We start from the raw sequence: 82,005 nt of genomic DNA on the forward strand, positions 1-82,005 counted from the left end.
CATTTGGGGAGCAGTTCATAATTATGCTATCGATAGAATGGGGCGTTTTTTAACTAATATAATCCTCGTCAGCAGCGACCTCTGCAAAACTAGAATATTGATCCTTACCAGCATTTTTGGATTGATAAAGCGCTTTATCGGCCCGTTCAAATAAGCTCATTTCTGTATCCTCAGCATGATTATAAATGGCTCCGCCCATGCTCACAGACAACACAGACCATTTCTCGCTAGCTTGGCCATCATATCTAACTGACCTTATTTGAGTCAAAATGTCCTCTGCTATGTGCTGCATCTGTTCCTCTGTTGTATCGTATAAAACAATGGCAAATTCATCCCCACCGAAGCGTACAACAAAGCCACTTTGTTTCACAACATGCTTTAAAATTTTCGCTGTTTCAATGAGGATATGATCTCCTTCTACATGACCAAATTGATCGTTTACTTGTTTAAAGTTATCTAAATCAATTAACAATAAACCTGGCACATTCAATTTTCTTTTTCTTAATAAATTATCAATTTTCCTAATATATGTAGCACGGTTAAAGACACCAGTTAACGGATCGAAGGTAGCTAGGTGTATTGTTTTAGATAAAATTTTATTAATAACTAACAGCATAATAAAGGATGTTAGTAGGGCAATAGACAGTAGAATCCAAAATTGTTTCGTATTTTTTTGGAGAGCTTCCATTTTAGTGAAATTGATAAATTTCACATAGACAATTCTTTTGGATGACTCCCCTCTCACTGTCTCTGCTTCATAGGGCAGAAAACGATGTGTTTCTATATACCCATTGTCTAAAGCCTTTTCATACTCAACTGGCTCCATTGTTTTCTTTGCTAGCTCGAAGTATTCTTGAAATTTCTTAGATTGCTCCTGTACAGTGATTCTCTTTGATCTTGAATCATTAAAGAAAACGCCACCTGCATTAATAGCTTGCACATCCACTAAATCAATATACTTACCTATTAAGTACTGTGCAGTTTTCTCAAAATTAAAGGTTTGGAAGACAGGATCATTTAGTAGGTCTATACCTAACTCGAGCAAATATTTCTTATCATGTGTTGCCAGATAGCCAAATTTCCGATATTCACCTGTTGATGTTGAAATATCGAGTCCATCTGTAAAAAATTCGCCACTAGCGCGCCGTTCATCTAATAAAGCAGAAAAACGTTGACAGCAAAGCGAGAAATTCAAGCCAATATCTTTGGCAAAAGTTGTGTAAACTACTGTATTTGATTGATCCACTATGTAAATATCCATACCATGTTTCTTTTTCATTTGCTGCAAATCCCAAGTAGCTACATTAGGGTTTTCATGGTAATAGTTTTTTAGCTGTCTAAGCTCCTGTTCCATTTTGTCTGAAATATTATTATCAAAATAAAAATGGGCATCATCGACAGTTTGCATATCTGTCAAAATATGATTTTCAATTAATATTTTATTCATGCTCACTTGCTTTTCTATCTCTGTTACCAGTATTTGTCGGTTCACATATGAAATAACAGCAACAAGTATGACTGCAAATGCTATTAGAGATAGTAATAATTTAATACGCAGGTTCTTCATTTAATTGTCCTCTACTTATTTTATACCATCGTCTTTTGGGGAATATTTCAAAATATGATACATTCTATGACTATATCACAATAACTCATTTCATATTATACAGTTACAGTCATATTACTGTATATAAAAATCCCCGATGCTATGTGAGGCATCGAGGAATAATATGTTTAATGATTGTTTTGTAGACCGTTTAGCTCTTTAGCAGTGAGCTCACGATATTCACCTAACGCTAGATTTTCATCTAATTTCAGGCTTCCCATGGAAATACGCTTTAAATATGTTACACGTTTTCCTACAGCCTCAAACATTCGCTTTACCTGATGAAACTTGCCTTCTTGAATCGTTAGCTCTATTTCAGATTGCTGTGCAGACTTTAAGATCACAAGCTTTCCAGGTTTTGTAACATAGCCATCATCTAGCTCAACACCATTTGCAAATTTCTCGGCATCTTCTTCTGTCACAACGCCTTCAATCTGTGCGTAATAAACTTTTGGCACATGCTTTTTGGGAGACAATAAATTATGAGCTAATTGACCATCGTTTGTTAATAAGAGCAACCCTTCTGTGTCTTTATCTAATCGACCAACAGGAAACGGTTGAAAATGCTGGTGTAATGGCTCTAATAAATCAATGACTGTTTCATCTCTTAAATCTTCAGTGGCAGAAATAACACCAGGCGGTTTATTCATTATAAAATAAACAAATTCTGTATAAACAACGCGCTCTCCAAACACTGATACAATTTGCTTTTCTGGGTCTACGTGTAAAGCTGCATCCTTGACATAATCACCGTCTACTGTGACAGCTTTTTGCTTTAATAGCTGCTTCACTTCCTTACGAGAGCCGTACCCCATATTTGCTAGTAATTTATCTAAACGCATCGTTCCACTCCTATTTCAATCCCAGTTTACTCATAATACGGGTTAATCGTTCACCTAATAGCTTTTGGGCTAAACCTAGGCGTAATGATAAAAAGCCATAAACAGCCGCACCAACACCCGCACAAATAATTGAGAATAGTAATGCTGAGAATTTACTATCAACTGGTCCCATTAGTAATTCCAATAATTTATGCACAATCAGCACGCTAATGGCCATCGCCATTGTCAATAAAGCAATTAGCATGACACGACGCACAACCATTTCTGATCGATAATTCAACGTTTTTCGTAACACAAGCATATTAATGATAATCGAAACACTGTAGCCAATAGCTGTAGCTACTATAGCACCATCAGCCTCTAACCAGCGAATTAAAGGAATATTTAATGCTAGCTTTACGAAAATTCCAGATAATAAGCTAAAAACAATCCACTTTTGAAAATCAATTCCTTGAAGTAAGGCTGCTGTGACTTGGAATAACGCAAATAAAATCGCAACAGGTGCATAATGCGCTAAAATGGTTGCTCCCATTTCGCTTTCTGAATAAAGCATAAAATAAATTTCATTGGCTAATAGAGAAATACCAACCACAGCTGGCAATGTAATAAAGATTAAAATTTGATAGGTTTTATCCATTGCATGGCGGAGCGCTAAATACTCCCCCTGTGTAAAATATTTTGTAATTGTTGGTACAAGCGCCATCGAAAATCCAGTCGCTAGCATAACAGGGATGATAACAACTTTATGTGTCATAAAGTTAATCATCGATAAATAAGTATCTGTTACTTCTGCTAAACCAATGGACGTCATCGCTCCATTAAACGTAAGCATGTCGACTAATTGGAACAACGGATTCGCCACCCCTACAAACACCATTGGGATGGAATAGGTAATCACTTCTTTATAAATATTGGACATTGGTAGCTGTGTGGAAGTCACACTTTGGCTACGTAATAAGTTAAATTCAGGCTGATATTTTTTCCAGTAATAATAAAGAACACCTAATCCACCGATTGCCCCGATAAATGCAGCAAACACAGCAAAGGAGATGGCTGTCTCTGGTTTTCCTTTAAACACAATCACCACTAGGAACGACCCACCAAGTAACACAACAATCCGCACAATTTGTTCCACCAATTGTGAAACGGCAGTTGGCTCCATTTTGTCGTAGCCTTGGAAGAAGCCCCGCCATAGACTCATAAATGGCACTACGATTAAGGCAAAACTAACCCATCGTATTACTGAAGCAATTTGTTCAACTGTAAAGACCTGTTCCTCACTCTTAATAACTAGCCCTGCAATTGGCGTAGCAAGTAGAAAGAGGGCAATAAATGCTGCAAAGCCAGTCATCATCATAATAAGAATGCCAGATTTCATCAGCTTGCGCCCCGATTGATAATCTCCCATTGCATTATATTTGGATACAAATTTAGAGACGGCTATTGGCGCACCTGAAATGGCGATTGCCAGCATAATTGAATAGGGAATATATGCATATTGGTAAAGCGCAATGTTCTTCTCGCCAACAATTGCATAAAACGGAAAAATATAAATTAATCCGAGTACCTTCGATAAAAACATCCCCATTGTTAATATCGCAGTACCTTTCATTAAATTGGACATCATACCCATCCATTCATTGTAAAATCAATATTATTATCGTAACACTTCAAAGCATACTTATAAAACTTTTTCGTTTTAAAACAAACGATATGCAAGCGCTGTCACTCTAAAAGCAATAAAGTAAACCAACTGTAATCTTAACATATTTATAGGAAATGAGACGCATAAAAACACCAAAAAGTTCATTCATAAAGAAACTTGATGAAAAAAGGCCTTAAAATAATCGGTGAGGAATTGAACATCCCCACCGATTAGGTATTTCTTATACCATGTCCACAAAGAACTTTTTGTACCATACTAGGAATACATAAACTGTCCAAATATAACGACCGCGATTTGCTTTCCCTTCGTAGTGCTCATCTAGATAGCCAACTAATTGTTTTGTATCAAAAAATTCATTTGCAAAGTCAGTTGTAAACATTTCTTTTACCATACTGTAATACTTTTCTTCACGTAACCAGTGACGAATTGGCACTGGGAATCCAAGCTTCGGACGCTTTGCCCATTCTTCTGGCAATTCCTGATGCGCAGCTTGACGTAGAACATATTTTGTATCGATATCATTCACACGGTATCTTGAAGGAATATTTTTCGCTAACTCCATTACTTCTTTATCTAAAAATGGTACACGTAATTCAATTGAGTGTGCCATACTCATTTTATCTGCCTTTAATAAAATATCACCAGGCATCCAAAGATTTAGATCTAGATACTGCATTTTTGTCACATCATCATCGCCAGGTACTTCATCATAAATACGTTTTGTAATCGATTTTACAGATGGCGCATTTTTATAAGCTGGCTTTAAAACATTAATAGCATCCACTTCATCCCAAACTACCGCTTCCCCAATAAAACGCTCTTCTACTGTTTGAGCACCTTTAATAAGGAAATTCGTGTATTGATTTTTCGGTAGGGCTTCTGCCATTCCACGTAATGTTTTACGAAGACCTAATGGTAATTTTTCGTATTTTTGCATTCTTCCTGAGTTTTGATACCAAGCATACCCACCAAAAATTTCATCAGCACCTTCACCTGATAAGACAACCGTTACATCTTTTGAAGCAAGCTCCGAAAGGAAGTAAAGTGGCACTGAAGATGGATTGGATTGTGGTTCATCCATATGCCATTGAATTTTAGGTAGCGCTTCAAAGCACTCATCTGCGGTAATGTATCTACGTTCATTTTGAATATTCAAAGTATCTGATAAATCTTTTGCAAGATTTGTCTCATTGAACATATCTTCATAGTCCGCAAAACCGACTGAGAAGGATTTATCTGGGCGTAATAAAGACGTAATATAACTAGAGTCAATACCACCCGATAAGAATGAACCAACTTTTACATCACTGATTTGATGAGCCTCTACAGATTCTTTAACAGTTGAACGAATTTCTTCAATATATTTTTCGATTGGTGCTTCTTTTGCATGGAATTTTTTATCCCAATATTGCACGATTTGCTTTTGTCCATTTTGAATCAGCATATAGTGTGCTGGTGGTAATTTAAAGACACCTTTAAAGAATGTTTCATCCATAGATGAATACTGGAATGTTAAATAGGGGCGAAGTGCCTGTTTATTTAACTCTTTAATAAATGATGGGTGTGGTAAAAATGATTTAATCTCAGAGCCAAAAATAAACGTACCGTCTGTTGTATGCTCAGAGTAATACAATGGTTTGATTCCAAAGCCATCGCGCGCAATGAACTGTAAATCATTCTTTTTATCCCAAATACAGAAGGCAAACATCCCACGCAGTTTCTTCACAAAATCTACGCCATATTCTACATAGCCATAAATAATAACTTCACTATCTGATTGTGTTTTAAACGTATGACCTTTTTCAATTAAATCTGCACGCAGCTCTTGGAAGTTAAAAATCTCTCCATTAAATACAAGCACGATATTGCCGTCTTCACTATATAATGGTTGATTCGCTACGTCTGATAAGTCAATAATACTTAATCGACGGAAACCTAACGTTACTTTATCGTCACTATGAATACCGCCGCTATCCGGTCCGCGGTGAATAATTGTATTCATCATATTTTCTATCGTCTGATGATGATCAATCACATTTGTTCCATTAATATAACCTATAAATCCGCACATTCTATTTTTCACCTCATAATTTAGTGCATAACCTTTACCATAATAGCACGAAAAGACATTCATTTCATGCTGACAATGCTAATAAAGGAAAACTTTCATTCATCCAATTGTATAACAAAGAATATTGTGTTTCATTCTACTGTATAAGCTCTTCATCCCAAAAGAAGAGATAAAGAATTATAAAACACTTTTCTATTATTTTCAATGTCAAAGAAAGTCCCTCTCTATATAGACTTCATGTATAATAGGAAAGATTCCTAATTTGAACAGAAAGTGAGTTTCTAACTATGTATGATGTAATCGTGATTGGTGGTGGCCCATCTGGTTTAATGGCGGCGATTGCTGCTGGAGAGCGCAAAAAGAAGGTGTTATTGTTAGAAAAAGGCACAAAACTAGGCAAGAAATTGGCCATTTCTGGCGGAGGACGCTGTAATGTTACAAATCGTTTGCCTGTTGAAGAAATTGTGAAACATATACCCGGTAATGGCCGTTTTCTCTATAGTCCATTTACCGTTTATAATAATGAAGATATAATTGCATTTTTTGAAGGGCTTGGTGTCGCCCTAAAGGAAGAGGACCACGGTAGAATGTTCCCTGTATCCAATCGCGCACAAGATGTCGTTGATGCGCTGATTAGACAGCTACAACGTCTTCATATTGAAGTTCGTTTACACACAGCTGTCAGTAAGCTTCTAATGGATGAAGATAAAATTTTGGGTGTACGTCTTGCTGATGGCACCGAAGTCCGTAGTCAAGCAGTCGTAGTAGCTGTTGGGGGCAAGGCGGTTCCACAAACAGGCTCAACAGGTGATGGCTATCCTTGGGCTGAACGTGCGGGTCATACAATCACTACCTTATTCCCAACAGAAGTCCCTGTTATTTCAAAAGAAGATTTTATTCAAGCACGTGAACTACAAGGACTAGCATTGCGTGATGTTGCTGTCTCCGTGCTAAATAAAAAAGGCAAGACACTCGTCACCCATCAAATGGATATGCTCTTTACCCATTTTGGTTTAAGTGGTCCTGCTATTTTGCGTTGTAGTCAATTCGTTGTGAAAGAATTAATGAAAACAGGCTATGAGCCCGTGACAATGCGTATTCAAACACTGGTACATTATAATGAAGAAACATGTCTACAATATTTAAATAAATTAATAAAAGAAGATCCGAAAAAGGCTGTGAAAAATGTTTGGAAAGGCATAGCACCTGAACGATGGCTCTTGTTCTTATGTGAGCGAGCACATATTGATGTTCAATTGACGGGCGCTGAATTATCCCAAGAGAAAATTCGTCAACTAGCACGTTTACTAGTAAACTTCACGTTAACAGTGAGTGGCACACAGTCACTTGATAAGGCGTTTGTAACAGGTGGCGGTGTCTCTGTAAAAGAAATCGAGCCAAAAACAATGGCCTCAAAGAAAAAAGAAGGACTGTTCTTTTGTGGAGAAATTCTTGATATTCATGGCTATACAGGCGGCTATAACATCACTTCAGCCCTCGTAACGGGACGTATTGCAGGAATGCATGCGGCATTATAATAGGAGAAAAAGCGTGTCCGTGGAACAACGGACACGCTTTTTTAGCTTTCACTAGACATATAAACTTCTTCAAATGGTTGGATAATGACAAAGCCCTCACCAGAAAACGCCATCTGGATGGATTCTCCACTGCCTCGGCCGATAAATGTACGGAAGCTAATATCTGTTTTAAATTCAGGTGTTAAGTTGCCTGACCATGCAACAGTAGCATGCGGATCAGTATATACTGTTTCACCTGGTTTCACTAATAATGTCAGTGGTTCAAAATGAGTTGTAATCGCAACCTTCCCTGTTCCTTGAAGGGTTACATTAAATAAACCACCTGACATGATGCCAGCCATTTTACGCATCAAACGTATATCCCATTCGATGCTAGGCTCAAAGGCAAGTAAATCATTGCCATTGACACAAATACTGTCGTTTTTCAAATCAAAAACAGTTACTTTCTTTCCTTGATCCGCTAAGTAGAGTCTGCCCTTTCCGCTAGCTTTCATCAATTGCGTACCTTCACCCGTTAAAGCCTTTTTAAACATTTTGCCAAGACCATGCTCCAAGACGCGCTCACGTTCAAATTTAATATCACCTGTATAGGAAATCATAGCGCCCATTTTTGACCACACTTCACCGTTTAGATTAACCTCTAATACACGTTCAGTTTCCAATTCAAAATAATCATTCTCATTATCGTCCTGCTGTGTTTTATGAACAAATTCATCTAAAGAAAATTTCCCCATGATTGATCCCTCCCTAATTACTTTATATACGTTGTTCTTTGAGAAAAGATTCAATTTTTAATAGTTTGTTCCTCATCGTGCATTTCGTTACAAAATTTCTCTTTTAATTACGAAATCACTTTATTTCCAGTAATGTTATTGACTTCAGACATGCACTGTTATACATTAAACAAAGAAATTACAATTGTTATATAACAAACACTTCAAAAAATAACTATATAAGTGCCATCCACGAAATGACACCTATATAGTAAATTGAAAGTTCATATTATTGTGTAGCAGATACATCTCCAACATTTTGCGCTGCTTTTAAAGCTGTTTGCTTACGTACATCTGCACGTAACGTTAAGGAAATAATCAACGAAGCTGCGATTAAACCTGCGAATACATAGAATACAGGAATATAGCTTCCATACGCATTTTTGATTGCACTTACTAACAATGGTCCAAAAACTCCACCCAATGACCACGTTGTTAATAAATAACCATGAATCACACCGAGTTGCTTTGTGCCAAATAAATCACTTGCAAATGCAGGTAGATTTGAGAACCCACCACCATAGCAACTAACAACTAAGAAGATAAGTGCTTGGAAAATAATTACGTTAGTTGTATGTGGTAAAACGATAAATGTGATTAGCTGTGCAGTAAAGAAAATAACGAAAACGTTAGAACGACCGATATAATCAGACACAGCGGCCCAGATTAAACGACCACCACCATTAAATAACCCCATAATTCCTACCATTGCGGCAGCACCTGCTACTGATAGACCGACAATTTCCTGTGCCATTGGTGAAGCAACAGAAATCATCATAATCCCTGCTGTTACATTAACTAAATGCATGGACCAAAGCATCCAGAAGTGCTTTGTTTTAACAGCTTCTCGTGCTGACATAACAGCTAAATCTTTCTTAACTACGTCCTTACCATTATTGGCAGCTGCTTTCATATTAGCAGGCATATAACCTGGCTTAGGTGGTGCTATATATGAAGCCCCTAAAATCATTAACGTGAAGTAACTTGCCCCTAGAATAAAGTATGTTGTAGAAATGCCAACTGCCTCCATTAAGTTGGCTGCGACTGGTGCTGTAATAAGTGCACCCGATCCAAAACCAAGTACGGCCATACCTGTTGCTAGACCACGACGGTCTGGGAACCATTTTACAAGTGTTGATACAGGTGCAATATAGCCAATCCCCATTCCTAATCCACTAAGAACACCATATGTTAACCAATACATAACAACAGAATCCATTGAAATGGCTACACCAGCACCAGCTTGTCCTGCTCCAAATAAGACAGCTGCTACCATCGCCGATTTACGTGGTCCCATTTTTTCTACTAAACTACCAAATAATGCAGCTGAGAAACCAGCTAATCCCATCATAATGGTAAAGGCAATCGTTACCTTTGTTTCACTCCATCCCATTTCTGTGACAATCGGTAGCTTGTATACACTGTATGCATAGGCTCCACCGATTGAAAGGTGAATAGCGATTGCAGATAATGCAATTAACCATCTATTTTTATTCATAAATTCTCATTTCTCCCCTCTTTTGCTACCTGTGAAAATTCTATGAACGTCCATGTAAAACAATTTACCACTTAGAATTATTCAAATGCAAGATGTTTTTCTAAAAAATATTATTTCTCCAAAAAGTTTTTCATTCTTTTCTTAAAAATTAAAACCAAACAAATCTTACAGCCTCTAAGAAAAATGAAGTTTTACAAACTAAAAAATCCGCATATACTAGATTTTATTATTTTTCTACTCTACTTTATCGTTATATATTAATTATTCTTAAATAATTATTTTTGTGTATATATTCACATACTGTTTATGAATAAAATCTTAATTAGAATATCAATTCTATTATTTATCTACAGAAAGAACGTTTTCTTTAGTTTATTTACGCTAGAATTTTTAAGAACAGAAGAGAAATTCGAAACTATTTTCTACAAGATTTTCACTTTTATATGTATGAATAAAAAGCTGATTCCCGTCTTTTATTTCCATATTTTTTATTTTATTTAAAAAATCAACAATACAATCAATGTATATTTCAAATTATTTATTGAAAGTGAAATATTTTTTATTATTCAAATATATATATTAGAGTGCAATTTTCTGGCATATGTACGCCACTACAACAATATAAATCATATTTATCATTTGTTTTGTTATACTACACAATAAAAAAAATACTCTTCAACAAATCTTGTATTACAACAGCTTTGTTATTTATGGTAATTTAGTATAAACTAAGAATTTTTAGCAGGTTTTAAGGTAAACATGCTTATTTTGTAGAATTGGGGTGATGAATGTATAAAAGAAAGCTAATAGCTATCGCTCTTTTATATGTCTATGAAAAATATATCTTTACGTCTAAAAATGTTTATTTTTTCATTTATTATTGTCCTTTTTTCTATAGCAACAAGTGGTGCTATCATGATCCATAACCTTTCGGGTGCATTTGAGAAAGAATTTGGAGCACGAGCCATTGCTATTGCGAGAACCGTTTCACAACTGACAGATGTACAAAATAATGTTGGGAAACCGAATGGATTTGAAGTTATTCAACCCATTGCAGAGAGAATTCGTTTAACAACTGATGTTGATTATATCGTGATTATTGATATGAAGAAAATCCGCTATTCTCACCCTTCTGAGAGCAAACTTGGCACAGTTTTTGAGGGTGGAGACGAAATAGAAGCTTTTTCACAGCATGAATACATATCAAAAGCTCAGGGAGTGCTTGGCTATTCCATCCGTGCATTCGTTCCTATAATGAATGAAGAAGGTACACAACAAGTTGGTGTTATTACAGTTGGGTTACTCACCCCAAAATGGTACAACCTACTAGATGAATATCAATTTGATATATTGATTTCTCTTTTTTGGGGACTAGCTATTGGATTAGGTGGTTCAGTCTGGGTGGCTAATCACCTAAAGCGTCAAACATTTAATTTAGAGCCATACGAAATCGCTCGCTTAGTGGAAGAGCGATCTGGCATTATACAGGCAATGGATATTGGTATATTAGCAACCGACGAAAGAGGTAATGTATCATTTATTAACCGCCTCGCAAGGCAATATACTCATTTCTTTGAACAGAGTATTTCTCGCAAAGAATTATTTAATGGGACATGGCTTGCGGAAGACATTTTACAGCAGCATGAAATATATAGACCTCTACTTATACATGACCAGATGTATTTAGTACGCACCTTCCCTATTCGAATTTTAGATCAAAATGCCGGATATCTTATAATGTTAACGGATCGTAAAGAGGCAAATATGTTAGCTGAAGAATTAACAGGGATTAAAATGCTTGTGGATTCCTTACGAGCTCAACAACATGAATATATGAACCGTTTACATAGTATTGCAGGATTAATTCAACTAGATCGTAATGATGAAGCTCTGAGTCTTATTATTGATGAAATTACGGATGAAGAGGAAATTATACAAATTTTACATGATAAAATACTTGATTACTCGATTCAAGGTTTACTACTTGGGAAGTACTCGCGAGCAAAAGAACTCGGCGTGGAACTGACCATTGATGATGATTCAAAGCTAGCCGATATTATGAGCGGTTTTTCTAGTGGTGATTTGGTAACTATAATTGGAAATTTGCTTGATAACGCGATGGAAGCATGCTTTGAATGTACGTATAAAGATGTACGATTAACGTTAATTGGCGATAAGCATTATCTATATATAGAAGTACAGGATAGTGGCTTGGGGATAATAGGTTTACCGCAACGAATTTTCGAATATGGTTTTACTACCAAACAAAAGGAAGGACATGGTATTGGCCTTGCACTTGTTAAACAAATTGTAGAATCTAATAACGGAAATATACAAGTTGAATCAACGGTCAATATCGGTACAAATATTACTATTGAGGTAGGGGTGATAGAAGAACAATGAGCAAACTTTCAGTTTTTATTGTAGAAGATGATCCAATGGTGCTTGAAATAAATAAAGGTTTTTTAAATAAAATGATTGGTTTTCAGCTTGTAGGCGAATCTATCACTGGTCGTGATGCTTACGAAAAAATTAAAGTGAAAAAACCAGATTTAATTTTACTAGACATGTTTTTACCAGATATGACCGGTATGGATTTATTTTTAAAACTCCGTTCAGAAAGGATTCCCTCAGATATTATTCTGATAACTGCTGCGCGAGATGCACCGACTGTTCAAGAGGCTTTACGATTTGGTGCAAGCGATTATCTCATTAAGCCCTTTCGCTTCGAACGTTTTGAAAAAGCTTTACAGCAATATAAAAATAGCTCTAAATTGTTTACTAATTGCACAGCCTTCAATCAAGAGGATATTGATAGTTGGCTAGGTATACAACAAGAGTCAAATGAATTACCTAAAGGCTTAAACAATTTAACGATGAAACAAATATTAGATTATTTAACAACATATCGAGTAGCTATAACCTCCGAGCAGCTGGCTCAAAATGTTGGAATGGCAAGGGTCACAGTTAGGAAATATTTAGATTTTTTAGCAACTAAAGGAACCGTTAGCATTGAACTACAATATGGAACAGTTGGACGACCAACGAAATATTATTCCATAAAATAGTTAAGCATAAATAGTTATAAAAATAAAAACTCATATAGAATCTGCTATTTTTCTTATTATGCATAGGTTTATGATGCTTTACTATGCACATTAATAAAAGAAAAGTAAGCAGATTCTTTTTTCTCTAGCAATTATCTTGTATTATAACAATTTATCAATATAACTAATTGTTATATACCATAAATACCAAAATGTTCATTATAACCATAATATTGAATATTTATTCGTATAAAATACAATAGAAAGCGTTCACATCTTATACAGTTAGGAGTGAATTAACATGTGGCGTAACCCTATAAAAGTACTTTTCTTAAACTTATGTTTTTTAACCATCCTCATAGGTTGTCAACAGCAGACCTATCCAACTGACAATGAGCAATTAAGTCATGAAGAACAAATTGTCATTCGCTTTTCACATGTTGTTGGTGAAAACACCCCTAAAGGAATGGCAGCAATTAAATTTGCAGAGCTTATTAAGGAACGAAGTAATGGTCATGTAGAAATTCAAGTTTTCCCGAATGGTGTACTGTACAAGGATGGTGAGGAGATGAATGCTCTTTTAAGAGGAGATATTCAGATGATTGCCCCTGCCATTTCAAAAATTACTACGTTTGTACCCGAATGGTCTGTCATGGATTTACCTTATGCATTTAAAAATGCACAAGAAGTTCATACATATGTTGAAAGCGAAGTTGGACAATCATTAATGAAGAGATTAAATAAACACAATCTAATCTCGATGGGCGTATGGGATAGTGGCTTTAAACAGTTAAGTAATAGTATTCGTCCCATCCAAAACTTAACTGATCTACAAGGTTTACGCATGAGAATAATGCCAAGTGATATTTTAGCAGAGCAATTTTCCATTGCCGGTGCCTATCCTAGACGAATTGATTTTAATACGGTCTTCCATCAACTACAAAAAGGCAATGTTGATGGGCAAGAAAATACGCTCACTAATATTACAAGCAAAAATCTACATTCACTTCAAGATTACTTAACTATTAGTAATCATGGTTATCTAGGCTATTTGTTATTAATGAATAATGAATTTTGGAATTCCCTCCCTAAAAATGTACAGGAGCTTTTGATTGATACTCTTGAGGAAGTACAAAAATGGGAGTGGCAACAAGCAGAGAATTTAAGTACGGAAAGACTTCAGGAAATGGAAGCATGTCAATGCATACAAATTCATTATTTAACGGAGGAAGAAATAGAGGATTGGGAGAACGCCTTTAAACCTGTATACGACTATTATGCAGAAAATTATGGTTTTAAATATATTGAGGCACTTCCTAAAAATCAATTTCATTAACTAGGGTTTAAAAGGTTGCCCTTTTAACTATAAATATAAATTTTAGGGGGATATAGAATGAAAAAATGGCTTTTCATGTCATTCATGGCTTTGCTTTTACTAGTACTTGCGGCTTGTGGTGGCGACAAAAAAGAAGCAGCTTCTGCTCCAGCAGCTGAGGGAGATGGTGGCTACACCAAAGAAAAACCTCTTGTTATTAAATTCTCTCATGTAACTTCAATTGATAGTGTTAAAGGTAAAGCAGCTGAGGCATTTGCAAAACTAGTGGATGAAAAAACAGAAGGTAAAGTGAACGTTGAGGTTTATCCATCCTCACAACTATATGGAGATAATGATGAATTAGATGCCTTAGTATCAGGAAATGTGCATATGATTGCGCCTTCTGTAACGAAAATGGTAAAAATCGATCCTCGTTGGCAATATGTTGATATGCCATACCTTTTTGAAAATCAAGAGCATGCTCGTAAGTTCTTTAATTCAGATGTTGCAAAACTGATTCTAGAATCTGACCAACTAGCAGCTAACGATATTAAAGGTCTCGTGTTCTGGGAAAATGGCTTTAAACACTTTTCCAATAACAAACATCCACTTGTGACAGTGGACGATTTTAAAGGACTAAAATTCAGAGCACAAGCAGGTAAAGTTTTAGAATCGCAGTTTAAAGCTTTGAATGCTGGTTCTGCGACCATTGCATTTGGTGAAACGTACGCTGCCTTACAACAAGGAACAGTAGATGGACAAGAAAACACATTTAATAACTTTGATACTCAAAAATATCAAGAAGTTCAAAAATACTTCTCCGTATCTGAACATGGTCGTCTAGACTATGCTATCTTTGTAAACAAAACATTCTGGGAAAAAATACCTTCAGAGCTATTGACAGCAGTTGAAGAATCATTAAATGAGGCAACAACGTTAGCTTGGGATTTAGCTGCGGAAGAAAACGAAAAATCATTCGAAAACATTAAAAACTCTGGTATTGAAGTCCTTGAGCTATCAGATGCTGAAAAAGAAGCCATCAAAAAACAACTGGAACCAGTTTATGAAGAGTTTACTGATGTTATCACAGAAGAACTAATTAATGGTATTCGTGATTTAAAATAAACATGGTTCTTAAAAAAACTTACTATTCCAACAATTAGTTGATGTAAGGAATAGGAAATCGCAACAATTTCTTGGGTATTCTTTGTTAGGAAGTTGCCCGTAGTAGTGAGTTATCGTCAATATCAATAATTTTATTAGTATATCGCTTACTTACAAACGGGTGCTAAGAAGCTCACTTCAAACAGCAACATTTACAGTGGGAATAAAAGCATCCGTTTTTAACTTTAAATAAAGGAGGCTACAACATGAAGGCCGTTTATAAAATATGGGGCTACTTAGAAGAAATTCTTGCTGGAATTTTTTTCGTAGCAGGTGTCGTGCTCATTTTTTATGGGGTTATTATGCGCTACATATTTAATGAACCACAAGCATGGGTAGAGGAATTAGCACGCTATTCTATAATTTGGGGTACATTTTTGGGGTTTGGCTTAGCTCTTCGCCACAATCAGCATATACAGGTGGATATTCTATATGACAAATTAAAGCCATCGAAAAAACGTCTATTAGATTTAGTAGCAACAGGCTTGAGCATCGCCTTTTGCTTAATTTACACGTACTATGGTTTTGTTTTAGTGGAAAATCGCTATACATCTGGTATGGTTTCACTTGATATCGGGATTCCAATGTGGATTGTATATTTAGTCCTACCTCTTTCAGGTATTTTATTTTTACTAAGATTCGTAGAACGATTAGTTAATATTCTACGAGGAAAGGATGAAGAATATGCTAATCCTCTTACTTAGTTTCTTTTTGCTATTATTTCTACGAGTACCTGTTGCTATTAGCTTAGCACTATCAACAATTCTAGTGTTCTTCCAAATAGATTTTAATATGAATATGATTCCACAGCGCATTTTCACTGCATTAGATTCCTTCCCTATGATGGCCATCCCAGGATTCGTGCTGGCTGGCGTATTAATGGCGCGCGGTGGGATATCCAAATATTTAATTGAAGCTTTACGTGCATGGATTGGTCACCTGCCAGGTGGTCTTGCAGTTGTTACAATTGTTGCCTGTGCTATTTTTGCCGCTATTTCAGGCTCTTCACCTGCCACAGCAGCAGCAATCGGCTCTATTATGATCCCAGCAATGATTTCAGCAGGCTATAAAAAACGTTATTCCATGGGACTTGTGGCAGCAGGTGGTACATTAGGAATTTTAATACCACCGAGTGTTCCACTAATTATTTATGGTATCACCTCGGAGCAATCAATTGGTGAGTTATTTATGGCTGGGGTTCTTCCTGGATTAGCTTTAACAGGAATTTTAATTATTGCTGCTATCGTTTATGCGAAACGCAATGGATTTAATGGAGATCAACCAGCTTCTTGGGAAGAACGTGGGCGTAAATCTTTAAAAGCCATTTGGGGAGCATTTTTACCTTTTTTAATTTTAGGAACAATCTATTCAGGAGTTGTGACACCAACTGAATCAGCGGTGATAGCTGTTTTCTATGGTCTTATTGTATCCTTGTTTATCTATCGTGAAATGAAGCTAAAGGATTTCCGCGAAGTATTAGTAGAATCTATTAATATTACCGCTATGATTTTCTTAATAATAGGTGCCGCTTCGTTATTTGGACTCTATTTAACAAATGCACAAGTACCACAGCAAGTGGGTGCATGGATTGCAGAAAGTGATTTAAATAAGTGGATTTTTATGATAGTTGTCAATATTTTGTTCTTTATCATGGGTATGTTCTTAGAAGCCGTCTCCATTATTCTAATTACTTTACCAATTTTATTACCAATCCTTGCACACTTCGATATAAATTTAATCCACTTTGCCATTATTATGACGATTAATATGGAATTAGGAATGATCACTCCACCAGTTGGATTGAATCTCTTCGTGGTTAGCGGTATTGCAAAAGAAAAACTTGGGGAAGTGGTAAAAGGCGTTATACCGTTTATCATTTTAATGATTATCTTCTTAGCACTTGTTGTCTTAATCCCACAACTTTCTCTCTGGTTACCAGAGCAAATGAAATAAGGTTTTAAGATGGGCATAAATACAAAGGGTTATTCAATAAGAGATCGCTCTTTTTGGACAATTGTCATTAGTTTGGGCGGGGCTTCTGTTTTTGTCTTTGCAGCAATGTATTCTGTTCAGCCCCTGCTCCCCTTCTTTACAGAGCAATTTCATATTTCTGTATCCGTTGCAAGTCTATCCGTATCTATGACTACTCTATCAGTAATTCTTGGATTAATCGTGCTAGGTTTTTTATCAGATCGTTATGGAAGAGTTTTGTTCATTCATTTATCCATAGTTTTTACTGTCATACCTTTTTTTTCCATGACACTAACTGATTCTTTTTCTACTATTATTTTATTACGCTTTATTCAGGGCTTTGCTATTGCAGGTGTACCTGCAGCAGCACTTGCCTATCTTAGCGAAGAAATTGATCAACAGTCAATGGGCTTTGCCACTGCATTGTATATTTCTTGTAATGCACTAGGCGGAACAATTGGTAGACTCATGATGGGGTATGTCACTGAATATTTTTCATGGAAAATGGCATTTGTTTCATTAGCCATTATGGGGTGCATCGTTATGGTAATTGTCTGGTGGATGCTACCTAAATCCAAAAATTTTTCGGTACAACAGCGTACGATTCAACAGGATTTACAAGGCTTTTGGTTTCATTTGAAAAACCCTCAATTATTGATGCTTTTTGGATTAGGAGTTATTTTACAATTATCCTTTACTGGAGTTTGGTCATTTATTCCCTATTACTTAACAGCGCCTCCTTTTTTATTATCTTTACAAAGCATTTCTTTTATTTTTTTAGCGTATGGTTTAGGTATTATTGGTTCGCCTATTGCTAATTCACTTGCAGGAAAAGTAGGATTACATACCATTCGAACATTTGGTGTTTGTTTATTAACTGTGGGAATACTTTTTACATTAAGCAAGTCACTTTTCATTATTGTAATTGGACTTTGTCTAGCATGTTTAGGTTTTTTTACTGCTCATGCATTAACTTCCTCATTGGTAAGTCGGCTAGCTCTTTATCAAAAAGGAAGCGCCTCTAGTCTATATTTGGTCGCTTATTACCTTGGGGTGGCCTCTGGAAGTACAATACTAAGCCCTGTTTGGTCATTATTTCAGTGGCATGGTATCGTAATCATTACTGCTTTTCTGCCAATAACATACCTATTTATTTTAAATTCGCTACAGAAACAGCAAAAAAGAGATGTACTCAAAAAATGAGCATCTCTTTTTTTGCTAATTCATTGTTTTTTTTACAAGGACAATTGCTTTAATTTCTTTATAATAAATACACAACAAAATTCCTACTAAAATTAATAAAGAGCCATATATTTGAACACTTGTAGGGAATTGTTTTAAAAATACAGCACTCAATAGCATGGCTATAGCTGGCTCAAAGTTTAACAACAACGACGCATTTGTTGAGCCGACCTCCTTCATTTTTTGATTCCACATTAAATTGCTTACCCCATGAATAATAATCGCTGATAAGATGAGCAAAAACCAGTAGGGTATTGCAACTTGCCAATTCATCTGCGGCAAAATAGTAAATGAAAACGGCACAAGCACCAGTAAACCTATTAAATTTGTATAGAACGTAATCGACTGGGCTGACATTTTCAGACTAAGATGATTGACAATAATGAGGAACAAAGCAAAGCTTAGCATTGTAATTAAGCTCAGCACCTCACCCTTACCGATTGAAATGGTGATAAGTGCCCCTTTTGTAATGATGAGGCCAACACCAACAAATGAAAGTATTGCACCTAGCCAAAATATGCCGTTACGTGATTCATGACAGATCATTTTATTCAGCAGAGATGTGACAATCGGTGCACAGGCTAATATTAAAGCCGCAGTGATAGGAGAAGTGTGCTGGAGACTAGCATAAAAGCTATAGTGATTAATGGAAACGCCCAGTATTCCTGCAAGGATCAATAACAATAAATCATTTCTTGTAAATGTTGTTCGGTAGATTGCTTTCCAACTAATCCCCCCTAAAAAGAGAACAATGACAATCAATCTAAAAATGGCAACCGTTAAAGGATCCCAATGTTCAATTAAAATAGAGCCAATAATGAAGTTACTGGCCCAAAAAAATACACAGCTAAATAAAATCATATAGATTGTTAGTTGTTTCATATTTTATCGCACCCGCAAATAAAGAGATTTCTACATAAGTAATGGCAAATCTACTTCCCTTTCCTTTATTCATCTTTTCTATTAAAACATAAGTATAGCAAACTAGAAAATTTCTAGTTTGCTATGTTATCTAAATAAGGGGGATTTAGATTTATGCTTAATTGATAAACTTTCCTTTAGACATAACCACTCGGTTGGATGGTTTACGTGCAATAACTTCCGCGCTTGATACTGCGTCAAAGAATACAAAACTTGCTTCGTCCTTCACATTCGGCCAAACCTTCTGACCATTTGCATCTAATGGCGTGACACCACTTGTAATATATTTTAATGTTTGTCGAATAGAGCGTTCATCAAGTTTACGAGAAATATCTGCAAAAGTAGTCGCTTTTTCTAAAATATCTCCTGAGCCATTAGGGCTCCAAGAATCATAAAAGCCGTCACAACCAAAATGGACATCCACGCCGTGCTCTGTTAGTAATTCAATCGGTGGAATTAATCGCCGCAAATCAAATGGCACCGTTGACATTATTTTTACTTGTTGTTGTGCTAAACGATCTGCAATTTTATGTTGCTCCATGATTGATACATCACCAAGTGAAAAGGCATGACTTATTGCCGTTCTCCCCTGATATTTGGCATCCTCCACCATGTCTATCCATTTATCGATTGTATAATACCCAACATGTCCACCATCATGTAAATGAATATCGACATCAACATTAAATTCCTGTGCAATATCCATCACTTCATAAAGAGAAGGCTCGATCGAGTTATCGATGCCAGCTGGATCTAGGCCGCCAATCATCGTCGCTCCATTGCGTAAAGCTTCACGCAATAATTTAGGGACATCATCTCTTAGTAGACCATGCTGTGGAAAGGCAATGACTTCGGATGTCACGACATCTTTATAATCGTCCAATGCCGCTAGTACACCTTCTAAATTTTTTAATCCAATGTATGGATCGATATTGACATGTGTACGAATATGATTCGCACCATTCTTAAGGATTTTTTCAATCATTGCAGTCGCACGTTGTTTACCTGTTGTAGCAAGAACGGATAACTCTTGTGCTTCACGATCAAGTCGTTCCTTTAAATTCTTTACGGGCACACAAGCCTTCCACGGTAAAGATAAGTATGTTTTATCTAAATGATTATGCATTTCCTTAAAGGCAGGTAATAGCAGCTTCCCTTTCATATCTGTGACTTCGTTTTGAGAATCGATTGCGTCTGTTGCGGGTACAATTTGCGAAATGAAGCCATCTGTAATTTCAAGGTGAAAAAGCTCCACTTTCGTTCCAACTGTATCATTTTCCTTTAGATATTCTCCTGTTTCAAGTAGAACATTTGTAAGCCAGTGCTTCATCTGAATTCTCCTTTCAACTCTCCTACATCCTGTTGGTGAATCATTTTGCCTTGTGAAATGACCGTAGTAATTGGGCATCTTCTTGCTATCACATGGGCAGTGCTCACGCCATCCACTAACAGCATATTCGCTTTATCACCAACTTGTGGCCAAACACGTTCTCCTACATCATTCAATGGTGTGATACCACCAGAGGCGTATTTCCAAGCTCGACTTAATGAATATTCATCAATAAAACGGAATCTCTCCGCCATGACATTTAATTTCATAATCGTATTACCAGTACCATATGGTGACCAATGATCTGTTAAGCTATCATGTCCCACAGATACCTTTACACCATTGTTATAAAGATAAGGAATTGGTATTGTCGAACGGTTCAAATCGATTGGTACAGTTGTTGTTACATCCATTTGTACCTCAGCCATGGCTTGAACTAAATTTTCTAAACGTGACTGTTCTAAATCAGCAAGTGCCATCGCATGGCTAATTGTGACTTGACCTTCTTTTTTCGCCTGTTTCGTTAACTCAATCAGTTTATAAAATTCAAATTCGCCTAGCGTGTTCGCTGTGTGAATATGAATATCGATCCCTGCATTATAGTCTTGTGCAATACCCATCGTTGTTTGCAATGACTTTTCGATATTGCGATCTACAATGGATGGGTCAACGCCTCCAACAAGCGTTGCTCCCATCGCCATTGCCTCACGGATTAGTCCCTCTACATTGGAGCGTAATAAGCCATGCTGTGGAAAGGCTACAATATCATAGGTGATTTGATCTTGATAGTTTGCTAAAACCTGTTTTGTAATTTCAATATGCTTTGTCCCAATTTGTGGGTCAACATTACAATGTGAACGAATATGTGTGTGTCCTTGGGAAATGAGCCACTTCACCATTTCCTCAGCTCGATAAGCAGCTGTCGGCAATTGTTTAGGTAGTAGTGTTCTTTCTTCTTCAATGCGTGTTAAAATCCCTTTAGTAATGGGTCTTGGTGCCTGCCATTCTCCGCCGAAATACGTTTTATCAATATGAATATGCATTTCTCGGAATGAAGGGACTAATAGTTGCTGTTGTGCATCTATTACTTCTACATCTTCATCAGCCACTATATCCTTATCTACTTGTTGAACATGTCCATCTTCGATTAGAACATCATAAATACCTGTACGAGTAGCAACAATGTGTTCATTTTCGCGCTCATATGCTTCTTCTAATCTCACATTTTTCAGCAATAGTTTACTCATAGTTTCCTCCCAATTGGTATTTTTTCGTCTATCACCAAATTTGATTACTCTACAATTTCAACGCCACTGATCATCGTGTAGTTAGATGCATCTAACCAGAAACCTTTTACAGCATTGCTGTAAACTGCTAAATGCTCATAGTTACGCACTGGAATATACACAGCTTCGTCTAACTCGATTTGCATTGCTTTTTTGTAGATTTCATTACGTGCCTCTTGGTTTGCTTCAGAACGCCCTTGCTCAATTAGCTTGTCTACTTCTGGATTTGAATAGTAGAAATGGTTTCCTGGAGGCCCCATAGATGCAGTGTGGAATAGATTGTATTGGTTATAATCAGCATCACCCGTTGCATTACCCCAACCACTAATAAAGATTTGATGCTGTTCTTTCGTAATTTCAGAAATAAATGCACCATACTCCATTACTTGAATATCAATATCTAATCCGATTCCTTTTAATTGAGATTGAATAACCTCCGCCATGTTGATACGCTCTTTACGGTCACTTGTCAGTAATTTAACTTTTGTTCCCTCTTGAACGCCAGCTTCTTTTAACAATTCTTTAGCCTTCACTACATCATAGTCATACGGTTTCGTTTCACTAGAATATCCAATAATTTTTGGACTCATTGCAGAATTTGCAAGTGTTCCTACATTATCATAAATACCGCTAATAATTGCTTCACGGTCGACAGCATAGCTAATAGCTTGACGTACTTTTACATCAGATAATAGCGTATCTTTCACGTTGAATCCGATAAATTCTACTGCTAGTCCTTCTGCACGGAATAAATTCATCGTTGAAGAATTTTCAATACGATCAATCTCTGTTACAGGTACTTGTTCAGCAATATGTGCTTCTCCACTTTCAATCATTGCTAGACGAGTAGAATCCTCTGGTACAACTTTAAATGTTACTTTATCTACTTTCGGTACAGTCCCCCAATAATCTTTATTTGAAATTAAAGTGATTTCTTGACCAGATTTCCAAGTTTCAAATACAAATGGGCCTGTCCCTACTGGATGAGTTGCTAATTCGTCCGCTGCTTCAGCAATCGCTTTCGGGCTCATCATGCTACCCTCTTGACTGGCTAAAATAGATAGAAGCGGAGCATATGGTTCTTTTAATTTCAACGTTACAACATATTCATCATCTACCACTACTTCACTAATCATAGATAATTTATCACGCTGTGGTGATCCAGTTGCAGGATCTAGAATTCGGTCAAATGTCGCTTTTACAGCCTCTGCATTAAAATCTGCTCCATCATGGAATTTAATACCTTCATTTAATGTAAATGTCCAAGTGATTTCATCTTTTTGCTCCCACTCTTTTGCAAGTAATGGAACAATTTTACGATCTCTATCAAAAGCGACAAGTGTTTCATATACCTTGCCATGAATAATATTTGCTGATGGAATATCTGTAATAAAGTGAGGATCAAGACTTGTTGCATCTGCTGCTCTTAGAACAACTAATTCTCCTCCTACGCTTTTTGATCCCTCTTTGGAACCTTCTGTACTATTATTGCTAGCAGTAGAGCAGGCTTGCAGAATAAGTACAGTTATTAGTGCCATGAATAAAAACAACTTCATTTTCTTCATCAACATTTCCTCCTTGTGTGATTTGTTCCTTACATTTCGAATTATAAAGAAATAAAATACACTTGTTTTTTAAAATTTTTACGTGTTTTTTAAATTTTCTGACTAATAAGCCATAAAATATTTACATTCTTTACGCTTTTCACTAAATTGAAATCAAATCAAATAGAAAAGGAGTATTCGATATGAATAAAGTAACAACTACAATTGATCATTCTGTTTTAGTGAATGCACGCAAGGCATCTAGAAAAAAGAATCTTGTTTCTTTCCTCAACAAAATCAAAAAGAATAAAGCAGCTGTCGTAGGAGGCATCATCATTCTTCTATATATATTGATGTTTCTTATCGGGCCCATTTTAGCCCCTTACGATCCCTACGACGTACAATTAGATCAAAAATTACAAGGACCAAGCGTTGAACATCTAATGGGAACGGATGACAAAGGGCGAGATATTTTAAGTCGAATTTTATATGGATCACGTTTATCAATTGGTGTTGGTATTTCAGCTGTTTTATTCGGTGGTACAATCGGCACTTTCTTAGGTCTTATTGCTGGCTATTATGGCAGATGGGTTGATTCTATTATTAGTCGAATTTTAGATATCATGCTTGCGTTCCCAGGTATTTTGCTAGCTTTAGCGATTGTTAGTGCATTGGGGCCGAGCCTTATCAATGTCACAATTGCTGTTGGTTTTTTCTCTATTCCTATGTTTGCTCGTATTGTACGTGGCTCAACAATGGAGGTTAAAAAATTAGAATATATTGATGCTGTCAAAACACTTGGAGCAAATGATATGACGATTTTAATTAAGCATATTTTTCCAAATATTTTATCACCCATTATTGTACAAGCATCAATGCGCTTAGCAACCGCTATTCTATCTGCAGCAGGACTATCATTCTTAGGTTTAGGTGCTCAGCCACCATCTCCTGAATGGGGTGCCATGCTTTCTAACGGACGAGATTTCCTATTTACCGCTCCTTATATGGCGCTATTCCCAGGTATTATGATTTCTATACTTGTATTAGGCTTTAACTTATTTGGTGACGGTTTACGCGATGCGCTAGACCCAAGAATGAAAAATTAAAGGAGAGAAGACACATGACATTATTTATCTTAAAACGACTAGCTCAAATTATTCCTGTAACACTTGGTGTAACGCTTGTTGTTTTTCTAATTATGCAGATGATTCCCGGAGACCCAGCGATTATTTTAGCAGGAGAAGGAGCTTCTCAAGAAACGGTTGCAGAATTACGTGAAAATTTAGGGCTCAATAAACCATTAGCAGTTCAATATACAGACTATATTAAAAATCTTCTACAAGGAGATATGGGTAACTCTTTAAAAAATAATCAACCAGTATTCGAGGAAATTACCTCCCGATTACCGATTACCATAGAGCTAGCCTTTTATAGTATTTTAATCACCATTGTTCTGGGGCTTATTGCGGGCATTATCTCCGCTATCCGTCCTTATTCATTGATGGATGTAGGATTAATGGTTGTCGCTTTATTAGGCATTTCCCTTCCAAGCTTCTGGTTAGGAATTTTATTAATGTATGTATTCTCTGTACAGTTACACTGGCTTCCTGTAGCAGGCTGGGATAGTGCCAAACATATTATTCTACCAGCTGTCACACTTGGTGCTGGTGGAGCTGCCATCGTCGCTCGTATGACTCGCTCTAGTATGTTAGAGGTTGTAAACCAAGACTATATACGAACAGCGAAAGCAAAAGGCTTAAAAGGATACATCATCATTTTAAAGCACGCATTACGCAATGCCTTGATTCCAGTTATTACAGTAGTAGGCTTACAGTTTGGTAGTTTACTTGGCGGAACAGTTTTAGTTGAATCGGTTTTCGCTGTAAACGGATTAGGACGAATGATTGTAGATGCCATTCGAACACGTGATATACCAGTCGTACAAGGTGGCGTTCTTGTTGCCTCATTAATATTTGTTTTCATTAATCTTTTTGTAGACATATTGTACCGATTCTTTAATAAACGAATGGATTTAAACTAAGGAGGGGAAAAACGGATGAAACAAGAAACCGTGTTGGAAGTAAAAAATTTACAAACCTATTTTTATTCGAGTGAAGGGGTTGCCAAAGCTGTCGATGGGGTATCCTTTACTCTTCAAAAAGGAGAAACACTGGGCATTGTTGGTGAATCTGGTTGTGGAAAATCCATGACTTCCCTGTCATTACTTCGTTTAGTACCATCGCCTCCTGGTAAAATCATCAATGGCGAAATTTTATTAAATAATACAGACATTTTGAAGCTCTCAGATGAAGAGCTACGTAAAATTCGGGGCAATAAAATTTCGATGATTTTCCAAGAGCCTATGACAAGCTTAAATCCTGTATTATCCGTTGGAGAGCAAATTGCTGAATCCATTCGATTGCACCAAGGCTTATCACGTAAAGAAGCATGGCAAAAGTCTGTCGATATGATTCGCCTAGTTGGGATTCCTGCACCCGAAAAAAGAGCGAAGCAGGAGCCTTATCAGTTAAGTGGTGGGATGCGACAGCGCATTATGATTGCCATGGCACTAGCGTGTACACCAGATGTGTTAATTGCTGACGAACCGACAACTGCCCTTGATGTAACTATTCAAGCTCAAATTATTGATATTATTCAAAACCTGCAAAAACAACTAGGCATGAGCATTATCTTCATTACCCATGACCTTGGTGTTGTAGCAGAAATCTGCGATAAGATTGCTGTTATGTATGCGGGACAGGTTGTAGAAGAAGGCACAACAGAAAGTCTTTTTGAAAAACCGCTACACCCTTATACAAATGGATTAATTCAATCATTACCAAAGCTATATGAAGACCAAGAAGAATTATCTACTATTCACGGAACTGTCCCAAGTCCCTATAATTATCCAATTGGCTGCCGTTATGCAGAACGTTGCCCATTTGCTACAGATTTATGTCGTGAACAACAGCCTGAGCTTTTGACTGTTGAGCAAGGAAAAAAGGTAAGATGCTGGATGTACAGTAATGAATGGCAAGGAGAAACACTTATGAAGGAGCTGACAGTATGACAACAGCGCAACATACACAACCACTATTACAAGTAAATGATTTAAAGCAGCATTTTTTCTTAAAAAAAGAAAAGCTCTTCGGTCCACAGCAGGTTGTAAAAGCTGTGGATGGGGTGTCTTTCGACATCATGCCTGGTGAGACGCTCAGTATTGTAGGAGAATCTGGCTGCGGAAAATCAACAACTGGTCGTTCTATTTTAAGATTAGATGAGCCTACTGCTGGAGAGGTATTATTATTCGGTAAAAATTTAGTGAATATGAACAAAAAAGAGCTTCGTGCTGCACGCAAGGACATTCAAATTATTTTCCAAGATCCCTATGCGTCCCTTAACCCACGAAGAACCATTCGTAAAATGTTAACAGAGGCCATGTCTATTCAAAAAATTGTACCACCTGAGCATCAAGAAGCACGCATGATTGAATTAATGTCTCTTGTCGGGTTACGTCCTGAGTACTTAGAGCGTTATCCACATGAATTTTCGGGTGGTCAGCGTCAGCGGATTGGTATTGCCAGAGCCCTTGCTGTTAATCCTAAAATTATTATTTGTGATGAGTCTGTTTCTGCCCTAGATGTTTCCATTCAAGCTCAAATACTAAATTTACTAAAACAACTACAAAGAGATTTAGATTTAACCTTTTTATTTATCTCACACGATTTAAGTGTTGTTCGACATATTTCAGACCGTATTATGGTGATGTATCTTGGAAAGGTCGTAGAAATTGCTGATAAGCATTCCCTTTTTACTCAGCCACATCATCCTTATACAAAAGCACTGTTTTCTTCTATACCAGTCATTGATAAGCAGCATCGTAAGGAGCGCATTATTTTAAAAGGTGACCTACCATCACCTCTTAATCCCCCTACTGGCTGTAGCTTTCACACACGTTGCCCATTCGCAACGGATAAATGTAAAGCAGAAGTGCCAGCACTACGAGCGATCACTGCAACACATAAGGTAGCTTGCCATTTCGCAGAAAATTTAGTTTAATGTATCTTACACTTACAAAATAAACGGAGAGGTCATTATGTTACAACCAGAAACCTTCAACATATATATTCTCCTATGTGTAATTGCTCCAATTATTGGAGCTTTTCTGCTTACTTTTATATTTATTTTCGAAAAGCAAATCGATAGCCTTGAGGAGGAAAAAAGAAATTTAGAGCTTGAGCAGGATTTACAAAGAGCAAATATTCTCCAGTTGAATCAGCAAATACAGCCACATTTCTTTTTTAATGCATTAAATTCATTATTAAGCCTAGCTCGCATCAATCGGAAGGAAGATTTGGTTGCGGGCATTGAGGCTTTGGCAACATTTTTTAAATTTAAATACAATAATCATGAGGTGTTAATTGCGTTAAAGAACGAGATACAATTTGTCGATAGTTATTTAAATATTCAACAATTGCGATTTGGCCATCGTTTGACTGTAAATAAATATGTTGATGATGAAGCACTATCCGTCCAAATACCACCTTTTATTCTGCAGACTATTATTGAAAATGCCTATAAACATAGCTTTGAAAAACATATAGGACCTGCAGAGCTATCCATTACAATCAAAAAAATGGATAATAGCTTATTAATTGAAATTAAAAATACACAGCCTTTAGAAAAAATAGAAATGACTACTGAACAGGTAGTAGACGAACTGCAGCAAGGTTATGGGCTCGAAAATATTAGAAAACGGCTTGAGCTCATTTATGGACTCGAAAATATTTTATTCTCGATTCAAAACAATGAACAGCATTACACTGTTACCATCCATGTTCCCGCTTAGGCATTCTATCAACTGGAAGGAGAAAGGAGTATCTCGCCATGAATATTTTAATCGCAGATGATGAGCCATTAGAGCTTGAGCAAATGATTTATTTATTAAAGCCACATTTTCCTAATTGGACCTTCCATACTGCCCAAGATGCCTCACAAGCTCTGCAATTAGCTAAGAAGCACCGTATGACTATCGCCTTTTTGGATATTCAAATGCCTGGGAAAGATGGAATCACGTTGAGCAAGGAATTAAAAGCGCTTTATGAGGTAGACATCATCATGGTAACAGCTTATCAAACCTTTGAATATGCCCAACAAGCATTGCGTATCGGGGTAAAGGATTATCTTACAAAACCAGTCATTGCAAGTGAATTAGATGCTATTGTGGAGAAATATAAGGTGTGGAGTTCTAACCATGATGCGATTCAAAGCGCACTTTCCTATATTCATGAAAACTATTATGAAAAACTGAGTCTCAATATTATTGCTGAAAAAATTCATTTGAATCCGAGCTATTTAAGTCGTAAATTTTTGGAGGAGCAGTCTATTGGCATTAATGAATATATTAATAATTATCGCCTAGAAATGGCTGTAAAGAAAATCAATGAAAATCTTGACACAAGTATGTCTGCAATTGCTGAGAGCTGTGGTTTTAATAGTCAGCACTATTTTAGTGTTGCGTTTAAGAAAAAATATAATCAATCACCACGTCAATATAAATCCTCTAAAATGAGTAAAGGTCTTTAATAGTATGCTAAGGAAGTTTTCATTGCTCGTTCCATTTGCAAGTTTAAGCACAGCAGCAGGAGTCATTATTCTTTTAGCGAGATGGATTAATGGTAATTTATTATTGTCCTCTCCTTCAGCCCTTATTTCTTTTGGTTTTATGGCGGGCATTTGTTATACATTAGCAACAGCTATTTCATTTATCATACTTGGCTCATTGCTGAATAAGAGCGATTACACACAAAATCAGCATACACAAAGCTTTTTGCTCTTTACCATACAGCGTAAATTGTCTGGAATGAATTTAAAGGTTATACGTCTATTTTACTTGTTAACAGGTATTGAACTTTGGCTTATTCAATTAATAAGCATTAGTGTATTGTCTGAAATTATGTTAAATATTCCAGTCCCTATTACACTTTTTTTCTTTTTAATCGGCATCTTACTTCTTGACCGCATCATGTCAGTGAAAAGTATACTATGGTTGGAAATTTTATTTATTATTGCTCTTTTTTCATTACTTATTTTTATCCCTATTTATTACTTTGTACTAAATGGGGCAAGCACAGTATATGAGGGTATTCGCTTATATCACCCTTATTTATTTTATTTTAAAAATAGCGAAATTCTGCTGTTCTATGTCATTATTCAACTAGCCGTTTTAGGACAAGTATTTTTTGATAAATCAACATGGTATTTAATTGCCTTTATAAAACCTAAAAAAGTACGTAGCAGTCTGTTTTCCTCAGGTGTAATTTTAGCGTTATTAACGCTATCATTTACGGCAATTTTAATGATTGCCCTATATAGCGGATCATTTGGCCAATTCCAAGTACTGATTTTTACGTTTTTATATGAAGTACAACCAGGCTTTCTGACATTTGCTTTTCTCGTCATTGTCCTATTAGCCATTGTCACAACCTTGCTTGTAGACATGCGGGCAACGAAACGTTTTTTTGTGACGAAAAGACCCTATTATTTCTATTTGATTGGCCTGATGATTATTTTATTCACCTGTTTCTTATCTATCGATTTAACGATTTTAGGTGTTATTTATTCTTTTGCCTTTCTGCACATTACCATGCTACCGTTTGTGTTAATCCTTTTATTTACGAATCGCCATATTCATAAGCATAGCTGGCTTGTCATCCTGCTATCCATCATCATTGGAATTGGTGTTGGTTTAAGCTTTAATACGCTTTACGGATTAGCTACCAGCTTTATGATCTCGAGTATTTATCAATTAATGCTTCAGACTGAAACGATGGAAAAAAATACCTGAACTCGAGATTATTCGGGTTCAGGTTTATAAGTTATTTAACTGATATAAAATAAAAATAGGATTAGTGATAGCAAGCCAACAATGGCCGAACTAATGGAAAGATAATGTCTTTTTTCCTCTCGACCATAGTAATAGTCAATGAAAATAGAGCTGAAAAGGCTGACAACTAAATATCCTCCAATGATAACAGTAAATAAAATCCACCCTTTAATTATGATCACCATGAGCATCATGGTATTCAAAATTTTAATAACCCAAACAGCACGTCTATGATGACTATTGACATACTCCTTTGGTATATTAAACATTTTCCTCATTAGTTTATCGCCAAGCATTTGGATAGCTAGAAAAATAACTAGCATAACGATTAAACCTGACATTCCAAATTTAGCATCATCATTGAGAATAAGATCTAAATAAGCCTTGGCCAAATCTTTATTTTCTACTTTATAAAATGAATTGTTATCATAATCAACAATTCCGATATCCTCGTCGTTTATGAACATTTTCAGCTTCATAACCTGACCTTTTTCAAATTCTACCCAGACATCACGTTGTAATCTAAAAAAAGTACGCTCATTCATTTGAGTCACTGTAGCTTGCTGTAATAGTTGTTGTAATAACACTTTTTCTGAACTTTGCTCCATTACTCGTTGTCCAATGACCCACCCAGGTCTTCCAGCCTTAAAGATCTCCTCATCCGAATTGTAAATCATTGTATATTTTTTTATTGATTGCTGCTGTGCTAATTGAACAATTGAAGCATGTTGCGTTTGCTCTATCTGCCCTAATGGACCGATTTCTATTATCAATAGAAACATAACTATCGCGCCTATGATAATCAATGGATATGACCAGCGTCTTGTCTTTTTAGTTTGCCGCACTTGCCGTAAAATATCCTCCTGTAAGGATTTCGTAAATCGTGGTGCTTCGCCAAGTTCTTGATCCAATTTCTCTTTAAAAGTTGTCATTCATTAACACCTCCCACTTATTATTCGCTAATTTTTCCTGTAACATTTTTCTTGCTCGATGCAATCTGGTTTTAACTGTATTTTCTGCACATGTAAGAATATCTGCAATTTCTCTAACCTTTAATTCCTGATAATAATAAAGGATGACGACTTCTCTATAAGTAATAGGTAACTCAAATAAAGCATTTGTTAATGTTGTCCGTTCATCCTGTGCTAATAGCATCGTTTCTGGTGTTCGTTTACTTGCACCAATATGCAATTTTTCCAACAGTTGATGGCGTTTATTTTTCCAGCTTCGCAAATAATCATGACTTTTATGTACAGTTATTTTAACTAAATAGGTCTTTAGAGATGCTCTTTGTTCAAAGCGATCCTGCTGCAGATAATAAGAAAAAAAGACATCCTGGACTATTTCTTCTGCCATCGCCCAATCCTTTACATAAAGATAAGCCACTCGTAAGCAATATTCTCCGTGTTCTTCCATAATGGCCACTAAATGCTCACTCATCCAAACACCTCCTATAAACATTCACCCTATAGTCGTAATCCGAACTTAGTTGGTTTCAAAAAAATCGAAAAGTTTCGTTAACATGAAGGTCATAAAAAGAAAAAATCCTCACACAATAAGAGGGTATTTTTTATGAATAGTAACTCCTAAAGAAATAACCTACATTTTTAAGAGTGAATTTATTTGTATGCCATGTTGCATACTTTTTTTCTTTTATCTATTGAATAACTAGTAAAAAAACTGTTATAGTGAGATTGTTTGTCTGACGTCTGACTAATTAAGATCTTTAGCTGTTCTTCTGAAATTGGAACATCAGGACAAAATATCACAGATACTTATGGAGGAACTTATGAGATACTTAATATCCTTTTGTGGATTGTTACTTGTTTTTGCCTTAGCTTTATTAATGAGTAAAAACAAAAAAGAAATAAAATATAAATATATAGTGATTATGTTGATCATCCAATTTTTATTGGCAGCTTTACTACTTAATACAACGGTCGGTTATGTGCTAATCAAAGGAATCACCAAAGTGTTTGATCACTTATTGTCCTATGCAAATGCAGGTATATCATTTGTTTTTGGTGGCTTAGCAAATGAAGGCGAATCACCCTTCTTTTTAACAGTTTTATTACCGATCGTCTTTATATCTGTTCTGATTGGGATCTTGCAGCATTTTAAAATTCTTCCTTTTCTGATGAAATGGGTAGGTTTATTTTTAAGTAAAGTAAGTGGCATGGGGAAATTGGAATCCTATAATGCTGTTGCTTCTGCTATGGTAGGCCAATCCGAAGTGTTCATAACTGTTAAAAAGCAATTAGATAAGATTGCACCACAACGTATGTATACATTATGCGCTTCTGCTATGTCGACTGTTTCGATGTCAGTAGTTGGAGCTTATATGACGATGATTGAGCCAAAGTATGTTGTTACGGCCATTGTATTAAACCTGTTTGGTGGATTTATTATTGTTTCCATCATTAATCCATATACTGTGGATGAAAAAGAAGATATCTTAACAATTGAAGATGAACAGAAGCAAGCGTTCTTTCAAATGATTGGCGAATATATTATGGATGGCTTTAAAGTAGCCATCATTGTTGGGGCAATGCTTATTGGTTTCGTAGCATTAATGGATTTAATCAATTCATTATTCGATATGATTATCGGTATATCTTTCCAAGAAATATTAGGCTATATCTTTGCGCCAATCGCTTTCCTAATGGGTATCCCATGGGCAGATGCTGTGGCTGCTGGCGGTATTATGGCAACCAAATTAGTAACAAACGAATTTGTTGCTATGATTAACCTTGGCGATGTTGCCGAGTCCATGAGTGAACGTACATTAGGTATTATTTCTGTATTCCTCGTATCTTTTGCCAACTTTTCATCAATCGGGATTATTTCGGGAGCTGTAAAAGGTTTGAATGAAAGGCAAGGGAATGTCGTTGCTCGATTTGGACTAAAGTTGTTGTACGGTGCTACACTCGTAAGTATCCTAACAGCTATTATTGTGGGATTGATTATTTAATTGTATCAGGAGCTATTTATTGAATTGCACTCAGTTAGATGGATGCAGTCCTTATTTTACTGCTTAAGCTCTAAATTAAAAAATGTACATTACTAAAATTGAATTTAGTAATGTACATTTTTACTTTATATCTCTTTATTTTACGACAATATTGACAAGTTTGCCTGGAATAACGATGATTTTCACTAAGCTCTTTCCTGCCATGTATTCTTGAACCTTTTCATCGGCAAGTGCTACTTTTTCAATATCCTCTTTTGAAGCATCTTTTGCTACGACGATCTTAGCACGAACTTTACCAGCAACTTGTACAGCAATTTCTACTTCATCATCCACAAGCTTTGCTTCATCATATGTTGGCCATTGCTCATAAGAAAGAGTTGAATCGTGTCCTAATAGTTGCCATAGTTCTTCTGCAATATGCGGAGCGATTGGAGCTAGCATTTTCACAAAGCCTTCAGCATAAGTCGTTGGAATCACATCAGCTTTATAGCAATCATTAATAAAGACCATCATTTGTGAAATAGCTGTGTTAAAGCGGATGCCTTCATAATCCTCTGTCACTTTTTTCACTGTTTGGTGGTATGATTTTTCAAGTGATTGATCGTTAGACACTTGAATTTTTGCTGAAATTGCGCCATCTTCTTCACTGACAAATAGACGCCAGATACGGTCTAAGAAGCGACGTGCTCCATCTAAACCATTTGTAGACCATGCAACAGAAGCCTCTAGTGGGCCCATGAACATTTCATATAAACGTAATGTATCGGCACCATGTGACGTAATGATTTCATCTGGGTTGACAACATTGCCCTTAGATTTAGACATTTTCTCGTTACCTTCACCTAGAATCATTCCCTGGTTAAATAATTTTTGGAATGGCTCTTTTGTATGGACAACGCCTAAATCATAGAGAACTTTATGCCAGAAGCGAGCGTATAGTAAATGTAATACAGCATGCTCCGCACCACCAATATAAATATCAACAGGTAACCAACGTTTTAGTAACTCTGGGTCTGCAATCGCCTCTGTATTTGTAGGGTCGATATAGCGTAGGAAGTACCAGCTCGAACCTGCCCACTGCGGCATTGTATTTGTTTCACGACGTCCTTTTTTACCTGTCTCTGGATCGACAACATTTACCCATTCTTCAATATTTGCTAATGGTGATTCACCAGTACCTGATGGACGGATATTATCTGTTTTTGGTAGCATTAAAGGTAATTCTGATTCTGGAACTGGCGTAATCGTGCCATCTTCCCAATGAATCATTGGAATTGGTTCACCCCAATAACGCTGACGGGAGAATAACCAGTCACGTAGACGATAAGAAATTTTCTTCTCCCCTACACCTTTTTCCGCTAACCATTCAATGGCTTTTGCAATGCCATCTGCTTTATTTAAGCCATTCAGGAATTCAGAGTTAATATGTTGACCATCACCTGTAAATGCTTCTTTGCTAATGTCTCCACCTTCAAGTACAGGAACGATGTCTAAGCCAAATTCAGTTGCGAATTCATAGTCACGTTCATCATGTGCTGGCACCGCCATAATAGCACCTGTACCATAAGACACTAACACATAGTCAGCAATCCAAATCGGCACTTTTTTACCGTTTATCGGATTCACTGCATAAGCACCTGTAAATACACCTGTTTTTTCTTTCGCTAAATCTGTACGCTCTAGGTCAGATTTCATTTTAACTTTCTCTAAATAAGCCTCAACAGCTTGGCGTTGGTCAGCTGTTGTAATTTGTTCCACTAATTTATGCTCTGGTGCAAGCACACAGTATGTAGCACCAAACAATGTATCAGGACGTGTTGTGAAAACTGTGAAGTTTTGATCAGAACCGTCAATGGCAAATGTCACTTCTGCCCCTTCTGAACGGCCAATCCAATTGCGTTGCATATCTTTAATAGATTCAGGCCAATCAACTTCTTCTAAGTCATCGATTAAACGATCAGCATAGGCTGTAATTTTAAGCATCCACTGCTTCATTGGTCTGCGTTCTACTGGATGACCACCACGCTCTGATTTCCCATCAATTACTTCTTCGTTAGCTAATACCGTGCCAAGTGCTGGACACCAGTTAACAGCTACTTCATCCACATAAGCTAAACCTTTCTTATAAAGCTGGATAAAAATCCATTGTGTCCATTTATAATACTCTGGATCAGTTGTGTTAATTTCGCGATCCCAATCATAGCTGAAGCCTAGCTCTTGAATTTGACGTTTAAATGTCGCAATATTTTTAGCTGTAAATTCAGCTGGATCATTCCCTGTATCAAGTGCATATTGCTCAGCTGGTAAACCAAAAGCATCCCAGCCCATTGGATGAAGTACATTATAACCTTGCATACGTTTAAAGCGTGATAGAATATCAGTTGCCGTATACCCCTCTGGATGGCCTACATGTAGTCCTGCGCCAGATGGATAAGGGAACATATCTAAAGCAAAGAATTTAGGCTTCGCTGTTTCATTTTCAGTTTTAAATGTTTTGTTATCAGCCCAATATTGCTGCCACTTTTTTTCAATTTGTTCATGATTAAAACTCATTTTTTTTCCTCCTTCGATTGATCGTGCTGCTCTCCATCATAATTGACAAAATATTTAAAAAATAAAAAAACTCGCCCCTTTCTTATAGAAGGGACGAGAGAATTTGTACTCCCGCGGTACCACCCAAATTAGTGATTACACTCGGCTCAAGCTTCCTTAACGCGGAAGAAACGACACACGCTGTTTCACGCGGGCAGACTCAGAAGGCGAGTTCAACTTGCATTCTTACTAGCTCCCACCAACCGCTAGCTCTCTAAAAAGAACCACAAATCTACTATTCCTCATCACAGTCTTTACATGATATTGCATTTATTCTAATGGAAAGTATTGAAAAGCACAAGCCTTTGTTTACAGCTTACCCATTACTGAACAATTAAATCCTTTTCTTCCTTAGACTTTGATAAATCCTGACATTCATGAAAAGCAAAGTGCTGACAACCAATACATTGATTGACGTTTAAATAATGGAAAGCTTTTGTAATCGCTTCTCCAGTATGCTGAAAAAAATGCTGCGCGCCTATTTTATCGTAAAGTCCATTGTGCTGAAGAGCATCCTTTAAATCTCCTTGCACACCCGTTACCAAAATAGTACCGCCCTGTGCTGTATAATTTTCAATGATATTGCTAAAATATGCTTCTCCAGTAGAATCCATAAAGGGCACTTTCCCCATCCGTAATATCAAAACTCTTGGTTGCTGATGCAAAGTACTTTCAATCGTTTGTTCAAACATTTGTGCAGCACCAAAAAACAACGGCCCTTCAATTGTGTACATACTAATTTGCGGGCAATCATGCTGCTGATGCACTACATGTGGCTGTACCTTTTCACTTTTATTTGAATGATCTGGAAGTACTTTTGTAACAACAAGCTTTTCACTCATGCGTTTCGCAAATAATAGCACAGCCAGCACAAGCCCTACCTCAACTGCTAATGTAAGACTAGTGAATACCGTTAATAAAAAGGTAATCAATAATACCAGTGAGTCGCCTGATTTTAATTTTGCGATATGTGAAAAATGATGTCGTTCACTCATATTCCAAGCTACGACCATCAATACCGGAGCCATGCTTGCTAACGGAATATGAGATGCATATGGAGCTAATAACAATAATGTGATTAAAACAAACACACCATGAATGATACCCGACATAGGAGATACTGCGCCTGTTTTGATATTGGTCGCTGTGCGTGCAATGGCGCCTGTTGCTGGAATACCACCGAATAAAGGCGTCACAATATTAGCAATCCCCTGACCAATTAACTCACGATTACTGTTATGCTTACTATTTGTCATCCCATCCGCCACAACTGCCGATAATAGAGACTCAATACCACCTAGCATTGCAATGACAAACGCTGGGCCAATAAGTTGTTGTAATCGTTCGAGCGTGATGTTTGGTAAGGCGAAATGAGGTAATGTATTAGGAATTTGCCCATAAGCCGTTGCAATGGTAGCAACTTGTCCTGAAAAGAAGAAAGTTGCCATAAGTGTAGAGACAACGATACCCGCTAATGCTCCTGGAACCTTTGGAAAAAACTTTGGAGTTATCATTATTGTCGCCAAGCATACGACAGCAGTAAGAATACTATACGTATTTGTCGTACCAAGCTGCTTAATGATTTCCTGTATGTTGGCGATAAAATATTCATGCCTTTTAACATTTGTGAGCCCTAGAAAGTTAGCGATTTGACCTGTAAAAATAATCACTGCTATCCCTGCTGTAAAACCAACTGTTACAGGACGTGGAATAAACTTAATTAAAGTCCCTAACTTAAAAAAGCCCATGACACAAAGCAATACCCCTGCCATTAAACCCGCAAGTAATAAATCTTCATAACCATAGGTAAGAACAATCCCCAATAGAATTGGCACAAACGCCCCCGTAGGCCCACCTATTTGATATTTAGAACCTCCAAAGAGAGAAATAAGAATACCTGCAATGCAAGCCGTATAAATCCCATATTCAGGTTTCACACCCGATGCTATGGCAAAGGACATGGCAAGTGGAATAGCAACGATTCCCACAATAATCCCTGACAATAAATCCTTCTTTACATGTTGAACTGAATATCCTTCAAAGCGTCCTGTAAACAGTGACTTCATAGATAAATCTTCCCTTCGAAATAATAAGCAAAGCCCAATTTTTCATCATCATTGATTTACTTATTCTCTTCGTCACCTTCATTACTTGTCATTTCCTCTAATCTCGAAATGGTATTAACCAAATGGTTATTAAAAATATCCTTTGCCACCCCAAGTAATGCACCAATCATTGGGTCACTTAAAGAATAATAAACTTTTTTTCCTTCCTTCACGCCATAAACAATATTTTTAGCACGCAATACACTTAATTGCTGAGAAACGGCAGAACCCTCTTTCTCTAAGCAATCTTGAATCTCATTGACACTTTTCTGTCCATCTACAAGGAGTTCAAGTATTCTGATGCGTAACGGATGTGCTAATGCTTTGAAAAAATCCGCTTTAAACTGTTGTAAGCCCTCGTCCATAAAAAACCCCTCCATATAACTACATATTCAAATATTTGAATATGTATGATTGTAATCCTGTCACAACATTTTTTCAATATCTACTATTAAAAAAAGAACAAAAACAAGTGCTTAACACTCGTTTTTGCTCTTTTCAGTGCGACATTATTAATCTGCTACTATTTTGTTCTTCTTTAAAGGATAATCGTATGTTAAACATGGAATAATCGCCAATAGTACGATGACCACCAATGTTAAAACGAGAGGAATCATGCCAAATTGATCTACCATAATACCACCAAATAGTGGACCAATCATCCGTCCTCCAGTAGCAGCACTATTGATAATCCCTTGATAGAATCCTTGTCGACCTTTTGGTGCCAGTTGATTAGCAATTGTTGGTAATGCTGGCGTATAAAACATTTCGCCAAATGTTAAGACAAGCATCGCTGCTCCAAACATTTTAAAATCGTTTGCAAAGGCAATAATACCAAAGGAAAGTGCAATCAGCGTTACACCAAATACTAACTGACGCTTTAAATTGTGTTCCCACCGCTTTACGAGCGGTGCAATGAGTGGTTGCCCAATGACAATTAGAAGACCGTTGATTGTCCAAAGTAGGCTATATTGCTTTAATCCCAATCCTAAATCTTGTGTATAAGATGAAATGGTTGCACTCCATTGAGAATATGCTAGCCAGCATAAAACGGAGGATGCACTAATTATTAACAAAGCATAGAAAGGTGCCTTGTTTACAATTCGTTTACTTTCGCTCAAGACATTTTTAGGTGCAATACTGCCCGCCTCCAAACGCTTAAATGTAAATAAGGCAATGAAAAAGAATAAAATATACATACCTAAATTCACTTTAAACACATAGTCAAATTGATAATCTGCCACTATACCGGCAAGGGCGGGACCTACGGCAACACCGACATTTTGTGCTAAATAGATAGTATTAAAAGCCTTACGTCCACCTTCTGGCCAGGCAGCCCCAGCTAAGGCAAACATACCTGGGAAAACAATGCCCCCACTAAAGCCTAGTATCGTTAAAAACCACACATAATGTGGCCAACCGTGCCAAATTGTTAAGCCAATTAATGAAGCAATCGTTAACAGGATACCAAGCATAATAGCTTTATAGCCACCAATTCTATCAAATAAGTAACCACCTAATAGATTACCTAATACTCCAGCAGCAGAATTCAGCATTAAGACAAAACCAGCCATAGCTAAAGATTTGCCTAAATAATCATGCATATAAATGGCATTCAAAGGCCATAAAAAAGAGTTGCCTGTTGTGTTCACAAGCATTCCGATAATTAAAAACCAAACACGTTTTGGCATAGGATGACCTCCATTATTTCGCTTCTCTAAATAGTTAGTGTATGCTGAAATACTTAAAAGTACAAGGAAAATAATTTTACCTTTTTTACAAGACTTCTATCCTATTTTCAATCGTATTTAGTTTTGTTCCTTTCCATTTTTCTTTATCCAAATCATGATATTACCCTTACCCCATGACGGAACGAAATGCACATGATAGAATAGAGCGTTAGAGGAGTGAAATAAATGACAGAGACGAATTTTCCTTTTCCTTCAGAGGGGAAAAGATACTATACATGGAATCGCTATTTACGTGACCAATTTGGTCATAAAGTATTTAAAGTGGCATTAGATGCAGGATTTGATTGCCCTAACCGTGACGGCACAGTTGCTTTCGGTGGCTGTACATTTTGCAGTGCTGCAGGTTCTGGTGATTTTGCTGGTAATAAGGTAGATCCAATTGATGTTCAATTTGCTGAAATCCGAGACAAAATGCACCAGAAATGGAAGGATGGCAAATACATGGCCTATTTCCAAGCCTACACAAATACACATGCCCCTTTACCAGTTTTAAAAGAAAAATTTGAAGCCGCTTTAGCGCAAGAAGGTGTAGTAGGTCTTTCTATTGCTACTCGTCCTGACTGTTTACCCGATGATGTTGTCGAATATTTAGCAGAGCTAAATGAGCGGACGTATTTATGGATTGAGCTCGGTCTACAAACGGTGCATGAGAAAACGGCTAATCTTATTAATCGTGCCCATGATTATGCAACGTATGTGGAAGGCGTTGAAAAATTGCGTAAGCATGGCATTCGTGTTTGCTCACATATCATTAACGGATTGCCTCTCGAAGACTATGACATGATGATGGAAACGGCACGAGCAGTTGCACAATTAGATGTCCAAGGCATTAAAATCCACTTACTTCATCTATTAAAAGGAACGCCTATGGTGAAGCAATATGAAAAAGGTATGCTAGAGTTTTTAGATCAAGATGTGTATACAAAACTAGTAGCAGACCAATTAGAAATTTTACCACCAGAGATGGTCATTCATCGTATTACAGGTGATGGACCGATTGATTTAATGATTGGACCCATGTGGAGTGTTAATAAATGGGAAGTACTGAATGGCATTGATGCTGAGCTTGAACGTCGTGGTAGTTGGCAAGGGAAGTTGTATAAGGCAGAGGTTATGAAATGATACTACAACGCGTTTTACAATATGCCCAGCAGTTATTAAAAGATAATATAAAAGAGGGAGATACAGTTGTTGATGCAACTGCTGGAAACGGCCATGACACATTGTTTCTGGCACAGCTTGTTGGGGATGAAGGGCAAGTTTATGCCTTTGATGTCCAAAAAGAGGCGGTTGACGCGACACTCCTCCGACTTTTAGATCATGGTTTAGAACATCGAGCACTCGTTTTAAATAAAGGGCATGAAGAAGTTACACAGTTTGTACACAAGCCAGTAACTGCGGCAATCTTCAATCTCGGCTATTTACCTGGTAGCAACCATGATATTATTACAAGACCTAATACAACAATCCAAGCCATTGAGAATATATTCAAGCTCTTAAAAGTGGGCGGTTTGATTGTTCTTGTTATTTATCATGGTCATCCAGGTGGAAAAGAAGAGCGTGATAAGGTCATTGATTATGTAAGCCAACTGCCACAAAAATATGTTCATGTCTTAAAATACGCATTTCTGAATCAACAAAATGATCCACCCTTCGTCATTGCATTAGAGAAAATGAAAGAATATCCTATTCAATGATTACATGCTAAAAGGCGATCAGTAGTTTCTATCAAACTAGCTGATCGCCTTGCTCTTTATCTACTTGTTATTGCGTTTTTCATTATAGTCAACCCAGAAATCTGCACCTTTAATTCCTAGTTTACGAGGATCAAAGACTGGGTCTTTTCCTTCTTTTTTCTGTTTCTCGTAATCTTTTAATGCGACAATAGCTGGTTTCATGATAATTAAAATAGCTATAACGTTAATCCAAACCATCAAACCAAGACCTACATCTCCCATTGCCCATGCTAGACCAGACGTACGGATTGTACCATAAAAGGCTGCAACTAAAATGGCAATTTTCGCAATCCAAATGAATACCTTTTCTGTGCTACCTCTAAATAAGTAAGCGACATTTGTCTCTGCAATATAGTAGTAAGCCATGATTGTTGTAAAGGCAAAGAAGAATAACGCAATGGCTACAAATGGAGCACCAAAGCCAGGTAATGATGAGTCAACTGCATATTGTGTATACGCAGCTCCTGCTTCAATACTTTTCGCAAAAGTCATTTGCTCATCGCCTGCTAATCCACCACTATTAAATTCTCCAATATGGATAAATGGATCTGCTCCCTCAGCTGCCTTTTCATCTTGTACATTGTACATACCTGTAAATAAAATCATAAATGCCGTAGCAGAACAAATTAATAATGTATCAATATAAACAGACGCCGCTTGTACAATTCCTTGCTTAGCAGGATGTGATACTTCCGCAGCTGCCGCAGGGTGAGCACCAGTTCCTTGACCAGCCTCATTAGAGTAAATTCCACGTTTAACACCCCATGCAATCGCTGAACCAATAATGCCTCCAAAAATTTCTTGAGCCCCAAATGCACTAGAAAAAATTAATCCGATAACCGTTGGTACTTGTGAAATATTCATAAAAATAATGATAATGGCCATAATGATATAGGCTAATGCCATAAACGGTACAATAATCTGGGCAGCATTTGCGATTGATTTAACACCCCCGATGATAATAGCACCTAATAAAACAACAATAATAAGTCCTGTGATCCATGTTTCCAAACCGAAAGCGTTTTCAACAGCACCTGCGATGGCATTCGACTGCACACCAGGCATCAAAATTAACATTGCTATTAAAGCCGCCACAGCAAAAATAACTGCAAACCATTTTTGGCCCATTCCTTTTTCTATGTAAAAGGCTGGTCCACCACGATATTCTGTATCTTTCTCTTCTTTATAGATTTGAGCTAATGTTGACTCTACATACGCGGTAGCCGCACCTATGAAAGCGATTGCCCACATCCAAAAGACAGCACCAGGTCCTCCCATTCCAATCGCTGTCGCAGTACCAGCAATATTACCTGTACCTACACGTCCTGATAATGCGATAGACATTGCTTGGAATGAAGATATTCCCTTTTCTGACTTCTCCCCTTTAAACATTAAAACAAACATATCTTTAATGTGCCTTACTTGTAGGAACCTTGTAATAATTGAGAAAAATAACCCAATTAATAAGATGCCATAAATAAACCATGGTCCCCATAAAATACCATTCAACTTCTCTACAATTACATCCATTTTACCCCTCCAATTTGAATTACCTTACTTTAAGTCATTATAGTATTACACTTTTCTGAAAATTACAATATTATTTTTAAGTAACAATATTTAAGTAAGTAACCTAGTAAATGGAAGGGTATAAACCTATTTAATTATATAACCAATTCTTCGAAGAGCATTATTAATAAAATCTCGTATATACATAAAAATCTCTTCGCGCTCTCCCTCATGAAATAAATTATGATAACAATTTGCCCATTCTTTAAACTGAAATTCCGTGAATTCCTGTTGATGAAGCCAATTTCGAGTTTGGCGAGTGTCCGTAATTTTATCCTTCTCAGCTGTCATAATTAGCATAGGCATATTAGGCATTTCACCTTTAGGCAGCATCACTAAATTTTTCATCATCTGCTGAAGTTCTCGATACCATTTCACAGAAACAACAGACATGAGGGGTACATCATCTTTCATTTCTTCTCTGCCTTCAACACTACGCGTTAATTTCTCTAATGTAATATCATGTGTCAACTTAACATTGGCTGTTAACGCACTTAGACTTGTTAAAGCATTTGTTAATTTACCTGGTAATAGCTTTAGTTGCAACCAAGGTGATGTTAAAATAATGCCTGCACATTCATATTGTCTCTTTTGCAGTGTATGGAGGATTAATGTTGCACCTAGTCCATGCCCTATTACAAAGGTTGGTAAATTATATGAAAAAGCATTTTCAATCAGGTTTCTTGTATACTTATTGTACAATTTGAAGTCTTCATCATGGACTCGAGCAAACCTTGCATTACCTCCATGATTCGGTAAATCTCCCATGACTATGTGGAAGCCTTCTAATCTTAATTTCTCTATCAGCCATGCATACCAACGGTGATTTTCATAAGCACCATGAAGAATAGCAATCACAGCTTTTGCTTGTCCATCAGCTTCCCATTTCCACATTACATAGTCCTCCTAAAAAATGATTACACTTTGATTATATCGAAATAAATAGCACATTTTAATTTTATATTTCCATAAAGTTGCGTATTTGATACGATAATACTACATTATAGAAAGAAAAGAGGCGATTTTCATGATTTATCCATTTAAAGATAAAACGCCAAAGATCGATCCGTCTGTTTTCATTGCTGATTACGCAACTGTTACGGGCGACGTAATAATTGGCGCCGAAACAACTATTTGGTTTAATACGGTTATTCGTGGTGATGTTTCCCCAACGATTATTGGTAAACGTGTCAGTATCCAGGATCTTTGCTGCTTACACCAAAGCCCAAAATATCCGCTCATTATTGAAGATGAGGTAACAGTTGGACACCAAGTCACTTTACATAGTTGTACAATTCGCAAAAATGCCTTAATTGGTATGGGATCCATTATTTTAGACGGAGCTGAGATTGGAGAAGGTGCATTTATTGGAGCTGGAAGCCTAGTACCTCCTGGTAAAGTCATTCCTCCAAATAGTTTAGCATTAGGTCGTCCAGCAAAAGTTGTCCGAGAATTAAATGCTGAAGATAAAGAGGATATGGAACGCATCGTACGAGAATACGCAGAAAAAGGTCAATATTATAAATCACTTCAGAAATAAATAACCTACACAAAAAATCAATACTAACGAAAAAATCCCTCGCGTTTTCGTGTACCGAATATGTTCACGAATCCTAGCGAGGTATTTTTGTAAAAAAAACAAAAGGAGCAATGTTGCCCCTTTGCTTATTAATACATCAGAATAATTTTCTAATGACTTCATTACTTTAGTTCAATAGTTTATAAACGTGCTTTTTCTCGTAGCGCATCTGCTTTATCAATTTGCTCCCACGGTACATTTAAATCTGTACGACCAAAATGTCCATACGCAGCAGTTTGTTTATAAATTGGACGACGAAGATCAAGCATTTTAATGATACCTGCTGGGCGTAAATCGAATAGCTCGCGTACCCATTCAACGATCTCGCTTTCTTTCACTCTACCTGTGCCAAATGTATCGACAGCAATGGAAACAGGCTGAGCAACGCCAATCGCATAGGCAAGTTGCACTTCAGCACGCTCTGCTAAGCCAGCTGCTACGATGTTTTTCGCTACATAACGTGCTGCATATGCCGCCGAACGGTCTACCTTGGTAGCATCCTTACCTGAGAAGGCACCACCACCGTGACGTGCATAACCACCGTATGTATCAACAATGATTTTACGTCCTGTTAATCCAGCATCACCTTTTGGCCCACCAATTACAAAACGGCCAGTTGGATTGATGAAGTATTTCGTATTAGCATCTAATAATTCACTCGGTACAACTGGTGCAATAACAAATTCTTTTAAATCTGCTTGAATTTGTTCAAGTGTTGCTTCTTCATCATGCTGTGTTGAAATAACAATTGTATCCACGCGAACCGGTACATTATTGTCATCATATTCAATCGTTACTTGCGTTTTACCATCAGGACGTAAATAGGCAAGTTCACCTGATTTACGTACTTCTGTTAAACGGCGTGCTAATTTGTGTGCCAAGCTAATTGGTAATGGCATTAGCTCTGGTGTTTCATTACATGCATAGCCAAACATTAAGCCTTGGTCACCAGCACCAATTGCTTCAATATCAGCATCTGTCATAGAGCCTTCACGTGACTCTAATGCCTGATCAACACCTTGAGCAATATCAGGTGATTGTTCACCAATTGCCACAAGCACCGCTAAGTTCTCAGCATCAAAGCCATATTTACCTCGTGTATAGCCAATTTCAGCTACAGTGTCACGAACAATACCTTTAATATCCACATAAGTAGAAGTAGTAATTTCTCCTGCTACTAATACTAATCCTGTTGTTACAGTTGTTTCACACGCTACACGTGCATTTGGATCTTCTGCTAAAATAGCATCTAAAATGGCATCCGAGATTTGGTCACAAATCTTATCTGGATGTCCTTCTGTTACACTCTCTGATGTAAACAGTCGACGGTTTGTCATTTGGTTTTCCTCCTAAATACTCTTACAATAAGTAGTTGTGTATGAATACGGTACTCATTACCCATGTCAAGTCCGCTCCTAAGGATTGAACTCTCAAGCCGTTACTGCTGCTTTTAACACGAGGATTTCGAAAGATCCGTCATTATAATAAGGAAAGAACTACATATACTTACCTTTATATTGATTTTTAACAATAAAAAAATCCTTTTCTCACGTTACTTTACATGAGGAAAGGAATAATGACTGCGTAACCTTTCACTCTTATCGTTCAAGGGATGTTCCCTTGCATCAGGTTGGCACCAACGCATGTCGTGAAATAGTTCATGCAGGTTGCCGGGTTTCACAGGGCCTGACCCTCCACCAGCTCGGGATAAGAGTATCCGTTCAATCTCATGTTACTGAAAAGGTCGAACATTGTCAAATATTTTCTTATGTATTACTGTATAGAAAGGAAAGAACTTATTACACAAAAACTTTTCATACTTGGATGATGATGTAAATAGAAGCAAATTAATCCCTACAACATACCTAGCTACTTGTGGTAACATATGTGTGGCTCAATTTTCGTGCCTAATTACAGTAGGATTGATGGTATTCTACTCGAAAAACATTATTTTTTGTCAGTTTATTGAAAAGTGGTAAAAACTCTAAAATAATTTCTTAATTAGTATAGATTATTTAAGCAATTGTGTTATACTATTTTTGAAATTAAGAAAAAATCCCTCTAAATCAAGGGAATACTATAAAAAAGGATGGTATTTAATCGATGAATTCAGTAGAAATTGCAAACGAACTGAAGGAATTATTAAACGGCGGTAACATTAATGTTCAACTTTCAGTACCACAATTAGCAGAAAAAGCTACATCTCGTGGTGAAGCAATGTTAACAGTAGATGGCGCAGTTCGTGCAGAAACTGGCAAATACACTGGTCGTTCACCTAAAGATAAATATACGGTAGAAGAAGAAAGCACAAAAGATCAAATTGACTGGGGTAAAGTCAACCAACCGATTTCTTCTGAAGTGTTCGATAACCTATATGTAAAAGTAATAAAATATTTAAAAGAACGTGACGAGTTATTCGTATTCAAAGGCTTTGCAGGTGCTGACAAAGACTCACAATTAAGCATTCAAGTTATCAATGAATACGCATGGCACAATCTTTTTGCTCATCAATTATTTATCCGTCCAACAGCAGATGAATTAGCTTCTCATGTTGCCGACTTCACTGTCATCTCAGCTCCTAACTTTAAAGCAGATCCTGCGGTTGATGGTACTGCTTCTGAAACATTCATCATCGTATCACTTGAAAAGAAAATTATTTTAATTGGTGGTACAGAATATGCTGGTGAAATGAAAAAATCTATCTTTGGTATCATGAACTACTTATTACCACAACAAGGTATTCTTTCAATGCACTGCTCAGCAAACGTTGGTGAAGCTGGCGATGTAGCGTTATTCTTCGGTCTATCTGGTACTGGTAAAACGACGTTATCAGCTGATCCTGATCGTAAGCTAATCGGTGACGATGAACACGGTTGGTCTGATAATGGTGTATTCAACATTGAGGGTGGTTGCTATGCAAAAACAATCAACCTTTCTGCTGAAAAAGAACCAGAAATCTACAATGCAATCCGCTTCGGCTCTGTATTAGAAAACGTAGCTGTTGATCCAGAAACTCGTATTTGTGACTATGATGATGGTTCACTAACAGAAAATACACGTGTAGCTTATCCAATCCAATACATTGAAAATATCGTTGATCCTTCTGTTGCAGGTCATCCAAAAACAATCATCTTCCTAACAGCTGATGCATTTGGCGTGTTACCTCCAATCAGTAAATTAACAAAAGAACAAGCGATGTATCACTTCCTAAGCGGGTTCACTTCTAAACTTGCTGGAACTGAACGTGGTGTGACTGAGCCAGAACCAGTATTCTCTACTTGCTTCGGGTCTCCATTCCTTCCACTTCCTGCAACAGTATACGCAGAAATGTTAGGACAAAAAATTGACGAGCACGGTGCACAGGTATACTTAGTAAACACTGGTTGGACTGGTGGCGAATATGGCACAGGTAGCCGTATGAAACTTTCTTACACACGTACAATGGTCCGTGCAGCAATCGATGGTAAATTAGCAGATGTTGAAACAACACAAGATGCTGTGTTTGGTTTACACATTCCAACAGCGGTTGAAGGTGTACCTTCAGAAGTGTTAAATCCTCGTGAAGCTTGGGCAGATAAAGCTGCATACGATGCAAAAGCTGCTGAGCTTGCAGGCTTATTCAACGAAAACTTCAAGAAATTCTCGAACGTTTCTGAAGCCATCACTACACTTGGTGGTCCATTAAAATAACTTCTATATAAAAGACAAAGGGAACAATTTATTCGTTCCCTTTGTCTTTTTGTTTTCTCTATGCTTTATTGTTGTTTCATCCACTTGCAAAGAGCACGGACAGTTTCACGATTTTTTGCTGGTGGATATTGATGTGCATAGTTAAGATCATACCAAGTTTCGAATGATTTATTTGCTTCCTCTAAAAAAAATGCCAATTGTCTGGCATGTTCAATATCCACATTTTCATCACGATAGCCATGAATGATAAGAACGGGAGCTGTTATACGCTCTATCTCAAAAAGTGGTGTTCTTGCATCATACGCTTCTGGTACACGATTAGGTGTTCCTCCAATAACGCGCTTCATCATTCTGCGCATATCTGTACGTTCCCAATAAGTGGCCGTTGCATCAGAAACACCTGCCCATGTTACAATAGAAGTAATATCCCTTCTTAAAATAGCTGTCCACAGAGCCATAATACCACCTCGTGAAAAACCAAAAACATGGATATTGTCATTGCAGAATTGTTTGAGTACATCTACGGCATAGACCGCATCGTAACGGTCTGCCCCTGCAAACTCGTCACGCCCCTCTCCCCCACGATTCCCACGATAATATGGGGCAAATACGATAAAGCCCTGCGCCGCAAATTGTGCAATACGAGAGGGTCTTACCATCCCTATGCTTTGCATGCCGCCTCTTAAATATAAAAAGCCATCATATGTACCTTCAGTCTTTGGCTCTGCTAATAGTCCTTTTATACGTAAGCCCTGTGAAAGATAGGTTATTTCCGTTAAACGGATAGCTGGATTTGGTGAAGGATAGGGGCGTTTTTCGATAATATCACCATTGTGTGTCACGATGTTTCAGCTCCTCCAGCATTTTCTTCATCCCCTCATCCTTCATGTGAAAACTCAAGTTAGGATGCTGAGCAAATTCTTCATCAGTTAACCAAAGCATGCCTGACGTTTCTAAATCAAATTCTATATCCTCTTGCGCCAAAAATTGTGCAGTGAAAACGGATTTACAAAAAACGATTTCATCATACACTGCATACTCTGCAAACCATTGAAGATTTTTCACATGAACACCCGTCTCTTCAAAAACTTCTCGAATCGCCGCCTCCTCTAAGGTTTCCCCTTCTTCTAATTTCCCTCCTGGCACTTCTACACCACGTCGTTTATGGACAGTACATAACCATTTATTTTCATGCTTTAAAAGGACAAGGACGTGTTGAGGTTCTACTTTAAATTCGCCTCTTGTAAAACTCAAATCTACTTGTAGGCCATGTAAATCTGTAAATGTTAACATCTCTTCAACCTCACGTTCTTTCTTGTTGCAAAACAAAAGTTACTTTCTTTATCATTACTTCTATTTTATGGACGGAATTTAATCATCATTCCTATTCCTATCTATATTAACTATATTGTAAACCTACAATGACAAGCAACCCTAAGCTACAGTCTTGTAAAGCATGAAAAAAAGCGTGCTTCATAGGAAGACACGCTTTTCTTTAGATTACTTGCTGACCGTCAAAATAGACGATAGGACTTTTCACAACACAATCAATATGAACATCTGACGCATTGGCTCCACCAAATGGCGCATTACTGCCAAAAGCGATATGGATGGTCCCATACACCTTCTCATCCTCTAATACATTGCCACATAGGATAGCACTTTTATTGGCTCCGATGCCAAACTCTGCAATGACTCTACCATTGCCTTCACCAAGTAATGCCAGTAGTCGTGGACCATCAGGACCGATTGCTTCTTCTAAGCGACCATTCTTTATTTTTAATAATAATGGCTCCTTTAAAACACCAATATTAGCAATAGAGCCATCTACTAAAATCTCTCCATTCGCAGATGTTTCTATTGGTGCAATATACGATTCTCCTGAAGGAATATTCCCGTACTCACCAGGTTGACGAATAACCCCTGTAGAACGAATTCCGAAACGGCCGTCTACACTAAACGTCAGCTCATGACCATCCTTGACAATACGAATATCTTTTGTCGTATTAAGTAAAAGGACATATTTTTCTACCGTAGCTTCGATCTCCTGTGCATCTGCATGAAGGGCACCTTGCTCCAGCATCTCCAATGTTACCCCTGGCATTGTTGCTACACGTCCACCCTTTTCACAGGCATGTTTACGAGCCAGTGTATGTGTTAGTGAGTGGGAGGTAATGCACAGTGTAACATCGGCATTTGCCATAAGCTCAGAAACTGCATGGATTGGCTCCTGCCCAGATTTCTCTAACAGGGGCATCACCATGAACATTGTATTTGCAGTAATTGACAGTCCAGCTTCATAAAAAATTTTTGCGATGTCTTGTTTGTGGCTATCTGTCAAAATTAATAGTGACTCAGAAGATTGAACATTTAAATTGCCTTTTAAAACATTTAGTGCAATATCATGTAAATGATGCATAATAGGGCTCCTTAATTAAAATTCAAATGATATCTACGAATAATTCCTTCTATTTCATTTCTAGCTTCCGTTAAAGGTCCCAAAAAATCAGGAACACGTTGCTCTGTAAAACGATAAATTGGTCCAGAAACGGTAATAGACGCTACGACCTGTTCCTCACTATTAAATATAGGCATAGCTAGCGCCAATACATCGACCGAATACTCACTGTTACTAAGTGCATAGCCACATGTTCTAATTTTTTCTAGCTCTGCCCTTATTTCTGTGGCATCTGTCATCGTATTATTTGTATAAGCTGTTAATGGTTCATCTATTACCTTTGCAATTTGCTCTTCATTTAAAAAAGCAAGCATTGAACGGTAAGATGCTCCTACATACAGTGGCGATCTACTTCCTCTTGAAACTGTAAACTTCACCTTATTTACAGGCTCTGCTTTCAGTAATGTTAACGCTTCCAGTCCATTCAGTACGGTAAAAATAGCTGTTTCACCAGTGACATCCTTTAATTTCTCAAGAACTGGCATACATAGCTGATCTATGTTTAATGAATCATACATATTCATACCTATTTCCCATAATGCAATACCAAGAGAATATTTTTTTGTTATAGGATCTTTTGTTATAAACCCATTATTTTCGAAGGTTTCAAGAATGCGATATAAATTTGTATGATTCATGTTCATCGCCAGTGCTAACTCTCGACCACCCCATGTGGGCTTTTCCTTTGTAAACATTTTTAAAACCGCAATTGATAAATTTAATGTCTTTAGCATATCTCTCATCCTTCTGAACTATTTATCTGTACAAACGGCTGCAAATCTCTCTCTTAAGGGGGAAATAATCGACAGATTTAGCAGCCGTCAGCACCTGATATCACTTTATCAAAAGTAAGAGAGTAGCTAATCTCTTACTTTTGATATAGGAAATCAACAGCAGCAGTTATATAAACTTTTGCACAGCGTACGATATCCTCAACACGCACTTTTTCATTATAACCATGAATACTTGGTAAATAAGCTGGGCCGTATTGCAATACAGGAATATCATATTGTCTGAAATGACGAGCGTCACTGCTTGCCCATTGCATGACACCATATGCCTCTTGCCCTGTAACATATGATATATTTTCCACTATCGATTGGCATACAGGATTTTCAGCAGGCGTATAATTGGCTACGCTTTTAAAGCCAAAACGTTGGATTGAATAATCGATAGCCAAGCCATCTAGTTTAGTTGTCAAGATTTCTGTTACTTCTTCTTGTGTAATACCAAATGGTAAACGACAATCGACCTGGACCTTACAGTAATCTGGGATTACGTTTGACTTCGTACCTCCCTCAATTGTACCAATATTTACAGTAATTTTCTCTAAAACTTCTTGATATTTCAAGCGATCTTTCTCCACTTCACGCATGTATTTTTTTGATACCTCGATAAGTGGCTGTACCTCTTCAGGAATTGTGATTTCTACATCCCATAGTGTACGAATCTCTTGTATAGCTCGGATTGCATCAACAATGGCATTTCGTCCAGCCAATGGTGATAGGCTTCCATGACCAGGTTCCCCACGCACCTCTAATTCAAACCAGTAAGAGCCCTTTTGTCCAATAGTTGGGTTTAAAGGTGAAGAGGGCTCAGCGATTAAACAACCATCTCCCTGCACATAGCCTCGCTCTAACAGCCAAGGAACACCAAATTCACCGCCAGTTTCTTCATCTGGTACGATCGCCAAAGTTAATTTCCCTGGTAGTTCAATGTTCAGTTTCTTTAATAACTTTGTTGCAAAAATAATACCTGCTAAACCGGCTTTCATATCACTCGCCCCACGTCCAAGCATCCAGCCATCCTTCACTTCTCCTGAAAACGGATCAAAATCCCATTTTGATAGATCACCGACAGGAACAACATCGGTATGGCCACAATAAACGAGTTCTTTTCCTTCCCCATTTCCAATAGAAGCTACTAAATTAAACATTTTATCAGCAGCTTCATATTTTTGATAAGTAATGCCTACATCATTTAAATAGTTTTCGATAAAAGCTGTTATTTCAGTCGTATCCCCTGGAGGATTGACACTTGGAATTTGAATGAGCTTTGAACAAAACGCTATCAATTCATCTTGATGATTTTCAACTGCCTCTACTAATTGAGCTTTAAGTGCTTGTAAATCATTCATGTGTGTGTACCTCCTTTCCTTTCGTTTGTAGATGACTCATGCTACCATATAAGCCTTTCATATGTGTAAATTGTGTTTCATCAAAGAAAGAGCATTTATTAGCACCGTAAGTTTTTGCTACCTCTAACACAAATCGCACAACATTTTCTACATCTGTGACATGGGTTGCACCTGTTGCACAGCCTGCCACAACAGATTCAGTTGTAATCGCTACACCTACAACAGGGCTAGATGTTGCAACTGCTGGTTGTAAAATACTATTGATATGGAATAAACCATTACCATAGGGTGTAATGTCTTGCATCGTGATTGGCAGGACAACTGGAGAAATGCCAGCAGATTGTGTATATACGTGCAATAAATCATCACTAATTTTTAATATGTAACCTTCTTTGACAGTTGGCGTTATCGCAAATCCTTTATGGTTACATACTTGATTGCCTTTTGTTGTATCAATTGATAGAATAGCATCCATTGTATCTTCTACTTCATTTTCGTTCATGACACTAATATCCACTGGCGAGTTCATAAATGGCACTGGCTCATGTGGTAAGGTTGGAGCTGTTGGACAAATATGTGTGGAGAATATAACGTCACCCTCTAATTGATCACCCTTTAAGGCCATATCAATAGCTTTTGCTGCTCCTGCCAGACATGCCAGTGCGCCGTCTCCATCTGATACAAAGCCTGTCATTTCAGGGCGTGCTCCGATACCACCTAATCGTCCAATAATTCCTAATGTAGGTGCATTTCCGCCAGAGGATTTGCCATTCTTTCCTTTAACGAGGACGCGAACAAAATCTGTTGAGCCGCTTTCGCCTTGAATAGTTTTTACCTTGACATCTGCTGTGGAATCAATATTGTGTAAATACTTCTTAATCGTGTCTCCGTTTACATAAATACTATCCATTACCTCGTATAATTCAATAACATGCTTCAATGACATAATCAGTCCGCTCCTTTTTCTGCTTCAATAAATTTTATCTTTCGTTAAATTGATGATACTTCTTGCTGTATCGACTTATATAAATGACACGATACTTGATGTGTAGCTGATACTGTATCAAGTGTCGGTTGGACCTCTGCACATTTTTCTGTAGCAAAACGACAACGCTTATGGAATGCACAGCCACTCGGGGGATTAACCGGGCTTGGAACATCGCCAGATAAAATAATACGGTCCTTTTTATCAAAAGGATTTTCCTTAGGTATGGCCGATAACAAGGCTTGTGTGTAAGGATGCTGAGGGTTCTTATAAATTTCCTTGTATGTGCCAATTTCTACTATTTTCCCTAAATACATGACAGCAATACGATCACACATGTAGTTCACCACATTCAAATCATGTGAAATAAAAATATAGGTTAAACCGAATTCTTTCTGTAAATCTTTTAATAGATTGATAACCTGAGCCTGTACAGAGACATCTAATGCGGAAACAGGTTCATCACACACCACAATATCTGGATTCAGTGCAAGAGCCCGAGCAATATTTATACGTTGTCTTTGTCCACCAGAAAATTCATGTGGATGGCGCTTTGCATGGTATGCACTTAATCCGACTGTTTCAAGTAATTCAACCACTCGCTTTTTACGGGATGCCTCATCACCAATCCCATGGATCACTAATGGCTCAGCAATAAGATATTCAATCGTTTTACGAGGATCGAGTGATGCATAAGGATTTTGGAAAACCATTTGGATGGATTTTCGAGCAGAGCGGATATCTTTTGAATTTAAGCTTGCTAAATCCGTTCCCTTAAATTCAACTATTCCCTCTGTTGGTGAAATTAGCTGGTTGATTAAACGGGCAACCGTTGATTTACCACACCCCGACTCTCCCACAATCCCCAGTGTCTCACCTTTATATAACTCAAAACTTACACCATCTACCGCCTTCACAAATTGTGTTGGTTTTTTAAAAGGAATTGAACTTTTAATGGGAAAATGCTTTTTTAAATTACTTACCTTTAAGACAAGTTCATTGTACTGTTGCATTAAAAATCCCCTCCTTCCTAGGGACAATTTGATCTTTTGCTTGTAAATGGCAGGCTACAAAATGGTTGTCCTGTACTTCCACTAAATCAGGCACAGTACTACGACAAATATCTGTCGCTAAAGGACATCGTGCTGAGAAGTGACAGCCACTATGTGGCATTGTTAAATCTGGTGGACTACCAGGAATAGCCGGCAGCCTTTGTTGCTCTTGTGTCCCCATTGTAATTTGAGACTCTAATAATCCCCACGTATAGGGATGTAAAGGTTTTTCATAGAGCTGTTTTGTTGTAGTAGACTCTACTGTACGACCTGCATACATAACATTTACTTTGTCACATAGCTCCCAAACTACACCTAAATCGTGCGTAATCATAATGATGGCTGTATCATGTTCTTGTTGTAATTTTTTCATTAAATCAAGAATTTGAGCTTGTACAGTTACATCTAGTGCAGTTGTTGGCTCATCAGCAATGAGTAGTTTCGGGTTACAAGCTAGGGCAATAGCAATCATGACACGCTGACGCATTCCACCTGAAAATTCGTGAGGATACATTTTTAATCGTTTCTCTGGCTCAGGAATCCCAACCATTTTTAACATATCGACGGCTTTGATAGCGGCATCTTTCTTCGATATTGTTTCATGTGCTTGGATGACTTCAATGATTTGATTGCCCACTGTTAAGACAGGATTCAAACTTGTAATTGGATCTTGGAAAATCATTGAGATGTCATTGCCTCGCACATTGCGCATTTCCCTTTCAGAAATTTCGATTAAATCGCGGCCATTAAATAGAATTTTTCCATTCGTTATTTTTCCTGGCGGAGATGGAATTAAACGCATGAGAGCAGTGGCTGTAACACTTTTTCCTGATCCTGACTCTCCCACAATACCTAGTGTTTCCTTCTTATTTAATTGTAAATTTACTCCATTAACAGCTTTCATTGTAGAGCCGCCACTTTTAAATTCTACTGTTAAGTTTTCTACATCTAGTAAACGTTCAGTCATGACTCCACCCCCTTCCATTAAACTTTCATTTTCGGATCTAATGCATCGCGTAATCCATCCCCTAATAGGTTAATTCCAAGAACTGTTAATAAAATACAAATGCCTGAAAATGTCGCCATTTGGGGATTTAATACTAAAAAGTCTTTGCCATCTTTTAAAATACTGCCCCATGAAGCTGTCGGTGGTTGAACGCCTAATCCTAAAAAGCTAAGGGCAGCTTCTGAAATAATAGCGCCAGCTGTACTCATCGTTCCATAGACAATTAAAGGGGCTAAACAGTTCGGTAATATATGGCTAAAAATGATCCTCGTATGTGTAGCACCTAAAGAATGCGTTACTTCAACGAATTCTTCCTCTTTTACACTTAACACCTGTCCTCGAACAAGTCGTGCGAAACCTGGAATATTAGCAATACCAATCGCAACAATAACATTGACAAGTCCTTGCCCTAATACCGTCATTAATGTAATAGCTAGTAATATAAATGGGAATGCGAAAAGACCATCCATTGTGCGCATAATAATGGAATCAATGCGTCCACCAAAATACCCTGCCACTAAGCCTAGCAGTGTGCCAAACACAGCACCAAATAGCACCGCCGCAATCCCAACAATCATTGAGATTCGTGTACCGTAAACTAAGCGACTAAACAGATCACGACCATAGTTATCTGTTCCTAATAAATGTCCTTCTGTATTCATCGGTAAAAACGATTTACCGACAATCATTTCATTCGGTGGATGGGTAGCAATCAATGGGGCAAAAATAGCAACAATACCCATTAAAGTGACAATGATTAACCCAATTGTCGCTAATTTATTTTTTAGCAACTTGCGCAATAACGTATTTCTTTTTTTCGTTTCTTGGACGATTGCTTGAGTCATTGTTATTTTTTCCCCCCATCCGATTCTAAATTGACCTTAGGATTGACCACTTTATAAAGTACATCGACTACTAAGTTAACAAGCACAAAGATAAACGCAATGAAAATAACAGTACCTTGAACGACTACAAAGTCACGTTTATCAATGGCATCTACAATTAATCGACCCATCCCAGGCCAACTAAAAATTGTTTCTGTTAAAACCGCTCCGCCCAGTAAATTAGAAATTTGCATTCCTAACACGGTTAAAATCGGTGTTAGCGCATTCTTAAATGCATGTTTACCAATTACTAAATATTCTTTAATACCTTTAGAACGAGCTGTTTTAATATAATCTTGCGAAATAACCTCTAACATACTTGAACGGGTAATCCGTGCAAATGTCGCCATTGGAATCGTTGCTAAAGCAAATGCTGGCAAAATTAAATGCTTCAAATAGGTCCACAGGCCATCGCTGATATTCCCCATCCCAGTTGCTGGGAACCAACCAAGGTTAACACTAAAGAATAAGACAAGCATGATGCCCAACCAGAAAATTGGCATAGATACACCAACTAATGACACAAGCATTACAACATAATCAATGATGGTATTTTGCTTTCTCGCTGCAAATATTCCTGCTGGGATGCCAATCACGACTGCTATTAACAGCGCTGCCAATGCCAATATCACTGTATTAGGGAACCTTTCGAGAATAAGTCCGATGACAGACTCACTATAAGAATAGGAATATCCTAAATTTAACTGTGCTAGATCTCCTACATATGAAATAAATTGCGAAGGCATGGATTTATTTAATCCTAGCTCTTCTCTTAAATTCTCTACATCTTCTACACTCGCTTGTGGTCCAAGCATGACTGAAGCCGGGTCACCAGGAATCATTCGCGTAATAATAAAGACGATAATTCCTACTACTAGCAGTGTCGGGATGAGGTTAACTAATCTTTTTAAAATAAATGAGCCCATCTTAGCAAGACCTCCTTTTCATTATTAGAATCAGTGGTTCATATTGTGAATAACCACATAGTACACCACTTAATAATTGTTTGTAAATATATTTTTTTCTGAATCTTTGTAATTTTATATTTACTTTCTATTTACAAGTGTGCTAATTTTAATCTCGAACCTACCATTTTTGAATCAACGGTTCATATTGTGAAACAAAAACTAAGGAGGCTAGTGCATATGAAGAAATTAAACGTAAGAAAGTCTTTACTACTACTCTTTTTAACTTTACTAATTGGTGTTTTAGCTGCTTGTGGTGGAAACACTGAGAAAAGTACTACAACGGATGAAAAAGAGGGAGAAGCTACTTCTGGAGGCACATTAAATATTGGTTTGTCAGCCAATGCAAAAACATTTGATCCTATCAAATATACAGGGGTTTATGAATCACAGGTGATGCGCCAAATGGGTGATACGTTAGTTGTTTATAACAAAGATCTATCTGATATCATCCCTTCGTTAGCAACTGAATGGAATGTATCAGAGGATATGTTAGTCTACACATTCAAATTACGCGAAGGTGTTAAATTCCAAAAAGGTCAGTATCAGGATGGCCGTGAAATGACAGCTGAAGATGTGAAATACTCTTTAGAACGCTCTGCTAAAGAATCTGCTATGAATCGTTTAAGTGGTGTAACAGAAGTGAAAGTGTTATCGGATTATGAAGTAGAGATTCACTTAGCTACACCAAATGCTGCCCTACTTGCTATGCTAACGGATGCAGGGAATATTATTATTCCAAAAGAAGAAGTTGAAGGATGGGGCGATAATTTTTCTGAACACTTTGTTGGTACAGGTCCATTCCAACTAACAGAATGGAAAAAAGACCAAGAAGTAAAATTAGTTCGTCACGATAATTACTGGGGCGATAAGCCAAATGTCGATAACTTAACAATGAAGTTTATCTCCGATCAAAATATGATGACAAACGCATTACGTTCTGGTGATATTGATATTGCCATGGACGTTAAAGGTCAAAACCGAGAAATCATCAACCAAGATAGTAACCTTGAGCTTTTAACAAATCCAGGTCTATCGATTGTTTATCTTGATCTTAATAACAAAGTAGGTCCAACTGCTGACAAACGCGTTCGTGAAGCGATTTATATGGCAACAAATGTAGAGGAAATTATTTCTGGCGTTAACCAATGGGGTGGCGGCGATGTTTCTTATTTACCATTACCACCTGGTTCATGGGGATATGATAAATCGTTAGTTGATATGGTACCAAAATATAATCCAGAAGAAGCAAAAAAATTACTAGCAGAGGCTGGTTACGCTGATGGCTTCAAGACAGAGATTTTCGTATCAGAAGCACGTGTTCCTTACGCAACGATTTTCCAAAGTCAGTTAAAGAAGAACTTAAATATTGATGTGGAAATAAAAGTGCTTGAATGGGGTACTTATAGTGATACTGTGGCAAAGGGTAATGCGCCAATGAATATTGGTGGCTGGACTTGGTACCCAGATCCTTATTTCTTCCTTTATCAATTATTCCACACGAATCAAATTGGTGCGTTAGGAAATGGTAAAGGCTACAGCAATCCAGAAGTGGATAAATTATTAGAACGCGCCGTATCAGAAACAGTAGTGCAAGAAGAACGTGCAAAATTATACCAAGAAGCATTAAAGCTGATTTTAGCGGATGTTCCACGTATTGAATTAGAGGCAACACAAACGGTTGCAGGTGTAAACAAAAAAGTACAGGGCTTTGAGGTTTCTGCTGATAACTCCGTACAAATAGTGCATCCAAATGGTACAAACGTATCCATTACTAAATAATTAAACTTGAAAAGTGGAGATACCAGTCTCCGCTTTTCTCTTCATAAGGAGAGATTTGACCCGATGACACGCTATATAAATGGACTTGTTTTTAATTCTGAGACTCGTAGCTTTAATAAGCAATCTTTTCAAGTGCAAGGGCAATACTTTGAACCCGCTACTCATTCACCTGAAACAGAGTTGGATTTAGATGGCTACTATATTACACCAGGTTTTATCGATAGCTGCTCACAAATCGGTCTAGCTGAAATAGGGATTCGTTGGGAAGGTGATGATAGCTATGAATTTGACTCACATTTGCAATACTCTGTAGTTGATGGCATATACCCATTTGATACTGCTTTTCAAAAAGCTGTTTCTCATGGGGTGACTGCATCTCATATTGTTCCCTCTCCTAAAAGCTTGATAGGTGCAAAAACGGCTATTATTCACCATACACATACAACGGTTGATGAAATGGTTATTTCAAAAGATGTGGCTTATTCCTTCTCTATTGGACATCAGGCAAAAAGTACTTTTTTCGCTGAAAAGAAAAAACCACTCACTCGTATGGGCATCGCCAAAATTTTAAGAGAAACATTACAACAAATTCAGCAACAGGAGCCGTCCATTACGAAAATCGTTATTCGAGCGCACAAAGCCGTTGATCTTGAATTCATTAGCCGCCTTCAACAAGAATTTGGGTCAATTTTTGATTTTCATATTATCCATGGCACTGAAATTACATTCCTTCATGAAACATCCTTTAATACGGTTATAGCTGGTCCTACATTTCGATATATTGAGCACAATGAGATGATGGCACTATCACCCAAACTGTATCATCAACTGTATAAGAACAATATTCCATTCGTTTTTTGTACGGATCATCCTGTTAGTAGCACCTCGCATCTAACATTAGAAGGATGCTTAGCTGTAAGAGAAGGTATGGCACGCCAGGACGTGCTATATGCTCTGACAACCGGGGCTGCAAATTTTCTAGGGATTGCCCATAAAACAGGTGCTATTCGTGATGGTCTTCTTGCTGATTTTGTTATTTGGGATAAGCATCCATTAAATTTAGATGCCCAGGTTGTCGCAACCTATATTAAAGGAACAAAAGTTTATGCACGGGAAGAAGGGTTTACACAATGATTATTTATCATCATGCAAAGTTTCATACAGTCAATGAGCAGAACGATACTTGTGAACAGTTATGGATCGAAGATGGGCGTATTGTCTATATTGGACCAGCCAAAGAATTTCCCCCACAAGCAGAGCTAGTTGATCTACAGGGAGCTTATGTTACACCAGGATTAATTGATATTCATGCACATGTCGGAACATGGGCTGAAGTCACTGAAGACATTAATGATGCCAATGAATATAGCGAACCCTTTACACCTCTTATGCACGCTTTAGACAGTGTAGATATCCGACACTTTTCCTTTCAACATGCGTTAGAAGGGGGCGTAACCACTGTGCAAACTGGGCCAGGTAGTGCCAATGTCATAGGTGGTATTTGGAGCATTCTTAAAACAGCAGGACCTACCCTTTCCTCTCGTGTTTTAGTAGAGCGGAGCGGTTTAAAGGGGGCCCTAGGGGAAAATCCGAAAAACGTCTTTGGTAATCAGTATAAGCGCAAGCCGATGACTCGTATGGCCATTGCACAGCTTTTACGAGATGGTTTCCAACGTGCAAGTCAACTCAATGAACAACAACAAACTGAGCAAATTAAAGAAAATGCTGAGTTACGCCCGTTTATTGAAGTACTTCGAGGCGACATGCCACTTCGCCTTCACTGCCATAGAGCAGATGACATTATGACAGCAATTAGAATTGCCAAAGAATTTAATGTGAAGCTTCATTTAGAGCACTGCACAGAAGGCTATCTCATTGTGGATGCCGTTAAAGAAAGTGGATTCCATGCAACGCTTGGGCCCTATATGTTAACGCCATCTAAATACGAAACGCGTCATTCTACACCAGCAATTGCTGCCGTTTTTAAAGAACATAATATTCCATTTGCTATCATGACAGATCATCCATTTGTACCAATTCAATACTTAAAGTATTGTGCCACAGAAACGATTCGTTATGGTTTAGATGAAGACACAGCCCTCAAAAGTATTACGATCAATGCAGCTAAGCTTGTACAGCTTGATCACCGCATTGGCAGCCTTGAGGAAGGCAAAGATGCTGATTTTGTTGTTTGGTCGCACCCTATTTTTGAAACAGAAGCAAAGGTTTTACAAACTTATGTAAATGGACAAAAATATTACGAAGCGGAGTGAGCGCAATGCAACATTCGAAAATTGCCGTTGTAACAATTGGTCAGGCACCTCGTAAAGATATGGCAGAGGATATACAGCAATTAAGAGAAGCAGGTTTACATGTTCATGAATTCGGTGTACTTGATTCACTATCCTCAGAGGAAATTGCTACACTTTCGCCTTCTCGTGAGGACTCAGATGTTTTAGTGACACTTCTTACCAATGGTCGACAAGTAAAGCTCAGTAAACAAAAGCTCATGCCTTATATTCAAAGCTGTATTGATGATCTACATGAATTCACTTGGATACTACTTATGTGTACAGGAGATTTTACGAATAAATTATCCTATAAAAATCTTTTACTACCTGATCGTATGATGACTAATTTAGTGAAGGGCTTACATACAGAATTAGCCATTGGTTTAATAGGCCCCGAACCCGAACAACATCGAACGGTTGCAGAGAAATGGCAAAAAGCACAGTTCGATGTAACTTTTTCAGCAAGCTCCCCATACCACTTTGATAACCAACATTTATTGTCAAAAGCACAACAATTAGAAGAGCAAGGAGCCGATTTGCTTATTCTTGATTGTATGGGCTATTCCACAACAATGAAAAACATGATTAAAGATCAACTCACTATCCCCATCATCGTCCCTCGAGAAGCGGTTTTTACAATTTTAAAAGCCATTTGTTAATAGAAGAAAAGGTCACTTCTGATTCAGTGACCTTTTCCCCTATTCGCTAGACACGTTTGTTGAAATAAGGAAGCTGCTCAACGAATGCCTTCGTATCATCATCTCCATATTCATGAACAAGTGCATAGATTTTCATTAATCTTTTATCTATTTCATCATTTTCTCTGTCTTGGTGATACTGTATATATGGTAACTGTGCACGCCATGCATTCGAAATTTCTAACAGTTGCATTTGCTGAAAGATTCTCTCAAATACATCTAATGCTTGTCGATCTACATTGAGTTCGAAATTCCATGGCCCTGCATATGGGTTGGTATAATACGTTCTATTGGCAAGTGAAAAATATACGCGCTGACGATCCATCTTTACGATTCACTCCTTTTTCCATAGTATGGAGTGATAGGTGGTGTTTTATTCGCTTTTATGTCAAACTTCCTTCACAATTAATAGGACCAGATAATTTATAATAGGTATGATGAATAAAGAACGGAGTGAATACTATGAGTTTAACTACGCTCTTAATAGTCGCAGTTATCATCGTTATTTTAATCACCATTGCGACAATTATCAGTGTCAACCGTGCCTATGCCTTTAAACATACTGTTGATGAAAAACCGAAGCAAAACTATCATCAAGAGGAAAATTAAATACCATTACTGAATTTGGAGTGAAAGAAATGGGTGTACCTTTACCAATTATCATTATGATTGCGATGATGATGCTAATGTTTGGTGTTTCTGTCATTATTATTATGAAGAAAAAAAATAATATTTTTACACAAACAATTGATCCAAAGCCTGAACAACATACGTCTCAGCAAAAGGAAGAGCAACGATGAAATATCCCTTTATTTGGCTCATCCAGTTTTATAGAAAGTTTATTTCACCTATGACGCCACCTACTTGTCGTTTTCATCCTACCTGTTCTTCTTATGGGCTCGAAGCTTTTCAAAAGCACGGTACATTTAAAGGCTTCCTCTTAACCATTACACGTATATCCAAATGCCATCCATTTCATCCTGGTGGCTTTGATCCTGTGCCTGAAAAATGGCCTTCGAAAAAGAATTAATTTCGGAGGGCATTTTTTTCTTGTACTTTTTTAAGTTGTGCGTTATTATAATAACTGTTCTAAAAAATAAATCGTAATGATTACTATTTAAGAGAGGTATCTTACTTATATGAAAAAACTATCTGTATTATTGTTAGTCGCAGTTCTTGCTTTATTTACTGCCGCTTGTGGAGACAAATCGTCCACATCCCAAAAGACTGAGGAAAAAGATAAATTAAGTATTTATACAACGGTTTATCCATTAAGCTATTTTGCACAGCGCATTGGTGGAGATTATGTTGAAGTAGCTTCCATTTACCCAGCTGGTGCGAATGAACACACCTTCGAGCCAACTCAAAAAGATATGATGAAATTAGCAGATGCTGATATCTTTTTCTATATTGGCTTAGGACTTGAAGGCTTTGTAGAAAACGCTAAAAAAACTTTAGCGAACGAAGATGTCACAATGGTGGCAACTGCTGATGACGTTTCAGATGAAAAATTAGCTGTAAGCACAGGACATGTTCATGCAGAAGAGGAAGAACATGAAGCAGACGCTCATGATGAGCATGAGCACGGTACAACCGAGGAAGAGCATGAACATGAAGGTGAAGAACATGGACATGATGAGCATGAGCATGGCGATATCGATCCGCATGTTTGGTTATCTCCTACAATTAGTCAAGACTTAGCACTGGCTATCAAAAACACACTAGTTGAAAAAATGCCAGCTCAGGAGGCAACTTTTAACACAAATTATGATGCATTAGTAAAAGAATTAAAGGATTTAGATCAAGATTTCCAAGCAATGACTGACAAAGCACAAAATAAAACATTCTTTGTATCCCATGCTGCATTTGGCTATATTGCTGGTCAATACGGCTTAACTCAAGTGCCGATTGCTGGCTTGAATTCACAAAATGAGCCATCTCAAAAGGAATTAACAAAGATTGTAGACAAAGCAAATGAATTGCACATTCACTATATTTTATTTGAACAAAATGTCTCTTCCAAATTAGCAGAGATTATTCAAAAAGAAGTTGGTGCAGAATCTCTTGTCTTGCATAATTTAAGCGTATTAACAGCTGATGATGAAAAAAATAAGGAAACCTATTTCACATTGATGCAAAAAAATATTCAAACATTAGAAAAAGCTTTAAGCGTTCAATAATATGAGTAAGGAGGTGCCCCTCTATTGGGACACCTCCTTTATTATGACGTATTTTTCTTGTGGCATCCGTTTTTCCGTTCGATAAAAAGACCCTAGCCACTTCATTGTTTTTTGCTTAGTCACATGCTTAGCTTTTGGCTGAAGGACAACAAAAGCCATTATACTACTTTCTACTAGCATCGGTGGCCACTCAGTAAAGTTAAACTGAACTAAATTGTCTTGTTTATTTGTTTTTTGAGTAACAAGCTTCATCGGCTGTTCCACTAATTGTTGTACGGCTAACCGATTTTCTCCGATGATTGATAACCCTATAATTTGATTCAATTGATGTTGTATAGGTGTTGCTAAACTTTGTCTTTTTGTTTCTTCCTGCAAATCTATATATTTCTCGCTTGTTGCAGCAGGGAAACTTGCATAATCCCATGTATGATCTTGTGCTAATTGGCGATCCGACACTAAAAAATATTGATAGCGAACTTCTCCTTTACGATCAGGCAAAGGGTCATCCCATGTCACATCAATATGATACCAAGCATGATCAAGTTTCACTAATACCCAGGCATGTAGCTGTTCTCCTACTTTTCCAGGTACATATTGTACCTCAAAACCCAGCATTTCTAACATTCGATATAGCACTAAAGCATATGCCTGACAGACGCCCTTATTCTCCGTTAATAATGTATATGGAGAATATTGACTTCCTTCTGTTTCCTTAGAGTATTCCGCGGACAATACAATAAAATCATGTGCAGCCTGTAGTTTTTCTATGTCACTTAATCCATGCATAGGTGCAATAATATTTTCCAAAGTTTGCTCGACAAATAACGCCTCTGTTTGTGATAGATGGTACGTAAATGCAAAGGCAATGACAATATTATTGCTATAACCTTCGTACTTCCATTGGAAACTTGAAATATTAGTATAAATATAAGAGTTTTCAATTGCATTTTTAGTAATTTCTGTTAGTTCATCTTTTATCTCGGCTAAGTCACCAGTATAACGAATCGAGAATTCGGATGATAGATGCATAACTTCTTTATTAATGAGAGATTGTAGTGTTTCAATTGAATGAGCTGTTGCTACATCTTCTTTTTCATAGTTTGCAAATACTTGCACATGACTCATTTGTAGAACAAATAATATAATGACAACATTATATATATATTTCCTCATATGAGTCATTCTCCTTTACTAAATAGTTTATGCCTCTCTTTTTTTATTATGTTAATAAATGATTAATTTCATGCTAAAAGTTCAAATAAAAAAGAAGCCTTCCTTTTTAGAAGACTTCTTTCACAAAGTTTTTATTGTAATAATTTCCGTCTCAACAATTTATCCGCACCATTGCGCGGAAGACTGTCTGTAATAATCATTTCTTTAGGCACTTTATATTTAGCAAGTTTCTGTAAACAAAAGGCCTTTAGTTGCTCAACAGATACCTGCTCATTTAACACGATAAAGGCAATGGGTACCTGACCCCATTGTTCATCAGGCATACCGCATACACCCGCCTCTTTGACAGCTGGGTGTGTGAGTAGTACATTTTCTATTTCTGCAGGATAAATATTTTCTCCCCCTGAAATGATTAAATCTGCCCTTCGATCAATGACGAATAAATAACCCTCTTCATCCACATAACCAATATCACCTGTATGAAGCCAGCCAGCCTTCGTTGCATTTTTTTGTGCAAAACGTCCAATATAGCCAGGTGTGACATGAGGACCTCGTATGCAAATTTCCCCTTCACCTTTAGCATTTGGCTCAGCAATCATTATTTGATTAAAAAATAAAGGCTTTCCAGCAGAACCAATTTTCCTCATAGCATCTTCACTTGCCAATGTGGCTGTTTGTGAGGAGGTTTCTGTCATCCCATACGTTTGTGCGACAGCTAAATTTAACGCATGTGCTCTCGCTAAATAATCAACGGGAACAGGTCCACCTCCAGCTAACATTAACTTAAAATGAGATGACGCTTTCGCATTGCGTTGCTCTAGCGTATGTAGAATTCGTTCCAAGGTCACCGCTACAACAGACATATGGGTGACATCCCCATCCATAATATTTTGTGCGATAGATTCCACATCAAATTGCTCATATAAAAAGATTTGATTTCCATATAGCAGTGAACGCACTAAAATGGAGAACCCACTAATATGGAATAAAGGGACCGCGCATAGCCAAACGTCCTGAGCCTGTAGCCCAATATTTAAAACGGAGGCAGTGGCACTAGCCTGATGATTTCCAACTGTTTGGCGAACCCCTTTGGGGAAGCCGGTTGTACCAGACGTATACATAATAGTTGTTGTTTGATGAAGAGGCCATTCCTTGACAATATCTACTGCACCCTCTGCACCCTTTTCAATTGCTGAAAATAAATGATAGGTTGTTTCAAATGGTAGCTTTTCTACATCCTCATCGGCAACTAATACCGCTACAGCCTCTGAATCCTCTAGCTGATAAGCCAGCTCATCCTGTGATAGTCTACGATTAAGCATCACCATTTCACATTGCAGATGCATGCAGGCATACATCATGATTACAAGCTCAGGCTTACTTGGCCCCATAATAGCAATTCGATCACCCTGTTGAATACCGAGTGTCACTAATTGTCGAGCACGTTTTATCGATTCATCATTCAATTCTTGAAAAGTCCAGCTTTGCTTTTTAAAAGTAAGTGCCTTACGGAAAGGTGTTAAATAAGCTCTTTGTAAAATCCAGTTAGGATACATCTTTGTCACTCCAATCACCCTACATCTTAACGCTTTCCCATATAGTTTGTCTATTATCCATGTAGTATCTAGCTTTTTAATGAATACCTCTATCCTTCATCTATTGAGTTTTATCCACCTTTTAGCCACTTCTATCCCCTATTTTTATCTCCCCTCTGTTCAAGACATATAAAAAGCTCGTATCTCCAAAAGATACGAGCTTTAAACCCCCTACTAATCAAGGGAATCTTGGGAATTGACCGAAATCTGGTTGACGTTTTTCTTTGAATGCATCGCGGCCTTCTTTTGCTTCATCAGTTGTGTAGTAAAGAAGTGTAGCATCTCCAGCCATTTGTTGAAGACCTGCTAAACCATCTGTATCTGCATTCATCGCTGCTTTTAAGAAGCGTAGTGCAGTTGGTGACATTTGAAGCATTTCTTCACACCATTGAACGGTCTCATCTTCCAATTGCGCATAAGGCACAACTGTATTGACTAAGCCCATATCAAGTGCTTGTTGTGCATCGTACTGACGGCATAGGTACCAAATTTCGCGTGCCTTTTTATGACCAATAATACGAGCAAGATAGCCTGAGCCATAACCAGCATCGAATGAACCTACTTTTGGTCCAGTTTGTCCAAAGCGAGCATTGTCAGCTGCAATTGTTAAGTCACAGACAACATGTAAAACGTGACCTCCACCAATTGCGTAGCCAGCTACCATTGCTACTACAGGTTTTGGAATTACACGGATTAAACGTTGTAAATCAAGAACGTTTAGACGTGGAATTTCATCTTCTCCTACGTAGCCACCGTGACCGCGAACTTTTTGGTCTCCGCCTGAGCAGAAAGCATGTTCACCTTCACCAGTTAGAATAATAACACCGATATTTTTATCATCGCGTGCACGTGAGAATGCGTCAATCATTTCCATTACCGTTTTTGGGCGGAATGCATTACGCACTTCTGGACGGTTAATCGTAATTTTTGCGATACCGTTATAGAACTCATACTTAATATCTTCATAAGTATGTAATGTTGTCCATTGACGTGTCATTGAATTGCCTCCTATATCATTAAATTCGTCTCGTTTCTAGCGAGGCGCTAACGTAATCGTATATTACGTTAAATACTCCTCTACTATTGTAGCAAACTCAGCGGGATTTTCCACATGAATTGCATGTCCAGCGTCATTTACTGTTAAATGCTTAACAGTATTTAATAGCGCTTTCATTTCTAGTGCAATTTTACAAAATTTCTCATCCAATGAACCTGTAATTAACAGGACAGGTATTTCTAGTTGCGACAATCTATCCCAATTTGAAGGTTGAACGCCTGTCCCGATACCTCTCAAGCTACCAGCAAGCCCCTCTTCTTTCTGTGATAGTCGCTCTTCTCGAATAGTTTCTCTTACAGTTTTAGGTAGACGTTGCTGTGAAGCAAAAAGCGGTATGCTTTCCCAAGCATTGACAAAGGACAGTACACCATTCGTCATTATTTTTTGCGCTAGTGCTTCATCTCGCTTACAACGTTCATTTTGCTCTTCCATTGTTCGCAAGCCAGGAGATGCACTTTCTAAAATGAGCTGATGTATACGAGCTGGATACGAAATGGCATAGGATAAAGCGATTCTTCCACCCATTGAATAGCCCAACAGCGTAAATTTCTCTAAATGAAGCTGGCAAAATAGTTGTTCTAAATCCTGTAATTGCTCCTCCATAGAAAAACGCTGTACGTGCTGTGGAATAGCTGTTTGACCATGTCCAATTAAATCAACGGCAATAACACGCACATGAGGTAGAGCTTGTGCTAGATTATGCCATGTTGCTGAGCTACCAGTAAATCCATGTAAGGCAACGACTGTATATTCACCGTTTTCATTCCATATATCTACATGGGTTTCAAGACCACGAATCATCCACTTTGTCATGCTTTTAACTCCGCATTAATTCGATTCCATAAACCTCGATGTGCATTCACATTCTCGGTTCTATCTGTAAATATTTCAACTAATCGTAAAGAATGGTTTTTACATGTTGAAAATTTCTCAGAAAGCTCAGAAATTGTTTCCACACGTACATAGTCCATATCATACATATGTGCAATGTCACGGAATTCAAGGGCTGTTGGTGTGCCAAATAAATCCTCATAGTGATCTTCAACAGTTGACTGTGGTAAATAGGAAAAAATACCACCGCCATCATTATTCATCACAATAATCGTTAAGTTACATTCCTGATATCTGGAAGCAATGAGTCCATTCACATCATGTAAAAAGGCTAAATCACCAATCAGTAAATAACTTTCTCGATTATTTCCCTGACTGAAACCGATTGCTGTTGATACGACACCATCAATCCCGTTCGTTCCTCGATTGGCAAAAACACGTAAATCTTTCGGTGTAGCCAATAAAAATGTATCAATATCCCGTACTGGCATACTACTGCTAACGAAAATATCACTACCGTCAGGAATCATTTTGAGTAAACGACTGACTATAGCCCCTTCATCTTTTTCTACCTCTGCGTATTGTTCAATAAACATAGAAGCAAGCTGATTTGCTTTTTGCCATTCGGCTAAGTATGTTTCCTCGATAGCCGTTTCAGTGATAGCTAATTCTGTTAGCCACTGATTGACATTCGCATGAATAAAATGCGTAGATACGCCTGTAGCATCTCTAAACATAGGGTCTTCATCGATAATCACATACGCATTTGGGCGTGACTTTGTAATAAATTGCATTATAAACTTCGAAACTGGTTGTGCCCCTATTCGGATTACTGTATCTGGTTGTACCAGTGCTTTGAAGTCATCACTCTTCATAATGGCATCATAGGTTGTCACGATAAATGGTAAACAATCCTCTGGTACGGATGTACGCATATTCGATAAACTTTCAACAATGACAGGCCACTTCAGCTGACGTACAAATTCCCAAACTATGGATAATTCTGTACCAAGAGCTAACTCACCAATGATCATAAAACCTCTTTTAGTTGATTGTATAATAGAGGATAGTTCCTGTTGATCCCCGCGTGTTGGGGTTAATTGTCCCATACTGCTGTGCTTAAACGTCACTGCTGGTAGCTCCTGCTGTAAATCAATTAATAGTGGTTCACGGAAAGGTACATTAATATGGACTGGTCCAAAAGGTGCGCTCGTGGCAATGGCTACCGCACGAGCAAGATGACGCTCAATAAAAGGCAATGTTGGTTCAGCACCATCTGCTAACGGAAAATCAACACTCCACTTTACATGTGAACCATATAAATTGGGTTGGTTGATAGCCTGTGGGGCGCCTACCTCACGTAATTCATGTGGGCGATCAGCTGTTATAATGATTAATGGTACACGTGCATAGCTTGCCTCCACAATCGCAGGAAAATAGTTAGCTGCTGCTGTACCAGATGTACATAAAAGAACCACAGGCTTAGTAGTTGCCTTAGCAAGCCCTAGCGCAAAGAATGCTGCTGAGCGCTCGTCTACCTGCCGATACATTTTTACTTGTTTAGTAGAAGCAACCGCATAAGCAAGCGGTGTTGAACGTGAGCCTGGACTAACGACAACATTCTCTACACCAGCTTGCACTAGCGATGCGACCATTTTATAAACATAATCTGTTAGTATTTTTCGTTCACTCATGTAATTGTCCCCCTAGCGCACGAAGCATTGGACGGAATTTTACTAATGTTTCTTCATATTCAGATTGCGGTTCTGAATCTGCGACGATTCCACCGCCTGCATATAAATAAGCTTTATCATTTAGTAAGGCTGCTGAACGTATGGCAACTGCAAACTCACCGTTACCCTCTGCATCTAGCCAGCCTATTGGCGCAGCATACAGTCCCCGATTCATCGGCTCATATTTACGGATGGCTGCCAATGCTTCTTTGCGTGGTACACCACCTAAAGCGGGTGTTGGATGTAATGATTTAGTCAATTGTAAGATTGTTGCATCCTGATTTAACTGACCTTCAACAGGCGTATACAGATGTTGAATATCTCGTATTTTTAACAAGCGTGGTCTATCTGGCACCGTCATGTCCACACAATTTTTACGGAATGTTTCCGCAATCATATCCACAACATACTGATGTTCTCCGCCATTTTTAGGGTCATTTAATAAACTTTGTCCAAAAGCCTCATCTTCCTCTGCAGTCTTACCTCGTTTAATTGAGCCAGCAACACAAGAAGAAAATGCTCGACCATCTTCTACTTTCACAAGTCGTTCAGGTGATGCTCCGAAAAATAATAAATGTCTATGCTCTAAACCAAATAAATAGCTTTCTGGTTGTTCATGAATAATTTGAGAAAGTACTTGTGGTGCGGATACATACTCTTTAAATTGCAAAGCAAGTGATCGTGCAATGACCACTTTATCTGCCTTTTTCTGTTTAATTAATGCTGTCACTTGATCGATTGAGGCTAAATAAGGCTCTTTATATGGTTCAAAATAACTTATGATTTCAGGTTTTGTATACGTTTTCACTTCTTTAACCTGAGCTGCATGGATTAAATGATCGCGCTCTTTTCTTAGCGCTTCGAACTGATCCTCAGCCTGTTGGTCTTGTGTCAAAAGGTGAATACTTACGTATGCTTTATCATCGCGTATCACCAGTTGAAACGTTGCTAATGCAAAATAAGCCTCTGGGAAATCCGTCCATTCCCCGTCTACATTATTTTGAGGATCAAATGTAAAACCGCCAAACAAAATTGGTTGTAACGCTTGTTGACCTTTTGGACAGTTTTTCGTTATGTTTTTCCATTCCGCTTCAACTGCATCAAAGCGGTTTTCTTTAGCGTTGTTTTGAATAGTATGAGCATGTCCTAGCCCAACTAATGTCATTGTTTTTTCTCTATTTTGCCAATAAAATCGTTCACCTTTATAACATTCCTCGCCAGCTGCATAGAACGCCAGTGCAGATAGGCGACTTACTTCAATTGTTTCCATATAAAAATGAAGGCTTTGGCCCAAAGAGTCCACTTCTACTTCTGTGGCTTGGTACCACTTCTGTTGCATGAAAATTACCTCCGTTGTTGCAATGTACATAATGAATGATGGTTAAATAACACATCATATTTTAGTTGGCAACACGTTATTCGTACTGTTGCTAATTGTTCTTTTTTATTTTCAGTTCATAAATGCATGTTCTATTGTATCACTTTTTTTCATTAAACAGTATGTAATAAGCTGTGAACCTACCCATTTTCTCAATCTTCGTTTAAAATAAGAAGAGTCGACAACATTTGAAGGAGAGAAAGACCTTATGACCAAAGTCATTGAAGCTGATAGGGGTTTTAAAGTGTGGTGGCATTTAACACGTCCACATACTTTAACCGCTTCATTTGTTCCTGTATTCCTAGGAACAGCAATTGCCTTAGCAATTGAAAAAGAAACAATTGATTTTGGACTATTTTTTGCTATGCTCATTGCAAGTATGCTTATACAAGCAGCAACGAATATGTTCAATGAATATTATGATTACAAATTAGGATTAGATAACGAGCATTCCGTCGGGATTGGCGGAACGATTGTCCGTCATGGTGTACAGCCAAAAACAATTATGATGATTGCATTAAGCTTTTATGCTATTGCCATGCTTCTTGGCATTTACATATGTACCTCAACATCTTGGTGGTTAGCTGTTGTCGGACTTGTTTGTATGCTTATTGGCTTTTTATATACAGGTGGACCATACCCAATCGCCTATTCGCCATTTGGTGAAATTGTTTCTGGCGCAGTAATGGGGATGGGCATTGTATTAATTGCCTTCTATATTCAAGCGCTTACAGTAACACTAGATGCTGTCTTGCTCTCTGTACCAAGCATGATTTTAGTCGGTGCCATTATGCTATCGAACAATATACGTGATATTGTTGGCGATACAGAAGGCGGACGAAAAACCTTAGCTATTTTGGTAGGACGTGATAATGCAATTTCCGTGTTATCAGGCTTTTTTATCGTCTCTTATTTATGGGTGATTGCTCTTGTAGCAGTTGATGGTATTACTTTTTGGGCATTAATCATCTTCCTAAGTATTCCAAAACCATTACGTGCCATTCAAATTTTCCGAGACAAAAAAGAAGCCAAAGAGGTAATGCCTGCGATGAAATATACAGCGCAAACAAATACATTCTTCGGCTTCCTATTAGGAATCGGTTTATTAATTCATTATTTCTTTTATTAAGATGCGGCAGCCTTAACGGGTTGCTGCTTTTTTTACATAGCGTCGGAAATTTTGGCTTGCAATACCATACACTTCTTCATCTGAAAAGCGTGTACGTAATGCCTCTAGTAAATTTTGTGCCTCTCCTGCATGGGCTAAGCCACTGACAGTCCTATCAATCCCATCAAAATCGGAGCCTAATCCAATATGCTCCACACCTACCAGTTTAGCTAAATGCTCCACATGCCCCACTAAATGGTCTAGTGTTGCACCTTTGCCTATAAAGAGTGGGAAATAAACTACATGGATATGTCCTCCCGCCTCAACAAGTGCCTTTGCCTGGGCATCAGTTAAGTTACGCGGGTGATCACATAGTGCACGTGCATTACTATGGCTTGCAATAATATGCTTTGCAAGCGGCAAGACATCCCAAAAGCTTTGCTCATTTAGATGGGACACATCAATAATAATATCGCGTTCATTTAATAATTGTATAACTTCTTTACCAAATGGCTTTAAACCAAGAGTTGCATCCTGTTCAGCACCATGGGCCACAGCATTTTCTTCATTCCATGTTAAACCTACCAACTTCACCCCTGCATCCAGTACAGCTGTCAGTTTTGTTAAATCTTCGCCAATGGCACTACAGCCCTCTAAGCTTAAAATGGCTCCTATTTCGTGGGGAGCTAATTGATCTAACTGTGCCCAATCTGTAATATGCACCATGCCCTCTGTTTGTAATACGTGAGTATGGAATGCTTCGATTTGGCGCATGACCTCAAGAAATTGCAAATTTTGTGGGATTTTTGGGTCAATAAAGATAGCGAACACTTGCGCCTCTACTTGCCCTAATTGCAATCTTTTTTGATTAGCATGTATTCGTACATCCTCAGCAAAATTAGCCGTTTCAAGAGTAGTTAACTTTAAAAGCGCATCACAATGTAAATCAATAATCTTCATATCCTCACCTCTACAGTTATTATACTGCTTCTGCGAGGAAAAACTTACTAAATTTTATCCTGTGGTGTATCAGAAGAGCCGAATTCCTCCAGCTCAATAAAATCATCTGATTTTGGTGTCGAAGAAAGAACATCTTCTTCCACTGGTCGTAAATTGTCTTCTTTCTTTTCTGCATGTTCCACACATGTCAGAGCTTGCGGCATTGCCTTTAAGCGACCAATCGGAATTTCTTTACCACAGACTGTACAATTGCCATATGTACCGTCTGCCATTGCTTGAAGAGCTTCTTTTATTTCTTCAGCATTATCACCACGATGCTCATCAATAGCCATTTCTGTAAGCTGATCCGTTAAATCACTTGCATTATCAGCTGGATGATTATCATAATTCGATAATTCTGTCGCTTGAGGTCGCTCTGATTCTTCTATTCGTTGTTCTATTTCTTGTAATTCTTGCTCTAGTTGTCTTTTTAATTGTTGCATTACCTGTTGATCCACAATAATCTCCTCCTCATGCTTTCATTTTTTCCTGTTTTACGATTTCTAAAACATGTCAGCATAAGGAAGACCTATTTACTTACTTGTATAAGCTATAATGGCGTCATGCAAAAATTGCGCTGCTCCTGTTTCACCACGCTCATCATAATAAGCTGTAAAGCGTTCATCAGCAATATACATTTGTGCCAGCCCTGCATGTGCCTCTTTGGAATACTCTTTCCACGTAAAGTTGAGCCAGCGTTTATGCAACTCTGCAACTTCCATCGCAATGTCACTTGTTGTATCTCCAAGTTTCATTGCCTCTGCTAAACGTTCAAACATTTGCTGTTCTAGCTGTTGCATCGCTTGATATTGTTGCTCCGTCATGTTCATAAGCTTAGCATTGGATGCATCCACTGTTTCATTCCCATATTTCTCACGGATTTCTTTGCCGTACTGCTTTTCGTTATTCTCAATTAACTTTTCTTTAAAGCCTTTAAATTTTTCTTCATTAGACATTGGTTGTTCCTCCTCAATGGATTGTATTGTTTTTTCTACTGTCTGTAAGATCGTTTCCAACTGCTCTTTGCGTTGAAGCAAAGCAGCTCTATGTGTTTTGAGCGCCTCAGCATGCTGAAAATTTGGTGCTTGAATAATAGCCTGAATTGTCGCTAATTTCATATCCAAAGCACGGTAAAATAAAATCTGCTGCAACATATCGACCTCCCATTGGCCATAAAATCGATAACCTGCCTCATTGGTTCTTGCTGGTTTCAGCAATCCAATTTCATCATAATAACGCAATGTTCTTGTACTAACGCCCGATAGTTGAGCAAGCTCCTGAATGGTATATTCCATCTCATCACCTCCACTAATGCTACTGTAAGCTTTGACGCAACGTTAAGGTCAAGAGTTAAAATAAAAAAATTTAATTAAACTTAATTATACTTTCAAATCCTTTTACAAAATGAAAATAGCAAACTAGTAAATCACTAGTTTGCTATTGATTCGCATATTTCCCATGCCAAACTATTTCTCGATAACTCTCTTTATCTGTATCACCCTCTGTATTAATAAACAGCACCCTTGCTTGTTCATTTAGGTGCAAGGCATGTTTTAATTCCTTATATTGTTCATTAGTCATTATTTCATAAAAGCAACCAAATGGCGCCGCTCCTGATTCACCAGCTATAATGCGAGTGTCTGTAGCTAAAGGATTTCCTAGAACGCGCATACCTGATGCTGCTATTTCTTCCTCACAGGAGATACTTATTTTTGTGTAGGCTTTTAAGATTTGCCAAGCCTGTGGATTCGGTTCACCACAAGCAAGACCTGCCATTATAGTTTGCATCTCCCCACCAACAGTGACAAATTGATCTGTATTTTTCTTAAAGCTTTCATAATAGCAATTAGCGACATGTGGCTCAACCAAGACAAATGTAATTTCCTGCTCATAGTATTGCTGTAAAAATGCTACTACTGCTCCGGCAAAGGACCCCACACCAGCTTGCAAAAATACATGTGTTGGGGCTTGCTGTATCTGTTCAACAATCTCCTGTACAAGGGTTGTGTACCCCTGCATAATCCATAATGGAATTTCATCATAGCCTTGCCACATTGTATCCTGAATCAAAACCCAACCATTTTCTAGTGCAAGCTGTGAGGTATAACGAACAGTATCGTCATAATTCATTGTCGTAATTTCAGCAAAAGCCCCTTCACTTTTAATATGCAGTAACCGCTCAGCGGCGCTACCAGCTGGCATATATATTCTTGCTTGAAAACCCAGTTCTCTTGCAGCCCATGCCACACCACGACCATGATTTCCATCAGTCGTTGAAATAAATGTTAAATTGCCTACTTGCGCTCTTACTTCTGGAGTTTTTAACTGTTCAAACGATAGCTCCTCTATATTCCTTCCAAGCTTATTGGCAACATATTGCGCAATTGCATAAATACCTCCTAAAACTTTAAAGGCATTTAAACCAAATCGATAAGATTCATCTTTAATCATAATTTTTTCTACATTTATATATGAAGATAGTGCCTCAAGATGATGGAGTGGTGTCTTCTCAAATTGCTCATATGTACGCTGAAATTGACCAACTTTCCTCACTTGATCTAGTGAAAAATATGGAAGTATTGCTGTTGCTTGTTTTATATGATCTTGCTCTAAATAATGCTGATTATAAACCCACCTTAATTTTTCCTTCATCGCCATCCCCCTCAATTTATGGTCAATATCTACATCATAGTCTATCTAACTTTAAAGTACCAGGAGAGTATATATTAGGAAGTAAAAAAACTATACATTTATCGAACATCGATAAATGTATAGTTTATAAGAAAATTATTTAACAAAGATTTCTTTCACTTGATCTAGCATAATATTCGCAGCTAAAATGCCTCCAGCCGTATTCCAAATGACATCATCCACCTTATGTGCATTGCCTTTTTGGACTGCTGTTAAGTTTTTCCAAATCGGGTCTTGTGTCCACTCTTGTTCAGTTGCTAGTGCTGAATCATCGCCTGTTGGCATGTACGTGAAGTAGAAAATAACATCCCCATCCATTTGAGGGATCGCTTCTTTCCCTACTTCAATCGCTAAGTTTCCTAGTTTAGCATTATCTTTAAATAAATCTGCTTGCGCTGCAACACGTTTAAATCCTAAAGCATCAAAAATCACACCTGAGAATGAATCTGTGTAATAGATACGAGATTTATCGGCCATAAAGCGTACAAATGAAACTTCTTGGTTGGTTTGTTCTCCAAGTTCTTCTTTCAGAGCTTGTAACTTATCTTCGTAAGCTTTTAGAACTTCTTCACCTTTTGTTTCTTGATTTACTGCTTTAGCGTATAATTTAAAATTCTCTTTCCAGTCACCACGTAATGTATCAGAAAACACAGTTGGAGCAATTTTGCTAAGTTTAGCATAATCTTTTTCTTGTCGTAATTTATTGCCAATGATTAAATCTGGCTTTAAAGAAGCAATTTTTTCGATATTTATTTCATGTTCAATACCGACAACCTCTACACCTTCCATTTGATCCTTGATGTGATCATACCATGGATCGCCTGTCCAAGATTGAACAGCACCTACTGGTTTAATACCTAGAGCTAATAATGCTTCTGTTCCTTCATTAGTTAAAACAACGATACGTTTTGGTGTGTCTTTTACTTCAGTTGTCCCCATTGCATGGTCAACACTGTAAGCATTGCTTTCTTTTGTACTTTCTTCTTTGGCATTATCTTTAGAAGTACCGCATGCTGCCAGAACAAAAATAGCAACCACAGCTAGTAAAACTAATAGTTTTTGAAAAGCTTTTTGCACCTTTTCTTCCTCCATTGTATATGATAAAATATTTAAGCATATTTGACGAGAATGAAAATCACTTTCATCTGTCTAAGAACGATATTAATCGTATTGTATGTAACTATCAAAGTCAATAACTAATTTATTAATTTTCCAAGAAAAGAGTACACGTTAAATATGATATTAAAAAATAATTATTCTAAAATGATTGCTTTACTAGTAGGAGTCATACTATTACTTCTTTCTATGGGGATCAGTATTGTGTATGGTTATGCAAATACTTCTATTCAAACTACGTATGAATCTTTTAGACAATTTAACAATTCAAATGAGCATCTTATTATTCAAAATGTTCGAATTCCAAGAGCTCTTATAGCCAGTTGCGTTGGTGCTTCATTAGCTATTACAGGCGTGCTTATGCAGACCTTAACGAAAAATCCATTAGCCTCTCCTGGAATTTTTGGCATTAATGCAGGAGCAGGCTTTGCTGTTGTCTTTGCCATGATTTTTTTCCACATTTCAAGCTTGCAATCTTTTGCGTGGATTGCATTTCTTGGTGCTGCAATCGCTGCTTTATCCGTTTATGGGATTAGTTTCTCAGGTAGAGATGCTGTTACTCCAGTGAAAATAACTTTAGCTGGTGCTGCCATCAGTGCCCTATTTGCATCATTTACACAAGGTTTACTCGCTACAAATGAAGCAGAGCTTGATCAAGTTTTGTTTTGGTTAGCAGGTTCTGTACAAGGTAGAAAACTTGAAATTCTACTATCTGTTCTACCGTATCTAGTAATTGGGTGGATTGCTGCCCTCATCATTTCCCCCAAAATGAATATTCTTGCTCTTGGCGATGATGTAGCAAGAGGTCTTGGTTTACGTTTAGGACTTATGAAGATATTGGTCGGTCTTATTGTTATTTTTTTAGCAGGTGGAGCAGTTGCAATTGCTGGCCCCATTGGTTTTATAGGGATTGTCGTTCCCCATTTTGCGCGCAAGTTTGTCGGCACCGATCATCGATGGCTTATTCCTATGGCTGCTTTACTTGGGGGGATACTTTTATTGCTGGCTGATGTTGCGGCTCGTTATATTATCATGCCACAAGAAGTTCCAGTAGGCGTCATGACTGCTATGATTGGCACACCATTCTTTATTTACCTTGCGCGAAAAGGTGGAAAAAAATAATGAAACATGTAAAAACAATTCGTTTACTTCAACAAAAAATTTCATTTTTAATAGATGTACAAGCTATAAAAAAATTAACAGTGATTTGCATACTAACTCTTGCCGTTTTCTTTCTTAGTGCATCATTTGGTGATTCATTCATCAATCCATTTAAAGTTTTACAAGCTTTTTTTGGTTACGGCTCAGATTTTGATCAACTGATTATTATTGATTTTCGAATGCCTCGAATTTTCATGGCCTTGTTTGCTGGAATGGCATTAGCCGTCGCAGGTGCAGTTTTACAAGGAATCATTAAAAATCCACTTGCCTCACCTGATATAATCGGCATATCTGCTGGTGGTGGGGCAGCGGTTGTTGGTTTCTTAGCCATTTTCAGTGATTCTAATCACTCTTTAACAGTTAGTATAGAGTGGTTGCCATTAGCAGGATTCATAGGGGCTACTATCGTCGGATGTATAGTCTACCTATTTGCTTGGAAAGATGGTGTCACACCAAATCGTCTTGTCTTAATCGGTATTAGCGTGTCGGCATTCATGCAAGCAATTACTACAATGTTAATGATTATCGGCCCAATTTATCAAGCAAGTGAAGCGAATAAATGGATTACGGGTAGTGTCAAAAGTTCGGATTGGGATCAAGTACAAATCGTTGTTCCATTGATTTTTGTACTTCTACTTATAACCTTTTTTATTACTCGGCAGTTAAATGTTCAAGAATTAGGTGATGATACAGCATCAAGCCTAGGGCAGCCTGTTCAAAAAACACGCCTTTACTTAATTCTATTATGCTCCAGTTTAGTAGCGAGTGCCATAGCATTTGCTGGTGCTATTGGGTTTGTAGGATTAATGGCTCCTCATATTGCACGACGCATTGTTGGTTCATCGTTCGGTGTACTTATTCCAGCATCCGCTGCAATTGGCGCATTGCTTGTAATGGTTGCAGATATTATAGGTCGTACAGCATTTAGCCCATTAGAAGTACCCGCAGGCGTCTTTACTGCTGCTATCGGTGCTCCTTACTTTATCTATTTATTATTTAGAAACCCTAAAAAATAAAGGAGTCTATACTACATGACTGAATCTTTATTAACCAAATCTCTAACATTAAGTTATGGTGATTTCAATATTATCGAAGATCTCAATTTATCTATTCCTTTGAATGAAATTACTGTATTAATCGGAGCGAATGGCTGTGGTAAATCCACACTCTTACGCTCCATTGCTCGATTATTAAAACCTAAAAAAGGCTCCGTTTTATTAGACGGTGAGGATATTTTTAAATTATCTACAAAACAAGTGGCTAAAAACCTCTCTATTCTTCCTCAATCTCCTGTTGCACCAGAAGGCTTAACTGTCCTACAACTTGTGAAACAAGGTCGCTATCCTTACCAAAGTTGGCGACAACAGTGGACTGAAAAGGATGAAGAAATCGTTTTAAGCGCTTTAAAAGCTACAGGTACAGAGCATTTACAAGATAGACCAGTAGATGAGCTATCAGGAGGACAACGTCAACGTGCTTGGATAGCTATGACGCTTGCTCAAGATACAGATATCATTCTTTTAGACGAGCCTACGACATACTTAGATTTAACTCATCAAATAGACGTTTTAGATTTACTATTCGAATTGAACCAACAGCAAAAGCGAACTATTATTATGGTACTACATGATATTAATCTTGCTTGTCGCTATGCCGATCATATTATTACAGTGCGTGACCGTGGTGTCTATCGTCAAGGGAAACCAGAAGAAATTATGACCACTGATTTAGTTAATCATGTGTTTGACCTTGATTGCCAAATGACGACAGATCCAATCTTTGGTACACCTCTTTGCATCCCATATGGAAAAGGACGAAAAATTTAATCGCTAATTTGAAAAACAACAAGCCTACACAGTTTAATCCTTCTGTGTAGGCTTTCATTTATTATAGCTTTGTTATAAATCTAAATATCAAGTAAATTAAAAAGTGCAGTAGATGTAAATTCATCTACTGCACTTAGTATGACCCTGTCTCTTATACACATCTGACGCTGCCGACGATCTTACGCGTGTAGATCTCCGTGGTCTTC

The 82,005-nt window shown here is 37.6% G+C and carries 73 protein-coding genes, 1 riboswitch and 1 other annotated feature; of the genes, 32 read left to right on the top strand and 41 right to left on the bottom strand.

Features of this window, described 5'->3' with window-relative positions:
• Nucleotides 1–49: 49 nt before the first annotated feature.
• The 4 genes from BFM98_RS17935 to asnB all read right to left on the bottom strand — a co-directional run bounded on the left by BFM98_RS17935 (nt 50) and on the right by asnB (nt 6,185).
• Nucleotides 50–1,567, bottom strand: coding sequence for a GGDEF domain-containing protein (locus BFM98_RS17935; RefSeq protein ID WP_048393479.1), 1,518 nt, complete (start codon nt 1,565–1,567; stop codon nt 50–52).
• 167 nt (nt 1,568–1,734) lie between these two features.
• Nucleotides 1,735–2,448: a pseudouridine synthase gene (locus BFM98_RS17940; RefSeq protein WP_066038079.1), complete on the bottom strand. Its 714-nt coding sequence runs from the start codon at nt 2,446–2,448 to the stop codon at nt 1,735–1,737.
• A 10-nt stretch (nt 2,449–2,458) separates the two neighbouring features.
• On the bottom strand, nt 2,459–4,072 hold the full coding sequence (locus BFM98_RS17945) for a putative polysaccharide biosynthesis protein (RefSeq protein ID WP_081011001.1): 1,614 nt from the start codon (nt 4,070–4,072) through the stop codon (nt 2,459–2,461).
• Between the two features lie 262 nt (nt 4,073–4,334).
• Nucleotides 4,335–6,185, bottom strand: a complete 1,851-nt coding sequence (gene asnB / locus BFM98_RS17950) for an asparagine synthase (glutamine-hydrolyzing) (protein WP_048393475.1) — start codon at nt 6,183–6,185, stop codon at nt 4,335–4,337.
• Nucleotides 6,186–6,472: 287 nt separating this feature from the next.
• Between asnB and BFM98_RS17955 the strand changes: the two genes are divergently transcribed.
• Nucleotides 6,473–7,723 (top strand): BaiN/RdsA family NAD(P)/FAD-dependent oxidoreductase, encoded by a 1,251-nt coding sequence (locus BFM98_RS17955; RefSeq protein WP_048393473.1) that lies wholly within the window; start codon nt 6,473–6,475, stop codon nt 7,721–7,723.
• A 41-nt stretch (nt 7,724–7,764) separates the two neighbouring features.
• On the opposite strand, the gene BFM98_RS17960 is transcribed toward BFM98_RS17955, so the two are convergent.
• Both BFM98_RS17960 and BFM98_RS17965 read right to left on the bottom strand, forming a co-directional pair.
• On the bottom strand, nt 7,765–8,457 hold the full coding sequence (locus BFM98_RS17960; RefSeq protein WP_036118779.1) for an AIM24 family protein: 693 nt from the start codon (nt 8,455–8,457) through the stop codon (nt 7,765–7,767).
• A gap of 268 nt (nt 8,458–8,725) precedes the next feature.
• Entirely contained in the window at nt 8,726–9,994 is a 1,269-nt protein-coding gene (locus BFM98_RS17965) for an L-lactate MFS transporter (RefSeq protein ID WP_004226054.1), read from the bottom strand.
• A gap of 831 nt (nt 9,995–10,825) precedes the next feature.
• On the opposite strand from BFM98_RS17965, the gene BFM98_RS17970 reads away from it, so the two are divergent.
• The 7 genes from BFM98_RS17970 (at nt 10,826) to BFM98_RS18000 (ending at nt 18,694) form a co-directional block, all read left to right on the top strand.
• Entirely contained in the window at nt 10,826–12,397 is a 1,572-nt protein-coding gene (locus BFM98_RS17970) for an ATP-binding protein (RefSeq protein ID WP_254660059.1), read from the top strand.
• Nucleotides 12,394–13,062 (top strand): response regulator, encoded by a 669-nt coding sequence (locus tag BFM98_RS17975; RefSeq protein ID WP_066038081.1) that lies wholly within the window; start codon nt 12,394–12,396, stop codon nt 13,060–13,062. Before BFM98_RS17970 ends, BFM98_RS17975 begins: the two co-directional genes overlap by 4 nt.
• A gap of 280 nt (nt 13,063–13,342) precedes the next feature.
• Nucleotides 13,343–14,377 carry a DctP family TRAP transporter solute-binding subunit gene (locus BFM98_RS17980; protein ID WP_066038082.1) on the top strand — a complete coding sequence of 345 codons (1,035 nt, stop codon included), beginning with the start codon at nt 13,343–13,345 and terminating at the stop codon, nt 14,375–14,377.
• 57 nt (nt 14,378–14,434) lie between these two features.
• Nucleotides 14,435–15,481: a DctP family TRAP transporter solute-binding subunit gene (locus tag BFM98_RS17985; RefSeq protein WP_066038083.1), complete on the top strand. Its 1,047-nt coding sequence runs from the start codon at nt 14,435–14,437 to the stop codon at nt 15,479–15,481.
• 245 nt (nt 15,482–15,726) lie between these two features.
• Nucleotides 15,727–16,224 (top strand): TRAP transporter small permease, encoded by a 498-nt coding sequence (locus BFM98_RS17990; RefSeq protein ID WP_048391136.1) that lies wholly within the window; start codon nt 15,727–15,729, stop codon nt 16,222–16,224.
• Nucleotides 16,205–17,473, top strand: a complete 1,269-nt coding sequence (locus tag BFM98_RS17995; RefSeq protein ID WP_048391134.1) for a TRAP transporter large permease — start codon at nt 16,205–16,207, stop codon at nt 17,471–17,473. The genes BFM98_RS17990 and BFM98_RS17995 overlap by 20 nt, the downstream gene beginning before the upstream one ends.
• A gap of 9 nt (nt 17,474–17,482) precedes the next feature.
• On the top strand, nt 17,483–18,694 hold the full coding sequence (locus tag BFM98_RS18000) for an MFS transporter (RefSeq protein WP_066038084.1): 1,212 nt from the start codon (nt 17,483–17,485) through the stop codon (nt 18,692–18,694).
• Nucleotides 18,695–18,709: 15 nt separating this feature from the next.
• Here BFM98_RS18000 and BFM98_RS18005 read toward each other — a convergent pair whose 3' ends face one another.
• The 4 genes from BFM98_RS18005 to BFM98_RS18020 all read right to left on the bottom strand — a co-directional run bounded on the left by BFM98_RS18005 (nt 18,710) and on the right by BFM98_RS18020 (nt 23,835).
• Nucleotides 18,710–19,615: a DMT family transporter gene (locus tag BFM98_RS18005; protein WP_066038085.1), complete on the bottom strand. Its 906-nt coding sequence runs from the start codon at nt 19,613–19,615 to the stop codon at nt 18,710–18,712.
• 157 nt (nt 19,616–19,772) lie between these two features.
• A complete protein-coding gene (locus BFM98_RS18010; protein ID WP_066038086.1) occupies nt 19,773–20,984 on the bottom strand; it encodes an amidohydrolase in 1,212 nt (403 codons plus the stop codon).
• On the bottom strand, nt 20,981–22,231 hold the full coding sequence (locus tag BFM98_RS18015) for an amidohydrolase family protein (protein WP_066038087.1): 1,251 nt from the start codon (nt 22,229–22,231) through the stop codon (nt 20,981–20,983). The genes BFM98_RS18010 and BFM98_RS18015 overlap by 4 nt, the downstream gene beginning before the upstream one ends.
• Nucleotides 22,232–22,275: 44 nt before the next feature.
• On the bottom strand, nt 22,276–23,835 hold the full coding sequence (locus tag BFM98_RS18020; protein WP_066038088.1) for a glutathione ABC transporter substrate-binding protein: 1,560 nt from the start codon (nt 23,833–23,835) through the stop codon (nt 22,276–22,278).
• Between the two features lie 182 nt (nt 23,836–24,017).
• Between BFM98_RS18020 and BFM98_RS18025 the strand changes: the two genes are divergently transcribed.
• From BFM98_RS18025 to BFM98_RS18055, 7 genes are read left to right on the top strand one after another with little or no spacing between them, the layout of a single operon-like run.
• Nucleotides 24,018–24,920: an ABC transporter permease gene (locus BFM98_RS18025; protein ID WP_048391122.1), complete on the top strand. Its 903-nt coding sequence runs from the start codon at nt 24,018–24,020 to the stop codon at nt 24,918–24,920.
• 14 nt (nt 24,921–24,934) lie between these two features.
• Nucleotides 24,935–25,855: a nickel ABC transporter permease gene (gene nikB, locus BFM98_RS18030; protein ID WP_048391119.1), complete on the top strand. Its 921-nt coding sequence runs from the start codon at nt 24,935–24,937 to the stop codon at nt 25,853–25,855.
• 15 nt (nt 25,856–25,870) lie between these two features.
• Nucleotides 25,871–26,884, top strand: a complete 1,014-nt coding sequence (locus BFM98_RS18035; RefSeq protein WP_066038089.1) for an ABC transporter ATP-binding protein — start codon at nt 25,871–25,873, stop codon at nt 26,882–26,884.
• On the top strand, nt 26,881–27,873 hold the full coding sequence (locus tag BFM98_RS18040; protein WP_066038090.1) for an ABC transporter ATP-binding protein: 993 nt from the start codon (nt 26,881–26,883) through the stop codon (nt 27,871–27,873). Before BFM98_RS18035 ends, BFM98_RS18040 begins: the two co-directional genes overlap by 4 nt.
• A 37-nt stretch (nt 27,874–27,910) precedes the next feature.
• Nucleotides 27,911–28,663: a sensor histidine kinase gene (locus BFM98_RS18045; RefSeq protein ID WP_048391114.1), complete on the top strand. Its 753-nt coding sequence runs from the start codon at nt 27,911–27,913 to the stop codon at nt 28,661–28,663.
• 38 nt (nt 28,664–28,701) lie between these two features.
• Nucleotides 28,702–29,400 (top strand): response regulator transcription factor, encoded by a 699-nt coding sequence (locus tag BFM98_RS18050; RefSeq protein WP_004226027.1) that lies wholly within the window; start codon nt 28,702–28,704, stop codon nt 29,398–29,400.
• A 22-nt stretch (nt 29,401–29,422) separates the two neighbouring features.
• Entirely contained in the window at nt 29,423–30,661 is a 1,239-nt protein-coding gene (locus BFM98_RS18055) for a permease (protein WP_244205718.1), read from the top strand.
• A gap of 35 nt (nt 30,662–30,696) precedes the next feature.
• Here the strand turns inward: BFM98_RS18055 and BFM98_RS18060 are convergent, their stop codons facing one another.
• Both BFM98_RS18060 and BFM98_RS18065 read right to left on the bottom strand, forming a co-directional pair.
• A complete protein-coding gene (locus tag BFM98_RS18060) occupies nt 30,697–31,632 on the bottom strand; it encodes a DUF4181 domain-containing protein (RefSeq protein WP_066038092.1) in 936 nt (311 codons plus the stop codon).
• Nucleotides 31,619–32,140 (bottom strand): sigma-70 family RNA polymerase sigma factor, encoded by a 522-nt coding sequence (locus tag BFM98_RS18065; protein WP_066038093.1) that lies wholly within the window; start codon nt 32,138–32,140, stop codon nt 31,619–31,621. Before BFM98_RS18065 ends, BFM98_RS18060 begins: the two co-directional genes overlap by 14 nt.
• Nucleotides 32,141–32,489: 349 nt before the next feature.
• Between BFM98_RS18065 and BFM98_RS18070 the strand changes: the two genes are divergently transcribed.
• Entirely contained in the window at nt 32,490–33,671 is a 1,182-nt protein-coding gene (locus tag BFM98_RS18070; RefSeq protein ID WP_048391105.1) for a NupC/NupG family nucleoside CNT transporter, read from the top strand.
• A gap of 135 nt (nt 33,672–33,806) precedes the next feature.
• Here the strand turns inward: BFM98_RS18070 and leuS are convergent, their stop codons facing one another.
• The 4 genes from leuS to BFM98_RS18090 form a co-directional block, all read right to left on the bottom strand.
• Nucleotides 33,807–36,224, bottom strand: a complete 2,418-nt coding sequence (leuS, locus tag BFM98_RS18075) for a leucine--tRNA ligase (RefSeq protein ID WP_054549916.1) — start codon at nt 36,222–36,224, stop codon at nt 33,807–33,809.
• 86 nt (nt 36,225–36,310) lie between these two features.
• Nucleotides 36,311–36,521: a binding site (T-box leader), on the bottom strand.
• A gap of 65 nt (nt 36,522–36,586) precedes the next feature.
• Nucleotides 36,587–38,329, bottom strand: a complete 1,743-nt coding sequence (locus tag BFM98_RS18080; protein WP_054549915.1) for a SulP family inorganic anion transporter — start codon at nt 38,327–38,329, stop codon at nt 36,587–36,589.
• A gap of 56 nt (nt 38,330–38,385) precedes the next feature.
• Entirely contained in the window at nt 38,386–38,733 is a 348-nt protein-coding gene (locus BFM98_RS18085; RefSeq protein ID WP_048391099.1) for an ArsR/SmtB family transcription factor, read from the bottom strand.
• 147 nt (nt 38,734–38,880) lie between these two features.
• Nucleotides 38,881–40,059 carry an MDR family MFS transporter gene (locus BFM98_RS18090; RefSeq protein ID WP_048391096.1) on the bottom strand — a complete coding sequence of 393 codons (1,179 nt, stop codon included), beginning with the start codon at nt 40,057–40,059 and terminating at the stop codon, nt 38,881–38,883.
• Nucleotides 40,060–40,284: 225 nt separating this feature from the next.
• Here BFM98_RS18090 and mnmL point away from each other — a divergent pair, with 225 nt between their 5' ends.
• Together mnmL and mnmM are read left to right on the top strand one after the other, a co-directional pair.
• Nucleotides 40,285–41,241 (top strand): tRNA modification radical SAM protein MnmL/YtqA, encoded by a 957-nt coding sequence (gene mnmL, locus BFM98_RS18095; RefSeq protein WP_048391094.1) that lies wholly within the window; start codon nt 40,285–40,287, stop codon nt 41,239–41,241.
• The gene (gene mnmM, locus BFM98_RS18100; protein ID WP_066038094.1) at nt 41,238–41,816 is read left to right on the top strand and encodes a tRNA 5-(aminomethyl)-2-thiouridylate-methyltransferase MnmM; all 579 of its coding nucleotides are present in this window, start codon (nt 41,238–41,240) and stop codon (nt 41,814–41,816) included. Before mnmL ends, mnmM begins: the two co-directional genes overlap by 4 nt.
• A gap of 60 nt (nt 41,817–41,876) precedes the next feature.
• Here mnmM and BFM98_RS18105 read toward each other — a convergent pair whose 3' ends face one another.
• Both BFM98_RS18105 and BFM98_RS18110 read right to left on the bottom strand, forming a co-directional pair.
• A complete protein-coding gene (locus BFM98_RS18105) occupies nt 41,877–43,385 on the bottom strand; it encodes an alanine/glycine:cation symporter family protein (protein ID WP_048391090.1) in 1,509 nt (502 codons plus the stop codon).
• Nucleotides 43,386–43,511: 126 nt separating this feature from the next.
• Entirely contained in the window at nt 43,512–44,318 is an 807-nt protein-coding gene (locus BFM98_RS18110) for an alpha/beta hydrolase (protein ID WP_054549914.1), read from the bottom strand.
• A gap of 133 nt (nt 44,319–44,451) precedes the next feature.
• Here BFM98_RS18110 and BFM98_RS18115 point away from each other — a divergent pair, with 133 nt between their 5' ends.
• Nucleotides 44,452–44,964 (top strand): gamma carbonic anhydrase, encoded by a 513-nt coding sequence (locus BFM98_RS18115; RefSeq protein WP_066038095.1) that lies wholly within the window; start codon nt 44,452–44,454, stop codon nt 44,962–44,964.
• A 179-nt stretch (nt 44,965–45,143) separates the two neighbouring features.
• Here the strand turns inward: BFM98_RS18115 and metK are convergent, their stop codons facing one another.
• On the bottom strand, nt 45,144–46,340 hold the full coding sequence (metK, locus tag BFM98_RS18120) for a methionine adenosyltransferase (RefSeq protein WP_066038096.1): 1,197 nt from the start codon (nt 46,338–46,340) through the stop codon (nt 45,144–45,146).
• Nucleotides 46,341–46,598: 258 nt separating this feature from the next.
• A riboswitch (SAM riboswitch) is annotated at nt 46,599–46,717 on the bottom strand.
• 389 nt (nt 46,718–47,106) lie between these two features.
• On the opposite strand from metK, the gene pckA reads away from it, so the two are divergent.
• Entirely contained in the window at nt 47,107–48,693 is a 1,587-nt protein-coding gene (gene pckA / locus BFM98_RS18125) for a phosphoenolpyruvate carboxykinase (ATP) (RefSeq protein ID WP_066038097.1), read from the top strand.
• Between the two features lie 65 nt (nt 48,694–48,758).
• Here pckA and BFM98_RS18130 read toward each other — a convergent pair whose 3' ends face one another.
• The 10 genes from BFM98_RS18130 to BFM98_RS18175 all read right to left on the bottom strand — a co-directional run bounded on the left by BFM98_RS18130 (nt 48,759) and on the right by BFM98_RS18175 (nt 58,141).
• Nucleotides 48,759–49,535 (bottom strand): alpha/beta hydrolase family protein, encoded by a 777-nt coding sequence (locus BFM98_RS18130; RefSeq protein WP_066038098.1) that lies wholly within the window; start codon nt 49,533–49,535, stop codon nt 48,759–48,761.
• Nucleotides 49,519–49,986 (bottom strand): NUDIX domain-containing protein, encoded by a 468-nt coding sequence (locus BFM98_RS18135; protein ID WP_066038099.1) that lies wholly within the window; start codon nt 49,984–49,986, stop codon nt 49,519–49,521. Before BFM98_RS18135 ends, BFM98_RS18130 begins: the two co-directional genes overlap by 17 nt.
• Nucleotides 49,987–50,188: 202 nt before the next feature.
• Nucleotides 50,189–51,112: an aminopeptidase gene (locus BFM98_RS18140; RefSeq protein ID WP_048391078.1), complete on the bottom strand. Its 924-nt coding sequence runs from the start codon at nt 51,110–51,112 to the stop codon at nt 50,189–50,191.
• 11 nt (nt 51,113–51,123) lie between these two features.
• Nucleotides 51,124–51,885 carry an IclR family transcriptional regulator gene (locus tag BFM98_RS18145; protein ID WP_004225962.1) on the bottom strand — a complete coding sequence of 254 codons (762 nt, stop codon included), beginning with the start codon at nt 51,883–51,885 and terminating at the stop codon, nt 51,124–51,126.
• Between the two features lie 134 nt (nt 51,886–52,019).
• Entirely contained in the window at nt 52,020–53,288 is a 1,269-nt protein-coding gene (locus tag BFM98_RS18150) for a M20 family metallopeptidase (protein WP_048391075.1), read from the bottom strand.
• Nucleotides 53,281–54,234 carry a DUF1177 domain-containing protein gene (locus BFM98_RS18155; protein ID WP_066038100.1) on the bottom strand — a complete coding sequence of 318 codons (954 nt, stop codon included), beginning with the start codon at nt 54,232–54,234 and terminating at the stop codon, nt 53,281–53,283. Before BFM98_RS18155 ends, BFM98_RS18150 begins: the two co-directional genes overlap by 8 nt.
• A gap of 44 nt (nt 54,235–54,278) precedes the next feature.
• Nucleotides 54,279–55,286, bottom strand: a complete 1,008-nt coding sequence (locus BFM98_RS18160; protein ID WP_066038101.1) for an ABC transporter ATP-binding protein — start codon at nt 55,284–55,286, stop codon at nt 54,279–54,281.
• Complete coding sequence (locus tag BFM98_RS18165) at nt 55,270–56,292, bottom strand: ABC transporter ATP-binding protein (RefSeq protein ID WP_066038102.1); 1,023 nt, start codon at nt 56,290–56,292, stop codon at nt 55,270–55,272. The genes BFM98_RS18160 and BFM98_RS18165 overlap by 17 nt, the downstream gene beginning before the upstream one ends.
• Before the next feature lie 17 nt (nt 56,293–56,309).
• On the bottom strand, nt 56,310–57,176 hold the full coding sequence (locus BFM98_RS18170) for an ABC transporter permease (protein ID WP_004225950.1): 867 nt from the start codon (nt 57,174–57,176) through the stop codon (nt 56,310–56,312).
• Between the two features lie 2 nt (nt 57,177–57,178).
• Nucleotides 57,179–58,141, bottom strand: coding sequence for an ABC transporter permease (locus tag BFM98_RS18175; RefSeq protein ID WP_004225947.1), 963 nt, complete (start codon nt 58,139–58,141; stop codon nt 57,179–57,181).
• A gap of 219 nt (nt 58,142–58,360) precedes the next feature.
• Here BFM98_RS18175 and BFM98_RS18180 point away from each other — a divergent pair, with 219 nt between their 5' ends.
• The 4 genes from BFM98_RS18180 (at nt 58,361) to BFM98_RS18195 (ending at nt 62,912) form a co-directional block, all read left to right on the top strand.
• On the top strand, nt 58,361–59,962 hold the full coding sequence (locus BFM98_RS18180) for an ABC transporter substrate-binding protein (protein ID WP_066038103.1): 1,602 nt from the start codon (nt 58,361–58,363) through the stop codon (nt 59,960–59,962).
• Nucleotides 59,963–60,025: 63 nt separating this feature from the next.
• Nucleotides 60,026–61,096: an amidohydrolase family protein gene (locus BFM98_RS18185; RefSeq protein ID WP_009371458.1), complete on the top strand. Its 1,071-nt coding sequence runs from the start codon at nt 60,026–60,028 to the stop codon at nt 61,094–61,096.
• Complete coding sequence (locus BFM98_RS18190; protein ID WP_066038104.1) at nt 61,093–62,235, top strand: amidohydrolase; 1,143 nt, start codon at nt 61,093–61,095, stop codon at nt 62,233–62,235. Before BFM98_RS18185 ends, BFM98_RS18190 begins: the two co-directional genes overlap by 4 nt.
• Before the next feature lie 5 nt (nt 62,236–62,240).
• On the top strand, nt 62,241–62,912 hold the full coding sequence (locus BFM98_RS18195) for an AroM family protein (protein WP_066038105.1): 672 nt from the start codon (nt 62,241–62,243) through the stop codon (nt 62,910–62,912).
• A gap of 46 nt (nt 62,913–62,958) precedes the next feature.
• Here the strand turns inward: BFM98_RS18195 and BFM98_RS18200 are convergent, their stop codons facing one another.
• A complete protein-coding gene (locus BFM98_RS18200) occupies nt 62,959–63,276 on the bottom strand; it encodes a hypothetical protein (protein ID WP_009371464.1) in 318 nt (105 codons plus the stop codon).
• Nucleotides 63,277–63,413: 137 nt separating this feature from the next.
• Here BFM98_RS18200 and ytzI point away from each other — a divergent pair, with 137 nt between their 5' ends.
• From ytzI to BFM98_RS18210, 4 genes are all read left to right on the top strand, one after another.
• Entirely contained in the window at nt 63,414–63,560 is a 147-nt protein-coding gene (ytzI, locus tag BFM98_RS23685; RefSeq protein WP_004225932.1) for a YtzI protein, read from the top strand.
• A gap of 29 nt (nt 63,561–63,589) precedes the next feature.
• Nucleotides 63,590–63,751 (top strand): hypothetical protein, encoded by a 162-nt coding sequence (locus BFM98_RS24055; RefSeq protein ID WP_004225927.1) that lies wholly within the window; start codon nt 63,590–63,592, stop codon nt 63,749–63,751.
• Nucleotides 63,748–63,981 carry a membrane protein insertion efficiency factor YidD gene (yidD, locus tag BFM98_RS18205; protein ID WP_066038106.1) on the top strand — a complete coding sequence of 78 codons (234 nt, stop codon included), beginning with the start codon at nt 63,748–63,750 and terminating at the stop codon, nt 63,979–63,981. Before BFM98_RS24055 ends, yidD begins: the two co-directional genes overlap by 4 nt.
• Nucleotides 63,982–64,090: 109 nt before the next feature.
• A complete protein-coding gene (locus tag BFM98_RS18210) occupies nt 64,091–65,131 on the top strand; it encodes a metal ABC transporter solute-binding protein, Zn/Mn family (protein WP_066038107.1) in 1,041 nt (346 codons plus the stop codon).
• A 21-nt stretch (nt 65,132–65,152) separates the two neighbouring features.
• On the opposite strand, the gene BFM98_RS18215 is transcribed toward BFM98_RS18210, so the two are convergent.
• The 6 genes from BFM98_RS18215 to BFM98_RS18240 form a co-directional block, all read right to left on the bottom strand.
• Complete coding sequence (locus BFM98_RS18215; RefSeq protein WP_066038108.1) at nt 65,153–66,304, bottom strand: transglutaminase domain-containing protein; 1,152 nt, start codon at nt 66,302–66,304, stop codon at nt 65,153–65,155.
• Between the two features lie 131 nt (nt 66,305–66,435).
• Nucleotides 66,436–67,860 carry an o-succinylbenzoate--CoA ligase gene (locus BFM98_RS18220; protein WP_066038109.1) on the bottom strand — a complete coding sequence of 475 codons (1,425 nt, stop codon included), beginning with the start codon at nt 67,858–67,860 and terminating at the stop codon, nt 66,436–66,438.
• Between the two features lie 217 nt (nt 67,861–68,077).
• On the bottom strand, nt 68,078–68,896 hold the full coding sequence (menB, locus tag BFM98_RS18225) for a 1,4-dihydroxy-2-naphthoyl-CoA synthase (RefSeq protein WP_004225917.1): 819 nt from the start codon (nt 68,894–68,896) through the stop codon (nt 68,078–68,080).
• Between the two features lie 63 nt (nt 68,897–68,959).
• Nucleotides 68,960–69,769, bottom strand: a complete 810-nt coding sequence (menH, locus tag BFM98_RS18230) for a 2-succinyl-6-hydroxy-2,4-cyclohexadiene-1-carboxylate synthase (RefSeq protein WP_066038110.1) — start codon at nt 69,767–69,769, stop codon at nt 68,960–68,962.
• Nucleotides 69,766–71,481: a 2-succinyl-5-enolpyruvyl-6-hydroxy-3-cyclohexene-1-carboxylic-acid synthase gene (menD, locus tag BFM98_RS18235; RefSeq protein ID WP_066038111.1), complete on the bottom strand. Its 1,716-nt coding sequence runs from the start codon at nt 71,479–71,481 to the stop codon at nt 69,766–69,768. The genes menH and menD overlap by 4 nt, the downstream gene beginning before the upstream one ends.
• Nucleotides 71,474–72,859: an isochorismate synthase gene (locus tag BFM98_RS18240; protein WP_066038112.1), complete on the bottom strand. Its 1,386-nt coding sequence runs from the start codon at nt 72,857–72,859 to the stop codon at nt 71,474–71,476. The genes menD and BFM98_RS18240 overlap by 8 nt, the downstream gene beginning before the upstream one ends.
• Nucleotides 72,860–73,106: 247 nt before the next feature.
• Here BFM98_RS18240 and BFM98_RS18245 point away from each other — a divergent pair, with 247 nt between their 5' ends.
• Nucleotides 73,107–74,027 carry a 1,4-dihydroxy-2-naphthoate polyprenyltransferase gene (locus tag BFM98_RS18245; RefSeq protein WP_066038113.1) on the top strand — a complete coding sequence of 307 codons (921 nt, stop codon included), beginning with the start codon at nt 73,107–73,109 and terminating at the stop codon, nt 74,025–74,027.
• Nucleotides 74,028–74,039: 12 nt separating this feature from the next.
• Here BFM98_RS18245 and BFM98_RS18250 read toward each other — a convergent pair whose 3' ends face one another.
• The 5 genes from BFM98_RS18250 to BFM98_RS18270 form a co-directional block, all read right to left on the bottom strand.
• Nucleotides 74,040–74,966, bottom strand: a complete 927-nt coding sequence (locus tag BFM98_RS18250; protein WP_066038114.1) for a dipeptidase — start codon at nt 74,964–74,966, stop codon at nt 74,040–74,042.
• Nucleotides 74,967–75,013: 47 nt separating this feature from the next.
• A complete protein-coding gene (locus BFM98_RS18255) occupies nt 75,014–75,463 on the bottom strand; it encodes a TraR/DksA C4-type zinc finger protein (protein ID WP_066038115.1) in 450 nt (149 codons plus the stop codon).
• Nucleotides 75,464–75,538: 75 nt separating this feature from the next.
• Nucleotides 75,539–76,300 (bottom strand): MerR family transcriptional regulator, encoded by a 762-nt coding sequence (locus BFM98_RS18260; RefSeq protein ID WP_048391040.1) that lies wholly within the window; start codon nt 76,298–76,300, stop codon nt 75,539–75,541.
• Nucleotides 76,301–76,442: 142 nt separating this feature from the next.
• Nucleotides 76,443–77,657: a diaminopropionate ammonia-lyase gene (locus tag BFM98_RS18265; protein WP_066038116.1), complete on the bottom strand. Its 1,215-nt coding sequence runs from the start codon at nt 77,655–77,657 to the stop codon at nt 76,443–76,445.
• Between the two features lie 135 nt (nt 77,658–77,792).
• Nucleotides 77,793–78,788 (bottom strand): ABC transporter substrate-binding protein, encoded by a 996-nt coding sequence (locus BFM98_RS18270; protein ID WP_066038117.1) that lies wholly within the window; start codon nt 78,786–78,788, stop codon nt 77,793–77,795.
• A gap of 144 nt (nt 78,789–78,932) precedes the next feature.
• On the opposite strand from BFM98_RS18270, the gene BFM98_RS18275 reads away from it, so the two are divergent.
• Genes BFM98_RS18275 through BFM98_RS18285 form a run of 3 tightly spaced genes read left to right on the top strand, consistent with a single transcriptional unit; the run spans nt 78,933 to nt 81,799 of the window.
• A complete protein-coding gene (locus tag BFM98_RS18275; RefSeq protein ID WP_066038118.1) occupies nt 78,933–79,934 on the top strand; it encodes a FecCD family ABC transporter permease in 1,002 nt (333 codons plus the stop codon).
• Nucleotides 79,934–80,989, top strand: a complete 1,056-nt coding sequence (locus BFM98_RS18280) for a FecCD family ABC transporter permease (protein ID WP_054549895.1) — start codon at nt 79,934–79,936, stop codon at nt 80,987–80,989. The genes BFM98_RS18275 and BFM98_RS18280 overlap by 1 nt, the downstream gene beginning before the upstream one ends.
• Before the next feature lie 15 nt (nt 80,990–81,004).
• Nucleotides 81,005–81,799: an ABC transporter ATP-binding protein gene (locus tag BFM98_RS18285; RefSeq protein WP_054549894.1), complete on the top strand. Its 795-nt coding sequence runs from the start codon at nt 81,005–81,007 to the stop codon at nt 81,797–81,799.
• The last annotated feature ends 206 nt before the right edge of the window (nt 81,800–82,005 follow it).

The organism is Lysinibacillus sp. AR18-8, assembly GCF_001705465.1.
Lineage (GTDB): Bacteria > Bacillota > Bacilli > Bacillales_A > Planococcaceae > Lysinibacillus > Lysinibacillus capsici.

What these genes read in the sequence shown, in the direction of transcription:
- BFM98_RS18155 (WP_066038100.1), bottom strand. Translation starts at nt 54,234, where the DNA reads ATGTCATTGAAGCATGTTATTGAATTATACGAGGTAATGGATAGTATT.
- BFM98_RS18200 (WP_009371464.1), bottom strand. Translation starts at nt 63,276, where the DNA reads ATGGATCGTCAGCGCGTATATTTTTCACTTGCCAATAGAACGTATTAT.
- BFM98_RS18110 (WP_054549914.1), bottom strand. Translation starts at nt 44,318, where the DNA reads ATGTGGAAATGGGAAGCTGATGGACAAGCAAAAGCTGTGATTGCTATT.
- asnB (WP_048393475.1), bottom strand. Translation starts at nt 6,185, where the DNA reads ATGTGCGGATTTATAGGTTATATTAATGGAACAAATGTGATTGATCAT.
- BFM98_RS18115 (WP_066038095.1), top strand. Translation starts at nt 44,452, where the DNA reads ATGATTTATCCATTTAAAGATAAAACGCCAAAGATCGATCCGTCTGTT.
- BFM98_RS17980 (WP_066038082.1), top strand. Translation starts at nt 13,343, where the DNA reads ATGTGGCGTAACCCTATAAAAGTACTTTTCTTAAACTTATGTTTTTTA.
- metK (WP_066038096.1), bottom strand. Translation starts at nt 46,340, where the DNA reads ATGACAAACCGTCGACTGTTTACATCAGAGAGTGTAACAGAAGGACAT.
- BFM98_RS18280 (WP_054549895.1), top strand. Translation starts at nt 79,934, where the DNA reads ATGAAACATGTAAAAACAATTCGTTTACTTCAACAAAAAATTTCATTT.
- BFM98_RS18045 (WP_048391114.1), top strand. Translation starts at nt 27,911, where the DNA reads ATGTTACAACCAGAAACCTTCAACATATATATTCTCCTATGTGTAATT.
- BFM98_RS17985 (WP_066038083.1), top strand. Translation starts at nt 14,435, where the DNA reads ATGAAAAAATGGCTTTTCATGTCATTCATGGCTTTGCTTTTACTAGTA.
- BFM98_RS18195 (WP_066038105.1), top strand. Translation starts at nt 62,241, where the DNA reads ATGCAACATTCGAAAATTGCCGTTGTAACAATTGGTCAGGCACCTCGT.
- BFM98_RS18185 (WP_009371458.1), top strand. Translation starts at nt 60,026, where the DNA reads ATGACACGCTATATAAATGGACTTGTTTTTAATTCTGAGACTCGTAGC.
- BFM98_RS18170 (WP_004225950.1), bottom strand. Translation starts at nt 57,176, where the DNA reads ATGACTCAAGCAATCGTCCAAGAAACGAAAAAAAGAAATACGTTATTG.
- BFM98_RS18050 (WP_004226027.1), top strand. Translation starts at nt 28,702, where the DNA reads ATGAATATTTTAATCGCAGATGATGAGCCATTAGAGCTTGAGCAAATG.
- BFM98_RS18020 (WP_066038088.1), bottom strand. Translation starts at nt 23,835, where the DNA reads ATGAAGAAAATGAAGTTGTTTTTATTCATGGCACTAATAACTGTACTT.
- BFM98_RS24055 (WP_004225927.1), top strand. Translation starts at nt 63,590, where the DNA reads ATGGGTGTACCTTTACCAATTATCATTATGATTGCGATGATGATGCTA.
- BFM98_RS18035 (WP_066038089.1), top strand. Translation starts at nt 25,871, where the DNA reads ATGAAACAAGAAACCGTGTTGGAAGTAAAAAATTTACAAACCTATTTT.
- pckA (WP_066038097.1), top strand. Translation starts at nt 47,107, where the DNA reads ATGAATTCAGTAGAAATTGCAAACGAACTGAAGGAATTATTAAACGGC.
- BFM98_RS18270 (WP_066038117.1), bottom strand. Translation starts at nt 78,788, where the DNA reads ATGGAGGAAGAAAAGGTGCAAAAAGCTTTTCAAAAACTATTAGTTTTA.
- BFM98_RS18150 (WP_048391075.1), bottom strand. Translation starts at nt 53,288, where the DNA reads ATGAATGATTTACAAGCACTTAAAGCTCAATTAGTAGAGGCAGTTGAA.
- mnmL (WP_048391094.1), top strand. Translation starts at nt 40,285, where the DNA reads ATGACAGAGACGAATTTTCCTTTTCCTTCAGAGGGGAAAAGATACTAT.
- menH (WP_066038110.1), bottom strand. Translation starts at nt 69,769, where the DNA reads ATGACAAAGTGGATGATTCGTGGTCTTGAAACCCATGTAGATATATGG.
- mnmM (WP_066038094.1), top strand. Translation starts at nt 41,238, where the DNA reads ATGATACTACAACGCGTTTTACAATATGCCCAGCAGTTATTAAAAGAT.
- menB (WP_004225917.1), bottom strand. Translation starts at nt 68,896, where the DNA reads ATGACACGTCAATGGACAACATTACATACTTATGAAGATATTAAGTAT.
- BFM98_RS17945 (WP_081011001.1), bottom strand. Translation starts at nt 4,072, where the DNA reads ATGTCCAATTTAATGAAAGGTACTGCGATATTAACAATGGGGATGTTT.
- BFM98_RS18220 (WP_066038109.1), bottom strand. Translation starts at nt 67,860, where the DNA reads ATGTATCCTAACTGGATTTTACAAAGAGCTTATTTAACACCTTTCCGT.
- BFM98_RS17940 (WP_066038079.1), bottom strand. Translation starts at nt 2,448, where the DNA reads ATGCGTTTAGATAAATTACTAGCAAATATGGGGTACGGCTCTCGTAAG.
- BFM98_RS17955 (WP_048393473.1), top strand. Translation starts at nt 6,473, where the DNA reads ATGTATGATGTAATCGTGATTGGTGGTGGCCCATCTGGTTTAATGGCG.
- BFM98_RS18265 (WP_066038116.1), bottom strand. Translation starts at nt 77,657, where the DNA reads ATGAAGGAAAAATTAAGGTGGGTTTATAATCAGCATTATTTAGAGCAA.
- yidD (WP_066038106.1), top strand. Translation starts at nt 63,748, where the DNA reads ATGAAATATCCCTTTATTTGGCTCATCCAGTTTTATAGAAAGTTTATT.
- BFM98_RS18215 (WP_066038108.1), bottom strand. Translation starts at nt 66,304, where the DNA reads ATGAGGAAATATATATATAATGTTGTCATTATATTATTTGTTCTACAA.
- BFM98_RS18190 (WP_066038104.1), top strand. Translation starts at nt 61,093, where the DNA reads ATGATTATTTATCATCATGCAAAGTTTCATACAGTCAATGAGCAGAAC.
- BFM98_RS18165 (WP_066038102.1), bottom strand. Translation starts at nt 56,292, where the DNA reads ATGACTGAACGTTTACTAGATGTAGAAAACTTAACAGTAGAATTTAAA.
- BFM98_RS17990 (WP_048391136.1), top strand. Translation starts at nt 15,727, where the DNA reads ATGAAGGCCGTTTATAAAATATGGGGCTACTTAGAAGAAATTCTTGCT.
- BFM98_RS18015 (WP_066038087.1), bottom strand. Translation starts at nt 22,231, where the DNA reads ATGAGTAAACTATTGCTGAAAAATGTGAGATTAGAAGAAGCATATGAG.
- BFM98_RS18245 (WP_066038113.1), top strand. Translation starts at nt 73,107, where the DNA reads ATGACCAAAGTCATTGAAGCTGATAGGGGTTTTAAAGTGTGGTGGCAT.
- nikB (WP_048391119.1), top strand. Translation starts at nt 24,935, where the DNA reads ATGACATTATTTATCTTAAAACGACTAGCTCAAATTATTCCTGTAACA.
- BFM98_RS17995 (WP_048391134.1), top strand. Translation starts at nt 16,205, where the DNA reads ATGCTAATCCTCTTACTTAGTTTCTTTTTGCTATTATTTCTACGAGTA.
- BFM98_RS18250 (WP_066038114.1), bottom strand. Translation starts at nt 74,966, where the DNA reads ATGAAGATTATTGATTTACATTGTGATGCGCTTTTAAAGTTAACTACT.
- BFM98_RS18065 (WP_066038093.1), bottom strand. Translation starts at nt 32,140, where the DNA reads ATGAGTGAGCATTTAGTGGCCATTATGGAAGAACACGGAGAATATTGC.
- BFM98_RS18080 (WP_054549915.1), bottom strand. Translation starts at nt 38,329, where the DNA reads ATGAAGTCACTGTTTACAGGACGCTTTGAAGGATATTCAGTTCAACAT.
- BFM98_RS18025 (WP_048391122.1), top strand. Translation starts at nt 24,018, where the DNA reads ATGAATAAAGTAACAACTACAATTGATCATTCTGTTTTAGTGAATGCA.
- leuS (WP_054549916.1), bottom strand. Translation starts at nt 36,224, where the DNA reads ATGAGTTTTAATCATGAACAAATTGAAAAAAAGTGGCAGCAATATTGG.
- BFM98_RS18070 (WP_048391105.1), top strand. Translation starts at nt 32,490, where the DNA reads ATGAGATACTTAATATCCTTTTGTGGATTGTTACTTGTTTTTGCCTTA.
- BFM98_RS18010 (WP_066038086.1), bottom strand. Translation starts at nt 20,984, where the DNA reads ATGAAGCACTGGCTTACAAATGTTCTACTTGAAACAGGAGAATATCTA.
- BFM98_RS18060 (WP_066038092.1), bottom strand. Translation starts at nt 31,632, where the DNA reads ATGACAACTTTTAAAGAGAAATTGGATCAAGAACTTGGCGAAGCACCA.
- BFM98_RS18090 (WP_048391096.1), bottom strand. Translation starts at nt 40,059, where the DNA reads ATGCCAAAACGTGTTTGGTTTTTAATTATCGGAATGCTTGTGAACACA.
- BFM98_RS17975 (WP_066038081.1), top strand. Translation starts at nt 12,394, where the DNA reads ATGAGCAAACTTTCAGTTTTTATTGTAGAAGATGATCCAATGGTGCTT.
- BFM98_RS18140 (WP_048391078.1), bottom strand. Translation starts at nt 51,112, where the DNA reads ATGCATCATTTACATGATATTGCACTAAATGTTTTAAAAGGCAATTTA.
- BFM98_RS18105 (WP_048391090.1), bottom strand. Translation starts at nt 43,385, where the DNA reads ATGGATGTAATTGTAGAGAAGTTGAATGGTATTTTATGGGGACCATGG.
- BFM98_RS18240 (WP_066038112.1), bottom strand. Translation starts at nt 72,859, where the DNA reads ATGCAACAGAAGTGGTACCAAGCCACAGAAGTAGAAGTGGACTCTTTG.
- menD (WP_066038111.1), bottom strand. Translation starts at nt 71,481, where the DNA reads ATGAGTGAACGAAAAATACTAACAGATTATGTTTATAAAATGGTCGCA.
- BFM98_RS17965 (WP_004226054.1), bottom strand. Translation starts at nt 9,994, where the DNA reads ATGAATAAAAATAGATGGTTAATTGCATTATCTGCAATCGCTATTCAC.
- BFM98_RS17970 (WP_254660059.1), top strand. Translation starts at nt 10,826, where the DNA reads ATGAAAAATATATCTTTACGTCTAAAAATGTTTATTTTTTCATTTATT.
- BFM98_RS18180 (WP_066038103.1), top strand. Translation starts at nt 58,361, where the DNA reads ATGAAGAAATTAAACGTAAGAAAGTCTTTACTACTACTCTTTTTAACT.
- BFM98_RS18285 (WP_054549894.1), top strand. Translation starts at nt 81,005, where the DNA reads ATGACTGAATCTTTATTAACCAAATCTCTAACATTAAGTTATGGTGAT.
- BFM98_RS18085 (WP_048391099.1), bottom strand. Translation starts at nt 38,733, where the DNA reads ATGGACGAGGGCTTACAACAGTTTAAAGCGGATTTTTTCAAAGCATTA.
- ytzI (WP_004225932.1), top strand. Translation starts at nt 63,414, where the DNA reads ATGAGTTTAACTACGCTCTTAATAGTCGCAGTTATCATCGTTATTTTA.
- BFM98_RS18210 (WP_066038107.1), top strand. Translation starts at nt 64,091, where the DNA reads ATGAAAAAACTATCTGTATTATTGTTAGTCGCAGTTCTTGCTTTATTT.
- BFM98_RS17960 (WP_036118779.1), bottom strand. Translation starts at nt 8,457, where the DNA reads ATGGGGAAATTTTCTTTAGATGAATTTGTTCATAAAACACAGCAGGAC.
- BFM98_RS18175 (WP_004225947.1), bottom strand. Translation starts at nt 58,141, where the DNA reads ATGGGCTCATTTATTTTAAAAAGATTAGTTAACCTCATCCCGACACTG.
- BFM98_RS18275 (WP_066038118.1), top strand. Translation starts at nt 78,933, where the DNA reads ATGATATTAAAAAATAATTATTCTAAAATGATTGCTTTACTAGTAGGA.
- BFM98_RS18260 (WP_048391040.1), bottom strand. Translation starts at nt 76,300, where the DNA reads ATGGAATATACCATTCAGGAGCTTGCTCAACTATCGGGCGTTAGTACA.
- BFM98_RS18000 (WP_066038084.1), top strand. Translation starts at nt 17,483, where the DNA reads ATGGGCATAAATACAAAGGGTTATTCAATAAGAGATCGCTCTTTTTGG.
- BFM98_RS18145 (WP_004225962.1), bottom strand. Translation starts at nt 51,885, where the DNA reads ATGCTAAAGACATTAAATTTATCAATTGCGGTTTTAAAAATGTTTACA.
- BFM98_RS18135 (WP_066038099.1), bottom strand. Translation starts at nt 49,986, where the DNA reads ATGTTAACATTTACAGATTTACATGGCCTACAAGTAGATTTGAGTTTT.
- BFM98_RS17935 (WP_048393479.1), bottom strand. Translation starts at nt 1,567, where the DNA reads ATGAAGAACCTGCGTATTAAATTATTACTATCTCTAATAGCATTTGCA.
- BFM98_RS18005 (WP_066038085.1), bottom strand. Translation starts at nt 19,615, where the DNA reads ATGAAACAACTAACAATCTATATGATTTTATTTAGCTGTGTATTTTTT.
- BFM98_RS18160 (WP_066038101.1), bottom strand. Translation starts at nt 55,286, where the DNA reads ATGCAACAGTACAATGAACTTGTCTTAAAGGTAAGTAATTTAAAAAAG.
- BFM98_RS18040 (WP_066038090.1), top strand. Translation starts at nt 26,881, where the DNA reads ATGACAACAGCGCAACATACACAACCACTATTACAAGTAAATGATTTA.